This window comes from Bradyrhizobium sp. 164 (assembly GCF_023073715.1).
Lineage (GTDB): Bacteria > Pseudomonadota > Alphaproteobacteria > Rhizobiales > Xanthobacteraceae > Bradyrhizobium.
In genome coordinates this window covers 1-110,600 of record NZ_JADPKA010000050.1, presented here as the reverse complement: position 1 = coordinate 110,600, position 110,600 = coordinate 1, and the positions used below count along the sequence as shown (strand labels likewise).

The 110,600-nt window shown below is 63.6% G+C and carries 109 protein-coding genes and 1 pseudogene; 38 read left to right on the top strand and 72 right to left on the bottom strand.

All coding sequences use genetic code 11. The features are described 5' to 3' along the window. Nucleotides 1-4: 4 nt before the first annotated feature. Complete coding sequence (gene guaD / locus IVB01_RS17810; RefSeq protein ID WP_247494714.1) at nt 5-1,402, bottom strand: guanine deaminase; 1,398 nt, start codon at nt 1,400-1,402, stop codon at nt 5-7. Nucleotides 1,403-1,418: 16 nt separating this feature from the next. Further along, nucleotides 1,419-1,715 (bottom strand): hypothetical protein, encoded by a 297-nt coding sequence (locus tag IVB01_RS17805; protein WP_247276887.1) that lies wholly within the window; start codon nt 1,713-1,715, stop codon nt 1,419-1,421. Nucleotides 1,716-2,203: 488 nt separating this feature from the next. Here IVB01_RS17805 and IVB01_RS17800 point away from each other — a divergent pair, with 488 nt between their 5' ends. After that, on the top strand, nt 2,204-2,788 hold the full coding sequence (locus IVB01_RS17800) for a DUF1349 domain-containing protein (protein WP_247276975.1): 585 nt from the start codon (nt 2,204-2,206) through the stop codon (nt 2,786-2,788). A 73-nt stretch (nt 2,789-2,861) separates the two neighbouring features. Here IVB01_RS17800 and IVB01_RS17795 read toward each other — a convergent pair whose 3' ends face one another. Further along, complete coding sequence (locus IVB01_RS17795) at nt 2,862-3,464, bottom strand: TetR/AcrR family transcriptional regulator (RefSeq protein ID WP_247420201.1); 603 nt, start codon at nt 3,462-3,464, stop codon at nt 2,862-2,864. A 199-nt stretch (nt 3,465-3,663) separates the two neighbouring features. On the opposite strand from IVB01_RS17795, the gene IVB01_RS17790 reads away from it, so the two are divergent. Both IVB01_RS17790 and IVB01_RS17785 read left to right on the top strand, forming a co-directional pair. Beyond that, on the top strand, nt 3,664-4,908 hold the full coding sequence (locus tag IVB01_RS17790) for an efflux RND transporter periplasmic adaptor subunit (protein WP_247420204.1): 1,245 nt from the start codon (nt 3,664-3,666) through the stop codon (nt 4,906-4,908). Between the two features lie 184 nt (nt 4,909-5,092). Further along, on the top strand, nt 5,093-8,281 hold the full coding sequence (locus tag IVB01_RS17785) for a multidrug efflux RND transporter permease subunit (protein ID WP_247494713.1): 3,189 nt from the start codon (nt 5,093-5,095) through the stop codon (nt 8,279-8,281). 247 nt (nt 8,282-8,528) lie between these two features. Here IVB01_RS17785 and IVB01_RS17780 read toward each other — a convergent pair whose 3' ends face one another. The 6 genes from IVB01_RS17780 to IVB01_RS17755 form a co-directional block, all read right to left on the bottom strand. Continuing rightward, nucleotides 8,529-9,026, bottom strand: coding sequence for a hypothetical protein (locus tag IVB01_RS17780; protein ID WP_247276883.1), 498 nt, complete (start codon nt 9,024-9,026; stop codon nt 8,529-8,531). 100 nt (nt 9,027-9,126) lie between these two features. Beyond that, nucleotides 9,127-9,573 (bottom strand): MaoC family dehydratase, encoded by a 447-nt coding sequence (locus IVB01_RS17775; protein WP_247420213.1) that lies wholly within the window; start codon nt 9,571-9,573, stop codon nt 9,127-9,129. 436 nt (nt 9,574-10,009) lie between these two features. Beyond that, on the bottom strand, nt 10,010-10,432 hold the full coding sequence (locus tag IVB01_RS17770; protein ID WP_247276882.1) for a hypothetical protein: 423 nt from the start codon (nt 10,430-10,432) through the stop codon (nt 10,010-10,012). Between the two features lie 12 nt (nt 10,433-10,444). Then, nucleotides 10,445-10,666, bottom strand: a complete 222-nt coding sequence (locus IVB01_RS17765) for a hypothetical protein (protein ID WP_091888574.1) — start codon at nt 10,664-10,666, stop codon at nt 10,445-10,447. 110 nt (nt 10,667-10,776) lie between these two features. Then, entirely contained in the window at nt 10,777-11,595 is an 819-nt protein-coding gene (locus IVB01_RS17760) for a lytic murein transglycosylase (protein ID WP_247276881.1), read from the bottom strand. Between the two features lie 40 nt (nt 11,596-11,635). Then, nucleotides 11,636-13,489 (bottom strand): NAD(P)/FAD-dependent oxidoreductase, encoded by a 1,854-nt coding sequence (locus tag IVB01_RS17755; RefSeq protein WP_247420217.1) that lies wholly within the window; start codon nt 13,487-13,489, stop codon nt 11,636-11,638. A gap of 175 nt (nt 13,490-13,664) precedes the next feature. Between IVB01_RS17755 and IVB01_RS17750 the strand changes: the two genes are divergently transcribed. The 3 genes from IVB01_RS17750 to IVB01_RS35470 all read left to right on the top strand — a co-directional run bounded on the left by IVB01_RS17750 (nt 13,665) and on the right by IVB01_RS35470 (nt 16,680). Next, complete coding sequence (locus IVB01_RS17750) at nt 13,665-15,290, top strand: long-chain fatty acid--CoA ligase (protein WP_247494712.1); 1,626 nt, start codon at nt 13,665-13,667, stop codon at nt 15,288-15,290. A gap of 105 nt (nt 15,291-15,395) precedes the next feature. Then, nucleotides 15,396-16,514, top strand: a complete 1,119-nt coding sequence (locus tag IVB01_RS17745; RefSeq protein ID WP_247276878.1) for a glycoside hydrolase family 172 protein — start codon at nt 15,396-15,398, stop codon at nt 16,512-16,514. Nucleotides 16,515-16,548: 34 nt separating this feature from the next. After that, a complete protein-coding gene (locus IVB01_RS35470; protein WP_256464572.1) occupies nt 16,549-16,680 on the top strand; it encodes a hypothetical protein in 132 nt (43 codons plus the stop codon). A gap of 770 nt (nt 16,681-17,450) precedes the next feature. On the opposite strand, the gene IVB01_RS17740 is transcribed toward IVB01_RS35470, so the two are convergent. The 5 genes from IVB01_RS17740 to IVB01_RS17720 all read right to left on the bottom strand — a co-directional run bounded on the left by IVB01_RS17740 (nt 17,451) and on the right by IVB01_RS17720 (nt 22,660). Further along, nucleotides 17,451-18,359 (bottom strand): amino acid ABC transporter substrate-binding protein, encoded by a 909-nt coding sequence (locus IVB01_RS17740; RefSeq protein WP_247276877.1) that lies wholly within the window; start codon nt 18,357-18,359, stop codon nt 17,451-17,453. A gap of 145 nt (nt 18,360-18,504) precedes the next feature. Next, nucleotides 18,505-19,944 (bottom strand): amidohydrolase family protein, encoded by a 1,440-nt coding sequence (locus IVB01_RS17735; protein WP_247420221.1) that lies wholly within the window; start codon nt 19,942-19,944, stop codon nt 18,505-18,507. 17 nt (nt 19,945-19,961) lie between these two features. Beyond that, nucleotides 19,962-20,987 (bottom strand): ABC transporter substrate-binding protein, encoded by a 1,026-nt coding sequence (locus IVB01_RS17730; protein ID WP_247276875.1) that lies wholly within the window; start codon nt 20,985-20,987, stop codon nt 19,962-19,964. 39 nt (nt 20,988-21,026) lie between these two features. Continuing rightward, complete coding sequence (locus tag IVB01_RS17725) at nt 21,027-21,803, bottom strand: ABC transporter permease (RefSeq protein WP_247276874.1); 777 nt, start codon at nt 21,801-21,803, stop codon at nt 21,027-21,029. Then, on the bottom strand, nt 21,803-22,660 hold the full coding sequence (locus tag IVB01_RS17720) for an ABC transporter ATP-binding protein (protein ID WP_247276873.1): 858 nt from the start codon (nt 22,658-22,660) through the stop codon (nt 21,803-21,805). The genes IVB01_RS17725 and IVB01_RS17720 overlap by 1 nt, the downstream gene beginning before the upstream one ends. A gap of 199 nt (nt 22,661-22,859) precedes the next feature. On the opposite strand from IVB01_RS17720, the gene IVB01_RS17715 reads away from it, so the two are divergent. Further along, nucleotides 22,860-23,618: a GntR family transcriptional regulator gene (locus tag IVB01_RS17715; RefSeq protein ID WP_247276872.1), complete on the top strand. Its 759-nt coding sequence runs from the start codon at nt 22,860-22,862 to the stop codon at nt 23,616-23,618. On the opposite strand, the gene IVB01_RS17710 is transcribed toward IVB01_RS17715, so the two are convergent. Next, on the bottom strand, nt 23,615-24,037 hold the full coding sequence (locus IVB01_RS17710; protein WP_247420228.1) for a nuclear transport factor 2 family protein: 423 nt from the start codon (nt 24,035-24,037) through the stop codon (nt 23,615-23,617). The genes IVB01_RS17715 and IVB01_RS17710 overlap by 4 nt on opposite strands. A 150-nt stretch (nt 24,038-24,187) precedes the next feature. Between IVB01_RS17710 and IVB01_RS17705 the strand changes: the two genes are divergently transcribed. Together IVB01_RS17705 and IVB01_RS17700 are read left to right on the top strand one after the other, a co-directional pair. Beyond that, a complete protein-coding gene (locus IVB01_RS17705; protein ID WP_247276870.1) occupies nt 24,188-25,429 on the top strand; it encodes an amidohydrolase family protein in 1,242 nt (413 codons plus the stop codon). Nucleotides 25,430-25,656: 227 nt separating this feature from the next. Beyond that, nucleotides 25,657-25,977: a hypothetical protein gene (locus IVB01_RS17700; RefSeq protein WP_247276869.1), complete on the top strand. Its 321-nt coding sequence runs from the start codon at nt 25,657-25,659 to the stop codon at nt 25,975-25,977. On the opposite strand, the gene IVB01_RS17695 is transcribed toward IVB01_RS17700, so the two are convergent. From IVB01_RS17695 to IVB01_RS17660, 8 genes are all read right to left on the bottom strand, one after another. After that, a complete protein-coding gene (locus IVB01_RS17695) occupies nt 25,950-26,900 on the bottom strand; it encodes a DUF1932 domain-containing protein (protein ID WP_247276974.1) in 951 nt (316 codons plus the stop codon). The genes IVB01_RS17700 and IVB01_RS17695 overlap by 28 nt on opposite strands. After that, entirely contained in the window at nt 26,897-27,766 is an 870-nt protein-coding gene (locus IVB01_RS17690) for a hypothetical protein (protein ID WP_247276868.1), read from the bottom strand. The genes IVB01_RS17695 and IVB01_RS17690 overlap by 4 nt, the downstream gene beginning before the upstream one ends. 20 nt (nt 27,767-27,786) lie before the next feature. Then, nucleotides 27,787-28,470 carry a 4-carboxy-4-hydroxy-2-oxoadipate aldolase/oxaloacetate decarboxylase gene (locus IVB01_RS17685; RefSeq protein ID WP_247276867.1) on the bottom strand — a complete coding sequence of 228 codons (684 nt, stop codon included), beginning with the start codon at nt 28,468-28,470 and terminating at the stop codon, nt 27,787-27,789. Continuing rightward, nucleotides 28,467-29,180 (bottom strand): PIG-L deacetylase family protein, encoded by a 714-nt coding sequence (locus IVB01_RS17680; RefSeq protein WP_247276866.1) that lies wholly within the window; start codon nt 29,178-29,180, stop codon nt 28,467-28,469. Before IVB01_RS17680 ends, IVB01_RS17685 begins: the two co-directional genes overlap by 4 nt. A gap of 66 nt (nt 29,181-29,246) precedes the next feature. Beyond that, nucleotides 29,247-30,548 carry a C4-dicarboxylate transporter DctA gene (dctA, locus tag IVB01_RS17675; RefSeq protein WP_247449205.1) on the bottom strand — a complete coding sequence of 434 codons (1,302 nt, stop codon included), beginning with the start codon at nt 30,546-30,548 and terminating at the stop codon, nt 29,247-29,249. Beyond that, the gene (locus IVB01_RS17670; RefSeq protein WP_247276864.1) at nt 30,545-31,423 is read right to left on the bottom strand and encodes an amidohydrolase family protein; all 879 of its coding nucleotides are present in this window, start codon (nt 31,421-31,423) and stop codon (nt 30,545-30,547) included. The genes dctA and IVB01_RS17670 overlap by 4 nt, the downstream gene beginning before the upstream one ends. Before the next feature lie 5 nt (nt 31,424-31,428). Then, nucleotides 31,429-32,388, bottom strand: coding sequence for an amidohydrolase family protein (locus tag IVB01_RS17665; protein WP_247276863.1), 960 nt, complete (start codon nt 32,386-32,388; stop codon nt 31,429-31,431). Between the two features lie 74 nt (nt 32,389-32,462). Next, nucleotides 32,463-33,173, bottom strand: a complete 711-nt coding sequence (locus IVB01_RS17660; protein WP_247276862.1) for a TetR family transcriptional regulator — start codon at nt 33,171-33,173, stop codon at nt 32,463-32,465. Nucleotides 33,174-33,289: 116 nt separating this feature from the next. On the opposite strand from IVB01_RS17660, the gene IVB01_RS17655 reads away from it, so the two are divergent. After that, nucleotides 33,290-34,270 carry a tripartite tricarboxylate transporter substrate binding protein gene (locus tag IVB01_RS17655; RefSeq protein ID WP_247276861.1) on the top strand — a complete coding sequence of 327 codons (981 nt, stop codon included), beginning with the start codon at nt 33,290-33,292 and terminating at the stop codon, nt 34,268-34,270. Nucleotides 34,271-34,392: 122 nt separating this feature from the next. On the opposite strand, the gene IVB01_RS17650 is transcribed toward IVB01_RS17655, so the two are convergent. Beyond that, nucleotides 34,393-35,535 (bottom strand): mechanosensitive ion channel family protein, encoded by a 1,143-nt coding sequence (locus IVB01_RS17650; protein ID WP_247418515.1) that lies wholly within the window; start codon nt 35,533-35,535, stop codon nt 34,393-34,395. A gap of 126 nt (nt 35,536-35,661) precedes the next feature. Here IVB01_RS17650 and IVB01_RS17645 point away from each other — a divergent pair, with 126 nt between their 5' ends. Next, entirely contained in the window at nt 35,662-36,906 is a 1,245-nt protein-coding gene (locus tag IVB01_RS17645; RefSeq protein WP_247276859.1) for a DUF763 domain-containing protein, read from the top strand. A 37-nt stretch (nt 36,907-36,943) separates the two neighbouring features. On the opposite strand, the gene IVB01_RS17640 is transcribed toward IVB01_RS17645, so the two are convergent. The 7 genes from IVB01_RS17640 to IVB01_RS17610 form a co-directional block, all read right to left on the bottom strand. Next, nucleotides 36,944-37,183, bottom strand: a complete 240-nt coding sequence (locus tag IVB01_RS17640) for a hypothetical protein (RefSeq protein WP_247276858.1) — start codon at nt 37,181-37,183, stop codon at nt 36,944-36,946. Nucleotides 37,184-37,216: 33 nt separating this feature from the next. Further along, entirely contained in the window at nt 37,217-37,480 is a 264-nt protein-coding gene (locus IVB01_RS17635; protein ID WP_247276857.1) for a hypothetical protein, read from the bottom strand. A gap of 245 nt (nt 37,481-37,725) precedes the next feature. Further along, nucleotides 37,726-37,926, bottom strand: coding sequence for a hypothetical protein (locus IVB01_RS17630; protein WP_247276856.1), 201 nt, complete (start codon nt 37,924-37,926; stop codon nt 37,726-37,728). Nucleotides 37,927-37,940: 14 nt separating this feature from the next. Further along, nucleotides 37,941-38,126 (bottom strand): hypothetical protein, encoded by a 186-nt coding sequence (locus IVB01_RS17625; protein WP_247276973.1) that lies wholly within the window; start codon nt 38,124-38,126, stop codon nt 37,941-37,943. Between the two features lie 106 nt (nt 38,127-38,232). Next, a complete protein-coding gene (locus tag IVB01_RS17620) occupies nt 38,233-39,534 on the bottom strand; it encodes a cytochrome P450 (protein WP_247494711.1) in 1,302 nt (433 codons plus the stop codon). Nucleotides 39,535-39,641: 107 nt separating this feature from the next. After that, nucleotides 39,642-39,962 carry a hypothetical protein gene (locus IVB01_RS17615; protein WP_247494710.1) on the bottom strand — a complete coding sequence of 107 codons (321 nt, stop codon included), beginning with the start codon at nt 39,960-39,962 and terminating at the stop codon, nt 39,642-39,644. 210 nt (nt 39,963-40,172) lie between these two features. After that, nucleotides 40,173-40,946 (bottom strand): ferredoxin--NADP reductase, encoded by a 774-nt coding sequence (locus tag IVB01_RS17610; RefSeq protein WP_247276853.1) that lies wholly within the window; start codon nt 40,944-40,946, stop codon nt 40,173-40,175. Nucleotides 40,947-41,103: 157 nt separating this feature from the next. On the opposite strand from IVB01_RS17610, the gene IVB01_RS17605 reads away from it, so the two are divergent. After that, nucleotides 41,104-42,300 carry an amidohydrolase family protein gene (locus tag IVB01_RS17605; protein ID WP_247276852.1) on the top strand — a complete coding sequence of 399 codons (1,197 nt, stop codon included), beginning with the start codon at nt 41,104-41,106 and terminating at the stop codon, nt 42,298-42,300. Between the two features lie 113 nt (nt 42,301-42,413). On the opposite strand, the gene IVB01_RS17600 is transcribed toward IVB01_RS17605, so the two are convergent. From IVB01_RS17600 to IVB01_RS17565, 8 genes are all read right to left on the bottom strand, one after another. Next, complete coding sequence (locus IVB01_RS17600; protein WP_247276851.1) at nt 42,414-42,869, bottom strand: MarR family transcriptional regulator; 456 nt, start codon at nt 42,867-42,869, stop codon at nt 42,414-42,416. Nucleotides 42,870-42,882: 13 nt separating this feature from the next. After that, nucleotides 42,883-43,587: an ABC transporter ATP-binding protein gene (locus tag IVB01_RS17595; protein WP_247276850.1), complete on the bottom strand. Its 705-nt coding sequence runs from the start codon at nt 43,585-43,587 to the stop codon at nt 42,883-42,885. Continuing rightward, nucleotides 43,584-44,375: an ABC transporter ATP-binding protein gene (locus IVB01_RS17590; protein ID WP_247276849.1), complete on the bottom strand. Its 792-nt coding sequence runs from the start codon at nt 44,373-44,375 to the stop codon at nt 43,584-43,586. The genes IVB01_RS17595 and IVB01_RS17590 overlap by 4 nt, the downstream gene beginning before the upstream one ends. Next, nucleotides 44,372-46,261: an ABC transporter permease gene (locus IVB01_RS17585; protein ID WP_247276848.1), complete on the bottom strand. Its 1,890-nt coding sequence runs from the start codon at nt 46,259-46,261 to the stop codon at nt 44,372-44,374. The genes IVB01_RS17590 and IVB01_RS17585 overlap by 4 nt, the downstream gene beginning before the upstream one ends. A gap of 68 nt (nt 46,262-46,329) precedes the next feature. Further along, nucleotides 46,330-47,532 carry an ABC transporter substrate-binding protein gene (locus tag IVB01_RS17580; RefSeq protein WP_247276847.1) on the bottom strand — a complete coding sequence of 401 codons (1,203 nt, stop codon included), beginning with the start codon at nt 47,530-47,532 and terminating at the stop codon, nt 46,330-46,332. A gap of 78 nt (nt 47,533-47,610) precedes the next feature. Continuing rightward, nucleotides 47,611-48,195, bottom strand: coding sequence for an amino acid synthesis family protein (locus IVB01_RS17575; RefSeq protein ID WP_247276846.1), 585 nt, complete (start codon nt 48,193-48,195; stop codon nt 47,611-47,613). 27 nt (nt 48,196-48,222) lie between these two features. Continuing rightward, nucleotides 48,223-49,119 carry a UPF0280 family protein gene (locus IVB01_RS17570; RefSeq protein WP_247276845.1) on the bottom strand — a complete coding sequence of 299 codons (897 nt, stop codon included), beginning with the start codon at nt 49,117-49,119 and terminating at the stop codon, nt 48,223-48,225. Then, the gene (locus IVB01_RS17565) at nt 49,116-50,573 is read right to left on the bottom strand and encodes a 6-hydroxynicotinate reductase (RefSeq protein WP_247276972.1); all 1,458 of its coding nucleotides are present in this window, start codon (nt 50,571-50,573) and stop codon (nt 49,116-49,118) included. The genes IVB01_RS17570 and IVB01_RS17565 overlap by 4 nt, the downstream gene beginning before the upstream one ends. Before the next feature lie 244 nt (nt 50,574-50,817). Here IVB01_RS17565 and IVB01_RS17560 point away from each other — a divergent pair, with 244 nt between their 5' ends. Both IVB01_RS17560 and IVB01_RS17555 read left to right on the top strand, forming a co-directional pair. Further along, entirely contained in the window at nt 50,818-51,300 is a 483-nt protein-coding gene (locus IVB01_RS17560) for a (2Fe-2S)-binding protein (protein ID WP_247494709.1), read from the top strand. Next, nucleotides 51,300-54,830 (top strand): molybdopterin cofactor-binding domain-containing protein, encoded by a 3,531-nt coding sequence (locus IVB01_RS17555; protein WP_247276971.1) that lies wholly within the window; start codon nt 51,300-51,302, stop codon nt 54,828-54,830. Before IVB01_RS17560 ends, IVB01_RS17555 begins: the two co-directional genes overlap by 1 nt. Here the strand turns inward: IVB01_RS17555 and IVB01_RS17550 are convergent. Then, nucleotides 54,827-55,795, bottom strand: a complete 969-nt coding sequence (locus tag IVB01_RS17550; RefSeq protein ID WP_247276843.1) for a catechol 2,3-dioxygenase — start codon at nt 55,793-55,795, stop codon at nt 54,827-54,829. The genes IVB01_RS17555 and IVB01_RS17550 overlap by 4 nt on opposite strands. A gap of 446 nt (nt 55,796-56,241) precedes the next feature. Here IVB01_RS17550 and IVB01_RS17545 point away from each other — a divergent pair, with 446 nt between their 5' ends. The 3 genes from IVB01_RS17545 (at nt 56,242) to IVB01_RS17535 (ending at nt 59,294) form a co-directional block, all read left to right on the top strand. Continuing rightward, nucleotides 56,242-57,981 carry a DUF87 domain-containing protein gene (locus IVB01_RS17545; RefSeq protein ID WP_247276842.1) on the top strand — a complete coding sequence of 580 codons (1,740 nt, stop codon included), beginning with the start codon at nt 56,242-56,244 and terminating at the stop codon, nt 57,979-57,981. Between the two features lie 223 nt (nt 57,982-58,204). Next, nucleotides 58,205-58,783, top strand: a complete 579-nt coding sequence (locus IVB01_RS17540; protein ID WP_247276841.1) for a peroxidase-related enzyme — start codon at nt 58,205-58,207, stop codon at nt 58,781-58,783. Between the two features lie 10 nt (nt 58,784-58,793). Continuing rightward, complete coding sequence (locus tag IVB01_RS17535) at nt 58,794-59,294, top strand: MgtC/SapB family protein (RefSeq protein ID WP_247276840.1); 501 nt, start codon at nt 58,794-58,796, stop codon at nt 59,292-59,294. A 117-nt stretch (nt 59,295-59,411) separates the two neighbouring features. Here IVB01_RS17535 and IVB01_RS17530 read toward each other — a convergent pair whose 3' ends face one another. Both IVB01_RS17530 and IVB01_RS17525 read right to left on the bottom strand, forming a co-directional pair. Then, nucleotides 59,412-59,561: a hypothetical protein gene (locus tag IVB01_RS17530; RefSeq protein WP_247276839.1), complete on the bottom strand. Its 150-nt coding sequence runs from the start codon at nt 59,559-59,561 to the stop codon at nt 59,412-59,414. A 135-nt stretch (nt 59,562-59,696) separates the two neighbouring features. Beyond that, nucleotides 59,697-60,320, bottom strand: coding sequence for a ParB-like protein (locus IVB01_RS17525; RefSeq protein ID WP_247494708.1), 624 nt, complete (start codon nt 60,318-60,320; stop codon nt 59,697-59,699). Nucleotides 60,321-60,639: 319 nt separating this feature from the next. Between IVB01_RS17525 and IVB01_RS17520 the strand changes: the two genes are divergently transcribed. The 6 genes from IVB01_RS17520 (at nt 60,640) to IVB01_RS17495 (ending at nt 65,408) form a co-directional block, all read left to right on the top strand. Continuing rightward, nucleotides 60,640-60,981, top strand: coding sequence for a hypothetical protein (locus IVB01_RS17520; RefSeq protein WP_247276837.1), 342 nt, complete (start codon nt 60,640-60,642; stop codon nt 60,979-60,981). Between the two features lie 220 nt (nt 60,982-61,201). Beyond that, nucleotides 61,202-61,489: an acyl carrier protein gene (locus tag IVB01_RS17515; protein ID WP_094974763.1), complete on the top strand. Its 288-nt coding sequence runs from the start codon at nt 61,202-61,204 to the stop codon at nt 61,487-61,489. Nucleotides 61,490-61,499: 10 nt separating this feature from the next. Beyond that, complete coding sequence (locus tag IVB01_RS17510; protein ID WP_247276836.1) at nt 61,500-61,970, top strand: 3-hydroxyacyl-ACP dehydratase FabZ family protein; 471 nt, start codon at nt 61,500-61,502, stop codon at nt 61,968-61,970. Continuing rightward, entirely contained in the window at nt 61,967-63,175 is a 1,209-nt protein-coding gene (locus tag IVB01_RS17505; RefSeq protein ID WP_247276835.1) for a beta-ketoacyl-ACP synthase, read from the top strand. The genes IVB01_RS17510 and IVB01_RS17505 overlap by 4 nt, the downstream gene beginning before the upstream one ends. A gap of 14 nt (nt 63,176-63,189) precedes the next feature. Next, nucleotides 63,190-64,467, top strand: a complete 1,278-nt coding sequence (locus tag IVB01_RS17500) for a beta-ketoacyl-ACP synthase (RefSeq protein ID WP_247276834.1) — start codon at nt 63,190-63,192, stop codon at nt 64,465-64,467. Nucleotides 64,468-64,475: 8 nt separating this feature from the next. After that, a complete protein-coding gene (locus IVB01_RS17495; protein ID WP_247276833.1) occupies nt 64,476-65,408 on the top strand; it encodes a lipid A biosynthesis lauroyl acyltransferase in 933 nt (310 codons plus the stop codon). 105 nt (nt 65,409-65,513) lie between these two features. Here IVB01_RS17495 and IVB01_RS17490 read toward each other — a convergent pair whose 3' ends face one another. The 8 genes from IVB01_RS17490 to IVB01_RS17455 form a co-directional block, all read right to left on the bottom strand. Then, nucleotides 65,514-66,626, bottom strand: coding sequence for a polyamine ABC transporter substrate-binding protein (locus IVB01_RS17490; RefSeq protein ID WP_247276832.1), 1,113 nt, complete (start codon nt 66,624-66,626; stop codon nt 65,514-65,516). A gap of 3 nt (nt 66,627-66,629) precedes the next feature. After that, nucleotides 66,630-67,811, bottom strand: a complete 1,182-nt coding sequence (locus tag IVB01_RS17485) for an aminotransferase (RefSeq protein WP_247276831.1) — start codon at nt 67,809-67,811, stop codon at nt 66,630-66,632. A gap of 7 nt (nt 67,812-67,818) precedes the next feature. After that, nucleotides 67,819-68,145, bottom strand: coding sequence for a rhodanese-like domain-containing protein (locus tag IVB01_RS17480; protein WP_247276830.1), 327 nt, complete (start codon nt 68,143-68,145; stop codon nt 67,819-67,821). Between the two features lie 156 nt (nt 68,146-68,301). After that, on the bottom strand, nt 68,302-70,224 hold the full coding sequence (locus IVB01_RS17475; RefSeq protein ID WP_247276829.1) for a potassium transporter Kup: 1,923 nt from the start codon (nt 70,222-70,224) through the stop codon (nt 68,302-68,304). A 138-nt stretch (nt 70,225-70,362) separates the two neighbouring features. Next, nucleotides 70,363-72,261 carry a potassium transporter Kup gene (locus IVB01_RS17470; RefSeq protein WP_247276828.1) on the bottom strand — a complete coding sequence of 633 codons (1,899 nt, stop codon included), beginning with the start codon at nt 72,259-72,261 and terminating at the stop codon, nt 70,363-70,365. A gap of 171 nt (nt 72,262-72,432) precedes the next feature. Next, nucleotides 72,433-73,263 (bottom strand): flagellar motor protein MotB, encoded by an 831-nt coding sequence (locus IVB01_RS17465; protein WP_247276827.1) that lies wholly within the window; start codon nt 73,261-73,263, stop codon nt 72,433-72,435. Between the two features lie 23 nt (nt 73,264-73,286). Further along, on the bottom strand, nt 73,287-74,060 hold the full coding sequence (locus IVB01_RS17460) for a MotA/TolQ/ExbB proton channel family protein (protein ID WP_172788099.1): 774 nt from the start codon (nt 74,058-74,060) through the stop codon (nt 73,287-73,289). Between the two features lie 198 nt (nt 74,061-74,258). Beyond that, a complete protein-coding gene (locus IVB01_RS17455; protein ID WP_247276826.1) occupies nt 74,259-75,083 on the bottom strand; it encodes an SDR family NAD(P)-dependent oxidoreductase in 825 nt (274 codons plus the stop codon). A 100-nt stretch (nt 75,084-75,183) separates the two neighbouring features. On the opposite strand from IVB01_RS17455, the gene IVB01_RS17450 reads away from it, so the two are divergent. Beyond that, the gene (locus tag IVB01_RS17450; protein ID WP_247276825.1) at nt 75,184-75,477 is read left to right on the top strand and encodes a hypothetical protein; all 294 of its coding nucleotides are present in this window, start codon (nt 75,184-75,186) and stop codon (nt 75,475-75,477) included. A gap of 17 nt (nt 75,478-75,494) precedes the next feature. Here IVB01_RS17450 and IVB01_RS17445 read toward each other — a convergent pair whose 3' ends face one another. From IVB01_RS17445 to IVB01_RS17430, 4 genes and pseudogenes are all read right to left on the bottom strand, one after another. Then, nucleotides 75,495-76,214 (bottom strand): RraA family protein, encoded by a 720-nt coding sequence (locus tag IVB01_RS17445; protein WP_247494707.1) that lies wholly within the window; start codon nt 76,212-76,214, stop codon nt 75,495-75,497. Nucleotides 76,215-76,336: 122 nt separating this feature from the next. Next, entirely contained in the window at nt 76,337-77,221 is an 885-nt protein-coding gene (locus tag IVB01_RS17440; protein WP_247276823.1) for a phosphatidylcholine/phosphatidylserine synthase, read from the bottom strand. Between the two features lie 87 nt (nt 77,222-77,308). Next, a pseudogene (locus IVB01_RS17435) lies at nt 77,309-78,022 on the bottom strand (phosphatidylserine decarboxylase); the annotation flags it as partial. A gap of 72 nt (nt 78,023-78,094) precedes the next feature. Beyond that, the gene (locus tag IVB01_RS17430; protein ID WP_247276821.1) at nt 78,095-80,053 is read right to left on the bottom strand and encodes an ABC transporter ATP-binding protein/permease; all 1,959 of its coding nucleotides are present in this window, start codon (nt 80,051-80,053) and stop codon (nt 78,095-78,097) included. 201 nt (nt 80,054-80,254) lie between these two features. Here IVB01_RS17430 and IVB01_RS17425 point away from each other — a divergent pair, with 201 nt between their 5' ends. Then, nucleotides 80,255-80,860, top strand: coding sequence for a TIGR00730 family Rossman fold protein (locus IVB01_RS17425; protein WP_247276820.1), 606 nt, complete (start codon nt 80,255-80,257; stop codon nt 80,858-80,860). 3 nt (nt 80,861-80,863) lie between these two features. On the opposite strand, the gene IVB01_RS17420 is transcribed toward IVB01_RS17425, so the two are convergent. From IVB01_RS17420 to cysS, 4 genes are all read right to left on the bottom strand, one after another. Further along, the gene (locus IVB01_RS17420; RefSeq protein WP_247276819.1) at nt 80,864-81,241 is read right to left on the bottom strand and encodes a VOC family protein; all 378 of its coding nucleotides are present in this window, start codon (nt 81,239-81,241) and stop codon (nt 80,864-80,866) included. A 111-nt stretch (nt 81,242-81,352) separates the two neighbouring features. Beyond that, complete coding sequence (gene cimA / locus IVB01_RS17415) at nt 81,353-82,951, bottom strand: citramalate synthase (RefSeq protein WP_247494706.1); 1,599 nt, start codon at nt 82,949-82,951, stop codon at nt 81,353-81,355. Continuing rightward, nucleotides 82,948-83,439, bottom strand: coding sequence for a GNAT family N-acetyltransferase (locus tag IVB01_RS17410; protein ID WP_247276817.1), 492 nt, complete (start codon nt 83,437-83,439; stop codon nt 82,948-82,950). Before IVB01_RS17410 ends, cimA begins: the two co-directional genes overlap by 4 nt. Before the next feature lie 115 nt (nt 83,440-83,554). Then, nucleotides 83,555-84,937 carry a cysteine--tRNA ligase gene (cysS, locus tag IVB01_RS17405; protein WP_247276816.1) on the bottom strand — a complete coding sequence of 461 codons (1,383 nt, stop codon included), beginning with the start codon at nt 84,935-84,937 and terminating at the stop codon, nt 83,555-83,557. Nucleotides 84,938-85,225: 288 nt separating this feature from the next. Here cysS and IVB01_RS17400 point away from each other — a divergent pair, with 288 nt between their 5' ends. Beyond that, nucleotides 85,226-85,531, top strand: a complete 306-nt coding sequence (locus tag IVB01_RS17400) for a hypothetical protein (RefSeq protein WP_247418496.1) — start codon at nt 85,226-85,228, stop codon at nt 85,529-85,531. Between the two features lie 147 nt (nt 85,532-85,678). Beyond that, on the top strand, nt 85,679-86,866 hold the full coding sequence (locus IVB01_RS17395) for a DUF2865 domain-containing protein (protein WP_247418495.1): 1,188 nt from the start codon (nt 85,679-85,681) through the stop codon (nt 86,864-86,866). A 57-nt stretch (nt 86,867-86,923) separates the two neighbouring features. Here IVB01_RS17395 and IVB01_RS17390 read toward each other — a convergent pair whose 3' ends face one another. Beyond that, on the bottom strand, nt 86,924-87,829 hold the full coding sequence (locus IVB01_RS17390; protein ID WP_247276814.1) for a DUF2189 domain-containing protein: 906 nt from the start codon (nt 87,827-87,829) through the stop codon (nt 86,924-86,926). Between the two features lie 541 nt (nt 87,830-88,370). Here IVB01_RS17390 and IVB01_RS17385 point away from each other — a divergent pair. The 5 genes from IVB01_RS17385 (at nt 88,371) to IVB01_RS17365 (ending at nt 92,894) form a co-directional block, all read left to right on the top strand. Next, complete coding sequence (locus tag IVB01_RS17385) at nt 88,371-89,204, top strand: cytochrome c oxidase subunit II (RefSeq protein WP_247276813.1); 834 nt, start codon at nt 88,371-88,373, stop codon at nt 89,202-89,204. Nucleotides 89,205-89,280: 76 nt separating this feature from the next. Then, on the top strand, nt 89,281-91,059 hold the full coding sequence (locus IVB01_RS17380) for a cbb3-type cytochrome c oxidase subunit I (RefSeq protein ID WP_247276812.1): 1,779 nt from the start codon (nt 89,281-89,283) through the stop codon (nt 91,057-91,059). Then, nucleotides 91,056-91,760: a cytochrome c oxidase subunit 3 gene (locus IVB01_RS17375; RefSeq protein ID WP_247276811.1), complete on the top strand. Its 705-nt coding sequence runs from the start codon at nt 91,056-91,058 to the stop codon at nt 91,758-91,760. The genes IVB01_RS17380 and IVB01_RS17375 overlap by 4 nt, the downstream gene beginning before the upstream one ends. A 9-nt stretch (nt 91,761-91,769) precedes the next feature. Next, entirely contained in the window at nt 91,770-92,492 is a 723-nt protein-coding gene (locus IVB01_RS17370; RefSeq protein WP_247276810.1) for a heme-copper oxidase subunit III family protein, read from the top strand. Nucleotides 92,493-92,501: 9 nt separating this feature from the next. Then, nucleotides 92,502-92,894 carry a cytochrome C oxidase subunit IV family protein gene (locus tag IVB01_RS17365; RefSeq protein WP_247276809.1) on the top strand — a complete coding sequence of 131 codons (393 nt, stop codon included), beginning with the start codon at nt 92,502-92,504 and terminating at the stop codon, nt 92,892-92,894. Between the two features lie 52 nt (nt 92,895-92,946). Here IVB01_RS17365 and IVB01_RS17360 read toward each other — a convergent pair whose 3' ends face one another. The 9 genes from IVB01_RS17360 to IVB01_RS17320 all read right to left on the bottom strand — a co-directional run bounded on the left by IVB01_RS17360 (nt 92,947) and on the right by IVB01_RS17320 (nt 100,089). Further along, nucleotides 92,947-94,704, bottom strand: a complete 1,758-nt coding sequence (locus IVB01_RS17360) for an NAD+ synthase (protein ID WP_247276808.1) — start codon at nt 94,702-94,704, stop codon at nt 92,947-92,949. A 23-nt stretch (nt 94,705-94,727) separates the two neighbouring features. Beyond that, the gene (locus tag IVB01_RS17355) at nt 94,728-95,081 is read right to left on the bottom strand and encodes a diacylglycerol kinase (RefSeq protein WP_247276807.1); all 354 of its coding nucleotides are present in this window, start codon (nt 95,079-95,081) and stop codon (nt 94,728-94,730) included. A gap of 4 nt (nt 95,082-95,085) precedes the next feature. Beyond that, the gene (locus IVB01_RS17350; protein WP_247494705.1) at nt 95,086-96,474 is read right to left on the bottom strand and encodes a 3-deoxy-7-phosphoheptulonate synthase class II; all 1,389 of its coding nucleotides are present in this window, start codon (nt 96,472-96,474) and stop codon (nt 95,086-95,088) included. Nucleotides 96,475-96,747: 273 nt separating this feature from the next. Then, the gene (locus IVB01_RS17345; RefSeq protein ID WP_247276805.1) at nt 96,748-97,011 is read right to left on the bottom strand and encodes a hypothetical protein; all 264 of its coding nucleotides are present in this window, start codon (nt 97,009-97,011) and stop codon (nt 96,748-96,750) included. A gap of 203 nt (nt 97,012-97,214) precedes the next feature. Continuing rightward, the gene (locus tag IVB01_RS17340) at nt 97,215-97,799 is read right to left on the bottom strand and encodes a TIGR00645 family protein (RefSeq protein WP_247276804.1); all 585 of its coding nucleotides are present in this window, start codon (nt 97,797-97,799) and stop codon (nt 97,215-97,217) included. A gap of 31 nt (nt 97,800-97,830) precedes the next feature. Further along, a complete protein-coding gene (locus IVB01_RS17335; protein ID WP_247276803.1) occupies nt 97,831-98,469 on the bottom strand; it encodes a TerC family protein in 639 nt (212 codons plus the stop codon). Further along, entirely contained in the window at nt 98,466-98,828 is a 363-nt protein-coding gene (locus IVB01_RS17330; protein ID WP_247276802.1) for a hypothetical protein, read from the bottom strand. The genes IVB01_RS17335 and IVB01_RS17330 overlap by 4 nt, the downstream gene beginning before the upstream one ends. Nucleotides 98,829-98,830: 2 nt before the next feature. Beyond that, nucleotides 98,831-99,304, bottom strand: coding sequence for a TerB family tellurite resistance protein (locus tag IVB01_RS17325; RefSeq protein WP_247276801.1), 474 nt, complete (start codon nt 99,302-99,304; stop codon nt 98,831-98,833). A gap of 404 nt (nt 99,305-99,708) precedes the next feature. Continuing rightward, the gene (locus tag IVB01_RS17320; RefSeq protein WP_247276970.1) at nt 99,709-100,089 is read right to left on the bottom strand and encodes a nuclear transport factor 2 family protein; all 381 of its coding nucleotides are present in this window, start codon (nt 100,087-100,089) and stop codon (nt 99,709-99,711) included. A gap of 133 nt (nt 100,090-100,222) precedes the next feature. Between IVB01_RS17320 and IVB01_RS17315 the strand changes: the two genes are divergently transcribed. Together IVB01_RS17315 and IVB01_RS17310 are read left to right on the top strand one after the other, a co-directional pair. Then, complete coding sequence (locus IVB01_RS17315; protein WP_247276800.1) at nt 100,223-101,050, top strand: class II glutamine amidotransferase; 828 nt, start codon at nt 100,223-100,225, stop codon at nt 101,048-101,050. Between the two features lie 21 nt (nt 101,051-101,071). Further along, the gene (locus IVB01_RS17310) at nt 101,072-102,298 is read left to right on the top strand and encodes a carboxylate-amine ligase (protein WP_247276799.1); all 1,227 of its coding nucleotides are present in this window, start codon (nt 101,072-101,074) and stop codon (nt 102,296-102,298) included. A 228-nt stretch (nt 102,299-102,526) separates the two neighbouring features. Here the strand turns inward: IVB01_RS17310 and IVB01_RS17305 are convergent, their stop codons facing one another. From IVB01_RS17305 to rpiA, 4 genes are all read right to left on the bottom strand, one after another. After that, a complete protein-coding gene (locus tag IVB01_RS17305; protein ID WP_247418487.1) occupies nt 102,527-102,868 on the bottom strand; it encodes a hypothetical protein in 342 nt (113 codons plus the stop codon). A gap of 86 nt (nt 102,869-102,954) precedes the next feature. Then, the gene (gene gor / locus IVB01_RS17300; protein ID WP_247276797.1) at nt 102,955-104,343 is read right to left on the bottom strand and encodes a glutathione-disulfide reductase; all 1,389 of its coding nucleotides are present in this window, start codon (nt 104,341-104,343) and stop codon (nt 102,955-102,957) included. Nucleotides 104,344-104,470: 127 nt separating this feature from the next. Next, nucleotides 104,471-105,010, bottom strand: a complete 540-nt coding sequence (locus IVB01_RS17295) for a DUF2059 domain-containing protein (protein ID WP_247276796.1) — start codon at nt 105,008-105,010, stop codon at nt 104,471-104,473. Beyond that, nucleotides 105,007-105,726 carry a ribose-5-phosphate isomerase RpiA gene (gene rpiA / locus IVB01_RS17290; RefSeq protein ID WP_247276795.1) on the bottom strand — a complete coding sequence of 240 codons (720 nt, stop codon included), beginning with the start codon at nt 105,724-105,726 and terminating at the stop codon, nt 105,007-105,009. The genes IVB01_RS17295 and rpiA overlap by 4 nt, the downstream gene beginning before the upstream one ends. Nucleotides 105,727-105,892: 166 nt before the next feature. Here rpiA and IVB01_RS17285 point away from each other — a divergent pair, with 166 nt between their 5' ends. From IVB01_RS17285 to IVB01_RS17270, 4 genes are all read left to right on the top strand, one after another. Beyond that, nucleotides 105,893-106,585, top strand: coding sequence for an HAD-IA family hydrolase (locus IVB01_RS17285; RefSeq protein WP_247276794.1), 693 nt, complete (start codon nt 105,893-105,895; stop codon nt 106,583-106,585). A 382-nt stretch (nt 106,586-106,967) separates the two neighbouring features. Then, complete coding sequence (gene moaA / locus IVB01_RS17280; protein WP_247276793.1) at nt 106,968-108,020, top strand: GTP 3',8-cyclase MoaA; 1,053 nt, start codon at nt 106,968-106,970, stop codon at nt 108,018-108,020. 174 nt (nt 108,021-108,194) lie between these two features. Then, nucleotides 108,195-108,776, top strand: coding sequence for a TRAP transporter small permease subunit (locus IVB01_RS17275; protein WP_247276792.1), 582 nt, complete (start codon nt 108,195-108,197; stop codon nt 108,774-108,776). A 26-nt stretch (nt 108,777-108,802) separates the two neighbouring features. Next, nucleotides 108,803-110,458, top strand: coding sequence for a TRAP transporter large permease subunit (locus tag IVB01_RS17270; RefSeq protein WP_247276791.1), 1,656 nt, complete (start codon nt 108,803-108,805; stop codon nt 110,456-110,458). Nucleotides 110,459-110,600: the final 142 nt, after the last annotated feature.

Here is a 110,600-nt window from a genome sequence, read left to right as displayed (position 1 = left end):
CGCCTCAGCTCTTCTTGTAGAGACGCTTGCCCATCACCCAGGTCTCGTCGACGCAGCGATCGTCGCCGACCATCATCACGGCGAAGAGCATGCTCGCAGCCTCGTCCATCGTGCGCGGCCCGCCGCCCTCGGCGATCAGCGACTGGTGCCAGGGCTGCGCGGCTTGCCCGCCGTTCGGATCGAGCGCGACGAAATCAGCCTCCTTGCCGGGTTCGAAATTGCCGAGCTTGTCGTCGATGTAGAGGCCTTCGGCACCGCCAAGCGTGATCGACCAGAAACCGCGATACGGCGAGAGCTTGTTGCGCTCGGCTTCAGCGAGATCCTTGCGCGCCGGATCAATGCTGCCGTCGAGCAGCGTGTTATTGCACATGCCGACCTTGTAGGCATCGTCGAGCACGGAGATCATGGAGAAGCGGTTGCCGCCGCCGACGTCGGTGCCGAACGACATTTTCACGCGATGCTCCGGATCGGTGGCGCGGCCAATGCGGAACAGGCCGCTGCCGAGGAACAGGTTCGAGCACGGGCAGAACACCACCGCGGCGCCCTTCTTCGACATGCGACGGAACTCGTTGTTCGAGAGGTACACGCCATGGCCCCCGGAGAATTTCGGACCGACGAGATCGAACTTCTCGTAGACGCCGAGATAATCCTGACAGTCCGGGTGCTCGACGAGCACGCCGCTGCATTCGGCCGGGTTCTCGGAGATGTGGGTGTTGACCCAGCAGTCCGGATGCTCATGCTTGAGGCGCTGACACGCTTTCAGCAGCTCCGGCGAGGCACCGAAGGCAAAGCGCGGCGTGATGGCATAGAGGTTGCGGCCCTTGTTGTGGTACTGCGCGATCAGCCGCTTGCTGTCGCGATAGAAGTTCTCGGGCGTGTCGACATAGTCAGCCCGGGCGTTGCGATCGATGCCGGTGAGGCCCGCGATCACACGCATGTTGCGGCGGGCTGCCTCCTCGAACAGCTCCTCGGTCGACACTGGCGACGAGCTCGTGAACGCCTGGCACGTCGTGGTGCCGGAGGCCAGCAGCGCATCGAGGAAGCGCTTCACGCCCTCGCGGGCATAGTTGCGGTCCTTGTATTTGAGCTCTTCCGGATAGATCCACATCTGCAGCCACGGCAGCAGTTGTTCGCCATAGGCGCCGAGCACCCGGGTCTGCGGCAGATGGATGTGGCCGTCGATGAAGCCCGGGACGATGATGCGGTCCTCGATATGGGTGATCTGCACGCCCGGATGCGCGGCGGCAATCTTGTCATACGGGCCGAACGCCTTGATGACGCCGTCGGTGACGACCATGAGGCCGTCCTGGTGAAAGCGCGCGGCGGCCTGCTCGTTGCCGATGTGCCTCCAGGGATCGTCGACGAAGTCGAAGAACGTGCCGCGAATACCGACGGAGGTCATGATTTGGTTCCTTCCTCTAAGTCTGTGTGGCGTGGCCCGCTGAGGGCAGCGCGATCGCAGGCAGCGTGCCCCCAACAGTGCAGAGGCCGAGATAAACCCAATTGCTCGGCGCCTGCGTCGCTTCAGGCAGCACCGCCGCGATCGCCATGGCGCCGCTCACCGCGAGATGGCAGGGCGCGCTGATGAGACCGCCGAACAGGCCGTGGCTGCGCTCGTCCTTGGAATTTGGCTGAACGGCACGACGCCCAGCAGGATCGGCACGACCCTTCCGTTCGCGCGCCCGGCGTCGGAAGCAGGTGCAGTCATGGCTCACGCCCCTCGGTCTCCGCCGGCCGCGTCTTTCGTGCCCGCAACGAGAGGCGACGATACAGGTTGCGGATCTTGACGCACGGAGCGTGCCAGAACTGTGTGTAAAAACCCTTAGGAGTTACCGTATCCATGCGGAGACTTGACCGCTGATGCCGTGGCCGGAGGGCTCAGAACAAAAAACGCGAAAACAACCCCATGCACAGTACAAATCATTGATGAATTTCAGGCCGAAGCGTTCAGCCAGGCCATTTGACTCGTCGGGCAAAACAGGCACAGACTTGCATGATCGCCGATCGTGAAATCCGACATCGCGCCGACGCCGTTAACGTTTCGGAAGGCATCGCCGCTTCGAACGCGCGCGCTTCGACATCAGGTCAATTGTCGAAGACGCGAGGCAGCGCATTTAATCCGCGCTCGATCTCGGTTTGCACAACGCCACGCTTGTCCGGCAGATGGATTGAGTCCGGCAGGCGTCGGCAATCGAGGTTAGAGATGACTCTCCGCAGAACCGACGGTGTGTGGCTGAATGAACCGGAACGATGGACGGCTGAGGGCGAGAGCCTAAAGATCATCACTGACAAAGGCACCGACTTCTGGCGCGAGACCCACTATGGCTTTAATCGCGACAGCGGGCATTTCCTGGGCTTTCCAACCGGCGAAGCATTCACCGCCAGTTTACGCGTTCAGGGCGACTTCCAGGCGCTCTACGATCAGGCGGGCATCATGGTGCGCGTCGACGCGGAGCATTGGGTCAAGGCCGGGATCGAACTCTCGGACGACCGCGCCATGCTCGCGAGCGTGTTAACCAACGAGCGATCGGACTGGGCCACGGCATCCTATGAGCATGATGCTGGCGATTTTTGGGTGCGCGCGACCGTCGCCAACGGCGTCCTTCGTTTGCAAGTTTCGGCCGACGGCAAGTACTGGCCTCTGATGCGGCTAGCACCGTTTCCGGCAGCGAGCTCCTATCTTGTGGGGCCCATGGCCTGCACACCGGAACGGGCAGGGCTAGAAGTCGTATTCTCGACGTTTCATCTGACACCGCCGCTTGGAAAGGACCTACACGACCTGAGCTAAGTGGCCGTTCTGCAATCTCGCTCGCTGTCGCGCGGACAGATCGACGTTCACCACAGAGCCGTCCCGCTCGCCTCTACTCTCGCTCCGACTGCGCCTCGACCGCCTGTACGGCGACACTTGCCACCTGCCGCAGCGCCTCGCGTTCCGCGCCCGAGGACGCCATCACGCCCATGCCGACCGCGACGGCGGAGACGTAGCGCGCGAGCGCGGCGGGATCGGCGCTTTCCTTCAGATCACCTTCGGCTTTGGCGCGAACAAAGCGGTCGTGGAGCTGGTCTTCGTTCTGGGCGCGGCGGGCGGCGAGCTCGAACGGGACGTTCTCGGAGCCCGTACCGCAGGCGATGCCGCCTTGCACCAGCAGGCAGCCGGGCGGATTCGCCGGATCGGTCTGCTTGTCGGCGATGCCCATCAGCATCCGCTCGGCGACGGCGCGGGCGGTGGGTGCCGCGACCACCTCGTCCATCCAGACGGCGCGCAATTTGGTGTAGCGGTCGAGCGCGGCCTTCAGCAGGCCTTCCTTGTTGCCGAAGCAGGCGTAGAGACTCGGCGGATTGATGCCCATGGCCTCGGTGAGCTGGGCAATGGTCGCGCCCTCATAACCATGGCGCCAAAACACTTCCATCGCCTGATCCAACGCCGTCTCGGCGTCGAATTCGCGGGGGCGTCCCATGCCCATGTGCCTGTCTCCTCGGAATTGGCGCCCTGTAGTGACCTAACGCCTGATCTTATCTAGTTGTTCTGGCTTTCTTTTTCTTGTGTCTTCCAATCGTCGCGGTATCGACGTACAATTTTCTTCGTGAATGATACATAAGTATCTTGCACTGCGGCATCCAGCTCCACATCTGTAGTGAACACTACATATCTGGAGCGCGCAAATGCACCCCTCCCAAAATACCGCCCGCACCGGCCGTTTCCGCCGCCTCCTCGGTGGCGTCGCCATCGTAGGCGCCCTCGCCGCCGCCGGCTCGATCGCGACCGGCCGCTACTTTCACGCGGCGCAAGCGACCGCACCGGCGGCCGCAGCCGAACAAGCCGTTTCCGTCACCGTCGCGATGATCGAGCCGCGGCAAACTGTGCTGTGGGACGATTTCTCCGGCCGGCTGGAGGCCATCCACCGAGTCGAGCTGCGCCCCCGCGTCGCGGGGGCGATCCTGTCGACCAATTTCACGGAAGGTGCGTTGGTGAAGGCCGGCGACGTGCTGTTCAAGATTGATCCGGCGCCTTACGCGGCGGAGGTCGACAAGGCCAACGCCCAGCTCGAAGCCGCCAAGGCGCGCGTTGTCTTTACCCAGAGCGAGCTCGAGCGCGGCGCGCAGCTGGTCGGCAACGCCGTGGTGACGCGGCGCGACTACGACCAGCGCGAGAATGCCAGTCGTGAAGCGATTGCCAACGTGAAGGCGGCCGAGGCAACGCTGCAGACCGCAAAGCTCAATCTCGGCTACACCGAGGTGCGCGCGCCTGTGGACGGCCGCGTCGGCAAGATCGAGGTCACGGTCGGCAATCTCGTCGCCGCCGGCACCGCCTCTCCCGTGCTGACCTCGCTGGTCTCGGTCAATCCGATCTACGCCTCGTTCGACGCGGACGAAGAGGTGGTGCTGCGCGCGCTGAATTCCATTGCAGACGGCTCCGGCCAACGCGGCAAGCTCGACCAGATCCCGGTGGAGATGACGACCTCCGGCGGCCTCTCGGCGAAGGGCCACATCCAGCTGATCGACAACCAGGTCAACGGTCAGAGCGGCACCATCCGCGTCCGCGCGGTTTTCCCCAACGAGGACGGCCGTCTCATCCCCGGCCAGTTCGCCCGAGTGCGCATGGGGCAACCGAAGCAGCAGACGCTGGTCATGATCGACGAGCGCGCGATCGGCACCGACCAGGACAAGAAGTTCGTGATGGCGGTCGGTGACGACAGCCGCGCGGTCTACCGGCCGGTCACGCTCGGCGGCGCCGTCGATGGGCTCCGCGTCGTCACCTCGGGCCTGAAGCCCGGCGACCGCGTCGTCGTCAATGGCTTGCAGCGCGTGCGTCCCGGCGCCCTGCTCAAGACGGAGGTGGCAGCGATGGGCGCGCGAGGGCCGCAGCAGGCATCCAACCACAGCAACCAGGACGTGGTGCAACGCTAGTGTCTGTCATTCCGGGGTGCGCGTAGCACGAACTACGGTGCGCACGCGCGCACCTGAGAATCTCGACATTTTGAAACTCCGACCATCTCACCTTCAGATTCCGGGATCGCGGGCTTCGCTCGCGCCCCGGAATGACGGCGGAGGGGGTCGGAGACGCGGGAAGACATTGCCCAGGGGCAAAGCCATGAATCTTTCAAAATTCTTCATCGATCGTCCTATTTTTGCCGGCGTGCTGTCGGTCCTGATCTTCCTTGCCGGCCTGATCTCGCTGTTCGCGATGCCGATCTCGGAATATCCCGATGTCGTGCCCCCGTCCGTCGTGGTACGCGCGACCTATCCCGGCGCCAACCCCAAGGTGATCGCGGAGACGGTGGCGACGCCGATCGAGGAGCAGATCAACGGCGTCGAGAACATGCTCTACATGTCGAGCCAGGCGACCACTGACGGCGCGATGACGCTGACGGTGACGTTCCGCCTCGGCACCGACCCCGACAAGGCAACGCAGCTGGTGCAGAACCGCGTGCAGCAGGCCGAACCGCGCCTGCCCGCCGTCGTGCGCCAGCTCGGCATCATCACCAAGAAATCGTCGCCCGACCTCACCATGGTCGTGCACCTGCTGTCGCCGAACGGCCGCTACGACATGACGTATTTGCGCAACTACGCGGTGCTCAACGTCAAGGACCGGCTCGCGCGGATTGACGGCGTTGGCGACGTGCAGCTCTATGGTGCCGGCGATTATTCGATGCGGGTCTGGGTCGATCCGCAGAAGGCCGCCGAGCATGGCCTGACTGCGAGCGACATCGTGAGGGCGATCCAGGCGCAGAACGTCGAAGCCGCCGCCGGCGTCGTCGGCTCCTCCCCGAACGTCAAGGGCATCGATCTCCAGCTCTCCGTCAATGCCGAAGGGCGGCTCGCGAACGAAGAACAGTTCGGCGACATCGTGGTCAAGACTGGCGCGCGTGGTGAAGTGGTGCGCTTACGCGACGTCGCTCGCATCGAGCTTGGCGCGTCCGAATACGGGCTGCGCTCGCTGCTCGACAACAAGCAGGCGGTCGCGATCCCGATCTTCCAGGCGCCGGGCTCCAACGCGCTTGAGATCTCCGACCACGTCCGCGCCACCATGGCCGAGATCAAGAAGAACATGCCCGAGGGCGTGTCCTATCAGATCGTCTACGACCCGACCCAGTTCGTGCGCTCGTCGATCGAAGCGGTCATCCACACGCTGCTGGAGGCCATTGCGCTGGTGGTGCTGGTCGTGATCCTGTTCCTCCAGACTTGGCGCGCCTCGATCATCCCGCTTCTGGCCGTGCCGGTGTCGATCGTCGGCACATTCGCAGTGATGCATGTGTTCGGCTTCTCCATCAACGCGCTCAGCCTGTTTGGCCTGGTGCTCGCGATCGGCATCGTCGTCGACGACGCCATCGTCGTGGTCGAGAACGTCGAGCGCAATATCGAGGCGGGGCTATCGCCGCGCGATGCCACCTATCAGGCGATGCGTGAGGTCTCCGGCCCGATCATCGCGATCGCGCTGGTGCTGGTCGCGGTGTTCGTGCCGCTCGCCTTCATCTCCGGCCTGACCGGGCAGTTCTACAAGCAGTTCGCGTTGACGATCGCGATCTCGACCGTGATCTCCGCGGTCAACTCGCTGACACTGTCCCCGGCCTTGTCGGCGCTGCTGCTGAAAGGCCATAACGAACCGAAAGACAAGCTGACGCTGATCCTCGAAAAGACGCTCGGCTGGTTCTTCCGCGGCTTCAACAAGGGTTTTACGCGCTCCTCGGAGAATTACAGCGGCAGCGTCACCAGAGTGATCTCGGGCAAGGCCGCGGTGATGGGCCTCTACGTGGTCCTGGTCGGCCTCACCGCCCTCTTGTTTCAGCAGGTGCCGAGCGGCTTCGTGCCGGGCCAGGACAAGCAATATCTGGTTGGCTTCGCCCGCCTGCCCGATGGTGCCACCCTCGACCGCACCGAAGAGGTGATCCGCAAGATGAGTGACATCGCGCTGACCCAGCCCGGTGTCGAGAGCTCGGTCGCCTTCCCGGGCCTGTCGATCTCCGGCTTCACCAACTCTTCCAATGCCGGCATCGTGTTCTCGACCCTCAAGCCGTTCGACGAGCGCAAGGACCCTTCGCTCAGCGGCCCCGCCATCGCGGCCGATCTGAACAAGAAATATGCGGGGATTCAGGAAGCCTTTATCGCCATGTTCCCGCCGCCGCCGGTCAATGGTCTCGGCACCATCGGCGGCTTCAAGCTCCAGATCGAGGACCGTGCCGGTCTCGGCTATGAGGCGCTGAACGAGGCGACCAAGGCGTTCATGGCGGCGATGCAGAAGGCCCCGGAGATCGCCGGCGTGTTCTCGAGCTTCCAGGTCAACGTGCCCCAGCTGTTCGCCGACATCGACCGCACCAAGGCGCTCCAATTGGGCGTGCCCGTGACGGAGGTGTTCAACACGCTTCAGATTTACCTCGGTTCCTACTACGTCAATGACTTCAACAAGTTCGGCCGCACTTATTCCGTCCGCGTGCAGGCTGACGCGCCGTTCCGCGCTCGCGCCGACGACATCACGCAGTTGAAGGTGCGCTCGTCCTCGGGCGACATGGTGCCGTTGTCGGCGCTGCTCACGATCCGCCAGAGCGCGGGGCCGGAGCGCGCGATCCGCTACAACGGCTTCCTGTCCTCCGACATCAATGCGGCCGCCGCTCCCGGCTTCTCCTCCGGCCAGGCGCAGGAGGCGGCGACGCGGATCGCCGCGGAAGTGCTGCCGCCGGGCTTTGCCTTCGAATGGACCGATCTGACTTATCAGGAGTTCATCGCCGGCAATTCCGGCGTCTGGGTGTTTCCGCTGGCCATTCTGCTCGTGTTCCTGGTGCTGGCCGCACTCTATGAGAGCCTGACCTTGCCGCTCTCGATCATCATGATCGTGCCGATGGGCCTGCTGGCCGCGATGTTCGGGGTCTGGATTTCGAAGGGCGACAACAACGTCTTCACCCAGATCGGCCTGATCGTCCTCGTGGGCCTCTCGGCCAAGAACGCGATCCTGATCGTCGAATTCGCGCGCGAGCTCGAGTTCGCAGGCCGCACGCCGCTCCGCGCCGCGATCGAGGCGAGCCGGCTACGGCTGCGCCCGATCCTGATGACGTCGATGGCGTTCATCATGGGTGTGCTGCCACTGGTGCTCTCCACCGGCGCGGGCTCGGAGATGCGGCGCGCCATGGGCGTTGCCGTGTTCTCCGGCATGATCGGCGTCACCGTGTTCGGCCTGTTCCTGACGCCGGTGTTCTATGTGCTGCTACGCACCGTCACCGGCATGAAGCCGCTGACGCATCACGGCAGCGACACCAGCGCGGCACCGGTTCAGGGTTTGGGGCACTAGATCAAGGAAATCCCCGATACCAGCAACAGAACGAGCACGGTCTTGCGAAAGACCGTCTCGTTGACGCGGTGGACGCGATCACACCGAGCCCAGATCCCGCGAACCAGGCCGGCAGGCTGATCGCCAAGTCGACGAAGACCTTCGCCGACCGAATATTGCGCCGGAGCGCCCACAAATGGGTGGCCTGCACGCCGATGCTGCACGCCATCATCAGCAGGCTCGCCGGCTCTTTGCCGGTATCAGGTCTCTACTTCCTGTTCTCCTCGCAGAACTTCAACGCCGCCAGCGCTTCGCCGGCCCGCGGGATCTGCATCTCGATGCTGTCATCCTCATCGTCCTCGAAATCGAGCGCGGGACGCTTGGCCTTCGACAGCCGGTCCATGATCGACTGATCGTATTCGAAGATGCCGCGCACGGTGGTCTTGTCCATGACCTCCCACTTCGCCTTCTTCATGATGTCGGCGTCATCGGTGCCGACGTCGGCCCGGAGGATCTCGCCGATTTTGTCCCATTCCCAGCCGTCGTAGATCATGACGATCACGATGGCCTTGTCGGAATAGGTGATCACGATGACGTAGTCGCGGTCCTCGTCGTCCTTATCCTTGTAGCCCCGGCTCGCGTTGCAATGGGTATCCTGCGTACGCTTCTCGATGGTCCAGTCGCCCGCCCTGGATTGTTGCGCGGGCGCCGCGCCGGTGCTCAAGGCACCCGCGAGCAAGCTAGTTGCGAAAAGGAACCGTTTCATCTCTGCCTCCAGCTCTTCCCCGGGGCCGAGGTGACCACCTCTGCCGGCCGCCCGGAAGCATCTCCGGCGCGGCGTGAGGTCAATGGTGACGCCGGCGGCCTCAGCTCCGCCGCGGCACGATCGCGATCGGGGTGAAGGTGTAAACCTCCTCATCGTTCTGATTGAACATCGTCCACTTCACCAACGCGATGCCCTGCGGCTTCGACTTCGAAGGCGTCAGGTTCATGACCTCCCCGACCAGATGGAGGCGGTCATTGGGCCGCACCGGAATCGTCCAGCGCAGGCCATCGACGCCCGCGCCGATGAGCGGATGCGGACCAAAAGGTCGGGTCTGGATCGCAAGATTCATGGCAATTGCGGCGGTGTGCCATCCCGAGGCAGCGAGCCCCCTGAACAGGGTCTCCTTGGCGGCCTCGTGGTCGAGATGCATCGGCTGCGGATCAAATTCGGCAGCGAACCGCTTGATGTCGGCCTCGGTGACCTCGACCTCCGGTGATCTGAACCGCATTCCGACCGAGAGATCGTCGAACCATTCGACCTGCGCCATGATTTTGCCTCGCAATCTGATGCACCGCCTGCGAAGTCACGGTTCAAAGGCTTGAGCAATAGCGGGACCGCAGCGCACAAACCGGCCCCGGGGGTTCCCGGCGAAACCCCTTTCCCGATGCGACGAAACATGCCTGAAACAGATGGCCGGTTAAGTGGTTGTCAAAATAAATACAGGGACGGCCACCATGCAATTCCTCTTCGACCTGATCTACGAATATTCATGCTGCCAGAATCTCGTCGCCCAGCCGCTGGGGGAGGACGTGCTATGATCGAGCTGATCTCTGCCCTGCTTGCCCTTTGCAGTGTTGGCGTCTTCGCTGCGCATGCGCTGGATGCCTACCGCACCACGCACTCCTGACCGACATCGTCAAGCTTACTTCACCTCGCCGCGTTGGGGAGAGGTGAGCATCAGGCGCATCCATGTCCTTCCGGCGCTAGAATGGGCGCCGGTAGAAGTGCTCCGAATGCGTTGCCGGCGGAAACCGATTGGCGAGCGCAAGCGCTCCCCTTTCGTCGGTCTCAAGGGCGATCTTCTGCGCCAGCATCACGTCGCCGGGGACGAGGAAGCCTGACGGGACGAAGCACCACCCCATGGTCGCTCGGCCTTCACCGTCGATTTCGTGGACGTTGGCGGCAGTGCCGTAATGAATGCGATAGGTCTTGCCGGTGTCGCAGCCGACGACGTCGAAATACCGGTGCTCCTCGAATTGCGCGCATTGTGCGGGCGACAGCCATTCGGAGAGCAGCCGGCGGCCACGGGCATCCGGCGTGTTCTCGCCGAAGAAGCGCCGATAGAGTTCACGCAGCGCATGCAGACGCGCACGCGCCGGCGCGCGGAGCCAAACTGCCGCAATCATGAGCAGCTCAGATCAACCGCCAACCAGGCGCGGATAGAATAGCGTTTCTTCCGCGGTCGGGTCGAACGATCTGATACGGGTGACCTCGCCGGGCCCGGTTCGCAGCGCCGCAGTGAAGCCGGCTCCGGTCAGCTCCCGAAAGCGCCGTTCGGCTCGCGCCAGCGCTTCGGCATTGCCAGGATCAAACTCGTGGCGTGTATCGCCGGTCTGGTCCATCACGATCTGGGTTGCCATATTGAGTCTCCTCATGCCCACCCCTGAACCTGATCAAAGCAAACCTCGTGCCCTCAGTTCCTGATGGCAACAACTTTCTCGCATCGACGCATCACGCCTTGCTGAACGGCTTAGCGCAATGCTGCCGCCCCTCCTCCCTCATCGATCTGCCGGCCCATCAGCGCGATCGCTTTCTGATAGACGCCGGCAGCATTCCAAGCCTCGATGGCGGCGAAGTTCGGCTCGCCCGGCTGGTAACCGGCTCCTGCGCGCCAACCATGGGCTTTGAGGAAATTCGCCGTCGAATTCAGTGCGTTGGCAGCCACCTCGAGATTGCCGGTGCCATAGGCCAGGATGTTCTTGGGCATGAACTGGGTCTGGCCGACCTCGCCATGCATGGAGCCCCGGGTCGATCCCGAAAGCGTGCCGCGGTCGATCAGCTTCAAGGCGGCATACAGCTGGTCGGTGAAGAATTCGGGACGGCGGCAGTCGTAGGCGAGGGTCGCGATCGACGACAGCATGTTCTGGTTGCCGCGCTGGCTGCCGAAACCGGTCTCCATGCCCCAGATCGCGATCAGCGGCCCGGGCGGCACCCCGTAGCGCTGCTGGATCGAGGCGAACAAGGCGGCCTGCGACTGCTTGAGCTGCCTGCCTTTGGCAACGATGGTGGCGGCGCCGCGCTTGGCAAGGAACTGGTCGAGCGTCAGGGAAAAGCTGCGCTGGCCGCGATCGGCGGCGATGGTGGCGCTGGCATAATTGGTCTGCATTAAGGCCGAAAGCGCGGTGGGGCCAATGCCTTTGCCCTGCGCCTCCTGACTGAACTCGCGCTTCCAGGCCTCGAAGCCCGCCGGCGAGCTGCCGCATTGCGCAGCCTCGACCGTAGGTGCCAGGCAACCAAGCAGCACCATCGCGCCAAAAGCCGCCCCCGCAACAGCCCTGCCCCTGATCATATCCACTATCTCCCGTCCTGTACCGATCTGCGGCGCAATCTTACCCGCTCGGAGGCGCCGACTCCATGGCGCGATCATAGGACAAGTCCAGCCCGGCCAGATTACCCTCCTTCCGCCATGTGTCGAGCAGCCGCAGGAATGCCACCGGCCCGCGCCAATATTGGCTGTTTCTTGCCGCGATCGGATCGAACACGCCTTCATTATTGTAGTAGCCGGGCGTGCATTCGGCGAGATAGGTCTGCCGGCCGAGCGCGGCCTTGACGACTTCGTCGACCCAGGCCTTCTCGGCGGCGAGCGTCGGCTCCAGGGTTCGCGCCTTGCGCCTGCGCACTTCTGCGATCACATAGGCAATGTGCTGCGACTGCTCGTCGATGATGTGCGGAAAATTGGCGCTCTGACCGGCCTGCACCGTGACGATCAGGAAACAATTCGGGAAGCCGCGGCTATAGAAGCCGTGCAGCGTCTTGACGCCGTCGCGCCAGCGCTCGGACAGGCTGACGCCATCGCGGCCATAGACCTCAAAACCCATGCGGCGGGCGTAATCAGTGCCGACTTCGAAGCCGCTGGCATAGATCAGGCAATCGAGCTCGTAGGCCTTACCGTCGACCACGACCGCATTCTCGGTGATGCACTCGACGCCCTGCCCTTTGGTGTCGACGAGATGCACGTTGGGACGGTTGAAGGTGTCGAGATATTCGTCGTGGAAGCACGGCCGCTTGCAGAATGCCTTGTACCAGGGTTTGAGCGCCGCCGCGGCCGCCTCATCCTGCACGATCGTATCGACGCGGGCGCGGATCTCCTCCATCTTGCGGTAGTCGGCCTGCTCGATCACCCTGAGTGCCTCTTCCAGCGAGGTCACCGGCTGGGGCTGGCGGCGCGGCGCCAGCAGGATCTCGCCGAGCAGCCCGGTCCAACCGTCCTGGACCAGATCCCGTTCGACCGGTTCGCCGGAGATGACCGCGGTGAAATTGTCCATGCGCTCGCGCTGCCAGCCGGGCTTGAGGCTTTGCGCCCAGGCTTGATCCGTCGGACGGTCGTCGCGAACGCCGATAGCGGACGGTGTGCGCTGGAAAACGTAAAGCGCCTTTGCCGAGCGCCCGAGATGCGGCACGCATTGCACGGCGGTTGCGCCGGTGCCGATGATCCCGACGCGCTTGTCAGCGAGGCCGGTGAGATCGCCCTCTGCAGTGCCGCCAGTATACGCGTAGTCCCAGCGGCTGGTGTGAAAGCTGTGGCCTTTGAACGTCTCGATGCCGGGAATGCCGGGCAGCTTCGGCCGGCTCAGCGGACCGCCGGCGAGAATGACGAAGCGCGCGCAGATGCGATCGCCACGATCAGTCTCGACCAGCCAGCGCGCCTCCTGCTCCTGCCATTCCATCCGTGAGATGATCGTCTGAAACAGCGCACGCGCGTAGAGATCAAAATGACGACCGATGCGGCGGGAGTGCTCGTAGATCTCCGGAGCGCGCGCGTATTTGCGCACCGGCATGTAGCCGGTCTCCTCCAGGAGCGGCAGGTAGATGTAGCTTTCGGTATCGCAAGCAGCTCCGGGGTAGCGATTCCAGTACCAGGTGCCGCCGAAATCGGCGGCCTTTTCCACGATCCGGAAATCGTCAACGCCGGCCTCGCGAAGGCGCGCACCGCACAAGAGGCCGCCGAAGCCGCCACCGACGACGAGAACTTCGGTCGCTTCGCTGACAGGTGCGCGTGTGAGGCAGGGATCGGCCCAGGGATCGTCGAGATAGCGAGCGAAATCGCCGGTCACCTCGACATATTGTGCCTTGCCTTCGCTGCGCAAACGGCGGTCGCGCTCGTCGCGATAGCGCGCACGGAGGGCGGAGATATCGACGCTAGATTCCTTCGCCGCACCGGTCTTGTGTTTTTCCGCTGACATTCGTCTCCTCCACGGCAAACACCACTTCGCCGGCCGTTCGCTTGAAGTTAGCCCTGAAAAAGTGCGGCATGCAATCACGCGCCTTCTTTTTTGCGTGAACGTCGCGCGGCGTTCCGTTAACCTCGCGCGCAATCACAAGCGTAGGCCATGCAACGACGTGGCTGTGGAGGAGACCATGCAGGGGTTGATGATGGACATGCCGCTCCTGATCAGCGGCCTGATCCAGTATGCCGCCGACTACCACGGCGAGGCCGAGATCGTCGCGCGCGAGATCGAAGGCGACATCCATCGTTACACCTATGCTGATGCCCATCCGCGCATCAAGCGCATGGCGCTGGGCTTGAAGCGGCTCGGCATGAAGAAGGGCGACCGCGTCGGCACGCTGGCCTGGAACACGCACCGCCATTTCGAGATGTTCTATGCCGCTCCGGGCATGGGCTATGTGCTGCACACCGTCAACCCGCGGCTGTTTCCGGAACAGCTCGTTTACATCATCAATCACGCCGAAGACCGCCTGCTGTTCATCGACCGTGCCACGCTGCCGATCGTCGAGGCGATCGCGCCGCAACTATCGACGATCGAGGCCTACGTCGTGATGTCCTCGCGCGAACGGATGCCGGAGACGAAGCTGCCGAACCTCCGTTGCTATGAAGAGCTTCTGGACAAGGAGAAGGAAGCCAGCTTCGCCTGGCCCGAGTTCGACGAAAAGTCCGCCTCCACCATCTGCTACACGTCGGGCACGACCGGTAATCCCAAGGGCGTGATCTATTCGCACCGCGCCGCGATCTTGCAGACCATGACCTGCTGCAGTTTCGACTTCCTGCCGGGCCATGTCGAAGGCGTGCGCGAGGTGATGATGCCGATGGCGCCGCTGTTTCACGGCAACGGCTGGAACATGCCGTTCACCGCGCCCTATACCGGCTCCAAGCTGGTGCTGCCCGGCCGCAATTACGAGCCCGACAAGCTCTATGAGTTGCTCGAAGGCGAGAAGGTGACGCTGTCGGCGGGCGTGCCGAGCTTCTGGCTGATCCTGCTCGACTGGCTCGGGCGCACCGGCAACAAATTCTCGACGCTGCGCGCAACGTTATCGTCGGGTTCGGCGCCGCCGCGCGCGATGGTCGAGAAGCTCAAGCGCGACTACAATATCGACTACGTCCAGGCCTGGGGCATGACCGAGGCCTTGGGCTGCTCGATGCCGGGCCTGCGGCCGGGCTCGGAGCACCTCAGCGACAAGCAGAAGTTCGACCGGCGCCAGGTGTCCGGCCGCGCCTGCTTCGGCACCACCTTGCGCATCGTCGATGATGCCGGAAATGAATTGCCGCGCGACGGCAAGACCGTCGGCCATCTGCGCGCTCGCGGCCCCTGGGTCGCCTCCGGCTACATGAAGCTCGACGAAGGCCTCGACCGCGACGGCTGGCTGATCACTGGCGACATGGCGGTGATCGACAGTCAAGGCCACGTCACGTTGACCGATCGCTCCAAAGACGTGATCAAGTCCGGCGGCGAATGGATCTCCTCAATCCAGCTCGAGGACGTCGCCTTGTCTCATCCCGATGTGCTTCAGGCCGCCGTGGTGGCGATATCGCACGAGAAGTGGCAGGAGCGTCCCCTGCTCCTCGTCGTCCGCAAGAAGGGCGCGACCGTCGACGGCAAGGCCCTGCTCGACCACATGCGCCCCAAGATTGCGAGCTGGTGCCTGCCGGACGCGGTCGAATTTTTGGACGAATTCCCGATGACCGGCACCGGCAAGGTGCTCAAATCCGCGCTGCGCGAAAAGTTCAGGGAATACCGCGTCGCTTGAACCGATGGCCGATCAGGCCTGGGTTCATTCCGTGCGCGGTCTTCACCTTTTGGTTAATCCGCAGGCGATATATCCGGGTGTCGCTAACCCCTCATCGAGGATCCCATGGCGTTTTCCGGATTAGGCCTGCATCTCGGCAATCTCTCGCGGCTGTCGCATGCGCAGACGCGCTCAATCAGCCCCGAGAACTTTACCGGCGAGAAGGGTAAGGGCGGCATGTCCGTCGACGGCCCCGCTGCGCGTCAGGCCCGCGATCTCGGCCAGGGCTGGAAGGTCTCGCCCTACGTCGTCATCGAGCCCGGCGCGACCTTCACGCTGGCCGACATCGAAGGCCAGGGCGCAGTCCAGCAGATCTGGATGACGCTGGCGCGCGGACGCCTGCGTCACTCGATCCTGCGCGTATATTGGGATGATCAAACGCTGCCGAGCGTCGAATGCCCAGCCGGCGATTTCTTCGCCTGCGGATGGGAAGAGTTTGCGCAGGTGTCCTCGCTCGCTGTCTGCGTCAATCCCGGGCGCGCCTTCAACTGCTACTGGGAGATGCCGTTCCGCAGGCGCGCGCGCGTCACGCTGGAGAACCGCAGCGAGGAGCAGCTCACCGCCTACTACCAGATCAACTACACCCTGACCGACGTCCCCGAGGATTGCGCCTATTTCCATGCCCAGTTCAGGCGCACCAATCCGCTGCCGTACAAGGAAGTCTATACCATCCTCGACGGCATCAGCGGCGCCGGCCATTACGTCGGCACCTACATGGCCTGGGGCGTCAACAACAATGGCTGGTGGGGCGAAGGCGAGATCAAATTCTACATCGACGGCGACAGCGCATTCCCGACGATTTGCGGCACCGGCACTGAGGACTATTTCTGCGGCGCCTACAATTTCGATCCCTATGTCGCCCATTCCGGCCAAGGACCGGCGCAGCGATCGCGCTACCAGGAGTTCACGACGCCCTATGCCGGCCTACCGCAGGTGATCCGCCCCGACGGTGTCTACAAGTCGCAACAGCGCTTCGGCCTATATCGCTGGCACATCCCCGATCCCGTGCGCTTCCGCTCCGACCTGCGCGTGACCATCCAGGCGCTCGGCTGGCTGCCGGGCGTCACGGAGGCGAAATACCTGCCATTGCAGGATGACATCGCCTCGGTCGCGTTCTGGTACCAGACGTTGCCGACCGCGCCTTTCCCCAAGCTTCCGGGGCCCGATTATCTCGAAATCGGCTGATCCAGCCGACGTCCACCGATCAAGGAGACGAAAGATGCTCTACCCGATGTCGCCAAAAGCCGTCGAGCTCAATCGCAAGCTCGAGAGCTTCATGGACCGGCACATCTATCCGAACGAGGAGCGCTTCTATCGCGAGGCCGAAGAACTTGGACCGTGGAAGGTCTAGCCGTCGAGGAGCTGAAGCCGCTGGCGCGCACCGAAGGTCTACGCATTGGGATCGCAGTCTAATCGACGCTTGGCGGTTCCTGGATGGATGCAGATGCGCGCTGCTTCGAAATTCCTTCGAGTATCGCTCCGAAGATTATAATCGGCAGATAGAATGCAAGCATGATCGTATTCCTCCCGCTGTGACAACCTTGACCTACAGGTCAAGTTCCTCGAATTGACACTCGTCGCTTGCATAGCAAGCGACCCGAACCGCCGCGAATATCAGGAACGCATCGCATCAATCGCATGAGCGATCAGAACGACTGCGCTCGCCGCAATGAGAAACGCAAACAACCAACTCACGTCCGCCTCCAATCCCGGAAGTGAACGCGCTCATCCATGCACAGTCAAAAGCGATCGGGCCTGGAACCGCTATTCAGCGGCTCGCTGATGCCTCGCAGCAACAAGTGCATCCGCTGTCGGCCCTATCGGCAGAATGCCAAAAGGAGCAACGTGCCGACGACGCAGGCTGCTAGGACTAAAAACCAAACGCCCATACAGCTTCTCCGACTCACATACGCCAATCAGGATTAGCCCTACGATTTGGCATTGAAACGCTTGTTGCTGGTTTTCCCCAAGCCAAGCGTGATCCATCTGCTCGCTGCGTTAGTCCAATACCTCCACCGTCGCGGAACGTCGCGATATATCAGCGCTCGCTGGCGAGCTGATCCTCAGCCAGGCGCACTGTCTTCACCTCTTCTTACGGGAGAGGTGAAAGCTGCCCTCGCCTCAGTTCACCACATAAACATCAGGATCGGCGCTCGAGCTCGGCCTTTTGAACGCGTTGCGCAAGGCCGGTGACATCGGAACGTTGTAGTTGAGTCCGTTCGGTGGCGTTGGCGATTGCAGCCATTTCTTGTAGAGCACCTCGATCTCGGGGCTTGCATAAAGCTCCGCGGTGGCGCGATCGGCGAGTGCCTTAAACGGCGCATCCTCCCGCCGCAGCATGATCCCGTAAGGCTCCGGCTTCGAGAACGCCTCCTCGCTGATCATGTAGAGCTGCGGCTCCTTCGAACGCGCAATCGCAACCGCGAGCTGCACGTCATCGAGTGCGTAGGCCTGGGCGCGGTCGGTCTCCAGCAGCAGGAAGGCCTCGGCCTGGTCCTTGGCCGGCATCACGTTGATGCCGAGATTGCGCTCGGTATTGACCTTGGCGAGCTGCGTCAGGTTGACCGATCCGGCCACTGCGGTGACGGCCTTGCCCTTGAGATCGTCGATGGTGTTGATCTTCGCGGCTTTCTTCGCCGCGAACCGCGTCGCGCTGAGGAAATGCGTGTTGGTGAAGGCGACCTGTTTCTGGCGATCGGCATTGTTGGTGGTCGCCGAACAATGCAGATCGAGCGTGCCGTTCACCATCAGCGGAATCCGATTCGACGACGTCACCGCGAGAGTGTCGATGGCGATGTCGGGCATGCCGAGCTCCCGTTTCGCGGCGTCGACGATCCTGAGACAGATATCCATGGCAAAGCCGACCGGCTTCTGGTTGCCGTCGAGATAGCTGAACGGGACCGAGGCCTCCTGATAGCCCAGCGTGATCTTCTTCGTCTCCTTGATCTTCTGGAGCGTGCCCGACAGGTCTTCGGCTGAAGCTGCGGCTGCAACACATGTGACGGCCAGGAGAATAGTCGGTAGACGCATCGGGGGCTCCTCAAGAGATCATCGCGCCGGCGCGCAATCATACAAGGTGATAGCCCAGAGCTGGAACGATCACCAGATCAGGTGCCGTCTACCAGCTATCGCGCTTTTCGATGTACCGCAGCGCCAGGAAAGCGTCATGCCCCCTTTACCCGCAGGTGAGCTGCTGCTCGAACCAGCCGGACAGTCGCTCCGACAACGGCAGCCACGTCCGCTGGAAGTTCGCGAACTTTCCGAGATTGGCGCGATACATGCCCCGCAGTTCGTCTTCGATCACCGGCAGATCGACGCCGGCGCAGGCGCCATCCCTCACGATGGTCCTGCCGGCGACGACGACCTCATTGACGAGCGACGCGTTGCCTCGTGCAAACAGCAGTACCATGGGATCGACGGGCATGATCTGGTCACGGTCGAGCCGGTCGAGATCAACCACGACGTAGTCGGCGGGATTGCCGGCGGCCAACTCGCCACTTCCGGGCGCACCGGTCGCGCGGCGGCCGTTGCGAATGGCGAGAGCAAACATCTCGGCCGCTGTCCAAGTCTGCTTGAACCCGAGGCCGCCATGAACCATCTGCACCAGCCGCATCTCACGTAGAATATCGTCATCCTCGTCCAGCGCCAGCCCGTCGACGCCGACCGCAATGGCGCAGCCGCATTTATGGGCGGCGGCAATCGGCGCGAGCCCCGAGCGCAGATGCATGTTCGAGCTGAAATTGGTGACAATGCGCGCGCCGGCCGCCGCGATCATCTCCAGCTCATCCGGCCGGGCGTAGATGCAATGCGCCAGCGTCAGCCGTTCCGAGAGAAAGCCAATGTCGCGCAGCCAGCTCACCATATCCGGGAAGTGCTGATCAACCCAGGCGCGCTGGTACACGGTTTCCAGGAGATGCATATGGATGCGACGGCCGGTCCGCGCCGAGCTTTCCGCCACCGCTTCCAGCAGCGGCTTCGAGCACCATTGCACGCCGGCGGGCCCGAGCTGGACGTCGACCATGGGGCCGGCGATGGCAGCGGCAATCGCGTCGGTCAGCTCGATATAGGCCCGCGGTGACATCGGTGCGCGGACGAAGATATCTTCGATGGTCTTGCGACCGTCCTTGGAGAGACCCGAGAGCACCGGTTCGGCATCGCCATAGACGATCGGGTTCTGGTCGCGCACCGCCATCGCAAAAGCAATGCGGATGCCGACGTCGGACGCCGCTCTTGCAATGGCCTTGGCTTCGTCCAGCAGGGGCATCATGCCGCTCGGACGGGTGTAATGCACCATCACGGCCGCGCAGCCCGCCTTGGCCGACCGAGCCAATGCGGACGCCGCGGCCAAATATGGGTCGACCGGCGTGCCGAGTGCAGTCCGCAGGATCCAGCTTTCCAGAGGCATGCCGACGGCGCCGAAGGATGACGCAGTGGCGCGGGCGTGGTCGTGGGCGTTGACGAAGGCGGGAATGACGAAGGAGCGCCGGCCCCTGGCGGTCCCCGCTCCTTCCGAGACATCCGTGATCGTCCCACCGTCGTGCCGGAGCACGACATTGTCGCCAACGCCGCGGTCAGGACCACGGAACAGGCTGGACGCCGAGATTTCCGCGGCCATCACCGTCTCTCCAAGGATCAGTTGGCCGTGTACACCAACTCCCGCTCCGCGCGCGGCGGCAGGAATTCGCGTGAGAACACCTCTGCCGGCGTCGGCGCGCGGGCGAGTTGGTAACCCTCGACCACGATGGCGATGGCGCGCGTCATGCGGTCATCCTTGATGTCGCCGATGCCGATCTCCTTCATCTCCGGCGACACGATCAGCTTCTCGAACGAATATTGCAGCCGGCGCTTCTCGACATCCGCATTGATGAGATTGTCGTAGTTGAGCGCCGCCTTCATGCCGCCGTTCTGGTCCTTGGCCACCGCGATCGCGCCTTTGTTGATGGCTCGCACGAGGCTCGCGACAGCCTTCGGATTCGAGGCGATCAGCTTGCGCGACACCATCACGCCGTTGGAATAGAGATCGAGGCCGTACTCACCGAAGGAGAACCACTTGAAATCCTTGTCCGGGTCCTGGCGGTTGAGCACGAGGTTGAAGTAGCTGGTGATATTGAAGACGAGCGCTGCGTCGATATCGCCCTTGATCAGCATCGGCTCCTGGAGGTTCGGCGCCATATTGGAAATCTTGATCTTCTCGCCATCGAGCCCGTTCTTGCGGGTGAATACCGGCAGCAGCCGCGTCGTCGGCGTGCCCTGCGCGCCTCCGAGCGTGCGGCCCTCGAAATCCTTGATGGTGTTGATGCCGCTTGACTTCTTGGCGACGATCGCGAACGGCGGCTGGTTCCACATCATGTAGACCATGATCGGCGCCTCCTGCGGCTTGGTCGAGGCGTTCTGGATGATGGCGTTGACGTCGCCGAAGCCCGCGTCATAGGCGCCCGACATGACACGCGTGACGGTGGCACCGGAGCCCTCGCCCTGGTCGATGACGACGTTGAGGCCTTCCTCTTTGAAGTAACCGTTGTCCTTGGCGTAGAAGAACGCGGCGTCGCTGCCTTGCGTCTTCCAGCCCAGCGTGAACTTGATCGTGGTGTCTTCGGCCATGGCGACGCCAGCGGATAGGGCCAATCCCAGCAGCGCGACAATTACGTTTCTCAACATCGAGATCTCCTCAAGCTCCGTTGCGTGACGATTTGAAAATCAGGTGGCGATCACGTCGTTCTTGCGCGTGGCCCAGCCGGTGACCCGCCCTTCAATCAGCGAGAACACGGCGTAGAGCGCGACGCCGAGCCCGGCGAGCACGAACAGCCCGGCGAACACCAGCGGCACGTTGAAATTGGAGGACGCGGTCATCATGACGTTGCCTATGCCGCGGTTGGAGGCGACCGTCTCCGACAGAACCGCGCCGACGAAGGCGTAGGAGATCGCGACTTTCAGCGATGCGAAGAAGAACGGCATGGTCCGGGGCAGACCGACGTTCCAGAGAATGTCGAACTTGCTGGCGCCGAGCGCCTTCAGGACGTCCTCGAGCTCGGGCTCGGTGGTTGCCAGACCCGTGGCAATGTTGACAACGATCGGGAAAAAGCAAATCGACAGCGCGGTCAGCACCGCGGGCACCGTGCCGGAGCCGAACCACAGCACGAAGATCGGCACCACCGCGACCTTGGGGATCGAGGAGAAGCCGATCAGGAGCGGATAGCAGGTGTCATAGGCCGTCTTGGAGACGCCGATGACGGCGCCGAGGGCGACACCGAGCGCAACGCCGAGGACGAAGCCGAACATGGTGGTGGCCAGCGTCTGCACGATGTGCGGCCACAGCACCGGGAAACGCTGAAACAGGGTCACGAACACCTGCGAGGGCCGCGGCAGCACCAGGTCGGACATGCCGGTCATCAGGCAGAACAGCTCCCAGGCGACGAAGAACAGCACGATCAGTCCCGCCGACCACGCCTTCTGCCTGACATCGATCCCGAACATCAGCCTGCCCCCTGCTCAGCCGCGCTGCGCGCATCCTCGATGAAGGCGCGCAGCTTCTGGTTCAACGCGACGAAATCCGGCTCGAAGGTCATGGCGACCGTGCGCGGCCGCGCGAATTCGACCCGGCTGTCGTCGAGGATGCGGCCGGGACGCGCGCTCATCACGCAGATGCGGCTCGCAAGAAAGCCGGCTTCGCGCAAATCGTGCGTGACCAGCAGTACTGTCGGCTTGCGCGTCATCCAGAGATTCTGGAGGATCGTCCACAGCTCCTCGCGGGTGAACTGGTCGAGTGCGCCGAAGGGCTCATCCAGCAGCAGCATGCGCGGCTCGTGGATCAGCGCGCGGCAGAGATTGGCGCGCTGGAGCATGCCGCCGGAGAGCTGCCAGGGATAATGATTGCCGAAGCCTTTGAGGCCGACCTGCTCCAGCAGCGCGTTGGCCTTGTCGCGGAATTCGGTCTTGCGCAGCTTGCGGAAGTTGGAGCGGAACGGCTCGACGATCTTCAGCGGCAGCATGATGTTTCGCTCGATCGTCATCCACGGAAGCATGGTCGGATTCTGGAAAGCCATGCCGACCCGCATCGCCCGCGCTGCCACCTCGCGGCCGCCGACGATGACGACGCCGCTGGTCGGCTGCACCAGGCCGCTGACGAGACGTAAGATGGTCGATTTGCCGCATCCCGACGGGCCGACCAGCGCGACAAACTCGCCGTCGGCGATCCGGAGCGTCGTCTTCGACAGCGCGGACACGGCCCGGTCGCCGCGCCCGAAGGTCACGGCGGCCTCGGACAGCTGGATGGCGATCGGACCGAAGCCGTCAGGAACAGGCTGGCGGTCAAATTGGGCGTTGGGCTGCATGCGCATCACAGCCAAAGTGTATGCAAGCTAGATGCCAGTCGCCGACGTCCGCAGAATTAAGCAACTTACCGAACAGCGTACCAAAATTGTGGTCCCGATTTAGGCAATCGCGACACCAAACTGCATGCAATTGAAGCGCTGGATCAGCGCAGGGTGTGCTAAGGAGAGGGCTGCGACCCTACTCCGAAGGATTCGCCGAATGGCGGCGCGCCCCACCAGCAAGACTTATGAATCATCTGACAAGGTCGGCGTGATTTGCCGCGCACTACGGCGCGCGATCATCGAGCAGGCGCTGGAACCCGGCGCAAAGCTGCCTGAGGACTCGCTCGGCGAGCGCTTTGGCGTCAGCCGCACCATTGCCCGCCACGCGCTGGGGCAGCTCGCCGCCGAAGGCCTTGTCGAGCTGCGCCGCAACCGAATCGCGGTGGTGGCGACGCCGAGCTGGCAGGAGGCGCGAGATGCCTTTGACATCCGCATCCAGCTCGAGCGGCTCGTGGTCCGCCAGCTCGCGGGCAAGCTGACCAAAAGCCAGATCGCCGAGCTGAACGCGCACGTCGATGCCGAGGACCGGGCGCGCGGCGGCACGGATGCGGTCTCGATCCGGCTCGCCACCGAATTTCACATCCTGCTCGCGCAGATGACGAACAGTCCGATCCTGGTGCGCTATGTCAGCGAGGTCGCCTATCGCTGCTGCCTGACGCTGTCGCTGTACAGCCGGCCGCATTCGACGGAATGCGCGATCAACGAGCACCGCGCCATCATTGCTGCGCTCGCCAAAGGCGACGAAGCCAAGGTGATGGAATTGATGCACCATCACCTCGATTCCGTAGCCAATCGGGCATTAGTCGCCCCTGCCCCGCTACGCGGCCGTGACCTCCTCGACATTCTCGCGCCCTATGCCGATGAGGTGGCGAGCGACCGCGTCGTTAAGCTGCCGAAAATCGCGCGCAGGAGTTAGGCCTCGATGCCGCGCTGGACCAGAATGCGCTCGGCGCTGTCGTTCCAGACGTCCATCTTGACGATCTGCCCGCTCTTGACGACGAAGCGATCGACATAGCGATTGCCCTCGAACGGCGTGCCGTCCATCCACTCGCCATAGAGCGTGCCAACGCTGTAGACGATCGTCTCGTCCGCACCGGGACAGACACAGACATCGAACCGGTCCATCTTCTTTTTCACCCAGCGATAGCGCTTGGCGTTGAAAGCTGTCGGACCGCGCGGATGATCGAACTCACGTCCGCCGGTGAATGTGATCACCGTGCCCGGCTTCATATAGGTCGCGGCGGCATCTGGATCGGGTTTCATCGAGGCCGTCAGATAGGCCTCGACGATCTTGGCATCGGTCATCGGCAGTTCGGCTTTTGCAAAGGCGGACATAGCGGGTTCTCCGGCTCTCGACATCTTACAGCTCGCGCCGTGAACTGCATGCATATTTTTTGAACAATTTAGCGGCAGAACTGCACACAATTCGGTACTGCCCGCCCCAGCAGCTTCCGCTAGGCTCTGACAGCAAAATCCGACGAAGCCATGATCACCCAGTCCGCCTTCGACCTGATCTTTCGTGACGCGCAGTTGCGATCATCCGCCGCACCCGTCGATATCGGCGTGAAAGGCGGGCGTATTGCCGCGATCGAGCCAAAGCTCGCCTGCGACGCGCCCGAGGTCGATCTCGGCGGCCGCCTTGCCTTGCCCGGGTTCGTCGATACCCACATCCATCTCGACAAAGCCTGCCTGCTCGGCCGCTGTGGGCACGATCACGGCAGTGTTTCGGACGCTATCCGCGCCGTGGCCGGGATGAAGCGCGATTTCACCGTCGAGGACGTCTATGCCCGCGGCGCCCGGGTTCTCGAGCGCGCGATCGTGCACGGCACGACCCGCATGCGCACTCATGTCGAGATCGATCCGCGCATCGCCTTGCGCGGCTTCGAGGCGGTCAAGGCGCTGAAGCGCGATTATGCCTGGGCGATCGACCTGTCGCTCTGCGTCTTCCCGCAGGAAGGCCTGACCAACGACCCCGGAGCTGAGGAGTTGCTGATCCAGGCGCTGCGCGACGGCGGCGAGGTGATCGGCGGCTGTCCCTATATGGATACCGACCCGAACGCCCATCTCGAACGCATCTTCGATCTCGCCGAGACGTTCGACGCCGATGTCGATCTCCATCTCGATTTCGATCTCGATCCCTCTTGGTGGCATCTCGACGAGGTCTGCCGCCAGACCGAACGGCGCAAGTATGGGGGACGCGTCGCGATCGGCCACGCCACAAAGCTCTCGGCACTGCCGCCCGAGCGGATGAAGGCGGCCACCGCGCAGCTGGCGGCATCAGGCGTTGCGGTGACCGTGCTGCCCGCCACCGATCTCTATTTGATGGGACGGGAGGCCACCCACAATGCGCCGCGCGGTCTGACGCTCGCCCACAAGCTGGCCGACAATGGGCTCGTGTGCTCGGTTGCCACCAACAATGTCCTCAATCCGTTCACGCCGTTCGGCGACGCTTCGCTGCTGCGGATGGCAAACTTCTATGCCAACGTCGCCCACGCCGCCGTGAGCGATTTCGACACCTGCCTCGATCTCGTGACCGAGCTGCCGGCGCGGCTGATGAACCTTGGCGATTACGGCATCAAGGTCGGCAACCCCGCCGATCTCGTCGTGCTCGATACGCAAGACAGCCGCTTCGCCGTCGCGGAGCTGCCTGACTTGGTGATGGGCTTCAAGGCTGGCCGACAGACATTTGAGCGGCAGCGGCCGAATCTGTTCCGCCCCCAGAGCTGATGTCGCGACACCGCAGGGTCGCTCCGACCACGCCAAGGCCGGCCCGCCGCTTGCAGCGGTAGGATTGTCGGGAAACGGGCCTGACTACTGACTGCTTCCGTTCAATGTTACCGCTGATTCAATTCGGTAGAATCCCGGACCGTAACTCCACGCATTGCGAGGCCCGTCGCGCTGATCATAACTAGACCTCGGACCGATCATTTGCGTGCGATCGGGAAAGTATCGATATGTTCAGCGCATTCAGCAGCATCGACCAGCATTCCAACCAGGCCGGAACGCCCACCGACACGGCGGTGAAGCGGCTCGACGGCATCGGCCACGTTCTGTCGGATCTCGATATTTCGGGGATCCGGACGCAGGATGATGTCAACCGGACGCTCTGGACGCTCGACGCCGCCAACAAATGCGTTCGCGCGGTGCTGGCCGAATTCCGCACGCAACCGGCCACGGAGCAGCTCGCCCGCAAGTCCAGGAATCTGATCGACCTGATCGAACGCGCCCGCGACCAGGTCGTGAGCTTTCAGCTCCGTGGAACGATCTTGAGCTGATTATTTGCGCGCTTGATCTTCGCGAGGATCCGGTCCGCCTCGGTGCGCCAGTCAGCGCTGCGGGCGAACTCGCTGGTGCCCTTGGTGCCGAACAATCCTTCATCGGCGAGATCAGCCACCCAGGCCTGCCGCTCGGCCGTGCCCTGCGCGGACCAGGGCGTCAGCCCCGCCTCGCGAACGGTTTCGGCGACCTCCCGCACCTCCTCGGCCCGGCGGCGGCCGTGCTCGATCACGCGCTGGAAGAAATAGGCGCCCTGCTTCTCCCAGTCGATCGCGGGGAAAGTTTCCGTAAGCGATGCCAGCACGGCATCTTCCACGCCATAGGCGCGCGCCGTGGTGAAGCTTTCGATGACCATGGCTTCCAGGCCCTTGATCATGATGCTGCGGCACATCTTCACCGCGGAGGACACGCCGAGCTTGTCGCTGGCAACCTTTGCCGCGAATCCGATCGCATTCAGCAGCGGCTCGAGCTCTCTCGCGCCAGCGCCGCCGAGCAGCAACGGCACCTTGATGCGATACGGCGGCACCGAAGTCATCACTGCGCCTTCCACATAGCGACCGGCAGCGCCATCGATCAGCGCAGCAGCGCGCTGCTTGGCGCCCGGTGAAGCCGAATTGAAGTCCAGGAACCAGGTGCCCTGGTTGATCGCGCCCGCGCAGGCTTTTGCCACCGGAACAGCCTGGCTGGCCGTGACCGCGGAGATGATGAAATCGGACTTCGCCGTCAGGTCGGCATGAGAGCCTGCGAACACCACACCGAATTTCGCGGCATGCTCCTCCAGCGAAGCGCCCTGCTCGCCTCCGAGCTTGATGTCGTAGGCAGATACCTTGATGTCCTGCTGGCGCAAATCCTCGGCCAAGATCCTGCCGACCTCGCCATAGCCAACCAGCCCGATCTGCCATCGCCTCGGATCCGCCATCAGTTCAGCCCTCGTGTCGTTTCGTCAAAGAGCTCCTCGACCGCATAGCGGCGCGGAATCAGCGCTTGCTGGAACGCGTAGTCGACGATCAGTTCCAGCGGTTTGCTGTTCGCTTCGATGCCAAACGGAATGAGGTCCGGCGAGGCCGCAGGTCCCACCTGCTCCTTGTTCCGCTTGAGCAGATCATAGATGCCTGTGACTACGTCGGGACGCGATTTGGCGAGCTGCTCGGTCACGACCACGAGATGATTGACCGGGACGACGCCGCGCCGGGCATACCATTTGGCGGCTTCCGCGGCCGGATCGGGGAATAGCGGCTTCAGCTTGGGATCGACCGAGCTCTCGCCAAGCACCGCGTCTAGCTCGCCGTCGACCAGCATCTGGAGAATCTTCTTGTCTTTCGGGGCGCGCTCGGTGATGTCGATATATTCGGCGACATGCGGATCCTCGAACGTCACCCAGCGGATCTTATCGAGATTGACGCCGTAGTCGTTGGCGAGAATGCCCCTGATCCAGGCGCCGGTCGTCGTCGTGAAGGACCGAATGCCCACGCGCTTGCCCTCGAGGTCGGACGGGCCGAGCGCTCCTCGCGCGGGATTGTACAGCGCGTAGGCATGCTGGAAGCGGCCGAGCATGGTGGCCGGCAGCAGCACCAGCGGCTTGCCGTGCGCCTTCGCCATCAGATAGGTCACGATGGCCATCTCGCAGACATCGAAGGCCTGCTCGCGCACCATCGGCTTGAACGCGGTGTTGGTCGGGCTGTACTCGATGAAGTCGAGATCGAACAGGTCGGAGCGGAGCGCGCCGCTCTTCACCGCCTGGACATGGGGATGACTGCCGAGCACGGCCTTCAGCTTGAGACGATCCATCCGCCCGCTCCTGCCTTGCCTCAAACGTCCTCGGGATTGTCGACATAGACGAGCCCGGCTTTGGCAAGAGCGTCGCGCATGCTGTACATGTCGAGGCCGAGCTCGCCCGAGGCGAGACGCTTGCGCTTGCCGCCTTCATCGGCATTGCGCTTTTTCGCCTTCTCGGCGACTTCGGGGGCGTACCGCTTCGGCACCACGACGACGCCATCGTCGTCAGCCACGATGATGTCACCGGGATCGACATTGACGCCGGCGCAGACCACGGGGACATTGACCGAGCCGAGCGTCGCCTTCACCGTTCCCTTGGCCGAGACTGCGCGCGACCACACCGGAAACTTCATCTCGTGCAGCGCTTTGACATCGCGACAGCCGGCATCGATGATCAATCCTTGCACGCCGCGCGCCGTAAGCGAGGTCGCCAGCAATTCGCCGAACATGCCGTCGGTATTGTCGGTGGTGCAGCCGACGACCAGGATGTCGCCCTTCCTGCATTGCTCAACCGCAACATGGATCATCCAATTGTCGCCGGGTTGCGCCAGCACGGTGACCGCGGGACCCGCAATCGCCGCGCCCGCCCACACCGGCCGCAAATATGGCTTCATCAGGCCGATGCGACCATAGGCTTCATGTACGGTCGAAACGCCGTATTCCGCCATGCCGGCGGGATCGGCACGCTTGATGTTGCGAACGACGACCGGCTTCATGCGAGTTCCTCCGCGACGGTCGGAAACAGACGCTGATAGGCCTCGCCATAGGTCATGGGCACGCCGGTGTTGCGGCTGCCCTGGATGCCTCGATTGAGCGCGACGCGTTCGTAATAGCCCCACAGATGCTTTTGCGCGGCCAGGATCTGGAACGCCTCGTACTTCGCCTTCCAGACCTCGTCGATCTTGAGGAGCAGGTCCGGCTTGTAGTTGCACTGCTCCGGCTGGTGTGGCTCGAACAGGAACACCGGCGGCGCCGAGTATTTGTACTGCGCGCCGGGCTTGTGGCCCATCGCCTGCGCGACCACGCGGGTCTCCTGCGCGAAATGCGCAGCGTTGGGGTGGTCGAAATTATAGGGGTCCTCCAGCGCGTGCGTCAGCACGAAGCTCGGATCGAGCTCGCGGTAGATGTCGACCATGCGATCAAAATGCGCCTCAGTGAGCTTCAGCGGATAATCGCCGCAGTCGAAGAACTCGATCTCGGCACCTAACAGCTTTGCCGCCCGCTCCGCCTCGTCCTTGCGGCCGGCCTTGACCGATTCCAGCGTCGCCCCCTTCTCCTTCCAGGCGAACTGGCTCTCGCCGCGCTCGCCGAAGGACATGCAAACGATCTTCATGCGATAGCCCTTCTTCGCATGCAGCGCGATGGCGCCGCCGGCGCGCCAGACGAAATCGCCGGGATGGGCGGTGATCACGAGACCGGTTTTCATGGGACAAGCTCCCTCTTTCGTTCGTAAGCATCAAAGGCCGTCTGCCTCAGGCAGGAAGCCGGTTCATCAAGCCGCGGCGGCCGCTTGCTCCTCACCGTCGAGCACATGCCGGAGGCGCTCGCTGTCGAGCGCGCCTTCCCACTTGGCAATTGCGATCGTCGCAACCGCGTTCCCGATCAGATTGGTCGGCGTTAGCCCCTGCGACATCAGGCGATGAATGCCGAGCACCAGCGCAGCGCTTGTCACCGGAATGGTGCCGGTGGCCGACAGCGTCGCCGCCAGCACGACGAAGGCGGCGCCCGCAATCCCCGCCGCGCCCTTGGAGGTGACGAGAAGGATCAGCAGCAGCTCGATCTGCTCGGCAAGGCCGAACGGCGTGTTGGTCGCCTGCGCCAGGAACACCGAAGCAGCGGCAAGATAGAGGCAGGTGCCGTCGAGATTGAAGGAATAGCCGGTCGGGATCACAAGTCCGACGACGCTCTTCTCGCAACCGGCCTTTTCCAGCTTGGTCAGCATCCGCGGCAACACCGTTTCCGAAGATGTCGTGGCGATGCAGATCAGCAGCTCTTCCCAGATATAGCGGATCAGTTTGACCAGCGAGAAGCCGCAGAGCCGCGCCACGGGGCCGAGCGCCACGATGATGAAGACCACGCAGGTGAGATAGAAGCCCCCCAGTAGCTTGCCGAGCGAGGGCAGCGAGCCAACGCCGAACTTGCCGACCGTAAAGGCGATAGCGCCGAACGCGCCGATCGGCGCCGCCCACATTACCAAGCCAACGACGGCCAACACCATCTTGGCGGCGATGTCGATCAGATGCACCAGCGGCGCGGCACGCTCGCCGAGCTGCACCAGAGCAAAGCCGCACAGTACGGAGATGAACAGCACCTGGAGAATGTTGCCCTCGGCAAAGGCGCCGACGAACGTCACGGGCACGATGTTCATCAGGAACGGCACGAAGCCGATCGCACCGGTCTGCCTGACATAGGGCTCGATCGCGCCGGCATTGATGCTGGCGGGATCGATGTTCATGCCGACGCCGGGCTTGAGCAGGTTCATCGCGACGAGACCGATGATCAGCGCGATCGTGGTCATGACTTCAAAATAGACGATCGCCTTCACCGCAATGCGCCCGACGCGCGCCATGTCGGCCATGTGCGCGATACCGTGCACGACGGTGCAAAAGATGATCGGCGCGATCAGCATCCGGATCGCCTTGATGAAGGCATCCCCGAGCGGCTGCATCTTGGCGCCCGCCTCGGGACTGGCGATCCCAAGCGCGATGCCGGCCGCCATGGCGATGAGCACCTGGATCCAGAGCTCCTTCCACCAGGCGCGGCCGCGCGGCTTTTCGATCGCGAGCGCCGTCATTGGTCGAACCCAAACAGGCGCGCGGGATTATCGACCAGGATCTTCTGCTGGAACTCCAGCTCCGGCGCGAACAGCGGGATCAGGTCGACAAGGTCACCGTCGTTTGGCATCACCTTGACGTTCGGATGAGGCCAGTCGGTGCCCCAAATGACGCGATCGGGCGCGGTCTCGACGATCTTGCGCGCGAATGGCACCGCGTCCGTGAACGGCGGACCGGCCGAGGACACCCGCTCCGAGCCGCAGATCTTGACCCAGCATTTTTCGTCGCGCTGCATCAGTTCGACCAAAATTCTGAACGGAAGCTGGTCGAGCCCATCGGAGGTCTTCACCCGTCCCATGTGGTCGATGGTGTAGCTGAGCGGCAGTCTTGCCAGCATGTCGGCATATTCGGGCAAGTCGATCGCGTCAAAATGCAGATCGATATGCCAGCCGAGCGGCGCGACCATGGCGATGACGCGGTCGAACACGCTCTTATCGGGGACGCCGCCGAGATGGCGGACGAAGTTGAAGCGGCAGCCGCGGAAGCCGCCCTCGTGCAGCACCCGAAGCCCGCGCTCGGTGATGGTGTCGTCGATGTTTGCGACCGCGCGATAGGCACCGTTGCTCTGCGCGAGAGCGTCCAGCGCTACCGTGTTGTCGGTGCCGTGCACGCTGGCATTGACAATGACGGCGCGCTGGATGCCGAGCTTGGCATGGAGCGTGCGGAATTTTTCCAGCGGCGCATCGGGCGGCGTGTAGGAGCGGTCCGGCGCGTACGGATATTTCGCGCCGGGTCCGAAGATATGGCAATGGGCATCGCAAGCCAGCCTTGGCAGCTTGAATATCGGCCTGCGCGTGTTTGGGTCTGGCGGCGGAATGGTCGGCGTGTACATCATGATCTTCAGCTGAACTTGAACAGGCGCGCGGGATTGTCGACCACCAGCTTCTGCTGGACCTTTGCGTCGGGCGCGTAGAGCGGGATGAGGTCGACGATCTCACCGTCGTTCGGCATGATCTTGACGTTGGGATGCGGCCAATCAGTGCCCCACAGCACGCGATCGGGTGCGTTGTCGATCAGCGCCTTGGCGAACGGCACTGCATCATGGAACGGTTTGCCGGCCGCTGACGCACGTTCAAGACCGGTGATCTTCACCCAGCATTTATCGTCCTTCTTCTGGAGATCGAGCAGCGCGGTGAAGCTGGGGTCGCCGAGACCTTTCGCGGCCTGGACCGTTCCCATGTGATCGATCACGTAAGGCGTCGGCAGCGCGGAAAGGATGAGCGCGAATTCGGCAATCGTGCCCGGCTCGAAATAGAGGTCGACGTGCCAGCCGAGCTCGGCGACCCGGTGCACGATGCGCTGGAATTTTCCCATGTCGCCGACGCCGCCGAGGCGCTTGAGAAAAGCGAAGCGGCAGCCGCAGATGCCTGCCTTGTCGAGCGCCGCCAGCTCCTTCTCGGTCATCTCGTCGTTGACATTGGCGATGCCCTTGTACGCGCCCTCGCTCTGGGCGATGGCGTCGGTCACGACGCGATTGTCGGTGCCGTGAACGGTGGCATTGACGATGACGCTGCGTTCGACCCCGATCTTCTCGTGCACGCTGCGGAATGCCTCCAGCGGCGCATCGGCCGTGTTGTAGGGGCGCTTTTCCGCGAAGGGGTAACGCGACGCCGGCCCAAAAACGTGGGTGTGGCTATCGCAGGATTTCGCTGGCAGCTTGAACGACGGCGTCTTGGGATTTGCATGCGGCGGCGCGATCGTGGGGATCGCCTTCGGCTCGGCGCCTTGCGCGCGTGCTTCATTCGCAAGCGCCGCGCCGGCCAGGCCAGTCAAGAGATGCAAGCACTCCCGCCTATTCATGTCCTCAACACCCCGTCACATGGTCCACTTGCGAGTGGAAGCGTAAGGCCGCGCCTCCCCTCGTGCGGCTTCTTTCAAGTCTTGCTGCTGACGACCGGCCGCCGCCGCACCGGCGCGGCTTGATCCAGCGCGGGCGCCTGGAACGAGGCAACGGTGGCCTGCACCAGTTGCTCGATGGCATTGGCTGCATCGCCGCCGTCGGCCTCACCGCGCGACAGGCGCGACACGCGCTCCGGCGTCACCAGTGAATAATAGAGTGCACCCAGCAGGAAATGGCTGCGCCAGACGATGTCGGTGCGCGGAATGTGTGGCAGACTCTCGTGAATCGCGTCGATGAAGGCGTGGCTGGTGTCGTCAAAGGTCTGCGCGATGATTTTTCGAGCGACCTCGTTGCCTTCCGCCGACATCACGGCACGCAGCCGCGTGAAGCGCGCGCCGCCGCCGGCGAGATCGCTGCCCGAGGTGAAGGCCGGCACCACATAAGCGCGCACGATCGCCTCCAGCCGATCCTGGAGATCGCGCACGCGCTTGGCGGCCGCGAGCAGTTCGGATCGGCGCAAATTCATCGGCCCGCAATGGCGCCGGTAGATCTCCAGCAGTAGGCCGTCCTTGGTCTTGAAATGATAGGTCACGCTGCCGGGATTGGCCCCGGCAGCCTGCGCGATGTCGCGCACCGACACAGCATTGAAGCCGTTCGTGGCAAACAGCTCCTCGGCCGCGGCGAGGATCGCCTCGCGCATGTTCGGCTTGCGGGCCGTTTCCTTGCTGGTGGACTTGCGTACCATACGATTTGTACTATCGTACAAAAGATCAAGTCTCGTCAACAAAAACAACGGGCGGTGTCCGCAATGGCCTGGAGACCGCCGGCAGGCGGCCGAATGCCCTCAAGGAGTGCTGGGAAATGCTGGGTTTGAACAAAAAGATCGGCGGTTTGATGCTGTGTGCCGGTCTGCTGCTGGCGGGCGGCGCCGCGCAGTCCGCCGACATTTATCCGAGCAAGCCGGTCCACATTCTGGTCCCCTACGCCGCGGGCGGTGCGGTGGACGTGCTCGCGCGCACGCTGGGCCAGGCGCTGGCCAAGACCTGGGGCCAGCAGCCCGTGATCGACAACCGCCCGGGCGCAGGCGGCATCGTTGCCTCGCAGGCGCTGACGCAGGCCGCGCCGGACGGATACACGTTGATCCTGGTCGCGAGCGGTCATCCTCTCAATCAGTTCATCTATCCGAGCGTGCCCTACGACACGTTCAAGGATTTTACCGCGATCACCGAGATCGCTTCCTCGCCGCTCGCGATCGTCGTCGCCAAGGACAGCCCCTACAAGACGCTTGGCGATCTCTTCACTGCGGCGAAGAAGGAGCCGGACAAGCTCTCCTATGGCATGTCCGGCAACGGCACCTCGGCGCATCTGGCCGGCGAACTGCTCAAATACATGTCGGGCAGCAAGATCGTGGCGATCCCTTACAAGGGCGGCGCACCGGCGCTGACGGCGGTGATCGCCGGCGAGATTCCGCTCAGCATCAATCCGCTCGCGGAAGCGATCGGCCAGCTCGAAGGCGGGCCGGTGCGCGCACTCGCGGTGACCTCGGCCGAGCGCTCCAAGGCGCTGCCGGATGTTCCGACCGTCACGGAAGCCGGCGTGCCCGGCTACGACGTCTCGGTCTGGTGGGGCCTGCTCGGTCCGGCGAAGATGCCGCCGGAGATCGTCGCCAAGCTCGAAACCGACCTGAAGGCGGCGCTGCAGGATCCGAGCGTCCTGTCGACGCTCGGCAAGATCGGCGCCACCCCGGTTGGCTCCTCCGCCAAGGACTTTGACGCCTATATGCATGCCGAGGCGACGAAGTGGGAGCCGTTGCTGAAGGCCGCCAACATCCGCGCCCAGTGAGGCTGTTCGCACGAGAATCGCACTAGGCGCCTCGGGCAGCGCCCTGCTCAGCACGCCCGCGCGCCCCGACGGCGAAGACGCGCGAGTGGCCAGCCTCCGCCCAGCAAGAAGGGACGCGCCGTTCAGTTATGGGCCCTCGCCCGCATTTTCTCCGGCGGCGCGGGGCGCCGCGGCAAATCGGCATCATCGTCACCCGAGGGGATCAGGATCGCACGCTCGCGCGGCAGTGCCTCCGGCATCTCGTCGCGGATGAAGGCCACGAGCTTCTCTCTGACCTCGCAGCGCAGGTCCCAGGATTGCGGCGCATTGCGCGCGCTGACCAGCGCGCGAAGCTCGATGGTGCGCGAATCTGCGTCGATCACCTGGAGATTGACCACGGCGCCGTCCCAGAGCTTGGACTGCTTCACCGCCTCCTCCAGCCAGCGCCTGATGCGCGCCACATCGGCACGGTAATCGACATGGAGCCCGACCACTCCGATCAGCGAGGCGGTGTCGCGCGTCCAGTTCTGGAACGGCTTTTCGATGAAATAGGACAGCGGCACCACCATACGGCGCCAATCCCACAGCCGGATCACGACATAGGTCGAGGCGATGTCCTCGACCCATCCCCACTCGTTCTCGATGATCACGGCATCCTCGATGCGGATCGGCTGGGTGATGGCGATCTGCAAGCCCGCGATCAGATTGCTCAGCAGCGGCCGCGCGGCAAGACCGACGATGATACCGGCGGCACCGGCGGAGGCGAAAAGGCTGACGCCATATTGCCTCACCGAGTCGAACGTCATCAGCGCGGTGGAGACTGTGATGATAACGATGATGGTGTCGGTGACACGCTTGAACACGCGGACTTGCGTGACTTGCTTGCGCGCGATGAAATTCTCGGTGACGTCGCGAAAGTTCTGCAAGTATCGCGCCGCACTCATGTCGACGATCCGGATCGATATCCAGCCGATCAAGGCGATGACGGCGACGACGAACAGGCGCATCAGCGGCGTGCGGATCGTATCGTCGAGCGGCGCAAGTGGCAGGACCAGTGCCACGGCAGCCAGACACAGCGCCAGCTGGGCCGGGCCGGACGTGCGCTCGATGAACACACTCAGGAGCGGAAGCCGGGTTCCGAAAGCGCGATTGAGCAGCCAAACAGCGAACCGATAGAACGACAGAGCGAGCATCATCGCGCCGGCGACCAAGCCGAGGCCGATGAACCATGACGGTATCCAGCCGAACATCCTGTCGATGTCGGCCATAAGGGTCTGCCAATTCATTGCTGTCCCTGTCCTTACGTACGCGTCAGCGCTCAACGCCTGCCGCCCAGCTTCGCTCCCCTATCTCGTGCAACGCAGCATTCCGCTGGTGCAACCGCTGCCGAACTGAGCTAATTTAGGGCGCCCATGACCCGACGTAGCGGCAGCGCCGATCTTCCCTTGCACACCGGACGTGTTCCGCCGTGGCTGGCAAGCCGCATGGCTTCGTTGGGCGCAATCGTCACTCAGGCGATCGTGCATCATTACGGACGCGACGCGTTCATGCAGCGGCTGTCGCATCCGTTCTGGTTCCAGTCGTTTGGCGCCGTGATGGGGATGGACTGGCACTCCTCCGGCATCACGACCTCCGTGATCGGCGCCCTGAAGCGTGGACTCGGACCGCTCCAGGACGAGCTCGGCATCTATGTCTGTGGCGGCCGCGGCCAGCATTCACGCAAGACGCCGGACGAGCTGTTGCAGCTTGGCGAGCGTGTCGGCTTGGACGGCGCAATGCTGACGCGTGCCAGCCGCCTGGTGGCGAAGGTCGACAGCGCGGCTGTGCAAGACGGCTTCGACCTCTATCTCCATGGGTTCTTCGTCACCGCAGAGGGCAAATGGACGGTGGTGCAGCAGGGCATGAACGGCGACAAGCGGCAGGCCCGCCGCTACCACTGGCATTCCGAGGCGCTGAAGAGTTTTGTCGATACGCCCCACACTGCGATCGACGGTCCCAAGCAAGGCGAGATCGTCAACCTCACCGACCATCGCGCCGATATCTCGCGCACCGCGCAGCTCGAGCTGTTGAGAGGTCTTGGCCCGGATCGCATTGTCTCCGAGTTCGAACGACTCACCGGCCTCGAGCCGGCGCAGGCCATACTGCCGCATCTGATCATGCCCGCGCATCACGACGTTCGCCCCAAGGACGTGTTCGCACGACGCCTGCACGGCACGCTGGCCGCGGCGGCCGAGCGCGGCCCGGTCGATTTCCCGGAGCTGTTGCTGACGCCCGGCGTCGGTGCGCGCACCGTGCACTCACTTGCGATGGTCGCCGAGGTCGTGCACGGCGCACCCTATCGTTTCAACGATCCCGCGCGCTTTTCGCTCGCCCATGGCGGCAAGGACCGGCATCCCTATCCCGTTCCAATCAAGGTCTATGACGAAACTATCCAAGTGCTGAAGGGCGCGATTCAGAACGCCAAGCTGGGACGCGAGGAAGAAATGCAGGCGATCAAGCGCCTCGACGACCAGGCGCGGCGGTTGGAGCGGACCGCACAGGGCCCCTCGGTCGAGGCCTACATCGCCGGCGAGCGTGCTGCCTCGCCCGACCTCGACGGCCGATCCGTGTTCGGCTGGGAGCGCGATCTGACACCGACCAAAAAGCGGACCGGCTGAAACCGGTCCGCGAGTTGGTCGGGAGGAACGCCACTTCTCAGGTCTCGGTCTCCGGCTCATCGTCGAGCCGGTTGGCTGCATGGTCCTGATACTGCTCGGTCTGGATGAACTTGCCATCCATGCCGCGGATGTCCGAATGCTGTGCCTTGTCGCGGTTTGACAGCACCATGTTGTCGCCGATCTTGTCCTTCGGGATTTCGGCCATGGCGCCAGTGCCATCGCCCTTGCCATGCATTCCCGATCTGAAGTGCGTCTTGCTGCCGTGCCCTGCTGGCATCGGTTTCTCCTCTTGCAGTGATCTTCCGAAGACTTAGTGCTTTTGTTGCGCCGGCATTGGCTTCGGCGGCTTGTGGCCGCTCTGGCCGGAATCATTGTGCTTGTTGTGATCGCTCTCCTGATTGAGGCCGCCGCGACTTACTGCGTATTCGCTGTGCCTGGCTTCCGAGCGCGCGCGATGAACAGCAGCGTCCTCGGCATTATGGCCGATAGCCTGATCGAGCTCCCGCGCGTCGGGAACATCGGGCTTGCGCTCGAGAATGCGAACCTGCTGCTCGTGGGTCTTTTTGCCTTGCATTGCTGTTCTCCGGACTACCGGCGCCTTCGGTGCGCGCCGCCATGTGCGACGTCCTTGTCGATGCCGCCGCCGACGCCCACATCATTCTCGCGATCGCCCTCGATTGTGTTCTCACCGAGAGCATCTTCGAGATCGTCGGGTGACGCACCCGCCATTGTCGCTCCCTTTGATCCTCCGATCAGGGGATTTTCGCGCATGTCCTTCTCGCTAGGCATGTACAACTTGGGTTGCTTGCTGCTCATGAGCTACCTGCCTCCGCCCTTTCCGGCTTCATCGTGTCTGTGATGGGAATCGCGCTCGCCGCCTCCGCCGGAGATCCGGCTGTGACTGCGCTGCAAATCGTCCGCCGGCGGTTTCTTCACTTCCAGCGGGGCCTTCGCATTCTCGTGCGAAGCGCCAGGTCCGCCCTGACGAATGCTGTTTGGTGTCTTGATGGATGTCGACATGAACGTCGTCCTCCTCACCGATCTTGCTGATAGCCTTGATTGGTCGTGTTCTGCTTGATGTTGCCCTGCTGTCCCTGCTGGTCCGGATTTTCCACGCGCCGTTGGCCGTGCGGGGTCCGATCCGCCGACACTTGCTTGGCGTCGCCAGTTCCCTTCGGGCTCTGATTATCCGGTGGAACAGGTGGCATCTTGCTGGCCATGATCTTGTCTCCGTTAAGACGGTGACCTGCGATGCGGCCAAGGAACTCGTCGCCGCGTTCGAGGTCCTGATGACAACAGGACCAGCGGCACACCGTTCCTGACTGATCACGTTCGGCAAAGATTTTCCGAAAGATCGCGGACTGAGCCCGCCGCGGTGAGGGAACGATCAATCATAGCTCCGCGCGCGCCTCTGTTCCGCGGGCCCTCAGTTGAGACGGGAAGTTTCGCAATCGCACGCAAACCCGGCCGCCTGCGCCAGCGGACCTCTGCCGGATCGACGGCCAAGCCAAGCTTTGGCCATCGTACGAACAGCGCTTCGAGCGCGCACGCCGCCTCAATGCGCGCGAGCTGGTGGCCGAGGCAGAAATGGATCCCCGTCCCGAACGAGATGTGCCGGTTCGGCCTGCGCGCGAGATCGAGGCGTTCCGGACGATCGTGCACCGTAGGATCCATGTTCGCCGCGGCGAGCATCGCCATGACGCGATCGCCCTTCTTCAGGCGCACGCCTTCGACGTCGAGATCCCGCCGCACATAGCGCGGCTTTGAGAATTGCACTGGCGAGACGAAGCGCAGGAACTCTTCGACGGCAAGCCCGACGCGACTCCAGTCCTCTTCGAGCCAATGGCGCAACCCGGGATTCCGGAGCAGTTCGTACGCCGAGCCGCTGATGAGATGCGTGGTGGTCTCCGATCCGGCCGCAAGCAGCAGAAAGACCATCGAAACCATTTCGTCCGGCGTGATCTGGCCGCCCTCGCGCTCGACCTGAACCAGCTCTGCGATCAGGCCTTCGCCGCCTTGCACACGTGCAATCTGCAACTGCCGCTCGAGGTAGGCACGCATCTTGCGGAACGCGAACAGCAGCCGGAAAAAGCTGACCACATTGGTCAGCGAGGACATCGTGTTGGCCCAGGCGATGAATCTCGGACGGTCGGCCGGAGGCAGGCCCAGGAGTTCGGAGATCACCGCAAGCGGCAGGATACGCGCGTAGCGCTGAACCAGATCGGCCGGGCTTCCGTTCGCAAAGAGCTCGTCGGCGAGACCGTCGGCAATAGTACGGATGCGCGGCTCCATCGCGACGATGGCGCGCCGACGAAAGGCCTCGTCCACGATGCCGCGGAGCCTCGTGTGATCCGGCTCGTCCATCGTCAGCATGTTGTTGGCGATGGTCTTGACGTATCTCGGCATCCACCAGCGCAGACCAGCGACGTCGCCATCCTCCCTTCGGAACGTGAACGTCGCGCCGTCCTTCAGGACCTGCGCGGTGGCGTCATGGGTTGTGGTAATCCAGACGTCGCCGATGAGAGGAAATCGCGTCGCGACCACGGGGCCAGACATGCGCAGCGTCGCAATCGCCTTGGGCGGATCGCGAAAGAAGGCCTCGCTGGTGAAATCGAGGCGCGCTGTCATGGGTTCACCGGAGTGATTGCTGGCGTCTCACCGAGATGGTGCACGGCGCGGGCCGTGCAAGGGTGGAGCGCGCCCTCCGCTTCAGTCGCAGGTGTCGAGAGACACGCCTACCCCCGTCCCGGAGATCGCTGCCCGGTCTTGCGCTGCTGCGTGTAGGCGTCCCAATGGCTCCAGCTGACATTGCTGAGGCTTTGCAGGTCGGTCGCGAGCGGTCGGCGCGTGCGCTTATCGCGATCGGCGATCACGCGCTCGGACTGCGCGATCTTGCGCTTGAGTTCCGCGATGGTCTTCTCGGATTGACCGTTCCGCTTCGACGAGGCGATCTCGCCCATCGTGAAGCGCGCGGTCTCCAGCGCCTTCAACTCGGCGCGGTTCTTCTTCAACTGGACCCGGTGCCAGGCGATGTTGCTGTCGCTGTCCGCAACCATGTGGGAACTCCGCTGATTCGCTCCCACATAGTATCGTGCGCCGAATCGACGCCGCAACGGGCGCCCGGCGGCGAAAATGCGACCTTATTGGGCAGGAATTACGGGCCTAGAACGTTTTCGAGGGAGGTCGATACCGGTCCTCGTAAAGAAAACGCGTCAAAATAAGAATCTGGAGCCCCGTTCCGATGCGCATCGGAACGGAAATGGGCTTTAACGCTCGGCAAAGGCCTTTTCGACCACGAACTGGGCCGGCTCGCCGTGATTGCCCTCCATGAGGCCGCGTTCACCCAGCAGCACGCGCGTGTCCGCGACCAGGGCCGGACTGCCGCAGATCATGACGCGGTCGTGGGCAGCTTCCAGCGCCGGGAGACCGATGTCGCTGAACAGCTTGCCCGAGGTGATGAGGTCGGTGATGCGGCCGCGATTGCGGAACGGATCGCGCGTGACGGTCGGATAGTAGATCAGTTGATTGCGGATGTATTCGCCGATCAGTTCGTCCTTCGGCAGCGTCTCGGTGATCATCTCGCCATAGGCGAGCTCGTTGACATGCCGGCAGCCGTGCAGCAGCACCACTTTCTCGAAGCGCTCGTAGGTTTCAGGATCCTTGATCACGCTCAGGAACGGCGCGAGACCCGTGCCGGTGCCGATGAGGTAGAGGTTGCGGCCCTCTTCCAGGTTGTCGATCACCAGCGTGCCGGTGGCCTTGCGGCTGATGATGATCTCGTCGCCTGCCTTCAAATGCTGAAGCCGCGAGGTCAGCGGACCATCCGACACCTTGATCGAGAAGAACTCCAGCGTGTCCTCGTAATTGGCGCTGGCGACGCTGTAGGCCCGTAGCAAGGGCTTCTCGCCGACCTTGAGGCCGATCATGGTGAATTCGCCGTTGCGGAAACGGAAGGTCGGGCTGCGGGTGGTCTTGAAGGAGAACAGCGTGTCCGTCCAGTGGTGGACGCTCAAAACACTTTCCTGATTGTAATTGCTCATCACACCTTCCCTGTCGCTTCCAACGCAGTTCCGAGGCGGGCAGCTATGCGTCGTTTGTACACAATCATTCGTATACTAATGAATAATCTGGCTTGATCCCGCGGTCAAGGCTGCCCAAGATCGAAAGCATTGCAGCTAGGAATAAGGAGCCCCTTCCATGGCGCATGACACACCCCAGGCCACCGGACCCTCGAAGCTCGTGATCCGGAATATCGGCTTGATCCTGTCCGGCGCCCTGGAAAAGCCGATCCTGGACGGCGACACCATCGTTGCCGAGAACGGCAAGATCACCGCCATCGGCCGATTCAAGGACGTCGACACGGAAGGCGCGACCACGATCGTCGACGCCCACGGCACCACGGTCGCGCCGGGCCTGATCGACAGCCACGTCCACCCTGTTGCGGGCGACTGGACGCCGCGGCAGAACCAGATCAACTGGATCGACAGCTACCTCCATGGCGGCGTCACCACCATGATCTCGGCCGGCGAAGTGCACACGCCCGGCCGCCCCCGCGACGTCGTCGGCCTCAAGGCGATGGCGGTGTTCGCCCAGCGCGCGTTCTGGACCTTGCGCCCCGGCGGCGTGAAGGTTCACGCCGGCGCGCCGGTGATCGAATGCGAGATGGTCGAAGAGGATTTCAAGGAGATGGCCGCCAATGGCGTCAAGCTGCTCGGCGAAGTCGGTCTCGGTGGCGTCAAGGACGGCCCGACGGCACGCAAGATGGTCGGCTGGGCGCGCAAATACGGCATCCAGAGCACCATCCACACCGGCGGCCCCTCGATCCCCGGCTCCGGCCTGATCGACAAGGACGTGGTGCTGGAAGCCGACACCGACGTGGTCGGCCACATCAATGGCGGCCACACGGCGCTCCCCGACGACCAGATCCGCTGCATCTGTGAGGGCTGCAAGCGCGGCCTCGAGCTCGTGCACAACGGCAACGAGCGCTCGGCTTTGTTCACGCTGCGCACCGCGCGCGAGATGGGCGATCTGCACCGCGTCATCCTCGGCACCGACGCGCCGGCCGGCTCCGGCGTGCAGCCGCTCGGCATTTTGCGCATGGTGTCGATGCTGTCCTCGCTCGGCGAGCTGCCGGCCGAGATCGCCTTCTGTCTTGCCACCGGCAACACCGCGCGCATGCGCGAGCTCGATTGCGGCCTGATCGAGGTCGGCCGCTCCGCCGACTTCGTCATCATGGACAAGGCGCAGCACTCGCCGGGCAAGACCATTCTGGAGAGCGTGCAGCTCGGCGACCTCCCCGGCATCGGCATGACCATCATCGACGGCATCGTGCGCACCCAGCGCAGCCGCAATACCCCGCCGGCGGGCAAGGTGCCGGAGCTGGTGACGAAGTGACGGCAGTGGCCGTCATTCCGGGGCGCGCGTGAGCGCAAACCCGGACTCTCGCACAACAGCGTCGGGTTTCCGAGTTCACGCGCAATGCGCGTGCCCCGGAATGACGGAAACGATCACCGCAGCTTGTTCAGCAGCGCCATCAGCGTTTCGCGCTCTTTTGCATCCAGCGGCGCGAGCGTCTCGCGGGTGATCGCGAGCGCGTTCGGCGCTAGCCTCTCCGCAAGCTGCTGACCCGCGCGCGTCAGGCTGACCAGCAAGCGGCGTCCGTCTTCCGGATCCTGGCTCGTCTCGGTCAAGCCGCGCGCCGTCAGGCGGTCGATCACGCCCTTGATGGTCGCGACGTCCATCGCCGTGAGACGTCCGAGCTGGTTCTGCGAGCACGGCCCGGTCTCAGCGAGCTTCGACAGCGCTGCCCATTGCGTCGGCGTCAAATTGGTGCCGATATCGCGCGAGAAGATTGAGCTGTGGCGTTGCCAGACCTGGCGCAGGATGAAGCCGACCTGCTCGTCGAGCACGTAAGGCGGTTTTGCCGGTTTGACGCTTTTCTTCGCCGTAACGCTTCTCGCCATCCGTTCCCCACCCTCACAACGACAGATGCGCGTCGCGGATATCCGGACGCGCGTCGAGTTCGGCCATGGTGCCGCCGAAGCAAATGCGGCCGCGCTCGATGATGTAGGCGCGATCGGAAATCAGCCGCGCGAAATGCAGATTCTGCTCGGAGACGACGATGCTGACGCCCTCTTTCTTCATGGTCAGGATGGCATCGACCATCTGCTCCACGATCTTCGGCGACAGGCCCTCCGAAGGCTCGTCCAGCAGCACCAGCGACGGATTGCCCATCAGCGTGCGCGCAATGGTGAGCATCTGCTGCTCGCCGCCGCTCATGCGTCCGCCGGAGCGATTCTTCATCTCACCCAAGTTTGGAAACAGCGCGAACAGTTTTTCGCGCGTCCAGTGCGGCGCGTTCGGACGCTTGGGCTGGCGGCCGACCTCGAGATTTTCCTCAACGGTCAGGTCTGTGAAGATGCGCCGCTCCTCCGGCACATAGCCCAGGCCCTCGCGGACGATCTCGTGCGTCGGACGCACCGAGACATCCTTGCCCTCGAACATGATGCGGCCGGTTCGCTGCGCGACGAGGCCGACGATGGAGCGGAACGTCGTCGACTTACCCGCGCCGTTGCGCCCGAGCAGTGCGACGACCTCGCCCTCACCGACCTCGAAGCCGATGTCGAACAGGATATGCGCCGGGCCATAATGGCTGTTAAGCCCTTCGACCTTCAGCTTCATGCCGAGGCTCCCTCGCGATGGCGGGCATCATAGACGAGGCCTTCGCCGAGATAGACCGCCTGCACCTGCGGATTGCCGCGCACTTCGGCCGGCGAGCCCTCGGCGATCAGCGCGCCGCGGTTGAGCACGATGATGCGGTCGGCATGTTCGAACACGACGTCCATGTCGTGCTCGGTGAAGAGCACGCCGATCGATTTCTCCCGCGCGATCTGCGCGGTCAGCCGCATCAGGTCGACGCGCTCGCGCGGCGCCATGCCCGCGGTCGGCTCGTCCATCAAGAGCAGCTTTGGCTGGTTGGCGAGCGCCACCGCAAGCTCGAGACGCTTGAGGTCGCCATAGGCGAGCTCGCCGCAGGGGCGATCAGCGTAGCCGCCCATGCCGACCAGCTCGAGCAGCCGACCGGCTTCGCCGCGGTCGAACTTCGGCGCCGAGCCGAACAGATTGAACAGCTGCTTTCCGTGCGATATCAACGCGACCTGCACGTTCTCGCGCACGCTCATGGTGGCGAAGGTCGCGGTGATCTGGAACGTGCGCCCGACGCCGAGCCGCCAAACTTCGCGCGGTTTCCTGCCGGTGATCTCTTCACCTAATAGGCGGACATGCCCGGAGTCCGGCTTGTTCTGGCCGTTGAGCATGTCGAAGCAGGTGCTCTTGCCGGCCCCGTTCGGGCCGATCAGCGCCAGAATCTCGCCTGCACGCAACGAGAACGACACGCCGCGCACGGCATGAATGCCGCCATAGGATTTGGTCAGGCCTTCGACCGCGAGAAGTGGGGGTGCGACGCTCATTCGGCGGACTCGATCGGCTTAGCAAGCAAGGGAGATGCCGGCGGCGATGCTTTCTTACGGCGCTGCGCCAGCATCTCGAGCATGCCAACGATTCCCTTGGGGAAGACGACGACGATCAGCATGATGAAGCCGCCGAGCACAAGCTTCGACAAGTCGGTCTGGCTGATCAGCCAGATGTTCAAAGCCTTGTAGACGATGGCGCCGATCACCGCGCCCGACACCGTTTCGACGCCGCCGAGCAGCACCATGACCAGCGCATCGACCGACAGCGAAATGCCGAGATTGTCGGGGAAGACGCTGCCCTTGAGGTAGGCGAACAGGGCGCCGCCGATCCCAGCGGTGGTTCCTGCGATGACAAAGGCCGTCCACCGGATGCGCTTCGCGTCGATGCCGATCGCTTCGCTGCGCAGCGTCGAGTCACGCGTTGCTCGGAGCGCATAGCCGAACGGCGAGAACACCATGGCTCGAAGCGCGATCGTGACGAGCGCCGCGACGCCGAGCGCGAGCCAGTAGAAATGCGGTGGGCTCGCGGCCCAGCTCGACGGCCACAGGCCCAGAATGCCGTTGTCACCGCCTGTCACGTCCACCCACTGAAATGCGATCGACCACACGATCTGCGCGAAGGCGAGCGTCAGCATCGCGAAGTAGACGCCGGAGAGCTGCACCGCGAAGAAGCCGAACACGGCCGCGCCCAGGCAGCCGAGCAGCGGGCCGAGCAACAGACACACGATCATCGGCAGCCCCGCCATCTTGGCGAGGAAGGCAATGCCATAGGCGCCAAGCCCGAAATAGGCGGCATGGCCGAACGATGCGAGCCCGCCGACCGACATCAAGAAATGCAGGCTGACGGCAAAGATGACGAAGATCGCGATCTCCGAGCCGACCGTCAGCGCGTAATTGCCGGCGAACAGCGGCAGCGTCGCTGCGATGACGAGCGCGGCAAGTGCAGCCAGCCGTTCATTCGGCGTCAATGGCCGCCAGGGATTGACGGTGAGGCCCGGCGTCTTGCGCGCAGCCGCCTCGGGCCTGCCGAACAGGCCCCAGGGCCGCACGATCAGCACCACTGCCATCACCAGGAAGACCAGAATGATGGAGATCTTTGGAAAGATCAGGATGCCGAAGGCGTTGAGTTCGGACACCAGCACCGCCGCAACGAACGCGCCGACGATACTGCCAAGGCCGCCGATCACGACCACGACGAAGACCTCGACGATGATCCGGAGATCCATGGCGTGATGCACGGCATCGCGCGGGATCTGAAGCGCGCCGCCGAGAGCGGCGAGGAAGACGCCGACTGCGAACACGGAGGTGAACAGCCATTTCTGATTGACGCCGAGCGCGGCGACCATGTCGCGGTCCTGCGTTGCGGCGCGCACCAGCACGCCCCAGCGCGTGCGCTGAAACAGCAGCCAGAGAATGCCGAGCACGACGGGTCCGAGCACGATCAGGAATAGGTCATAGCTCGGAATGTTCTGGCCGAAAAAATCGATCGCGCCCTTGAAGCCGGGCGCGCGGCGGCCGACGAGGTCGTCGGGTCCCCAGATCAGCACCACGAGATCTTCGACCATCAGGGTCAGGCCAAACGTCGCGAGCAGCTGGAACAATTCGGGCGCATGATAAATGCGCCGGAGCAGCACCATCTCGACGATGATGCCGATCATCGCCACCGCCAGCGCCGCCAGCACGATCCCGCCCCAGAAGCCGAACGCACCCGACAGTCGCTCGGTGAGCGTGAAGGCGATGTAGGCGCCGATCATGTAGAAGGCGCCATGCGCGAAATTCACGATCCGCGTCACGCCGAAGATAATCGACAGGCCCGAGGCCACCAAGAATAGCGACGCTGCGCTGGCGAGACCGGTCAGAAACTGTGCGACGTAAAAGGCCATCGGCGGTCCGGGTAGAGGTTGAGGTCACCTCTCCCCACGAAGAGCGGGGAGAGGGAGGGGAAAGATAATCAATCCTTCGGCCGCAGCTTCTCGACCTCGGCATCGGTGGGCAGATAGTCCGCGCCCTTCTTGTAGGACGAATCCACCATCACACCCTTGCCATCCTTCAGCGCGGTCTTGCCGACATAGGCACCGAGCGTCGATTGATGGTCGATCTTGCGGAAGGTGATCTCGCCGAAAGGCGATGGCATCGACAGGCCTTCGGCCGCGGCGATCAGCTTCTCCGGATCGGTCGAGCCGGCCTTCGCCAGGATTGCCGCTGCCGACTTGATGGTCTGATAACCGACGATCGAGCCGAGGCGCGGATAGTCGTTGTACTTGGCCTGGTAGGCCTTCAGGAACGCGTCGTGCTCTGGCGTCTTGATCGAGTACCAGGGATAGCCGGTGACGATCCAACCCTCCGGCGTCTCCTCCTTGAGCGGATCGAGATATTCCGGTTCGCCGGTCAGGAAGGAGACGACCTCCCGCCCCTTGAACAGGCCGCGGGTGTTGCCTTCGCGCACGAGCTTGACGAGGTCGGCGCCGAAGGTGACGTTGAGGATGGCTTCCGGATTGGCGGCGGCAACCGCCTGCACCACCGGACCTGCGTCGATCTTGCCCTGCGGCGGCCACTGTTCGTCGACCCACTGGATGTCCGGGCGCTTTTCCGACATCAGCTTCTTGAACACCGCGACGGCCGATTGGCCGTATTCGTAGTTCGGCGCGATCGTCGCCCAGCGTTTCGCCGGCAGCTTGCTGGCTGCCTCCACCAGCATCGCCGCCTGCATGTAGTTGGAGGGACGCAGGCGGAAGGTGTATTTGTTGCCCTTCGACCAGGTGATCGCGTCGGTCAGCGGCTCGGCCGCGAGGAAGAACACCTTCTTCTGGTTGGCGAAGTCGCTGACGGCGAGGCCGATGTTCGACAGGAACGTGCCCGCGAGCATCGCAACGCCCTCGCTCGAGACGAGCTCATTCGCAGCGGTCTGCGCATCCGCCGGCTTGCCGCCATCGTCCTTGGAGATGACGACGAGCTTCTTGCCGTTGATGCCACCGGCCGCGTTGATCTCCTCGGTGGCGAGCTGCCATCCCTTGCGATAAGGCTCGGTGAAGGCCGGCAACAGCGAATAGCTGTTGATCTCGCCGATCTTGATGTCCTGCGCCAGGGCCGAATGGGCCATGCCGCCGGCCAGAAGCGCGAAGGCCGCGCCGACAAAAACGTTTCTTGCTCGCATCCCAACCTCCAGTTTTGAACTTCTCTGCCTTTCGCAAACGATCTGATCGGAGAACCCGTGCCCGGTTCTCCGGACGCGCTATCTCAAACCGTCTTCGCCCTTGATCTCCGCAACCGTCAGCCCGCCGACGCGCGGCAGTGGACGGCCGCTGTCGGTGACGGCAACCGCGACCATGATTTCATTGGCCCGCGGTGCATCGTTGATCTGTACCTCCATGCCGTCGAAATGGCTGCGTACGAAAGCCGCGTCCTTGTGCCCCAGAGGGATATCGAGCGTGGTGCCCGGGCCGCTGCGTTTTTTCGACGACGGGATCAGCGCCGCGCCCTTGCCCAGCACTTTTCGCACCGGCGCACCCATCTTCGGATGAAGAATGGCGGCGGCGTGCTCCAGCTCGCCGTTCTCGCCGACGGCGGCGGCCTTGCCATAGCTCTGCACCTTTGCGCCATCGATCCCGAGCGCCGCCACCGCGCGCTTCGATAGCAGCTCGCCCAGCTCCTCGCCAATCGCGACGAGCGGCGAAAGGTCTTCGACATATTTCCCCGCAAAGGGATTCTCGATCACGGCGATCGCCGCGGCGCGCCGCGTCGGCGGCGACACCTGACGTCCCATCTCCATCTGGGTCTCTTCGAGGACGGTGACGATCTTGCGGATGATCGCGTTCATGATTGTTTCCTCAAGTAACTTCCCTGTTCAGGCATGAACCGCAGTCTCCAGCATAGGCGGGCGCGATCGTTGCCGTTCGATATCTTTTGGTCCGATGACAAGCATATCACCACAAAGCTGCAATACGGCACCCTCGATCAATTCGCGATCGAATAAATGCCGTGCACATTCCGCGCCAGATTCGAGCGCGGCCGCGATCTCATTGTGCGACAACTTGCCGACCTCGCGGGTGACAAGACGGGCCCCGAGATCGCTGTCAGGCTGAAGCTCGTTGGCGGGCTTGCGGATGATGGCCGGATGTCTCGGCAGATCCACCGCGTTGGCGATGATCGTGGCCGCCGCATCGGCCTGCGATGCCGTTGCAGCCAACACCGTCACCGCGTCGGCGATGCCGAGCGAAAAACTACGACCGTGGCGTCCGCTGGTCGCGATTCCGCGTACAGGGTCGGCCGAATCGACCCTCATGGTCCGCATCACGCCGGAGCCATCAGGGCGATCCATCAGACCGACAGAGAAATGCTCGCCTTCGCCAAGATGAAGCGCGAGGTCGCCGCCATTGTTGACGTAGGCTTGATTGAGTGTCGCGGCTCCGAGCATTGCGCCAAGGATCTCCTCCGCCACACTGCCAGCAACGGCGGCCATCGGCGTGACGAAGCAATCAGCCGCGTAGGGCGACACAGCGGCATGCATCCGCCGCGCGACCACGCCCTTCAGCGAAGTCCGCTCCTCAGCGGCCGTCCGCAGCTCCGGCAGTTCCGCGCAGAGCTCATCCAACAATCCGGTGAACCGCCACGCTGCAGCCTCATAGGCCGCGCGCACCTCGTCCGCAGGCCCCCTCGCCTCCACGATCAAATCAATCGGTCCATCCTGCAAATGCAGCCGCCGGCCGTCAGACAGGAATGCGATTTGCGGGCGCCGTGTCATGCCCGACGTCCCGGGATCGGGTTCTGCCAGGGCAATTGACGGACGTCGTCACCGCTCTGCACTTCGGAAAGCGGCTTCACATGATCCATGTGACCGCCGAGCGCGGCATAGTCCGACAGCATCATGGTGAACTCGATTGGCGCGACCAGCGCCGGCGTCGGCACGTAGCCAAACGCACCCGCCGGCATCTGCGTCACGTCGACCATGTAGGTGATGCCTCCGCCGGGCCAGACATAGACCGGCGCGCCGCCGCTGGTGACGCGCGTCAGTGCGTCCTTAACCGAGCGCGTCAGCCGCACCGGATTGTCGGTGACGCCGGCGCGCAACGAGCCGCCGGCACCCGCCATGAACAGCACCGTGCAGAGTGCCGGCTCGCAATTCTCCTGGATGCGCTCGACCGAAAACTTCAGGTCATCAGGCATCTCGGTCTCGACCGGCTTCAAAGCCTCGTCGAGGACATAATAGGACGAATGCTCGCCGGTGGTGGAGACCATCAGCATGGTCAGACCGGGCTTGGCTTGCTTGGCATCAAACGGCCCGAGAATCGAGAGCGGATCCGAGATGTTGGTGCCCCCCCAGCCCGTGCCGGGCTCGGCGACCTGGAAATAGCGGCCGGGCGTCGAACGCCGGCCCTTCATCTTGATGCCGGTATCGGCGATGTCGAGCAGCTTGCCGGCCTGATGTTCCGACAGCACGCCAGTGATGTGGTCATCGACCACGACGACCTCGTCGACCTTGCCATGCCACTGCTTGGCGAACATGCCGATCGTCGCCGAGCCGCAGCCGACCCGCATGCGCTCTTCCTTCACGCCGTTGACGATCGGCGGCTGGCCGGCCTGCACCACCACGGTCGCGCCGCCGTCGATGGTGAGCTCGACCGCCTTGCAATTGGCGAGATCCATCAGCGTGTCGCAGGTGACGCGCCCCTCTTTCTTGGAGCCGCCAGTGAGATGATGCACGCCGCCGAGCGAGAGCATCTGCGAGCCGTATTCGCTGGTGGTGACGTGGCCCACCGCCTCGCCTTGCGCGCGAACGGTCGCGGTCTCCGGCCCGAGATAGCGATCGGTGTCGATCTTCACCTTGACGCCGCAATAGGAGAAGATGCCCTCGGTGACCACAGTCACCATGTCGACGCCGTCGACCTCCGCGGAGACGATGAATGGCGCCGGCTTGTAGTCGGGATAGGTCGTGCCCGCGCCGATCGCCGTCACAAAGGTTGAAGGCTCGTGGACGATCTTGCCGTCCCAGTCTTCGGTCCGGCTGAACGGCACCAGCTTGCCGCCATGCGAGACGGTGCGCTCCAGGATCACGTGCGGATCGACGCGAACGAGCTTGCCGTCGTGGTTAGCGTAGCGGTCGCAAGCTCCCGCCGCACCCGGCTTGATATAACACATCACCGGACAGGCATCGCAGCGTATCTTGTCGATGGCAGCGCTCGTCGTTTCCATCACCATGTCAGAGCCAGCAGACACCGCGGTTATCATTCGTATACGAACGATGTTGCGCGCGGTCCCGATGGCTGTCAAGCGGCGGTGCGGCGCAAAAGGTGCACCTGCCGCATAAAAGCTCATATGCCTATCCGCCCTGTCCACAAAGGAGGCAGTCGCGCTGCAGTGCGGCATGACGGCTTGCACGTTTGTGTACAAACGGTATCGTCGCGACTTACAAATCGCGTGTTTACAGGGCTTGGGAACGAGGATGATGCAGACACCGATCCGCCTCACCGTGAACGGCAGGATCCACGAGGTCACTGCGGCGCGAGACACGCCGCTGCTCTACGTGCTGCGCAACGACCTCGCGCTCAACGGGCCGAAATATGGCTGCGGCCTCGGTGAATGCGGCACCTGTACTGTCCTGATCGACGGGGCCGCGGCACGCTCCTGCGTGATTCCCGTGAGTGGCTGCGATGGCCGCGACATCGTGACGCTCGAAGGCTTGGGCACGCGCGACGAGCCGGACATCGTGCAGCAGGCCTTCATCGACGAGCAGGCCGCGCAATGCGGCTACTGCCTCAACGGCATGATCATGACCACCAAGGCGCTGCTCGCGGTCAATCCGCGGCCGACCGAACAGCAAGCGCTGGCGGCACTGCGCTACAATCTCTGCCGCTGCGGCACGCATGTCGAAATCCTGCGCGCGGTGATGCGCGCCTCCGGCCAGCTCACCGAGGCCGCTGATTGATGGTCTCCTCCCATTCGAACGGAGCTGAGCGGCCATCCGGTTCGCTCGTCGTCTTGCGCACCGTGGACGAGGTCACAACCGAGACCTATGTCCGCATCACCGCGGACGGTTCGATCACAGCCTATAACGGCCATGTCGATCTCGGCACCGGCATCCGCACGGCGCTCGGCCAGATCGTCGCCGAAGAGTTGGACGTGTCCTTTGCGCGCGTCGTCATCGTGCTCGGCGATACCGCACTGGTGCCGAACCAGGGCGCGACGATCGCGAGCGAGACGATCCAGATCACGGCTGTGCCCTTGCGCAAGGCCGCAGCCCAGGCGCGGCACTTCTTGATCGCACGCGCGGCCGAGCGGCTCGAACTGCCGGCGGCCGAGCTTAAGATCGACGACGGTCTCGTGCGCGGGCCCGACAATCGCTGCGTCAGCTATGGCGAACTGATCGGCGGCGAGACGATCAGCCTGGAGCTTGCCGATGACGTCGTCGTCAAGGCGGTTGGCGATTATGCCATCGTCGGCCAGTCGGTGCCGCGGGTCGACCTGCCGGCCAAGGCCACGGGCGAGCTAACTTTCGTGCACGACATCCGCGTGCCCGGCATGCTGCACGGCCGCGTGGTGCGTCCGCCCTATGCCGGCGTCGATGCCGGTCCGTTCGTCGGCACCAGCCTGATCGCCCTCGACGAGGCGTCGGTGCGCGACATTCCCGGATTGGTTGCCGTCGTGCGCATCGGTGATTTCGTCGGCGTGGTCGCCGAGCGCGAGGAGAATGCGATCCGGGCGGCAGAGCAGCTCAAGGTGAGCTGGAAGCCGACACCCGCGCTGACCGATCTCGCTGATGTCGAGAGCGCGCTGCGCGCCAATCCATCGACGCCGCGCACGCTGATCGACAAGGGCGACGTCGACGCGGCGATATCGGGCGCGGCCAAGCCGATGCAGCGCACTTATGTCTGGCCGTATCAGATGCACGCCTCGATCGGCCCGTCCTGCGCGGTCGCCGACTTCCAGGATGGCAACATCCGCGTCTGGTCCGGCACGCAGAACCCGCACGTGCTGCGCAGCGATCTGGCGCTGCTGATCGAGCGTCCGGAGAGCGAGATCGAGGTGATCCGGCTGGAGGCCGCCGGCTGCTATGGCCGCAACTGCGCCGATGACGTCACGGCGGACGCCCTGCTGCTGTCGCGCGCGGTCGGCCGGGCCGTGCGCGTGCAGTTGACGCGCGAGCAGGAGCACGCCTGGGAACCCAAGGGCACCGCGCAGCTCATCGACGTCAATGGCGGCCTCGACGCCGGCGGCGGCATCGCTGCCTACGATCTCGCCACGCGCTACCCCTCGAACGCCGCGCCGACCCTGGCGCTGCTGCTGACCGGGCGGATCTCGCCCGAGCCCGCCGTGCTCCAGATGGGCGACCGCACCGCTATTCCGCCTTACGATTACGACCACATGCGCGTCGTCGCCCACGACATGCCGCCGATCGTGCGCGCGTCCTGGTTTCGCGGCGTCTCGGCGCTGCCGAACACCTTTGCACATGAATCCTATATCGATGAGGCCGCGACAGAGGCCGGCGTCGACCCGATCGAGTATCGCCTGCGCTACCTGAAGGATCAGCGCGCCGTTGACCTCGTCAATGCGGTCGCCGAGCGCGCAGGCTGGACGCCGCGACCGGTCCGCGAAGAGAAAGACGGCGAGATCGTGCACGGGCGTGGCTTTGCTTATGCGCTCTACGTCCACAGCAAGTTCCCCGGCTATGGCGCGGCGTGGTCGGCCTGGGTTGCAGACGTCGCGGTGAACAAAAGCACCGGCGACGTCAGCATCACGCGCGTGGTCGCCGGACAGGACTCCGGCCTGATGATCAATCCGGACGGCGTGCGTCACCAGATTCACGGCAACGTCATCCAGTCCACCAGCCGCGCGCTAATGGAGGAGGTCTCGTTCGAGCGCGGCGCGGTGGCAGCGCGCGAATGGGGGGCCTATCCGATCATCCCCTTCCCAGACGTGCCCAAGATCGACGTGCTGATGCTGCCGCGTCAGGACCAGCCGCCGCTCGGCGTCGGCGAATCTGCCTCAGTGCCGAGCGCGGCGGCGATCGCCAATGCGATCTTCGATGCCACCGGCGTGCGCTTTCGCGAGCCGCCATTCACGCCGGAACGCATTCTCAGGGGATTGCACGGCGATGCGGCGGCCGCGCCGCAGGCCCTGCCCGCGCCGGCCACCCCGCCGCCATCCCGCATCTGGGAGAATCCGTTCGCCCAACGCGCCGGTATCTTTGCGACGATCGCGGCCGTCTGCACCGCCGCGATCGGAGTCGGCGCGGCGCTGCTGCCGGGGCGCGCGATCGCACCCATCGCCCAACCCGACGCGTCGGTCTATTCCGCGGCAACGATCGCCCGCGGCGAACAACTCGCGGCGCTCGGCAATTGCGCGGAGTGCCATACGACGGTTCGAGGCGCGCTCAATGCCGGTGGCCGTGCGCTGGAAACGCCGTTCGGCACGATCTACTCGACCAACATCACGCCCGATGTCGAGACCGGCATCGGCGCCTGGTCCTACCCCGCCTTCGAGCGCGCGATGCGCGACGGGGTGCATCGCGACGGACGGCAGCTCTATCCTGCCTTCCCCTACACACATTTTTCGAAGACCAGCGAGGCCGACCTGCAGGCGCTCTATGCCTACCTGATGGCACAGCCTGCGGTGCGCGCGACACAGCCTGCCAACGCGCTCGCCTTCCCCTTCAATCTTCGGCCACTGCTCGCGGGATGGAACGCGCTGTTTCACGAGGCGGATGAATTCAAGCCCGATCCCGCGAAGTCTGAGCTTTGGAATCGCGGCGCCTATCTAGTCGAGAGTCTCGGCCATTGCAGCGCCTGCCATTCGCCGCGCAATGCACTCGGTGCCGAGCAGCGCCAGGCCTATCTCGCCGGAGGCTTTGCCGAAGGCTGGGAAGCTCCGGCCCTGACCTCGCTCTCCCGCGCACCTATTCCGTGGAACGAGGACGAACTCTTCGCTTACTTGCGCACTGGTCATTCGCGCTATCACGGCGTCGCGGCCGGCCCGATGGCGCCGATCGTCCGGGACCTCAAGGCCCTGTCCGATCAGGACATCCGCGCAATGGCGGTCTATCTCAATTCCTTCAATGACACCGCGAGCGACGGACAAATGCAAGACGCGCTCGCAACAAAACTCGAGAACGCGACGCAAGTCACTGTCGGCGCGTCCACGGGCGCGCGGCTCTATGTCGGCGCCTGCGCGGTCTGCCACGAGGTCGGCGGCCCGCCGCTGTTCGGCACCAGGCCCTCGCTCGCGCTCAACAGCAATCTGCATAGCGCGAGCTCGGACAATCTCGTGCAGGTGATCCTGCACGGCATTGCCGATCCGGTGTCGAGCGATCTCGGCTACATGCCCGCCTTCAAGGGCAGCCTGAGCGACGCGCAGGTCGAGGAGCTCGTCACCTTTCTGCGCAAGCAGTTCGCACCGGAGAAGCCGGCCTGGACCGGCGTGCGCGAGACGATCGCGCGCGCACGCGCATCCGCAAATTAGGCGTGCTTTTTGATCTCCACCGGCGGCGTGCCATGCGTGTGGAACGACTCGATCGTCTTCAGGCCCCAGGCCTGGCCCTTCTTGCGCTCCTCCTCGGTCCACACGATCGGCTTCCAGTCCGGCGCGAGGATGAGACGCGCGCCGGCGTTGGCGACCTCGACGCGGTTGCCGCCAGGCTCATAGACGTAGAGGAAGAAGGTCTGCTGGATCGCGTGCTTGTGCGGGCCAGTCTCGATGTGCACGCCGTTCTCCAGGAAAATGTCTGCAGCGCGCAAAATCTCCTCGCGGCTGTCGAGCGCGTAGGTGACGTGATGGAAGCGGCCGGGCGTGCCTGAATGGTCGAGCGAATAGGCGAAGTCGTAGCTCTTGTTCGACATCGTCAGCCACATCGCGGCTTCACGACCGTCGTTCAGCACGATCTGCTCGGTGAGACGGCAGCCGAGATAGTTCTCGAAGAACTCGCGGTTGGCCTTGATGTCGACGGCGAGGCAGTTGAGATGGTCGAGCCGGCGCACGTTGACGCCGCGGGCCGGAAAGCGCTGGGCCTGGTTCTTCAGTGCGGGCTTCAGCTCCGGCGGCGCCTGATACCATTCGGTCTCGTAATAGAGTTCGACGATGTGTCCATCAGGATCACGGCAGCGGAAGGTCGGCCCCTGCCCCATATCGCCGTCGATCCAGCCGATATCGAAGCCGGAGCCTTTCAGCGCGGCGACTCGGCGTTCCAAGGCCTGCTGACTGCGCGCGCGCAACGCCATGTGCTCCATGCCCGAGGTCTTCGAGGCCGTGAGCTTGAGCGAATAGCGCTCGTAATCGTCCCAACCGCGCAAGTAGACCGACTCGCCGTTCTGCCCGCTCACGGTCATGCCCATGACATCGACGAAGAACTTCAGGCTTTCATCAGGCTTCGGCGTCAAGAGCTCCATGTGGCCGAGATGGGCGAGATCGAGGATCGGTTCGGGCTGCATGCTTCCCTCCAAACGTCGCCGTCAGCGTTGGCTGCGATCCGCAGGACCGAATCCCGCAATCGGGCGTGAGACTGCGATGCGCCCACGCCATGGCGGACACTGAAGCCGTCGGTTCATTTGTACTAATGTACAAATCATTAGGTCTCGTCAACAAATCAAACATCTTCCAACGGGAGGGCGCGCCGCTCCCGGGAACAATTACTCCCGAACGGCGGAACCCTGACTGCCTCCAATGGTAAAGCCTTCCTTAACCGCCTTCGGCTCTCCTGAACCTCCCAATGTAGCTTTTTCCTGCCATTTCTTCTCTCAACGCGGATAGGAAACCACCTTTCGGCCGGATTGCCGCGGATTTAACGAAGCGGCCGCGCCTGCGGCTTAACCGTTTGTGCAGCGACGGCTGCGCATAGTCCGGACCAAACCCGTTGCTCTTGCCAGGTTCATTCATTGTGACATCCTTTGGACGCGTGATTTCGGTTCGCGGATCGCTCGCCCGGGTCGGGCTTCTGGCGGAAAGCCGGATGCCGGTCTCGGAGGTTCGGGCGACCGTCGGCCGCTTCGTCAGTATCCGCTGCGCAAACTCGGTTATCGTCGCAATGATCACCGAGGTCTCCTGCGAAAACCTGTCGGCTAGCGACAATTACATTGCGATTGCCTCGGTCGACCTGCTTGGTGAGATCCTCAACGCCACCGACAAGCCGAAATTCCAGCGAGGCGTCACCAATTATCCAACCATCGGCGATGCCGTCGACCTGATCACGAGCCAGGAGTTGCGCACGATCTACGCGCCGATCGGGTCGGACCAGATCAATGTCGGCTTCCTCCAGCAGGACCGCTCGGTCGTCGCCTATGTCGACGTCGAGGAAATGCTGTCCAAGCACTTCGCGGTGCTGGGATCGACCGGCGTCGGCAAATCGACCGGCGTCTCGCTGCTGCTGAACGAGATCCTGAAGGCGCGTCCGAACCTGCGCATCTTCCTGCTCGACGTGCACAACGAATATGGCCGCTGCTTCGGCGATCGCGCGCTAGTGCTCAATCCGCGGAATCTAAAGCTGCCGTTCTGGCTGTTCAACTTCGAGGAAATCGTCGACGTGCTGTTCGGCGGCCGCGCGGGCGTGCCTGAGGAGCTCGACATTCTCGCCGAGGTGATCCCGATCGCGAAGGGCGTCTATACCCAGTACCAGAACGCCGACCGCATCGGTCTCAAGCGCATCGATCCCAAGCAGGTCGGCTACACCGCCGACACGCCAGTGCCGTATCGCCTGGTTGACTTGATCTCGCTGATCGACGAGCGCATGGGCAAGCTCGAGAACCGCTCGTCGCGCATCATCTATCACAAACTGATCTCGCGCATCGAGGCCGTCCGCAACGACCCGCGCTACGCCTTCATGTTCGACAACGCCAATGTTGGCGGCGACACCATGGCCGAGGTGATCAGCCATTTGTTCCGCCTGCCGGCCAACGGCAAACCGATGACGGTGATGCAGCTCGCCGGCTTCCCGGCCGAGGTCATCGATTCCGTCGTCTCGGTGCTTTGCCGCATGGCTTTCGACTTCGGCCTGTGGAGCGACGGCGTCTCGCCGCTGCTGTTCGTGTGCGAGGAAGCGCATCGCTACGCCTCCGCCGACCGCAACATCGGCTTCGGGCCGACCCGCAAGGCTGTTTCGCGCATTGCTAAAGAGGGCCGCAAATACGGCGTCTATCTCGGCCTCATCACCCAGCGCCCGGCCGAGCTCGACGCCACCATCATCTCCCAGTGCAACACGCTGTTCACGATGCGTCTCGCCAACGAGCGCGACCAAGCGCTGCTCCGCGCCGCCGTGTCGGACGCGGCCGCCAACCTGTTGTCCTTCGTGCCCTCGCTCGGCACCCGCGAAGTGCTGGCGTTCGGGGAAGGCGTCGCCCTGCCGACGCGGCTGCGCTTCAAGGAGGTGCCGCCGCATCAATTGCCGCGCGGCGAAGCCACCATCAGCAGCGTGCCCTCGGTCACCTCCGGTCACGACATGCATTTCGTCAGCGCCGTGCTCGAACGCTGGCGCGGCGCCACCTCGCAGCGCGACGTGCCAAACGATCCACTGTTCTCGGCCCCTCCCGCCAAGACGTTGTCCAGCCTCGAAGCGCCGATGCTGCAACCGTCGATGGGCCTCGATCCCGACCGCTTCTCGCTGCTGAAGAAGCCGTTGAGGTAAGGCCGCGCGTGTCCCGGACGCGCTACAGCGTGCAACGCTGCTGCGCAGGGCCGGGACCCACGCCACACGCACCGCACTCTCGGAAAGATGGGCCCCGGCTCTGCAGGGCACCGCTGGACAAGCGCTGCGCTGCGTCCGGGGCGCGCCCCACGGAATATGCAGCACGTTGAGACGGCCGCCCGCATCGACTATGTTTGCCGCCCCCAAGCCGGAGTCCGTGCAAATGACAAAGCCCGCGCAACGCTTCCCCGCCCCCGCCCTCGACACGCTGCCGGACGACATCCGCACGCGGCTCCTCGCCGTGCAGGAGAAGAGCGGCTTCGTGCCGAACGTGTTCTTGACGCTGGCCTATCGTCCCGACGAGTTTCGCGCCTTCTTCGCTTATCACGATGCACTGATGGAGAAGGACGGCGGCCTCACCACGGCCGAGCGCGAGATGATCGTGGTCGCGACCTCGGCGGCCAACCAATGCCAATATTGCGTGATCGCGCATGGCGCGATCCTGCGCATTCGAGCCAAGAATCCGCTCATCGCGGACCAGATCGCGATTAATTACCGCAAGGCCGACATCACGCCGCGGCAGAAGGCGATGCTCGACTTCGCGATGAAGGTCTCGGCCGAGGCGCAGCGGATTTCAGAGGACGATTTCGCAGCACTCGCGCCGCACGGCTTCAGCGACGACGACATCTGGGACATCGCTGCGATCTCCGCCTTCTTCGCACTTTCGAATCGGCTGGCGAATTTCACGGGCATGCGCCCGAACGAGGAGTTCTATCTGATGGGACGACTGCCGAAGAAGTGATCGACAGGCAATGACCGAGCTCGACTGGCCCGAAATCGTGCTGCGTCTCGGCAGCGCCACGCTTGCCGGCGGAGCGATCGGCCTGAACCGCGATCTGCAAGGTAAGCCGATCGGACTGAAGACGCTCGGCATCGTCGGGCTCTCCACCGCGGCCGTCGTGCTGCTCGCGGTCGAGTTCGCCGAGCCCGGCAGAATCACCGATGCGGCGAGCCGGGTGATCCAGGGCATCCTGACCGGGATCGGCTTCCTCGGTGCCGGCGTCATTGTCCACGAGAGCAAAGGTTTTCGCGTGAGCGGCCTGACCAGTGCGGCTTGCACGTTCCTCGCTGCCTGTCTGGGCATCGTCTGCGGCACCGGACAATGGAAGATCGTCGCAGCCGCGCTGGCGTTCGCCTTCGTTCTGCTGACGGTCGGCCGCCGCGTCGAGCGCTGGCTGCACCGGATGCTCGGTGGCCAGGAGGAACTGCTGCATGAAACAGCCTCCGAGCAGAAGCCTGAAAGCAGCGTTTAGGCGCTTTCGGCTCGCCGTGCGCTCGCCGCGCGCTCACCTTCCGCCGCAGGGTCCAGCGACTCCGTACGAGCAGGGGTCGCGGTGATGCATTGCGTGCGGCTACGAAGCGCTATGCCGCTAGCGCTTTGCCATCAACTCGAGTGCCGGAGCAAAGCGCTCGGCAAACGTCAACGTCAATGTCTTGGCATGGTGAACTGCCGCAAACGAGGCCGAAACCCCCGCTGACGCAAGGGCGAGCAGGGCAACAGCGAAAACCAGACGGCGCATTCTTGCCTCCCGTGTGAGCCCGATTGCCCCAAAGGATGGGACGGCTCTATTTCAGGACCGCTTCATGCGGGCGGAAAATGATTTCGCTCAAGAGGCTGTGATGAGGTCGGATTGCGGTGCAGTATCCATGTGCCTCTAATCCTCGTCCGCCGGCCCGCACCAGCCGGGCAGATAGATCGCATCCTTGCTTCTAGCCGAGGACATGGCCTTCTCGAGCGCCTTGTCGAAATCGGCATCGACCAGCTTGCGCGAGAGTTTTCGGCGCAGATAGTCGGCCCACAGGAATTCGGAGAATGGCGTCGTATCCTTGGCGAAGCCGCCGATGCGGCGGAGCTCGCCGGCGAGGCTGCGGAACGGGTCATCCTTGAGGTGGGCCACCGATTTCGGCAGGTCCCGGAACGGCCGCCTTTCGCCCTTGGCGTCGTAGGGATAGACCCAGCGCTTGTTGTCCAGGACGCCCCAGAACGCCTCGCGCTCGACCATTCTGAGGTCGCCGACGATGGTGACCAGCACCTCCTTGATGCCCTCGTCGTGCAATGCGCGGCCGAGATGATGATGATCGATCACGTAATAGCGCTGGTCCGGGCCGTAGACGACGGGGATCATGTGCTTGCCGAGCAGGTCGGCCTGCTTCTTCTTGTCGTGCTCGCGCCAGCGCTTGCGCTTCTCCTTGACCTCGCGCATGCCGACCGTCATCTGCGTCGGCCGCAGCGACAGGATGGGGACCGGGTGCACTCTCGGCTCGCGCGTATTTGTCATCTCGAACGGTCTCTCACTTGGTTGCGATTGGCGGAACAGGTTCCCTGGACTATGCCATCGCCCCAGCGACGGCAAAGGCGTTGGGCTGCACGCGCAGATCACAAGCCGATGTGGACGAGAGCACGCGTGAGTTCCCCGGCCAATATTGCAACGCAACCGCATATTCTTGACCACTTTACGGCCGGCTCGTGACGCTTGGCGGCGCGCTATGCAAAATAGTGCGAATAGGAAATGCATCTGGGCGTTGAGAAGATTTTCTGCAACGCGCTCATCACGTATGCTATTTAAAAATCGCTGCTTCGGAGTGATCCCCTGCCCTATGAAAAGCCAGCGGCCCATAAGCTCTGATGACGAGCACCGGGTGCTCCAATTCAGGCCGCGCACCTCGCCTTCCGCCATGGTTCGCCGGGGCAGCGGCACCGTGCAGTCATTGCGCGCGGCGCCGGAGCCGCTCGACCTATCGCGCTACGAGCAGCCCCGCACCGGACCGGACGATTTCCGCCACCGCATGCTCGCCAATATCGCGGCGCTCGCCTTCACCATCGCGCTGACCGCGATCGGGATTTGGCTCGCCGTGAGTATTGCCGACCTGCGCCGGACTCAGGATTGCGTGCTGATGGGCCGCCGCGACTGCGTCAAGATCACGACGCCGCACATCTAGGCGCGCCTTGCCGGCGGTCCCTCACTGGACGGCCCGTGGCGGGCATCCCCAGCCCTGTCTCCGCGCCTGGCCGGCTCCATTGAACTCAGGGCGGCGCTCCGATATACGGGCTTTCGACCCGGCCAGAGGGGGGTTTGAGGGCGTCATCAGGGGCGCGATGCCCACCCACCGTGCCACTCTGGAATCTGACAAATACCTGCAATATATCAAAGGCTTAGTGATGTCTTCCACATTCGATCAGGTCGCCACGATCATCGCTGAAACCTGCGACATCCCGCGCGACACGATCACGCCGGATAGCCATGCCATAGATGATCTCGGCATCGACAGCCTCGATTTTCTTGATATCGCGTTCGCGATCGACAAGCAGTTCGGCATCAAGCTGCCGCTTGAAAAGTGGACCCAGGAGGTCAACGACGGCAAGGCGACCACCGAGCAGTATTTCGTGCTGAAGAACCTGTGCGCGCGCATCGACGAGCTCGTCGCGGCCAAGGGCGCGGGCGCCTAAGCGCGCGGCCATGCAACTCGAATACTTCCACATGATCGATCGGATCGTCGACTTAAACGTCGACGAGAAGACGATTGTCGTCGAGGCCCAGGTTCCGAACGCAAGCACCATCTTCGAGGGACACTTCCCGGGCTATCCGCTGATGCCCGGCGTGCTCCTGATCGAATCGATGGCGCAGGCTTCGGGCTGGCTTCAGCTCGGCGTGCTGAAGTTCGAGCGCATGCCGATCCTCGCCGCCGTGAAGGAGGCCAAGGTCCGCGGCTCGGTCTACCCCGGTGATGTCATGAGCATCGAGGCGACCCTGTCCCATCAAGGCTCGGGTTACGCGGTCACCGAAGCCAAGATCCGGGTCGGCGGCAAGCTGCGCGCGAATTCGACGCTCACCTTCACGCAGATTCCCTTTCCCAATGCGGATATGCGCGGACACATGGACGCAATCGCCAAACGCGTCGGCTTTCCGCAACAGGCCGTTTCGCCATGACCGACACCTTCGCGACGAAGCCCGCCCAGACGGAAGTCTGGATCACCGGCATTGGACTTGCCACCTCGCTCGGCGAGGGGCTCGACGCCAACTGGGCTGCGCTCCAGGAGAAGCGCATCAATGTCGACGAGAAGGGCTTTGCGCCCTACATCGTGCATCCCTTGATGCCGGTCTCTTTCGACAGCCAGATTCCGAAGAAGGGCGACCAGCGCCAGATGGAAGCCTGGCAGCGTATTGGCACCTATGCCGCGGGCCTGGCGCTCGATTCCGCCGGGATCAAGGGCAACAAGGATATCCTGTCGAAGATTGACATGGTGGTGGCCGCAGGCGGCGGCGAGCGCGATCTCAACGTCGACACCGGTGTGCTCACGGCCGAGGCCAAGGGCGCCAACGCCCCCGGCTTCCTCAACGAACGGCTGATGAGCGACCTGCGGCCGACGTTGTTCCTGGCCCAGCTCTCCAACCTGCTCGCCGGCAACATCGCCATCGTCCATGGTCTCGGCGGCACTTCGCGCACCTTCATGGGCGAAGAGGTCGCGGGCGCGGACGCCGCCCGCATTGCGCTCGCGCGCATCGCCTCGGGTGAGAGCGACATTGCGCTGGTCGGTGGCTCGCACAATGGCGAACGCAAGGACCTGATGGTCCTCTACGAATTCGGCGACTTCAACCTGAAGGACAAGTTCGCTCCGGTGTGGGCGCGCAAGGACCGTCCCGGCTTCGCGCTCGGTTCGGCCGGCGCCTTCCTGGTACTGGAGTCGAAGGCGCATGCAGAGGCGCGCGGCGCAAAGCCGTTCGCCAAGCTCACCAGCGTCGTCGCCGACCTTGCCCGCCGCAAGCAGCCTGGCGACATGGCCTCGACGCTGGAGAAGCTTTGGGAAAAGCTGCCCAAGCGCGAGGGCAAGGCCGCGATCATATCAGGCGCGACCGGCGCCGAGCCCGCGACCTCGGAAGAGCGCAGCTTCCTGAGGGGCCATGCGGATCTGCCGGTGCGCTCGACCGGCACCATGTTCGGCCACACCATGGAAACGCAATTCCCGCTCGGAATTGCCCTGGCCGCACTGTCGATCTCGCGCGGTGCATTGTTCCCGCCGAATGATTCCACCGGGACCGAGATTGAAATGCAGGGCGCGCCCACCCAGATCGTGGTGATAGGGGCCGGACACTGGCGCGGCGAAGGCATGGCGCTGATCGAGGCAGTGAGCTAGCTCAGGGGGTCGAAATGACTGCACCACGCGACAAATTCGGCCGTCCCGTCGTCGTCGTCACCGGCATGGGCATCATGACCTCGCTCGGCGCCGGCAAGGCCGACAATTGGGCGAAGCTGGTCGCCGGCGAATCCGGCATCCGCACTATCACGCGTTTTCCGGTCGACGGCCTGAAGACCACGATGGCTGGTACGGTGGATTTCGTCAGCGTCGATCCGTTCTCCTCCACCGGCCTCTCCGAGCGGATGGCGGAGCTGGTGACGGAGGAAGCGCTCGAGCAGGCCGGCATCGGCGCCAAGGAGGATTTCCCCGGTCCCCTCTTCCTCGCAGTCGCGCCGGTCGAGGTCGAATGGCCGCAGCGGCGCGAGCTTGGCCGCGCCGTCGGAAAGACCGACTTCAACTACGACGACCTCCTGCGCATCTCCGGCGGCGGCAAGTACAGCGACTATCATCACCGCTTCATGTTCGGCTCGGTCGCCGCGCATCTCGCCGAGACTTTCGGCACCAAGGGTTCGCCGATCTCACTATCGACGGCCTGCGCGTCGGGCGCGACCTCGATCCAGCTCGGCGTCGAGGCGATCCGGCGTGGCGAGACCGACGCTGCGCTGTGCGTCGCGACCGACGGTACCGTCAATCCGGAGGCGCTGGTGCGCTTCTCGCTACTCTCGGCGCTCTCGACCCAGAACGATCCGCCGCAGGCGGCCTCCCGCCCCTTCTCCAAGAACCGCGATGGCTTCGTCATGGCCGAAGGCGCCGGCGCGCTCGTGCTGGAAAGCTACAAGGCGGCGACCGCGCGCGGCGCAAAGATCCTCGGCGTGATCGCCGGCTGCGGCGAGCTCACCGATTCCTTCCATCGCACCCGCTCCTCGCCCGACGGCAAGCCGATCATCGGCTGCATGAACAAGACGCTGGCCGATGCCGGCATGACGCCGGACCAGATCGACCACATCAACGCGCACGGTACCGCGACGCCCGAAAACGACAAGATGGAGTTCAACACGACGTCGGCAGTGTTCGGCGAGCTCGCGCAGAAGATTCCGGTCACCTCTAATAAGTCGATGGTCGGCCACACCATCTCGGCCGCCGGTGCGGTCGAGGCGATCTTCTCGCTGCTCACGCTCGAGCATCAGCGTATCCCGCCGACGATCAACTACGAGACCCCGGATCCGACGATCCTGTTCGATGTCGTCGGCAACAAGGCCCGCGATGCCCGCGTCACCGCGGTGATGTCGAACTCGTTCGGCTTCGGTGGCCAGAACGCCTCGCTGATCCTGACCCGCGAACCGGCCTGACCGGACGCATGGCACTGCTGACTGCGAGCACGAAGGCCCGCGCGCGGGAGGCTGCCAAATCGCTCGGCGGCAGCTTGATCGGCGCCGCGACTGTCGGCTTGCTGCGCACCACGCGCTATTTCGATCCGGTCAAGACTTCGGACTTTTTCGCGCGCGTCGTAAAGCTCATCGGCCCGCGTCTGCGCGAGCATCGCATCGGCCGCGCCAACCTCACTGCGGCATTTCCGGAGAAGTCGCCAGAGGAGATCGAACAGATCCTGATGGGCGTCTGGGACAATCTCGGCCGCGTCGGCGCCGAGTTCGCCCATATCGACCATGTCTGGGACTACGACCGCGATCACCCCGAGAAGAGCCGGATCGAATTGTCGCCGCGCAGCATCGAGCTGTTCGACCAGATCCGCGACGATGGCAAGCCGGCGCTGATCTTCGCCGCGCATCTGGCCAATTGGGAATTGCCGGCGCTCGCCGCCGTCGCGCATGGGCTGGATACTGCGATCCTCTATCGCCGACCGAACATCGCCTCCGCCGACCGCATCATCCAGGAGATGCGCCAAGTCAACATGGGCACGTTGATCCCGGCAGGCCGCGACGCGCCGCTGCGGCTCGCGCAGGCGCTCAAGGACGGCAAGCACGTCGCGATGCTGATCGATCAATATCTGACGGCCGGCGTCGAGGTCACCTTCTTCGGCCGCAAGACCCGCGCCAACCCGATGCTGGCGCGCCTCTTGCGCCAGGTCGAGTGCCCGATCCACGGTGTGCGCATCATCCGCCTGCCCGACGGCCGCTTTCGCGGCGAGCTCACCGAAGAGATCAAGCCGGTGCGCGATGCCGACGGCAAGATCGACATCCAGGGCACGACCCAGGCGATCACGAGCGTGGTGGAAAGCTGGGTGCGCGAGCATCCGGAGCAATGGCTGTGGCTGCATAGAAGGTGGCGGTAGTTACGCCGCCATTGCGAGGAGCGAAGCGACGATTCAATCCAGAGTGCCTCCGCGGAGAGATTCTGGATTGCTTCGCTTCGCTCCTCGCAATGACGGGTGTGCTCCTCACCGCCCCGTCTTCACCTTGGTCCAGAGTCTATTGATGATGCGCTGCGTCGCCGGCTCGCGCGCGGTGATGACGAAGAGCTTCGAAAGCGTCGCCTCGTCCGGATAGATGTTCTTGTCGTTCAAAATCTTTGGGTTGACCAGTTTCTGGCTGGCGAGGTTGCCGTTGGCGTAGGACAGGAAGTCCGAGTTCTTGGCGGCAACATCGGGGCGGTAGAGATAGTTGATCAGCTCGTAGGCCTCCTTGACGTTCTTGGCATCCGCGAGGATCGCGAGATTGTCGAAGAACATCTGCGCACCCTCTTTCGGAATGGCATAGCCGATCTCGATGCCACTCTTGGCCTCCGCAGCGCGGGCGCGGGCCTGCATGATGTCGCCGGACCAGCCGACCACGAAGCAGATCTCGCCGGTAGCGAGCGCGCTTAAGTATTCGGAGGAGTGAAACTTGCGCACGGACGGGCGGACTTTTGCCACGACGTCGGCAGCCTTCTCCAGGTCCGCCTGGTTGGTCGAGTTCGGATCGAGCCCGAGATAATTCAGCGCTGCCGGAAAGATGTCGTCGGCGGAGTCGAGCATGTGCACCCCGCAGTCTTTGAACTTGGTCAAATTCTCGGGCTTGAAGACGATGTCCCAGCTGTCGATCTTCGCATCCGGCCCCAGGATCTGCTTCACCTTGGCGACATTGTAGCCGATGCCCGTCGTACCCCACATGTAGTTGGCGGCGTAGACATTGCCGGGATCATAGATCGCGAGGCGTTCGGTCACCACGGGCCAGGCGTTGGCCAAGTTAGGCAGCATCGACTTGTCGAGCTTCTGGAAAATATTGGCCTTGATCTGGCGCTGCAGGAAATAGGCGGTGGGCACCACGACGTCGTAGCCGGACTTGCCGGCCATCAGGCGCGTCTCCAGCGTCTCGTTGGCGTCGAAGGTGTCGTAGACCACCTTGATGCCGGTTTCCTTGGTGAAGTTCTCAAGGACCTCCGGCGCCATGTAGTTGGACCAGTTGTAGAAGTTGACGACCCGTTCCTCCGCACTTGCAGGGGCGGAGAGCAACGTCAGCGCTGCGGCAATTGCGAGAGCGAAGCAAAGCCTGAAGCGGCCGACGTTCGTCATCTTCTACCTCTTGCGCCCGCGCACCGCATCCGACAGCCGCTCGAGTGCTGTGTCGAGCGTCTCGTCCTTCTTGGCAAAGCAGAAGCGCACCACCGAGGTCACCGGGTCCTGCTCGTAGAAGGCCGACACCGGGATCGCCGCCACCTTGTAGTCCTTCACAATCCGCCAGCAGAACTCGGTGTCGCTCTCGTTCAGCCCGAGCGGCGACAGATCGACCGTGAGGAAGTAGGTGCCTTGCGACCTCAGCACAGGAAAACCGAGGCTCTCCAGCCCTTTGGTGAGACGGTCGCGGCTCCGCGTCAGGTCCTTGCGCATCGACAGGAAGTAGTCGTCGGGCTTGCCGAGGCCGTAGGCGATGGCGGCCTGGAGGTTCGGCGCGGTGGTGAAGGTCAAGAACTGGTGCACCTTGGCGGCGACGCGCAAGAGCGGCGGCGCGGCGCAGACGAAGCCGATCTTCCACCCCGTCAACGAGAAGATTTTGCCGGCCGAGCCGACCTTGATCGTGCGCTCGCGCATGCCGGGGATGGTGATCAGCGGGATGTGCTTGTGCTCGTCGAAAGTGACGTGCTCCCAGACCTCGTCGCAGATCGCGATGACATCGAACTCCTGGCAGTAGCGCGCCAGCAGCTCGAGGTCCTCGCGCGGATACACCACCGCGGAGGGATTCAAAGGGTTGTTGAACAGCACCGCCTTGGTCTTTGAATTGAAGACGCTTTTCAGCATGTCCTCATTCAGCCGCCAGTGCGGCGGCTCGAGTCGGACGAGGCGCGGAGTGCCGCCCGCCTGTCGGATGATCGGCAGGTAGGAATCATAGACTGGCTGGAAGCAGACCACCTCGTCGCCGGGCTGAACCACCGCGAGAATTGCCGAGGTCAGCGCCTCGGTGCCCCCGGAGGTCACCATCACTTCGCTCATCGGATCGAGCTTGAGCCCGTGCCAGTGCCCGTAATGGGTTGCGATCGCCTGGCGCAGCTCGGGCAGGCCCATCATCGAGGGGTACTGGTTGTAGCCGTGCAGAGAGGCATCAGCCGCGGCCCGGCGGATGTCCTCGGGGCCGGGATCGTCAGGAAAACCCTGGCCGAGATTGATTGCGGCATTGTCGCGCGCGGCCTGCGACATCGCCTCGAAGATGGTGACGGGAAGGTCGGCGAAGACCTTGTTTAGCGACGAGCTCTTGGTCGTCATCGCGAGCTCAGCCGCCAACCTTGCTGGGAAGACCGGCCGCTTTCCAGCCCAGCATGCCGCCGGCCAGATGCTTGTCGTAAGGCAGGCCCGCCGCCTGCGCCGCGAGCGAGGCGGTCACCGAGCGCTTGCCCGATCGGCAGGCGAACACGACCTGCTTGCCTTCGGGATCCGGGATCGCCTTGGGATCGAAGGTCGAGAGCGGAACCACGACGCCGTAAGGATAGGCCTCGGCTTCGACCTCGTTCGGCTCGCGGACGTCGACCAGCAGATAGCGGCCTTCCGCGACACCTTTGGAGACCTCGTCCGGGGTCAGATCCTGTACCTGATTTGCCACATCATCCTCCAACGTCGCGCCTATTGGCCGGGGCACCCGGTCGGCGGCAACCTCGCCTCTCGGCCGACGAAAATCAAGCGCTACAATGGCTTGAGCTGAGCGGTGCAAGTTAAAGCTAAATCGCAGCGACTTGAAGCGCAGCGTTGGTTTGCCTGCCTAGATCGTGACCTGCGTTCCAACCTCGACCACGCGGCCAGAGGGGATCTGGAAATAGTCGGTGGCGTCGTTCGCCGAGCGGCTCAGCGAGATAAACAGCCGGTCCTGCCAGCGCGGCATACCGGAATGGGCCGCCGGCTTCAGCGCCCTCCGCGACAGGAAGAAGGAGGTCGACATGATATCGAACTGCCAGCCGAGCTTGCGCGCGATCGCCAGCGCCTTGGGCACGTTGGGCGATTCCATGAAGCCGAATTTCAGCGTCACCTTTGAGAAGGTCGGTGAGATCTGCTCCAGCCGCACCCGGTCGGCCGGGTCGATGCGCGGGGTCTGCGCGGTGTCGATAGTGAGAATGACGTTCTTCTCGTGCAGCACCTTGTAGTGCTTCAGACTATGCATCAGCGCCGTCGGCGCGCTGAGTGGGTCCGAGGTCAGGAACACGGCTGTGCCGGGCACCCGCTGCGGCGGCCTTTTCTCCAGCATCGCCACAAGGTCGGCGAGCGGGAATTCGAGCTTGCGCGACTTGTCGAACAGCAGCCGGCTGCCCCGCCGCCACGTGTACATCAGGATGATCATGAGCGCGCCGAGCGCCAGCGGCACCCAGCCGCCCTCGAACACCTTGAGCAGGTTCGCGGCGAGGAAGGTCAGGTCGAGAAACAGGAACGGCACGATGAGCGCTGCGGCGGCGAACGCAGACCACCGCCAGACCTTCCAGATCACGACGAAGCCCATCATCGCCGTGACCACCATGGTGCCGGTGACGGAGATGCCGTAGGCCGAGGCGAGCGCGCTGGAGGATCGGAACAGGAGTACCAGCAGCACCACCGCAACCAGCAGCAGCTGGTTGATGCGCGGGATGAAGATCTGGCCGGAATGGGCCTCTGACGTATGGCGAATTTCGAAGCGCGGCAGCAGTCCGAGCTGGATCGCCTGCCGCGTCAGCGAATAGGCGCCGGTGATGACGGCCTGGCTCGCGATCACGGTGGCCATGGTGGCAAGCACCACCATGCTGCCGCGAATAAAACCTTGCGGGAAGAGCTGGAAGAACGGACTCACGATCGCCCCGGGATCGCTGAGGACGAGCGCCCCCTGCCCTAGATAGTTCAGCGCGAGCGATGGTAGCACGATAGACAACCAGGCCGTTTGGATTGGCCGCTTGCCGAAATGGCCGAGGTCGGCATAGAGCGCCTCGGCACCGGTGACCGCCAGGAACACCGCGCCCAAGGTCACGAAGCCGATGACGCCATGCTGAAGCATGAATGACACGGCGTAGAGCGGATTCAGCGCGTACAGCACTTCCGGCTGCGCGATGATCGGATGGACCGCCGCCGCGGCGATCACCGCAAACCAGACGCACATGATCGGGCCGAAGAAGGCGGCGACCCGGGCGGTGCCGCGCGACTGCACGGCGAAGAGGCCGACCAGGATCGCCACAGTCAGCGGCACGATGTAGGGCTCGAACCGCAGCGTCACGTCTTTCATGCCTTCGATCGCCGACAGCACCGAAAGTGCGGGCGTGATCACGGCATCGCCGTAGAACAGGGCGCCGGAGATGATGCCGAGCAGGACGACGGTCGCTCCGCCGGTTCCGACGGCGCGCTGGGCCAGCGCCATCAGCGCCAGCGTGCCGCCCTCGCCATTATTGTCGGCGCGGAGCAGGATCACGACGTATTTGAGCGTCACCACGACGATGAGCGCCCACAGGATCAGCGACAGCACCCCGAGCACGGCCGCCGGCGTTGGTAGCCCCTCCGCCCCCGAAGCCGCCATCACGGCCTCGCGGAATGCGTAGAGCGGGCTGGTGCCGATGTCGCCATAGACGACACCGATGCTACCGAGCGTCAGCGCACCGAAACGAGCCGTGGTATGGGCATCGCCATTGGCCGCCGCCGTTTCCGGGGCCGAAATTGCTACGTCGCTTGTCATGGAGAGCCTGGTGGCCTCTAAAATGCTTCACTGCACAATGGCGGAAGGGCGCGCGGCTTATAGTCCTGCGCTACCGGCATAGCATAGCCCGATTCCGGGCCTTAGGCATGCAAATTTGCATGACTCCGGCAGTTGCATTTAGATGGTGACCTGGGTCCCGACTTCAACCACGCGCCCCGTGGGAATCTGGAAATAGTCAGTGGCGTCGTTGGCCGACCGGCTCAGCGCGATGAAGAGGTGGTCTTGCCACAGCGGCATGCCCGACTGGGCCGAGGCCTTCAGCGATCGTCGCGACACGAAGAACGACGTGGACATGATGTCGAACTGCCAACCCTGCTTGCGCGCGATCGCGAGCGCCTTCGGCACGTTCGGCTGCTCCATGAAGCCGAAGCGCAAGCGGACCTTGAAGAACTTGTCGCTGATCTTTTCCATGCGGAATCGCTCGGACAGGTCGACCCGCGGCGTATGCGCGGTCTCGATGGTCAGGATCACGTTGTGCTCGTGCAGCACCTTGTTGTGCTTGAGATTGTGCAGCAGCGCCGTCGGCACGAACGACGGATCGCTGGTCAGAAATACGGCCGTGCCCTTGACGATATGCGGCGGCCGCTTCTCCAGACTTCGGATCAGATCGTCCAGCGGCACCTCGATCCGGCGCGTCTTCTGGATCAGGATCCCCGAGCCTTTCCGCCAGGTCCAAATCGTCCCCGCCATGGCGACGCCGAACAGCAGCGGCACCCAGGCGCCTTCGAGCAGCTTGAGCAGATTGGCACTGAAGAAGCTTAGGTCGACGACGACGAAGGGCATGATCACGGCCGCAGCCGTGGCAGCGCGCCAGTTCCACAATTTCCAGATGACAATGAAGCCCATGATGCCGTCGGCGACCATGGTGGTGGAGACCGCGATGCCGTAGGCCGAAGCCAGATTGCTGGGGGTGTGGAACAGCAGCACCAGCAGCATCACACCGATCAGCAGCAGCCGGTTGACGCGCGGCAGATAGATCTGGCCGGCATGGGTCTCGGAGGTGTAGCGCACCTCGAAGCGAGGGAGCAGGCCGAGTTGCACCGCCTGATAGACCAGCGAATAGGCGCCCGTGATTACCGCCTGACTAGCGATCACGGTCGCGACAGTCGCAAGCCCGACCAGCGGCAGCACCAGACTTTCAGGCACCATGCGATAGAAGGAATGCTCGATCGCGCTGGGATCGGACAGCACCAGCGCACCCTGCCCGAAATAGTTGATCAGGAGCGCCGGCAGCACGAAGAACATCCAGGCTGACTGGATCGGCTTGCGCCCGAAATGGCCGAGATCGGCATAGAGCGCCTCGCCCCCGGTCACAGCCAGGAACACGGCGCCGAGTGTGACAAGGCCGATCGTGCCGTGCGACAGCACGAACTGCACCGCGTAATAGGGATTAATCGCCGCCAGCACTGAGGGGTCGTCGGCGATGTGGACAGCTCCCATCACCGCGATGACGGTGAACCAGACCACCATCACCGGCCCGAACGCCGAGGCGACCAGCGCGGTGCCCTTGCTCTGCACTGCGAACAGCAATGCCAGGATGAGCACCGTGAGCGGCACGACGTAGTGCTCGAACGCAGGGGTTGCGAGCTTGAGACCCTCGACCGCCGACAGCACCGAGATGGCCGGTGTGATCATGGAATCGCCGATGAACATGGAGGCGCCAACCACGCCGAGCGCGAGCAGGAACCAGCTCCGCCGCCCGAGCGCACGCTGGCCGAGTGCCATCAGGGAGAGCGTCCCGCCCTCCCCGTTATTGTCGGCGCGCAGCAGCAGCAGGACGTATTTGGCGGTGACGACGATCAGAAGCGCCCATAGGATCAGCGAGAGCACGCCGAGCACGATGACCCGCGAGACCGGCTCGCCATGGGCCGCGCCTCTGACCGCCTCGTGGAAGGCATAGAGCGGCGAAGTGCCGATATCGCCGAAGACGACGCCAATGCTCCCGAGCGTAAGGGCCCAAAAACCTGATGTGACCGGCCCTTCCTGGGTCTCGGTCGATGTGATGCTCGCCGTCATGAGGGTGGAGAACGCTTCGTCCCTGAATTTGATCCGGCGCCTTTTGACGCTTCCGGCGGGCCTGTCAACCGGCTCACCACCATAGCAGGCGCCGAGCCGGATGCTGTGACGGCGCGGTCACGCTCGCCGCAGCGCGACGAGATGCCTCAGGTAAGATGGTAGCGCAAGTCCCTACGGCTTCAGATTCGGCGGCAGTGGCGGATCTTCCCGCATCAGGGTGATGGTCACCCGCCGATTGGCCGCGAGCGAGGGATCGTCCGGAAACAGCGGCTGGGTGTCCGCCTTGCCCGAGACAGCGAAGATGTGCGACGGCGGCAATCCTTCGCGTTCGAGGATCTGGCGCACGGCATTCGCGCGGTCGGCCGACAGGTCGAAGGCGCCGTAGTCGCTGCGGACCGGCACAAATCCCGCCGCGGTGTGGCCGGCGATGGAGACGCGAAGCGGCGTCGCCTTGAGCGGGATCGCGAGCTTCTCGACCAAGCGGCGGGTGCGGTCGTAAGGCACCTTGGAGCCGTCGGCGAACATCGAGCGGCCATCCTGGTCGACGATCTCGAGGTTGAGGCCCTGCTTGGTCTCTTCAAACATGATGTGCTTGGACATTTCCGTCAGTTCCGGCATGTCCTGCAACGCCTGGCGCAGCGAGGCCGCGGCGAGCGCGAAATTGCGGTCGACCTTGATCTTCGCCCCCGAGGTGCGGTCGCGATCATCCTGGTCGGGCGTCGGCGTGTTGGAAGCTTCCTCGGGCTGGATATGGTCGACGTTCTTCAGCCGCGGCCGCGTCGGCAGACCGTCGGACTCGACGATGCCGGCATAGCGCGCTTCGCTCTGCACGCCGAAGGCGTCGCGCATGGATCCGGCGACGATCTTCAACTTGTTGGCGTCCTGGGTCGAGAACGCGACGAGCATCACGAAGAAGCTCATCATCAGGCCCATCAGGTCGGCGAAGGTCACGAACCAGCCGTGACCGCCGCCGTGCGCATCGCCGCGTTTCTTCTTGGCCATGGTCTAGATCCCGGCGCGCGCGATCAGGCCGGCACCGGCTCGCCGTCGGCGTGACGGTGCTTCTCCGGCAGATAGGCCAGCAGCATTTCACGCACCAAGGTCGGGCTCTTGGAGTCGCGGATCATCAGGATGCCGTCGATGATCAGGGTGCGATTGGTCTCCTCATCCAGCAGCTTGCCGTGAAGTTTGTCGGCGATCGGCAAACAGAACAGGTTCGCGACGAGCGCGCCGTAGAGGGTCGCGAGCAACGCGGTCGCCATGAACGGGCCGAGCTTGGAAGGGTCGGTCATGTTGGCGAACATCTGCACCATGCCGATCAGGGTACCGATCATGCCGAAGGCAGGGGCGCAATCGCCGATGGCACGGTAGATCTTGCTGCCCTCGTCGAGGTGCATCAGGAAGTTGTCACGGTCGCGCTCGAGATTGTCGCGGATGAAGTCGAGGTCGTAACCGTCGGCAACGTAGCGGATGCCCTTGGCGAGGAAGGGTTCGTCGGTCTCGACCTTTTCCAGGCCGACCGGGCCCTGCTTGCGGGCGATCTCGGCGATGCGGGCGAGTTCGTCGACGAGGTCGTGGGCCGACAGGCGGCTCATGGTGAAAGCGAACTTGGCGCCGAGCGGAAGGCCATGCAGGAGCGCGCTGAGAGGAAAGCGGATCATGGTGGCGGAGATCGAGCCGCCGAAAATGATGATCATCGCATGTTCGGAGATGAACATGTGGAGATCGCCGCCCATGAAGATCATCGCAACGATGACGATGGTGCCCGCAATGAGCCCGACGCTCGTCATGATATCCATGGGAGACTCCAATGCGTACACGACAACGGCCGTCCTGGCCGCTGGCGCGGCCCAACCCCGAACCGCATCGGAACCCTAGAGCGCCGCCCTTAAAGCCGCGTAAAGGTTAAGTCTGGACAGCGAGGTACGGCGCGCCGCAGGCGCTGCGATTCCTGGTGGGCGGCGGGAATCTCAACACTTCGCTAACCATAACGGTCGCTAGGACGATAACCCCGTCAGCTCCAGGCTGAGCGCACGCAGGCGCTTGCGCGCGTCGGCATCGTAGGCCTGCGGATTTGCGCGTGCCTCGTTCATACCGTTGAAGAACAATCCGCTTCGATCAGCGACGTCGTCGCCCTCGACGAGGTGGAGGATGGCTGCACCGCCTTGCTCGACCGTCGACATCGGAGTGATCCCGCCGGCGCGCACCATCGTGGTGTTCATGTAGGTCGCGGGATGCAGCGCGTTCACGGTGATGCCGGTGCCCTTTAATTCCTGCGCCAGATCGATCGTGAACATGATCTGAGCGAGCTTGCTCTGCGCATAGGCGCGCGAACCGCTGTAGCCCCTGGTGATCATGACGTCGTCGAACTCGATCGGGTGCTGGCCGAGCGAGGCGACGTTGACGATGCGCGACGGCGCAGCCGCCTTCAGCAATGGCAGCAACAGATGGACGAGCAGGAAACCGGCGAGATAGTTCACGGCAAATCGCAGCTCGTGACCCTCGGCACTGACCTGCCGCTGCGGGCCGTCATTCTGCGAGCCGATGCCGGCATTGCTGACCAGGACGTCGAGGCGCTGGTGGTCACGTTTCACGGCCTCCGCGAGCGCACGCGTGCCCGACATCGATGACAGGTCGGCCTGGTAGAAAGTCGGCGCGATACCGCCGGCCTCCACGATCTCGTCGCTCAAGGTCTTCGCACGCGCCGCGTCGCGGCCATGGATCAGGACCCTCGCACCTTCTTTGGCCAGGCGGCCTGCAACGTAGCGGCCGACGCCGTCGGTCGAGCCGGTGATCAGAACCGTCTTGCCCTTCATCCTCATTGCGCTTCCTCCAACTGCGGCCCTGCGTCACATCCGTGACGCGCCATCATGCGGTACTCTGTAGCTATGCGGCATGCTCCATCGCAGGAGCCCATTTGCCATGTTGACGTTGTTCAGTCTTCTCACTGCGCTGCCGGCGGTACTGGCGCTCCATCTGCTCGAGCCGGAGCTGGTGCTGCCAGCGTTCAGCGCCCTGCTTTTTGTCGAGGCCGCCTTCGCCGTGATCGCGGCGCGGTTGATCCATCTCCCGGACAATGCGGACGACATCACCTTGTGGGACCTTGCGGGCGGCTTCACCCTGATCGGATGCGCCGCCGCGGTGTTCGGCGAGCCGGATCAGGCTGCCCTGTTTCTGACGGAACAAGGCGGCCCACGGTCGGTGCCCCGACCGTAGGCCGCTCCGCCGCGCGTCTAGTGAATCTCCGCCGAGCGCTTCAGCGCCGCCTTCAGCTTCTCCAGCGAAAAGTTGGGACTGCGGGCGATCTCGAGGATCGGGGTCTCGCGGCGGCCGCAGAGCTCGGCTGCCTCGGGCAGCTTTGCCGCGACGTCGATCGGGATCACGATGGCGCCGTGCTGGTCGGCATCGATCAGGTCGTCCGACTTAACGGTCATGCCGGCGACACGCACCTCGCCGCCAAAGCTCTCCGCATGCACCCAGGCATGCGACGGCCCGATCGAGCCTGCCAAGGCCTGGAAGCCCGGGGCCCATTGCGGGATGTCGCGGATCGAGCCGTCGGTGATGACGCCGAGACAGCCCAGCGCCTTGTGCACGTTGCTCTGCACCTCGCCCCAGAACGCGCCATAGCCAACGTCGGGGCCATCGATGTCCTGGATCACCGAGATGCGCGGACCGTGGCCGGTGCCGACATATTCGTAATAGTCGATGCGGCGCTTGGACTGCTCCTCAGCAGGAAGCGAGGATTTCAGCACCGAGCGGATCATGACCGTGCGGGCATAACCGACGATCGGCGGCAGATCGGGGAACGGACAAACAAGCTGCTTGGTGGTGTAGCCGATCAGCCGGCGCTCGGGCGCCACGATCTCCATGGCATTGCAGATCGTCGGCGTATCATAGCGGCCCAGCGCTTCGAGGACGGAAGCGGGCAGCGGCCCGGTCGCGGAATTGGTCACGGCGTTCTCTCCCAAATTGGCGGCCGCTGTTGGCGCGGTGCCGCCGTCACAGGGCGATATAGCCGAGATCAGGCATCAACCCAACTCAGCGGGACTCATGGCAGATATCCGCGTGTGGCCGCTTAGTGCAGCCGTCCGGGCCGGTCGTCGTCGTCGTGCGGCGGCTCGGACAAATTCGCCAGCGTCGGCGCCGAAGGCGGTGACGCGACCTCACCTCCCGCCGGCGCGGTGGTTTCCATCGCCCGCGCGTGATCGCGGTAGGATTTGTAGCCGAGCGGCAGGCAGAGCAGATAGAGCACCGTGCCGATCGACAGCACGTGCCAGGGATAGGCGATCAACAGCGCGATGAAGACGATGACGGCGACGAACGCCGGCAGCACCAGCTCGGGCGGCACGCGCATGCGCTTGGTCTTGCCGGAGAACACTGGCAGGCGCGACACCATCAGGAAGGCGATCAAGAGCGTGTAGCCTGCCGTTACCGCCGCGGGCCAGCGTCCGAGATCGAGGAACGCGACATAGATCGGCAGCAGCACGGTGATGGCGCCGGCCGGCGCCGGCACGCCGGTGAAGAAATTGGCCGCAAACGCCGGCTTGTTCGGATCATCCATCGTGGCGTTGAAGCGGGCAAGGCGCAGACCGCCCGAGATCGCGAACACCATCGCGGCGATCCAGCCGGCATTGCCGAGCTCGTGCAATTGCCAGAAATACAGCATCAGGCCGGGCGCAACGCCAAAATTGACGAAATCGGCGAGGCTATCGAGCTCGGCGCCGAACTTGGACTGGCCTTTGATCATGCGCGCGATGCGGCCGTCGATGCCGTCGAGCGCGGCCGCGAACACGATGGCATAGACCGCGAGCGACATCCGCCCCTCGATCGACAGCCGGATCGAGGTCAGGCCGGCGCAGATCGCCAGCAGCGTGATGACGTTGGGCACCAGCATCCGCACCGGAATCGGACGGAACCGCCGCCGGCGCGCGTCAGGATCTTTGAAATCGTAGGGCGTCATGGCTCGTCCTCACCTCAAGGCGAGATATAGCAAGCCGCGCTCCCCTCCGCCATTGCGGCGGAACGGCTTCCTGGAACGACTTATTGGTTAATTGGTGCGATAGGTGCGGCTGGCGTCGTCCCCGGCAAGATCGGCCAAAATCGTCTCGCCAGCGATCGCGGTCTGCCCTTCCCATACCAGCGCTTTGGTACCGACCGGCAGATAGACGTCGAGCCGCGAGCCGAAGCGGATAAGACCGAAGCGCTCACCGGCGCCAATCGCCTGCCCTTCCTTGACGAAGCAGACGATGCGCTTGGCCACGAGGCCGGCAATCTGGATCACGCCGATCCGCGCCGTGGGCGTCGTGATCACCAGCGAGTTTCGCTCATTGTCCTCGCTCGCCTTGTCGAGCTCGGCATTGATGAACAGGCCGGGCCGGTAGGCGATGCGGTCCACCCTGCCCGCGATCGGGCTGCGGTTCACGTGGCAGTTGAACACGCTCATGAACACCGAGATGCGCGGCAACGGCCGGTCGCCGAGCCCGAGCTCGGCCGGAGGGAGCGCCATGGTGATCATCGAGACGCGGCCGTCAGCCGGCGACACCACGAGCCCCTCGCGCACCGGCGTGACCCTGACGGGATCGCGGAAGAACAGCGCGCACCACACAGTCAGGATCGTGCCGATCCACCCCAGAGGGGACCACAGCCAGAATAGGATCAGGCTTGCCAGCGCGAAACCGCCGATGAAGGGATAGCCCTCCTTGTGGATCGGCGGGATCTGACGCTGGATCGAATCGAGAATGGACATCGCTCTCTGCCGCTGAAGGGTTGACGGCGCACGGGGCCGTCCCGCGCGGTGGAGTTGTTTAGGCCAGAGTTGGCACCCGAGACAAGGTCACTCCGCCGCCGCAGGCGCCGTCAGGGAATCATTGACCGGCGGCGGCTCCCGGTTGGGTGCCTCGCTACTGTCGGCCATCTTGGCCAGTTTCTCCCGCGCTGCCTCGGCCTCGCGCTGCCTGTTCCACATGCTGGCATAGAGGCCGCCCTGCGCGAGCAGCTTTGCGTGGGTGCCGCGCTCGGCGATACGGCCCTGATCCAGCACGATGATCTCGTCGGCGCCGACGATGGTCGAGAGCCGGTGCGCGATCACCAGCGAAGTGCGGTTCTTGGCCACGCGGTCAAGCGCGCCCTGGATCTCGTGCTCGGTGTGGGTGTCGAGCGCCGAGGTGGCCTCGTCGAGCACCAGGATCGGCGGCGCCTTCAAGACGGTGCGCGCGATCGCGACGCGCTGTTTCTCGCCGCCGGAGAGCTTCAAGCCACGCTCGCCGACCTGGGTCTCGTAGCCCATCGGCGCCAAGCGGATGAAATGGTCGATCTGTGCCAGCCGCGCCGCCTCCTCGACCTCGACATCGCTGGCGTCCCATCGGCCGTAGCGGATGTTGTAGCGGATGGTGTCGTTGAACAGCACGGTGTCCTGCGGCACCATGCCGATGGACGCGCGCAGCGAGGCCTGCGTGACGTCGCGAAGATCCTGGCCGTCGATCAAGATCTTTCCGCCGGAGACGTCATAGAGACGGAATAGCAGCCGCGAGATCGTCGATTTGCCCGCACCCGAGGGGCCGACGATCGCGACCGTCTTGCCGGCCGGCACCTCGAAGCTGATGCCCTTCAGGATCGGCCGCGTCGGCTCATAGGCAAAGCGCACGTCCTCGAAGCGCACGGTGCCGGCGGAGACGACCAGCGGCTGCGCATCGGGCGCGTCCTTGATCTCGGCCTCGCGGCCCAGCACACCAAACATCTTCTCGATGTCGATGATCGCCTGCTTGATCTCACGATAGACCATGCCCATGAAGTTCAGGGGCTGGTAGAGCTGGATCATCATGGCGTTGACCAGCACGAAATCGCCCACCGTGTTGGTGCCGTTGCGCACGCCGATCGCACACATCAGCATGGTCGCGGTCAGGCCGAGCGTGAAGATCACGGCCTGGCCGGTATTGAGCACCGCGAGCGAAGTATACGTGCGGACGCTCGCCTCCTCGTAACGCGCCACCGATCTGTCATAGCGCTGGGCCTCGCGCGCCTCCGCGCTGAAATATTTGACGGTCTCGTAGTTGAGCAGCGAGTCGATTGCCTTGGTGTTCGCCTCGGTGTCGGAATCATTCATCTTGCGGCGAATGCCGATCCGCCACTCGGTCGCGATGTAGGTGTAATACATGTAGAGCGTGACCGTGATCAGAGTGGCGACCACGTAGCGCCAATCGAACTGCCAGAGCAGCACGGCCATCAGCAGCGAGACCTCGACGATGGTCGGGATCAGCTGCAGGATCACCATGCGCACGATGACCTCGATGCCCTCGCGGCCGCGCTCGAGCACCCGCGTCAGACCGCCGGTCTTGCGCTCGAGGTGGAAGCGCAGCGACAACTCGTGCATGTGAATGAAGGTGATGGTCGCAAGCTTGCGCACTGCATGCATGGCGACGCGGGCGAAGATGCCGTCGCGCCATTGCGTCAGCACGGCCATCAGGATGCGCATCGCGCCGTAGCTCGCGGTCAGCAGCAGCGGCGGGGCGATAACCCAGAGCTGCCAATTGTCCGCCTGCACCGGCGCCGTGTTGGCGCCGGTCAGCGCGTCCGTCGCCCATTTGAAGCTGAACGGCACCGCGAGCGTGATCAGCTTTGCGGCGAGCAGCAGCACCAGCGACCAGACCACCCGCATCTTCAGGTCGAAGCGGTCGCCCGGCCAGATATAGGGCCACAGATGCGCCAGCGTGCCCATCAGCGTGGCCCGCTCCAGCCCTTGCCCCGCGGGAGGATCAGGAACGTCGGCGCCGTCGAACGATTGAGGTTGGTCCATCAAAAAGCCTGAAAGCCCGCCGGATGCGGGCGGCGTTACGATTTGCGATTTTCGCCCGTCATATAGAGCCTTCCCGATGCCAGCGCACCCCGCCAGATGGCGAATCTTCGATTGTTTGTCGCTATTTGCCGGTAGATTTCCGGGAGTACCGAATCACGGATTTGGCTTGACGCCTCTTCGCTGCAATGCATCATGGCACCAATGAGCACAATCAAAACCGTCTGTGTCTATTGCGGCTCCGGCCCCGGAACCAATCCCAACTTTACCGAAGGTGCCAAGGCATTCGGCAAGGCGCTCGCCGAGAACAACATCCGCCTGGTCTATGGCGGCGGCTCGCTTGGCCTGATGGGCGCGGTCGCGACCTCCGTGCTGGATCACGGCGGCACCGTCACCGGCATCATCCCCGACTTCCTGCGGCTGCGCGAGAACGCGCTGACGCGGGTGCAGGAGATGATCGTCACCCCCGACATGCACGAGCGCAAGCGGCTGATGTTCGAACGCTCCGATGCCTTCGTGGCGCTGCCGGGCGGCGTCGGCACGCTGGAGGAGCTGGTCGAGCAGATGACCTGGAAGCAGCTCGGCCGTCACGCCAAGCCGGTGCTGCTCGCCAACATCGACAATTTCTGGGAGCCGCTGTTCTCGCTCTTGTCGCATATGCGCCAGACCGAGTTCATCCGCGCCGGCCTGTCGATCGACATCCTCAAGGCCGATCGCGTCGAGGATATTTTACCGAAGCTGAAGGCAGCCGCCGCCCAGGTCGCCGAGGCGGAAAAGCAGATGGCTCCGGAAGTGGCACGCCGGCTGTAAGGATTACGCGCTCGGAAACGTCACCGCCTCGATGCGATTGCCGTCGGGATCGCTGACGAACGCCGCATAATAGCGCACGCGATCGTGGGGGCGGAGGCCGGGCGCGCCATCGGAGGCACCGCCGGCGGACAGCGCGGCGGCGTGAAACGCATCGACCTCATCAGTCGTCTTCGCCCGCAGGCAGATGTGCACGCCGCTCTCCGGCGGGACGTGCGGCATGCCCTCGCGCAAGTTGATCCAGAACTCTGGATAGGCCTTGCCGAAGCCGACCGTCCGCGGTCGCGTCACGAGGCGCGTGAGGCCGAGCGCGGAGAGCGCGGCCTCGTAGAATTTTGCGGCGCGATCGAGATCGCTGACGCCGACGGAGATGTGATCGATCATTGGTCGCGCTCCCCCTCTCCGCTGTCGTTCCGGGGCACGCGAAGCGTGAACCCGGAATCTCGAGATTCCGGGTTCGGCCCTGCGGACCGCCCCGGAATGACTCCCTGATAGCTACGCCGGCGCCCCCGACTTCACCAGCTTGTAGATCACCGAATCCATCAGCGCCTGGAACGAAGCGTCGATGATGTTCGGAGACACCCCGACCGTGGTCCAACTGTCGCCGTTCTCGTCCTCGCTCTCGATCAGGACGCGCGTGACCGCACCGGTGCCGCCGTTCAGGATACGCACGCGATAGTCGATTAGTTTCAAGCCCTCGATGTAGGTCTGGTACTTGCCGAGATCCTTTCGCAAGGCGACGTCGAGCGCGTTGACGGGACCGTTACCCTCGGCGGCTGAAATCAGGCGCTCGCCGGCGACGTCGACCTTGACCACGGCCAAAGCGACGGTGACGCGCTCGCCATGCGAATTGTAGCGCTGCTCGACATTGACGTCGAACTGCTCGACCTCGAAATAGTGCGGCACCTTCCCGAGCGTCCGGCGCGCCAGGAGCTCGAACGAGGCGTTTGCGGATTCGTAGGCGTAGCCCGCCGCCTCGCGCGCCTTCAATTCCTCGACGAGGCGCGTCAGCTTCGGATCGCTCTTCTCGTAAGGAATGCCGGCGCGATCGAGCTCGGCAATGACGTTGGAGCGTCCGGCCTGGTCGGAGACCAGCACCTTGCGGTGGTTGCCGACCAGTTCCGGCAGGACGTGCTCGTAGGTCTGTGGATCCTTCAGCACGGCGGAGGCATGAATGCCCGTCTTGGTGACAAAGGCGCTCTCGCCGACATAGGCCGCATGCCGGTTCGGCACGCGATTGAGCATGTCGTCGAGCGTGCGCGAGACCTTGACCAGCGTTGCCAGCTTCTCGGCCGTGACGCCGATCTCGAAGGCGTCGGCAAAGCCCTTCTTTAACCTCAGCGTCGGGATCAGCGAGCAGAGATTGGCGTTGCCGCAGCGCTCGCCAAGGCCGTTCAGCGTGCCCTGGATCTGCCGTGCGCCGGCACGCACCGCAGCGAGCGAGTTGGCCACCGCCTGCTCGGTGTCGTTATGGGCATGGATGCCGACGTGATCGCCGGGGATGTGCTTCGTCACTTCGGTGACGATGTCCTCGACCTCGTCAGGCATGGTTCCGCCATTGGTGTCGCACAGCACCACCCAGCGCGCGCCGGCCTCATAGGCGGCCTTGGCGCAGGCGAGCGCGAACGCCGCCTCTTCCTTGTAGCCGTCGAAGAAGTGCTCGCAGTCGAGCATTACCTCGCGGCCGGCGGCATTCGCAGCCGCGACGCTGTCGCGAATCGAGGCGAGGTTTTCCTCCTTCGTCGTCTCCAGCGCAACGCGCACCTGATAGGCCGATGACTTCGCCACGAAGCAGATCGCGTCGGCCTTTGCTTCCAGCAACCCGGCGACACCAGGGTCGTTGGAGACCGAGCGCCCGGCCCGCCGCGTCATGCCGAAGGCGATAAAGCGCGCATGATTAAGCTTGGGCTTGGTCGCAAAAAATTCGCTATCGAGCGGATTGGCGCCGGGATAGCCGCCCTCGATATAGTCGATGCCGAGATCATCGAGCATCGCCGCGATGACTTGCTTGTCGGCCAGCGTGAAATCGACGCCGTTGGTCTGCGCGCCGTCGCGCAGCGTGGTGTCGAACAGATAGAGACGCTCCTTGCTCATTGCGGCGCTCCAAGCGTCTTCTTCATGGTCGTGTTGGCGAGCCACTCATCATTGACGGTGACGCTGTTGCGCTGCTGGGCGGTGTAGCCGCGCTTGGCGAAGAAGCCCTGTGCGGTGTCGCTGGCGTCGACCGAGAGGCTCGTCGCACCGCGGCCGCCGGCAAGCTTCTCCAGCGCATCGACCAGCATGGTCGCAACGCCCTGCCCGCTCACTCCGGGATGCACATAGAGCATGCGGATATGATCGTTGCCGCGCAGCGAGGCGAAACCGATGGGCGAGCCTTCCAGCGTCGCGACCAGGGTCAGGTCGGCGGCGAGCCGCTTGCCGAACTCTTCGCTTTCCGCCGTCTCCATCCAGGCCTGCTGCTGCGCCTCGCTATAATCGTCGCCGGTCAGCTCCTCGATGCTGGCGGTGAAGATCGCGGCGAGCACCGGCACGTCGGCCGGCAGGAACGGCCTGAGTGCGGGCTTTGGCAAAGTCTGTCCCATGGTCTTCACCACATCCCATAGAGTTTCAGCACGATCGCCACGGCCGCGCCGAGCAGTGCGATCTTCAGCGCGATGTAGTAGAGCCAGTGCCGCGGAAAAGGCGTGTCGGGCCGCTTCATCGCGCAATCTCCCAGGTCGTGCCTTCCTTGGAGTCCTTGATCGCAACGCCCATCGCGGCGAGCAGATCGCGGATGCGATCGGACTCCCCAAAGTCCTTACGACGACGGGCGGCCGTCCGTTCCGCGATCAGGCGTTCGACTTCCTTCGCATCGATGCCGCTCGCCTGCTGCTTGCGGCTTTCCCATTGCGCAGCGCTCTCGGAGAGAAAACCGAGCAGCCGCAACGATCCCGCCAAGCCGTTCACGTCGCTGCCGCGCAAGCCGTGCAGCGCCGCGATCGCAAGGGACGTGTTGAGGTCGTCCAGCAGCGGCTCGACCACGGATGCTGCCGGCCTGCCGGATTCGACGTCGGCCGCAACGCGATACCAGTCGTCGAGCGTCTTGGCGCTCTCCTCCAGCGATTTCATGGTCCAGTCGATCGGCGAGCGGTAATGCGTCTTCAGCATGTTCAGACGCAGCACCTCACCCGGCCAATCCGCAAGCAGCTCATGGATGGTGATGAAGTTGCCGAGGCTCTTCGACATCTTCTCACTCTCGACCTGCAGGAAGCCGTTGTGCATCCAGTAGTTCGCCATGCGCTGCTGGTGGAAGGCGCAGCAGGTCTGCGCGATCTCGTTCTCGTGATGCGGAAACACGAGATCGATACCGCCGCCATGGATGTCGAAATGCTCGCCGAGATGCTTCCAGGCCATTGCCGAGCACTCGATGTGCCAGCCCGGGCGTCCCTGCGCGGCGATGCCCGCCGGCGATGGCCATGACGGCTCGCCCGGCTTTGATGGCTTCCACAGCACGAAGTCGGTGTTGCCCTTCTTGTAGGGCGCGACATCGACGCGGGCGCCGGCGACCATCTCGTCCAGCGAGCGATTGGATAGCGCGCCGTAGCGCGGCAGGCCGGCATTGGCCGCGTTCATTGCCTGCGGCGAGAACAGCACATGATCCTCAGCGACATAGGCAAAGCCGCCGGCGACGAGTTTTTCGATGATCTCGCGCATCTCGCCGACATGCTCGGTCGCGCGCGGCTCGACGCTCGGTCGAAGCGCGCCCAGCGCATCGACGTCGGCATGAAACTGCCGGCCCGTCTCCTCCGTGACCTTGCGGATCGCCTCGTTCAGCGGCAGGCCGGGAAAATCCCGCGCGGCGCGGTCGTTGATCTTGTCGTCGACGTCCGTGATGTTGCGGACATATTTGACATGCGCCTCGCCATAGAGATGGCGCAGCAGCCGAAACAGCACGTCGAACACGATCACCGGCCGCGCATTGCCAATATGGGCGAAGTCATAGACGGTCGGTCCGCAGACATACATGCGCACGATGTTGGCATCGAGCGGTACAAAGGTCCGCTTTTCCCGGCTCAGCGTATCGTAGAGGCGCAATTCCATATGGATACCCGTCGGCTGTTGGCCGGGCGTCCAAGGCTCTCAATGTTTTTGAGAAAAGACGGCTCCAGCCAGCGAATCGCTAGCTCGTAATCTCGCGGCAAATGGCGCAAATGGCGAGGAGACCGTTCATGCGGCCACATATGGGCTATGAGGCGGCTCCGCGTCAAGAGAGCCGCGAAAGCGCCGCTTTATCTCCGCAAAGCACGCGGCTCGCCCTGCTGGTTCGTGATCCTTAACCACTTGAGCCCATTCTGGAACTGGCGGTTCCATTTTTTCACGGGTATTTTCATGCGATCCTTGCTCGTCCTGATTTTGTGCGCCTCCACCCTTGCGGCAGCCAGCGCTTACGCCGAGACGCGCGTCTTCATCATTGCCAACCAGGCGGACGGCTATGGAGTTGACCAGTGCCTGGCCAAGGGCGAGAGATGCGGCGCCTCCGTCGCGCGCACCTATTGCCAGTCACGGGATTTTGCCCAGGCCTCGGCCTATCGCCGGGTCGATCCCGACGAAATTACCGGCTCCGTCCCCAAATCCGGCGCAAACTGCTCCCATGGCCGTTGCGACGAATATGTCGCAATCACCTGCCAGCGCTGAATTCCCTCGGAACTGGCGGACCTTAGGCCCAATCTTTGGCCCCTGAAACGACGTGACGATGCCGCAGGAAGCGGCTATGGGAGGGCGCGCTTCGGCCCTCAAGTCACTTCGGCTTCCCAAGTCACATTGGGCCGTGACCTCGCTAGAATGGCGGATATGCCTGAATTGTTGTCCCTGCCCCGTGCCCGCTTCCTCCTTGTCTGCACCGTGCTCTTGAGCACGGTCGTGCTCGCCACCGGCGCTTTCGCGCAGGTCGGCCCTCCGGGACCGCCGCCTCAGCCCGCCCAGAACGGGCTCGGCCCTAATCCGATGTGCGTGCGGCTGGAAGGCCAGCTCGCCGCACTCGACCGCGGCGGCGGTGGTGACCCCGCGCGCGAAGAGCAGATCCGCCGCTACCAGGATTCCCAGACCCGTCAGCAGGCCGAGCTCGATCGCGTCACCATGCAGGCCAAGCGCATGGGCTGCGATTCCTCCGGCTTCTTCTCGCTGTTCAGCGGCCAATCCGCGCAATGCGGCCCGGTCAACACCCAGATCCAGCAGATGCGCGCCAATCTGGATCAGATCACTGGCAATCTCGAGCGCCTGCGCGGCGGTGGCCCCGGCGGCTTCAGCCCCGAGCGCGACAATCAGCGCCGTTCGGTGCTGGCGGCGCTGGCGCAGAACAATTGCGGCCCGCAATATGCCAACGCGGCGCAGTCGCAAGGCGGCGGCAACTTCCTCAGCAATCTGTTTGGCGGCAATAACGCGGGCAATCCGCAAGCCGTTCCGCCCGCCGATCTCGGCCCGCAATCCGCCACCTTTCGCACCGTGTGCGTGCGCACCTGCGACGGCGCCTATTTTCCGATCTCGTTTGCGACCGTGCCGGCGCGCTTCCCCGACGACGAGAAAACCTGCAAGGCGCTGTGCCCGGCCGCGGAGGCCGTGCTCTACACCCATCGCAATCCCGGCGAAGACATGAACTCGGCGGTCTCGATCGGCGGCCAGCCCTACACGGCGCTGCCGACAGCGTTCAAGTTCCGCAGCGAGTTCAACCCATCCTGCTCCTGCAAGGCCGCAGGCCAGACCTGGGCGGACGCGTTGAAATCGGCGGACGACAAGGCCGCAGTCGAGCAGCAGGGCGACATCATCGTCACCGAAGAGAGCGCCAGGAAGATGCAGCAGCAGCGGCTCAACAAGGGCACGCCTGCGAATGCCAAGAAGGGCGCAGCTTCGGCGCCGACGACGGCCAATACGCCGGCCACGACGTCGCCGGCGGATACCGGCACCACCGCTAACTCCGAGAATAAGCCGATCCGTTCAGTCGGCCCGACCTTCCTGCCGCAGCAGCAGAAGTAGGCCGTTACTTTCTGTCATGCTCCGCGCAGGCGGCCGCCGGCGCGGCCGTTTCGGCCGTTACGGCTCTCCCTCGCGGCTCCAGGGGAAGAGATTGGCCGGAAAGTCTGCTGCGTAGCGCCTTCCCTTCCGGGGCGGGGGCGGTGCGTCCGGTGGGTTCGGATTCGGCTCGACCACCCGCCGGTAGAGGTGCCAGGTGGCATGACCGAGCACCGGCAGAACGACAGCAAGGCCGACGAAGAGCGGCAGCGAGCCGATCACGAGCAGCGCTGCCACAATGAGGCCCCATCCGGCCATCGCAATCGGATTCGCCGCCACCACTCGGAGCGACGTGCGGATCGCGTCGATCGCAGTCGCATGCCGGTCGAGCATCAACGGGAATGACACGACGCTGACGCACAGCGCGACAACCGCAAACAGGAAGCCGACGCCGCAACCGACGATGATGAGCGACCAGCCTTCCGGTGTCGTCAGCACGCGCGTTGCGAAGTCGGGAATGCTTGCGGCCGCCGCGTGACCGAAGATCGCGACATAGATTGCGTTCGCGGCACCGATCCAGGCCCCGAACAGGACCAGCAGGAGCACGCCGAGTTCTACCATGGCGCCGAACGAGGGTGCGCGCAGCACCTTGAACGCATCCCATGCATCGACCTCCTCGCCGCGCTCGCGACGACGGCTGAGCTCGTAGAGACCGATGGCGGCAAAAGGCCCGACCAAGGCAAAGCCGGCGGCCAGCGGAAACAGTAGCGGCAGCACCGAATAGCCGAGCACCATCCTGAACAGGACGAGACCGAGAACGGGATAAATCACGCACACGATGATCGCGTGACTCGGCATTGCCTGGAAATCCCCCCAACCCAGGCGCAGGGCCTCGGACAGGTCGGACAAGCTGATCTTGCGAATGGGATAGGAGGCCGCTTCGCCGAATACGTGCCGCCTGATGTCGTGGGAGTACAGAGTGGCCATGAACGGACCCTCCCGTGCTGAAAATCGCGGTTTCGATGACACGCGCTTTCCAGCCACGCGTGTCCGCCGGATAAGCAGGAAACGCGATGGGTCGGGTACGGCAACCCAGGTTCAGCGAACGAGCCTGGCCGGACGGAACCCGCCGCGACCTGCCTCACAAGCTTAGCGCGCGCGGGGCACGGCTGCACTCACGGTTGGGTGAATTGTGCGGCTGATTGTGCGTTGCATCACCCCGGACGCTGAGCGCACCTGATGCCCTGATGCTTGGTCGTGCCCGACGACGGCAACGCCCACGCCGCGTCGACACGAAAATATGCTCTATTGACGCCGGCTTAGGCTGGGATCATTTTAGACACAGACGCCCTAAGCTCCGATGAGATTGATGGTCGCGAGCGTTCCTTTGATTTCGCGACCAGTGGAATGGGCGAAGCAAGAGGCCGGAGATGGCATGAACGCCAACGAGAAAGGCCAGCCATCGCAACCGACATGAGCTCCGCCCTGGATTCGTATCCGTAGCCTTCAATGGCAAGGATGGATCAGGATGGCTGTCGCACTGATATTGCTGCTGGTCGCGATTGGCTCCGTGCTGTTTCACCTCTACAGCCCGTGGTGGTGGACGCCGATCGCCACTAACTGGGCCTATATCGACCACACCATCAACATCACGTTCTGGATCACGGGCTTTGTATTCGTCGCGGTCATCGCCTTCATGGCCTACTGCGTCTTCCGCTTTCACCACAAAGAGGGAAGACGGGCCGATTACAATCCGGAAAACAAAAGGCTCGAATGGTGGCTGAGCGTCGGAACCGGCGTCGGCGTCGCGGCCATGCTGGCGCCTGGCCTCGTGGTCTGGCACCAGTTCGTGACGGTGCCTGCGGATGCCACCGAGGTCGAGGTCATGGGGCAGCAATGGCAATGGAGCTTCCGCCTTCCGGGCAAGGATGGGCAATTGGGCACATCCGACGTCCGCAACATCGCCTCCGACAATCCGATGGGGCTCAATCATGACGACCAACACGCGCAGGACGACGTCGTGATCGAGAACGGCGACCTGCACCTTCAAGTGGGAAAGCCGGTCAAGGTTCTGCTCCGCTCGGTTGATGTCCTGCACGATTTCTACGTGCCCGAATTCCGGGCCAAGATGGACATGGTTCCAGGCATGGTGACCTATTTCTGGATAACGCCAATCCGAACCGGAACGTTCGATGTTCTCTGTGCGGAGCTTTGTGGCGCTGCTCACTATCAGATGCGGGCCAAGGTCATCGTCGACGAAGAGCGTGAATATCACGCTTGGCTGGAGCAACAAAAAACGTTTGCAGAATTGTCGCCGGCGAAGGCCGTCGTGAAGGCGACGTTCCAATCCGGAGGCAACTAGCAAGCTGCCGCCGCAAAGATAGATCGGGTGCATGAGGCCAACGCCTCCCCCGATGGAAACGACCGAGGAGGTTTCTGTGGTCGATATTCCATATGAAGGGATCCCCGGCATCCCGCCTGCCGAAGTACCTGATGTCGAGCTCTATCATCCGAGGAGCTGGTGGACACGATATGTCTTCTCGCAGGACGCCAAGGTGATCGCTATTCAGTATTCGCTGACGGCCACGGCGATCGGGCTGGTGGCCCTGGTGCTATCGTGGCTGATGCGGCTGCAATTGGGATTCCCCGGCACCTTCTCTTTCATCGATGCCAACCAATACCTTCAGTTCATCACCATGCACGGCATGATCATGGTGATCTATCTGCTCACCGCGCTGTTCTTGGGCGGCTTCGGCAACTACCTGATCCCGCTAATGGTCGGCGCGCGGGACATGGTCTTCCCTTATGTGAACATGCTGAGCTACTGGGTCTACCTGCTCGCAGTCCTGGTGCTGGCCTCGACATTCTTCGTGCCCGGCGGCCCCACCGGCGCCGGCTGGACGTTATACCCGCCGCAAGCAATCCTCTCCGGAACGCCCGGGCAGGATTGGGGCATCATTCTCATGATGTCGTCCCTGATCCTGTTCATCATCGGCTTCACCATGGGCGGACTGAATTATGTGGTAACGGTACTCCAGGCCCGCACCCGCGGCATGACGTTGATGCGCTTGCCCCTGACGGTGTGGGGCATTTTCACGGCGACCGTCATGGCGTTGCTGGCATTCCCTGCCCTGTTCGTTGCCTCGGTCATGCTGCTGCTCGACCGCCTGCTCGGAACCAGCTTCTTCATGCCTTCGCTCGTCGAGATGGGCACGCTGTCGAAATATGGTGGCGGCAGCCCGCTGCTCTTCCAGCACCTGTTCTGGTTCTTCGGCCATCCCGAAGTCTACATCGTCGCCCTGCCCGCCTTCGGCATCGTCTCCGATCTGATCAGCACGCATGCGCGCAAGAACATCTTTGGTTACCGTATGATGGTCTGGGCGATCGTGGCCATCGGCGCGCTCAGCTTCATCGTATGGGCGCACCACATGTATGTGAGCGGCATGTTCCCGCAATTCGGGTACTTCTTCGCCACCACAACGCTCATCATCGCAATCCCCACCGCGATCAAGGTCTACAACTGGGTGCTGACCCTGTGGCGCGGCGACATCCATCTCACGGTGCCGATGCTGTTCGCCCTCGGCTTCATCATCACCTTCGTGAACGGCGGGCTCACCGGCCTCTTCCTCGGCAACGTCGTCGTGGACGTGCCCCTCTCGGACACCATGTTCGTGGTCGCGCATTTCCACATGGTGATGGGCGTGGCGCCGATCATGGTCGTGCTCGGCGCGATCTATCATTGGTACCCCAAGGTCACGGGACGGATGCTGAACGAGGCCTTGGGCAAGTTTCACTTCTGGGTCACCTTCCTCGGCGCGTACCTGATCTTTTTCCCCATGCACTATCTTGGACTGCTCGGGGTTCCGCGGCGGTATTTCGAACTCGGCGATGCGACATTCATCCCATCCTCGGCCCATTCACTCAACGCCTTCATCTCCGTGGTGGCCTTGACCGTCGGCTTCAGCCAGATGGTGTTCCTGTTTAATCTTGCCTGGAGCTTGTTCAAAGGTGAGGCCTCAGGCGGCAATCCGTGGCGGGCGACGACGCTAGAGTGGCAGACGCCGGAGACCCCTCCAGGGCACGGCAACTGGGGCAAGGAGCTCCCGGTCGTGTACCGCTGGGCCTATGACTACAGCGTGCCCGGCGCCGCAGAGGACTTCATTCCGCAGAACCAGCCGCCGCGCGCGACGCAGCTCATTCAGGGAGCTGCTTCGTGAGCGCCGTCATCCTCTTCCTGGCTGTGCTTGCGGTGATCGCCGGTTGGTGGCTATCGCAGCAGCGGCTGACGGCCAAGCCATGGCTGGAGGAAGGCCCGGTCGGTAACTTCCCGGGCGGCGATACCATGACCTGGCCGGCAGCGAAGGTCGGACTTGGCGTGTTTCTCGCCGTCGCGAGCGCATTATTCGTCCTCTTCATCAGCGCCTACTCGATGCGCATGAGCGTGGTGGACTGGCGGCCGCTGCCGATACCGCGACTGCTGTGGGTCAACACAGGAGTCCTGGTCCTGAGCAGCGTCGCGCTGCAATGGTCGTACGTGGCCGCGCGCCGACACGATGCTGAAGGCGCCATGATCGGTCTGCTCGCCGGCGGAGCGTCTGCCGTGATCTTCCTCGCCGGGCAGCTCCTGGCCTGGCAACGGCTGGGGGCTGCCGGATATCTCGTGGCGTCCAATCCGGCGAATTCTTTCTTCTACCTGTTGACCGCAGTGCACGGGCTCCATCTGACAGGCGGTCTGGTGGCCTTGGGCCGAACCTCAGCCAAGATGTGGCGCGGCACCGAGATCGCCAACATGCGCTTGAGCGTGGAGCTGTGCGCCATCTACTGGCACTTCCTGCTGCTGGTCTGGCTTGTCCTGCTCGGTCTTCTCACGGGCTGGACCGACGATTTCGTCAACATCTGCCGCCAATTGCTGAGCTAGAGAGACCAGATGGCTGAGACCGTGCTCACAAATCCGGGCCAATCGCCTGCGCGGCCTGAGGGCTGGCGCGGCGTCGCCGACGACTGGGCGTCCGATCAGCGCGCCTTCAAGAACGTGTCCTGGGGCAAGGCCATGATGTGGATCTTCCTCCTCAGCGACACCTTCATTTTCAGTTGCTTCCTGCTCTCCTACATGACGGCGCGCATGTCGACGACCGTGCCCTGGCCCAATCCCAGCGAAGTCTTCGCTCTCAACATCGCCGGCAAGCACATTCCGCTGATTCTGATCGCCATCATGACGTTTATCCTGATCAGCAGCAGCGGCACCATGGCGATGGCCGTCAATTTCGGCTACCGACGCGATCGCGTCAGAACCGCGGCCTTAATGCTGGCCACGGCAGCCTTCGGCGCGACCTTCGTTGGAATGCAGGCCTTCGAATGGACCAAGCTGATCATGGAGGGCGTCCGGCCCTGGGGCAATCCATGGGGTGCCCCGCAGTTTGGCGCGAGCTTCTTCATGATCACGGGCTTTCACGGCACCCATGTCACGATCGGTGTGATCTTCCTCATCGCCATCGCGCGGAAGGTCTTTCGCGGCGATTTCGACGTCGAGAGGCGCGGCTTTTTCACGAGCCGCAAGGGGTATTACGAGATCGTCGAGATCACGGGCCTGTACTGGCACTTCGTCGATCTCGTGTGGGTGTTCATCTTTGCATTCTTCTATCTTTGGTGAGGTCGGCGCATGACAAACGCGGCGGTACACATGGAAGGACAACTTCACGCTCCGGTGCATGGCGCAGTCGCAACGGGGGCCGTTCACGCCAAGGGTCAACAGCACCCGATCAAGCTCTACCTCGTGGTCTGGGGCTGGTTGTTCGTCCTCAGCACGTGCTCCTACCTCGTCGACTACTTTGGCCTACATGGCTATCTGAGGTGGTCGCTGATCCTGCTGTTCATGGTGTTGAAGGCCGGCTTGATCGTCGCTGTCTTCATGCACATGGCCTGGGAGCGACTGGCCCTGGCCTACGCCATCCTGCTGCCGCCGGTCGTGGTATTGGTATTTGTGTCGATCATGGTGCTCGAATCCGATTACACCCACTTCCTTCGCGTGCTCTTCTTCGCAACCCCGTCGTAGCGGCAACCCGAGTTCTCACCGTCATTCCGCGCGAGGCGGGCATCTAGAAGAGTCACCCCTCAAACGCGTCGATCGACGCCTTGCTACCACGTGACACCAGCGCCTCATCCGCCGCCGGCAAGGGCTCGCCCTTGTCACGAAAACGGTTGGTGATGGGATAGCGGCGGTCGCGACCGAAGTTCTTAGGTGTCACTTTCACGCCGGGTGCGGCCTGGCGGCGCTTGTATTCGGCGACGTTGAGGAGATGGTCGATGCGGGTGACCGTCTCGCGGTCAAAGCCGGCTGCGATGATGTGATCAAGTGGCTCCTCGCGTTCGACCAGACGCTCCAGGACGGCATCGAGCACATCGTAGGGCGGCAGAGAATCCTCATCACGCTGGTTCTCGCGCAATTCCGCGGTCGGCGGCCGCGTGATGATATCCGGCGGAATGACCTCCCCGGCCGGTCCGAGCGCGCCTTCCGGCTTCCAGGAATTGCGCAGTGTCGCCAGCCGAAACACCTGCGTCTTATAAATGTCCTTGATCGGATTGAAGCCGCCGTTCATGTCGCCATAGAGCGTGGCGTAGCCGACCGACATTTCCGACTTGTTGCCTGTCGTCACCACCATCAAGCCGGTTTTGTTGGAGATCGCCATCAAGAGCGTGCCGCGGGTGCGGGCCTGGAGATTTTCCTCGGTGATATCTGGCGGCAGATTCTTGAAGATGCCGGACAGGATCGTCTCGAACCCGTTCACCGCTTCGGCGATCGGCAAAACCTCGTAGCGGATGCCGAGATGGCCCGCGAGCTCGCCGGCATCCGCAATCGCGTGTGGTGCCGTGTAGCGATAAGGCAGCATTACGCCATGCACCTGATCGGCGCCGAGCGCATCGACCGCGATCGCCGCACACAGCGCGGAATCGATGCCGCCGGAAATGCCCAGCAGCACGCCTGGAAAGCCGTTCTTGGCGACGTAATCGCGGAGGCCCAGCACGCAGGCGGCATAATCGGCCTTGTCGCCCTCGGGCTGCTGGGCGACCGGCCCGGTGCAGCGCCAGTCGTCACCATTCCTGGTGAAGCGCAGCGTGACCACGCTCTCCTCGAACGCCGGTAATTGCGCCGCAAGCGAGAGGTCGCCATTGAGCACGAAGGACGCTCCGTCGAACACGAGCTCGTCCTGGCCACAGACCTGATTGAGATAGACCAGCGGCAGGCCGCTTTCGGTGACGCGCGCCACGGCGACCGACAGACGAACGTCGTTCTTGTCGCGGGCGTAAGGCGAGCCGTTCGGCACCAGGATGATCTCGGCGCCAGTCTCCGCCAGCGTCTCGATCACGTTTTCGTAGTCCTCGGACTCTTCCAGCCAGATGTCCTCGCAGATCGGCACCCCGATGCGCACGCCACGCACGGTCACGGGTCCTGCTGCGGGTCCGCGCGCAAACAGTCGCCTCTCGTCGAACACGCCGTAGTTCGGCAGATTGCATTTGAAGCGTAAGCCGGAGACACGGCCGCCATCGAGCAGCGCACAGGCATTGTAAAGCCTGCCCTCCTCGACCCAGGGCGTGCCGACCAGCATCGCCGGACCACCGTCCGCGGTCTCGCGCGCGAGGCCTTCGATCGCGGCGCGGCAGGCAGCCTGGAACGCCGGCTTCTGCACCAGGTCCTCCGGAGGATAGCCGGCGATGAACAATTCCGGAAACAGCACGAGATCGGCACCGTCGGCGGCGGCTCGCGCGCGCGCCGAGCGTGCCTTCGCAGCATTGCCCTCGATGTCGCCCACGGTCGGATTGAGCTGGGCGAGCGTGACCGCGAATGCGTTGAGACGTTCGGTCATGGACCGCCCTTGTTCGATCCTCGCTAGACGAAACCCAATCGCTCGATGAGCGCAAAGATCCAGAACGCGCCAGCCATCAGCAGCGCAACGCCGACCGCGGCCGAGCCCATGTCCTTGACCCGGCCGATCTGCTTGTCGTGGTCCATGGTCAGGCGGTCGGCGAGTTTTTCGATCGCGGTGTTGAGCAGCTCGACCACCAGCACGAAGGCGACTGCACAGACCAGCTCGACCGCGCGCATCGCGGTCGCGCCGATGAACCAGGCCAGCGGCAGCGACAGGAGGAGCACAAAGATCTCCTCGCGGACGGCCTGCTCCGAGCGGAACGCAAAGGCCAGACCGTTCCGGGAATTGATCGTGGCCTTCCAAATTCGCAGCAAGGTTCTAGAGCCCCGCTGCGGCCGGCATCGGCCTGGCTTTGCCGGCGCGTTCCTGCTTCAGCAGCTCGGCAATCAGGAAAGCCATGTCGATGGATTGCTCAGCATTGAGACGGGGATCGCAGACCGTGTGGTAGCGGTCGTTGAGATCCTCGTCGGTGATGGCGCGGGCGCCGCCGAGGCATTCGGTGACGTCCTGGCCCGTCATCTCCAGGTGCACGCCGCCGGCATGGGTGCCTTCCGCGGCGTGGACCGCGAAGAACGACTTCACCTCGGACAGGATGCGGTCGAAGGGGCGGGTCTTGTAGCCCGAAGTCGAGGTGATGGTGTTGCCGTGCATGGGATCACAGGACCAGACCACCACCCGGCCCTCGCGCTGCACGGCGCGGATCATGTTGGGCAGATGCTCACCGATCTTGTCGGAGCCGAAGCGGCCGATCAGCGTCAGCCGGCCCGGCTCGTTGTCGGGGTTGAGCACGTCGATCAGCTTCAGCAGTTCGTCGGGCTTAAGTGACGGGCCGCATTTGAGCCCGATCGGGTTCTTGATGCCGCGGAAATATTCGATATGGCCATGATCGAGCTGGCGGGTGCGGTCACCGATCCAGATCATGTGGCCCGAGGTCGCGTACCAGTCGCCGGTGGTGGAATCGACGCGGGTCAGGGCCTGCTCGTAGCCGAGCAGCAGCGCCTCGTGGCTGGTGTAGAAATCCGTGGCGCGCAGCTCGGGATGACTTTCGAGATCGAGGCCGCAGGCGCGCATGAAGTTGAGCGCGTCCGAGATGCGGTCGGCCAATTCCTTGTAGCGGCGGGACTGCGGGCTATCCTTCAGGAAGCCGAGCATCCATTGATGCACGCTGCCGAGATTGGCGAAGCCGCCGGTGGCGAAGGCGCGGAGCAGGTTCAGCGTCGCGGCCGACTGGCGGTAGGCCATCAGCTGGCGCTGCGGATCCGGCACGCGCGCTTCCTTGGTGAAGGCGATGTCGTTGACGATGTCGCCGCGATAGCTCGGGAGCTCGACACCGTTCACCTTTTCGGTCGGCGACGACCGCGGCTTGGCGAACTGGCCGGCGATGCGGCCGACTTTCACCACGGGGACGGCGCCGGCGTAAGTAAGCACCACCGCCATCTGGAGCAGCACGCGGAAGAAGTCGCGGATGTTGTTGGCGCCGTGCTCGGCAAAGCTCTCAGCGCAGTCGCCGCCCTGGAGCAGGAAGGCCTCGCCGGCCGCAACCCGTGCCAACGCCTTCTTCAGATTGCGCGCTTCGCCGGCAAACACCAGCGGCGGAAAGGTCGCAAGCTGCGCCTCGACGTCGGCCAAGGCCTTGGCGTCGGGATAGTCGGGCACCTGTAGCACCGGCTTGCCGCGCCAGGACTCGGGCGTCCACCGCTCGGACATCGCAATCTCTCCGTGAAGCAAAAAGCGCAACCTGATCTGTGGGTTGCGAGGGCCGCCTTATACACAGGCTGGCCCCGTCCCGCCAGTTGTAAATCCATTCCGCATTGCAAACCCTTGCGGCCAAAGTCAAATTCGCAATTGTTGGGAAACGGTCGGCGATCAAACCGGAGGTGTTGACGGTCAAGCCATTCGACGTCGGCGCCACCGCCCCGATCACCGCGATACAAGGTGGGGCGGCGTCGCGGAATGGACCCAGACCTAGGGGGAATGACGTCAGCGAATGATCGTCGTCAGAGACGAGTAACGCCTGTTCAGCCTGGCTTCGCCCGGCGCGAATTGCGCAAATGCGTCGCTAACTCGCACCGCCGGCGGCGTATCGCTCGCAAAGCGAAATTCCTTCGGCCGCGGCGCGTAGAAACTGGTGCGGAAATAGGCCTCGTCGAAGCGTGCCTCGCCGACCCCGAACAATGCGTCGCAGAGAAACAGGAGCGCGTACACTCCTGCGACTGCGGCGACGATCTCCCTGAGAATAGACATGAGGATGCCCTGCCCTTTTGCCGGGAGGATGCACGCTGGTTCCAAAGTCGAGGTTTAAAGCCGCGCGCTTCTTGTTCGCAGGGTTTGCCGCTACTGTGCGGATTGCAGGCAATTTTATCGATCCGGAAAAGGGAGCCCGCCCGACCAAGCGACCAGGCGGGCCCAGGCTTGGCCGCTCGGGAGGTATCGGACGGCCGGATTCGTCAGCCGTGGCTTGCCTCCTTGCGATGGCCGCTCTCGCTGAGGCGATCGACCCAAGCGATGCCGATCGCCGAGATGATGAAGGTCAGGTGGATCAGCACCTGCCACATCACGCCGCTCTCGGTGAAATTGCTGCGCGTCGTGCCGAGATTGCCCGCCTCAATGAAGGTCCTGAGCAGAGAGATCGAGGAGATGCCGATGATCGCCATCGCCAGCTTGATCTTGAGCACGCTGGCATTGACGTGACTGAGCCATTCCGGCTCGTCGGGATGCCCGGTCAGGTTCAGGCGGGAGACGAAGGTCTCATAGCCGCCGACAATCACCATCACCAGCAGGTTCGAGATCATGACGACGTCGATCAGCCCGAGCACGACCAGCATGATCTGCTGCTCGCTGGCGTCGAACGAGTGCAAGACCAGGTGCCAGAGCTCTTTGAGGAACAGCAGCACATAAACGCCCTGCGCGATGATCAGGCCGACATAGAGCGGCACTTGCAGCCAGCGCGAACCAAAGATGAGCTGCGCAAACGGGCCGATCTGCGGCCCCTCCGCGGCATGCGCCGAAGGTGCTTTCGGTTCAGACGTCATTGATCACTCCGGATTGCAAATAGGAAGCGCCTCACAGACTCGCGATGACAGGCGCGAGCTCGAGCGAGCCCCGATAGATCATCTCGAAGGCGACGTAAACGATGATGGCGAGACCGACATAGGCGATCCAGCGCTGCTTCTGCAGCACGCGGCCGAGCAGGTCGGCCGCAACGCCCATCATCGCCACCGACAATAGCAGACCGAAGGCAAGGATGTAGGGATGCTCGCGCGCGGCGCCCGCAACCGCGAGCACGTTGTCGAGCGACATCGAGACGTCGGCGGCGACGATCTGCAAGGCCGCCTGACCAAAGGTCTTTCGCTGCGCCGGCGCAGCACCCGCGCCGCCGCCATACTCGAACGCGAGCTGGCGCGAATGCGCGGACTGCTCGCGCAGCTCGCGCCACATCTTCCAGCAGACCCACAGCAACAGCACGCCGCCGGCGAGCAGGAGGCCGATCACCTGCAGGAGCTGGGTCGCAACGCCGGCGAAGACGATGCGGAGCGCCGTGGCGGCGACAATGCCGACGACGATGGCGCGCCGGCGCTGCTCGGCCGGCAGTCCCGCCGCGGCAAGGCCGATGACGACGGCGTTGTCTCCGGCCAGCACGAGGTCGATCAGGATGACCTGAAACAGCGCGGTCAGAGCATCGGCGGTGATGAATTCTGTCATGATTGATCGTTTTTCGGTGCAGACGGATCGAGCCAGTGCGGTTTCTTCCGTTCAACCCAATCCAGGACCTTGGCGCGCGAGGAGCGCAGCAGCGGCACGTCTTCCGCCAGCAATGCAAGACCGAGCGGCAGCATCCAGACGCCGAGCACCGGCAGAAAGGAGAGCACGCCGCCGACGATGAGCAGCAGGCCCGAGGGAATCCTGATCCAGCGGCTGGACGGCTTGAGCAGATAGGTGACGGCGTCGCCCATGCGCGGCGGCAAGCGATGGACGAGCTTGTCGAGACGCGGGTCGCCGCCGGCCAACTGGCTGGCGGGGCCCGTGGCCCCATTCGTAGGCTCGTCCGAAGCTGCGCTCATGCTCACTCCTCTGCCGCCACGGGCTGTTGGGCGCGCGCAGCACCCGGTGCGACCTGCTTTGCACGCGGCAGGGCCAGCGTCAGCAGGCGCAACAGCTTGATCGCCTGCACCTCATGCGGATGCACGTCCTCGTCGGCAGCGGCGACGCGCTCCGACAACTCCATCAGATGCGACGACAGCGGCATGTCCGAGACCGGCCGCAGCGTATCGATCACGACGTTTGCAAAATCCGGCTCCTCGAGTCGCTCGGCGAGTGTGTCGAACATCCCAAATAGCCTTTCGTCCTCGATATGAGGCGCCAATCCGCGATCGCGAATGAAGCGGATCACCTCGTCGCGCTCGACCGGCGAAACGCGCCGGTCGGCCACGGCGACGAGCGCGCCGGCAATGACCAGCGCCGCCGCAGCCTGCTCGTTCAGGCTGGACGGATCGGCGATCTCGATCTCGATCGGATTTGAATGCTTGGCGTCAGACATCGTTGCTCCCTAAGCTTGCGAAATGGCCGCACGGAGCTGCGATGGAACGACTGGTCGGAGAGAACCGAAGAAGGCCCGACGATCGGCCGATCCATCGCATTCGCGCGGGACAGGTCATCCGACATCACGAGGTTTGCCGACATTGTCGCCGTCCTCGCCAGAGGGGCCCGGATTCTTGTTCCTCTCAGAGATAAAGACGGGGCTGTCGGAATCAAGGCGATACGGCTGCGACTAGCCGCCGCATTGGGTTCCATATGGCCATGGAAGTGGGCTGGAGTCGATCTTTCGTGGCTCGCCAAGTGACGCCATGCGCCGCGCGGTCACACACCTCAGGGCGATGGTGTCGGGTTGGCGCTCGTTGCATCGCGAGCCAGCATGAATGGATGCCCCTGGCCAAGTGCTCCTCATCCTCCCCGCTCGACGAGATGCGCACGCGAGGGCGACGGCTCGAACCTGTCACCGAAATACTGCGTTTCGTGCGCCACCAGGCCTTCGCGGAATTCCATGATACTCACGACGTAGGACGGCACCCCATCATAGCTCAGGACGAATTCGCTCACCCAGAAATCGCCTCCACCGGCAATCCGCCGGACCGTGAATCGCTTCCTGTTCGGCTGCGCGGATCGACTCTCCTGAATGTTCCTACGACCGCGGATGCGCTCGCCGGACTGCGGATAGTCGAGCACGGCATCCTCGCAGTAAATGTCATGCTCCGCCTCGAAATTGCTCGCGTCCGAAGCATCCCAATGGCGCTTGAGCGCGGCTAGCTTGGCTCGATCATTCATCTCGATCTCCATCTCGATTTTCTCGCATCCTAGCAACGAAGCCGGCCTTGGTCGCGCTCCCGGCATCACCGGGAACCATGAGGGAGTCAGAACTGTTGGTGCAGCTCAAGACACATCCCCGAGAGGATCCCTCATGTGCCGCTGGATCGCATACCGGGGCGAGACGACGTCCTTCGAGCCCTACGTCACCGAGCCCGAGCATTCGCTGGTCGCGCAGAGCATCCGCTCGCTTCAGTCGACGGCGGGTTCGAACGGTGACGGCTTTGGCCTCGGCTGGTACGGCGAGCATCCGGAGCCAGGCCTTTATCGCGAGACGCGCCCGGCCTGGTCGGACGAGAACCTGCGCTATCTCTGCCGCCATCTGCGCTCGCATTTGTTCTTCGCGCACGTGCGCGCGGCCACCGGCACGGCGGTGACACGGCAGAATTGCCATCCCTTCGCCTGCGGCCAATGGATGTTCATGCACAATGGATTCGTCGGGAGCTGGAATCGGCTGCGGCGCAGGGTCGAGGCGTTGATCCCCGATCCTTATTACCCATCGCGGCTGGGCACGACCGATTCGGAAGCCGTATTCCTCGCCATGATGGGCGCGGGTCTGGATAGCGATCCGCTCGGCGCAACGCACCGCGTGCTGCAAGCCCTCGTCAGTCTCGTCAACGAAGGCCAGCTACGCGAACGGCTGCGCTTCACGAGCGCGATCGCCAACGGCCACGATCTCTACGCGTTCCGCGTTGCGGTCAACGATGCCGCGAACACGCTGTATTTCCGCGAGGCCGGCGGCCAGGTCGTCGTCGTGTCCGAGCCGTTCGACAAGGACGAGGATTGGGCCGAAGTGCCGCCGAATCACACGCTGATCGCGCGCGCGTCCGAAAGCGTGAAGATTGTTCCGTTCACTCTTGCAATTACGGGTGAGTGCGACGCGGAACCCGTTCCATCCAGAAGAATTGTTGCCGGCAGGTAAATACCTCGGCCGGGTGGGACAATGACATTTGCTTCAGACGTTTTGAAACTGCTGCGGCTTGATCCGTCCGACGACAGGCAGCACTTCGTCATTCGCTCCGCCGGCAGAGGCGGCAAGGCGGCGGAATATTCGTTCGGCATCGAGGAGGAATATTTCCTCGCCGATCGTCGCAGCCTGGAAGTCGCGATCGAGACTCCCAACGAGCTGTTCGAATCGGCGAATTGGTCGACCGGCGGCCAGGCGATGCGGGAAATGCTGCAATCCCAACTCGAGGTCGCGACCAACATTCACGTCGAGGTCAATGACGCGCGCGAAGAGCTCCGCTTCCTGCGCCGCGAGGTCGCAAACGTCGCCGCGCAATACGGCTTCGTGATCATGGCCTGCGGCACGCATCCGACCGCGGTCTGGCGCATGTCGCAGCCCAGCCCGAAACCGCGCTACGAGGAGATGATCGAGGATTTGCGCAGCATCGGCCACCGCAACATGATGTGCGGCATGCATGTGCACGTCCAGCTGCCAGATCCCGAGAAGCGCATGGCGGTGATGCGGGCGATGCTGCCGCATCTGCCGCTGTTCATCGCGCTCTCCGCCTCGTCCCCATTCTGGAATTCGCACAAGACCGGACTAAAGGGCTACCGGCTCGCCGCCTACTCCGAGCTGCCGCGCACCGGCCTGCCCGAACTGTTCGAAAGCAAGCAGGACTTCGACGACTATGTCGGCGCGTTGCAGCGCTCGGGCGTGATTCCCGACGAGAGCCACATCTGGTGGGCGATGCGACCTTCGATGCGACACCCGACCCTCGAGCTGCGCGCGCCCGACACCTGCACCTTCATCGACGACGCCGTCGCGATCGCCTCGCTCTATCGCTGCCTGACACGGCACCTCTACCTGCGGCCCCACCTGTCGAAGGAGGTCACCGCGGTCGAACGCGCGATTGCGGTCGAAAACAAATGGCGCGCCCAGCGCTACGGCACCGATTGCATCTTCGCCTCGAAGGACGGGCCCGTCACGATCTCGGAGCTGCTCTCCCGCGTGATCGACGACATCGCTGGGGACGCAGCGGCACTGAACTGCGCCGCCGAGGTCGAGCACTGTCGGACCATCGTTGCGCGCGGCAGCTCCGCAGAATTCCAGCTTCGCGCCTATCGCGAACATGCCGAGGACATCGGGGCAGTTTCGCGCTGGATCGCAGCCTCGACCATCTCAGGGACGAGCGCTCCGACTGGCAGCGTTCCTGCTCCGTCATAACGCCCGGGCAAGCTTCGGCAACGAAATGTCGTCTTGAATTCGGGCATCGGAGGAACGCATGAATCGCGTCACGTCTTGCCCCGGCTGCGGCCATGGACTTGTCCCGATGCTTTCGGCCAAGGGCCGCGCGGAGCTCAGCTGCCTCTGGTGCGAAGGCATCGACGTGCGAACGACGGACATGGCGAAGTGGGCGGACAGCCCGTCCGGCAAGCCTGAGCGGGCTGCCCGTCAGTCGCTCGAATGAGCGGTCGCCCCGTTCCGGTCAGATCCTCGCCGCCACGCGTTGCGGTGGAATATTGCCGGCTCCGGGAGGCGATCAGCCGATGATTTTCGCGGCTGCCGGCGTCGCCGGAGATAGAGGCAGTTGACGAGGATCGGCTCGTCATCGCCGAGCGTTGCACGCTCCTTGACGAGCAGGCTCATGACCGAACGCATCTTGAGGATTTCCTGCGCGACGAAGCTGCAGTCCTCGTCCCGATTGACCTGCTCACGCATGATGGACTCGGCCTCGAGCATGCTGACCCGGAGCGCTCGTATGGTTCTGCGGATTTCGTTGATACGGTTGTCCATGGCTGCCTCCCTGACGATCGCAGCATAAGAACAAAACATGAACATAACGTCAAGGCCTCACAGGCCGAGACCTCACAGTCGAAAGGCTACTCCGCCGCCTGGCGCACGTGGCGTGCGCTCGGCGTGCGCATGGTAACGAGCTCTTCGGCCGCGGTCGGGTGCAGCGCGATCGTCGCATCGAAATCGGCCTTGGTCGCCTTCATCTTCACAGCGATCGCGACCGCCTGGATAATCTCGGCGGCGGCATCGCCGACGATGTGGCAGCCCAGCACGCGCTCGGTCGCCCCGTCGACGACGAGCTTCATCAGCATGCGGGTGTCGCGGCCCGACATCGTCGCCTTGATGGGGCGGAACGTCGTCTTGTAGATATCGACGTGGCTGTACTGCGCCCGTGCCTCCGTCTCGGTGAGGCCGACGGTGCCGACCTCCGGCTGCGAGAACACGGCGGTCGGGATGTTGGCATGATCGACCCTGACCTCGCGCTTGCCGAACACGGTGTCGGCAAAGGCGTGGCCTTCGCGGATCGCTACCGGCGTCAGGTTGAAGCGGTGGGTGACGTCGCCGATCGCATAGATGCTGTCGACCGAGCTCTTCGAGAAACCATCCACCGCTATGCCGCCATTGCTCGGATTAATGGCGACGCCGGCGTTCTCAAGGCCGAGATTGGCCACCGCAGGATGGCGGCCGATCGCGAACATGACCTGATCGGAGGCGAGGCTCGACCCGTTCGACAGATGCGTGGTGAACTCCTCGCCGTGCCGATCGACCTTGGTCACGGTGCAGCCGGTGAGGATGGTGATGCCCTGCTTCTCCATCTCGGCGCGAACGTGGGTCCGAACATCCTCGTCAAAACCGCGAAGGATGTTGTCGCCGCGATAGATCACCGTGACGTCCGAGCCGAAGCCGGCGAAGATCCCGGCGAATTCCAGCGCGATGTAGCCGCCGCCCTGAATCACGATCCGCTTCGGCAACTTTTTCAGATGGAAAGCCTCGTTGGAGGAGATCACGTGCTCGATGCCGGGAATCGCCGCGCCATGGTTTGGCGCCCCGCCGGTGGCGATCAGGATGTACTTCGCCGTGATCTTGCGGTCGTTCTCGAGCAGACGGACAGTGTGCTCATCCTCGATCACCGCCCGGCTCTTGACGATCTGCGCACCCGACTTCTCGACATTGGCCGTGTAGGCCGCCTCGAGCCGCGCAATCTCCTTGTCCTTGTTGGCGATCAGCGTCGGCCAGTCGAAGGTGGCTGGCGGGACTGTCCAGCCGAAGCCGGCGGCGTCCTCGAGCTCATGACGAAAATGCGAGCCGATCACGAACAGCTTCTTCGGCACGCAGCCGCGGATCACGCAGGTGCCGCCCATGCGGTACTCTTCCGCGATCATCACGCGGGCGCCGTAACCAGCCGCGATGCGGGCGGCCCGCACGCCGCCCGAGCCGCCACCGATGACAAAGAGGTCGACGTCGAATTCAGCCATTGTCCACTCCGACCTCTTTCAGAGCATGATCCGGGAAAGTGTGGAGCGGTTTTCCGAAAAAGATCTTGCTCAAATAACAACCCAGAGCGCGATGACGCGCTTTAGGACTCCTATCAGATAGGTGCGCTCAGATCTCCTTGCCACGCTTGCGCATCTCGGCGCGGAAGGCTCCCATCACGGTCTCGGAGAAGTTCTGGGCCCAGGAGTTCATGAAGGCCATGCTGAGGCCGATGGCGCGCGGCTCGGCCTCGATCAGCTTCTTGCCGAGCGGCGACCTGTAGAAGGTGACGAGGTCCTTGAGCTCCTGCTCGGTAAATTCGCTGGCATAGATCTGCGCCATGCCTTCGCCGATTTCGTTCTGGCGGCCGTTGAGCTGCTGGGCGACGATCGGCGCGACCTCGTTGAGGTCCTTCTGGTAGTTGAGATTCTGCTGGATCAGCGCGATCTTGGTCTTCTCGACGAGGCCGGGCACGGCGCCGCTGTACATCGCAGTCGCGTTCTTGATCTGCAAAATCTCCTTGGCCGCCGCAATCGCCGCAGGTGAGGCTTTCGGCTGGGCCGGCGCGGCGGCCTTGGGCGCGGCCTGCTGGGCCATTGCCGGGGCGGCCGAAAGCGCCAGTCCCACAGCGAGGGTCGCAGCCGGCAAGAATTTCAACACGATCTTCATTCCAAGTCTCCTTTCGGCTTGCGCCGTTCAATCACGCGGATTCCCTCGCCGCCCGCCAAAACGGCCGAGCCGGCCAAGCCGATGAACAACCCATGCTCGACCACGCCCGGAATCGCGCTCAACGCGTTGGCGAGGCCGGATGGATCCACAATACGTCCGAGCTGGGCATCGACGATCCAGTGGCCGCCATCGGTGACGAAAACGTGGCCGTCTTTCGCCTTGCGGACCGCCATCTGCCCGGAAACGCCGCATTCGGCAAATGCAATCTCGATCGCGCGACGCGTTGCCCCAAGCCCGAACGGGATGACCTCGACCGGCAGCGGAAAGCGTCCGAGCGTCGGCACCCATTTGCTCTCGTCGGCAATCACGATCATGCGATCCGACGCAGCCGCCACGATCTTCTCGCGCAGCAGCGCCCCGCCGCCGCCCTTGATGAGGTTGAGCTCGGGATCGATCTCGTCGGCGCCGTCGACGGTGATGTCGAGATGGTCGATCTCGTCCAGCGTGGTCAGTGGCACGCCGCAACGCTCGGCGTCCGAGCGGGTCGCTTCCGAGGTCGGTACGCCGATCACCTTGAGCCCGGCGGCGACGCGCTCGCCGAGCAGCTCGACGAAATGTTTTGCGGTCGAGCCGGTGCCGAGCCCGAGTTGCATGCCGTCACGCACCTCCTCGAGGGCGCGCGCGGCCGCTTGCCGCTTCAACTGGTCCATGTTCACGTTTGCGCCCGCCTTGAATCGAGAATGTGCCGCCGGGTGTGGCCGGTTGCGGCGGCCTATGTAGCCTCGTTTTTTCCCGGAGAACAGGGTCTGGGATCAGGTCTATAAGCGGATCTTATGGTCCCGCCCCTTGCTTCGATACGACCGGGCCGGTAGCGCTTCGCCCATGACCTTCCCTCACACCATCGTCTTCGATCTCGACGGCACGCTTGTGGATACGGCGCCCGACCTGATCACCGCGCTGAATCACGTGCTCGACCGCGAAGGGCTGCCGCCGGTGCCGATGGCCTCGGCCCGGAACATGATCGGCGCCGGGGCCCGCAAACTGATCGAGCGGGGCCTGGAGGCCGAGGGGCGCACCGTCACCACTGCCGACATGGACCGGATGACGGCGGATTTCATCGCCTATTACGCCGATCATATCGCGGTGGAATCCCGCCCCTTCGAGGGGCTCGAGGCCGCGCTCGACCATTTTGCCGCCCAAGGCCACCGCCTCGCGGTCTGCACCAACAAGCTGGAATGGCTGTCGAAGCGGCTTTTGGACCAGCTCGACCTCAGCCGCCGCTTCGCGGCGATCTGCGGCGCGGACACGTTCGGCGTCCAGAAGCCGGACCCGACCATTTTCCGCGAGACCGTGGCGCGCGCCGGCGGGGAGGTCAAAGCCTCCATCATGGTCGGTGATGCCGGAACCGACGTTGGCGTGGCCCGCCGGGCCGGGGTGCCCGTGATCGGGGTCAGCTTCGGCTATACGGACGTGCCGATCGCCGAACTGAAGCCGGACCGGCTGATCCATCACATGCGTGACCTGCCCGCCGCAGCGCGCAGCCTGATGACCGCCCAGGCTCCAGCAAACCCCTGATAAATCTGAGTTATTCCTTGCAATTCTGCGTGATCGATGCGCAGCCGTGGTTGCCTGCCCAAGCGGCACGCCTTAGGTCCGGCTGGGCGATGTAGCGGTTGGTCGCAGAAGGTGGCCTCCATCACCGCGCCAAATCCGGGATTTGCAGAGCTTCAATCGGCCACTCCGCCCAAACCGGTCCGTAAGCCGCAGCGGCCCAAGAAGCCGAAACCTGCGGCAGCCGCAGCCCGGCGGACGCCGCGCGGGCCGCGTCCCCCGAGCCAAGCGCGGGAGGCGCTGACCTATCGACCCGATTGTCCTTTGCCTCTCCGATGCTTAGATTGCTTCCAGAGCACCGCTGAAGCGTCGGTGCGCAAGCTGCCCGAAGTACAAGGCTTCCCGTATGAACGGATCTTCCGCGAGCCCCCTCGCTACAGCGAGTCCCCTCGCCGCGCTGTCGAGCCCCATGACCGATCCGTTCGGGCGGACCATCAGCTATTTGCGCGTGTCCGTGACCGACCGTTGCGATTTGCGCTGCTTCTATTGCATGTCAGAGGACATGACGTTCCTGCCCAAGGCTGACCTGCTGACGCTGGAGGAACTCGACCGGCTCTGCTCGGCCTTCATCGCCAAGGGCGTGAAGAAGCTGCGGCTCACCGGGGGCGAGCCCTTGGTCCGCCGCAACGTGATGATGCTGGTGCGCTCGTTGTCGCGGCATCTTTCCAGCGGCGCCTTGAATGAGCTGACGCTGACCACCAACGGCACCCAGCTTGCGAAGCATGCGCGGGAGCTCGCCGATTGCGGCGTCCGCCGCATCAACGTCTCGCTCGACACGCTCGATCCCCGGAAGTTTCGCGAGATCACCCGTTGGGGCGAGATCGACAAGGTTCTGGAAGGCATCGAAGCCGCCCGCGCCGCAGGGCTCAGCGTGAAGATCAACGCGGTGGCCCTGAAGAACCTCAACGAGGACGAGCTCCCCGAGCTGATGCGCTGGGCCCATGGCAAGGGCATGGGCCTGACGCTGATCGAGGTCATGCCGATGGGCGAGATCGGCTCGGGCCGGATCGACCAATATCTGCCGCTGTCCCTGGTGCGCGCGCGTCTCGCCCAGCAATTCACGCTGACAGACCTAGCCGAGAGCACGGGCGGACCCGCGCGCTATGTCAACGTCGCCGAGACCGGCGGCAAGCTCGGCTTCATCACACCAATGACCCATAATTTCTGCGAATCCTGCAACCGGGTGCGCATCACCTGCACCGGAACGCTGCACACCTGCCTTGGCCACGAGGATGCTTCCGATTTGCGTAAACCTCTGCGTGCATCGAACGAGGATGTGCTGCTTGCGGATGCGATCGATCGTGCCATTGGGCTCAAGCCCAAGGGCCACGATTTCATTATCGACCGCCGCCACAACCGTCCCAGCGTCTCCAGGCATATGAGCGTCACCGGCGGGTAGCCCTTAACCTGCTCGCGGGTATTATTTCCCCTTAACTATCAACAAACTTCCAATTGACTGGCGGCACGCCCGCTGGTTTGGTGCGGCTGCCTCATGCCTGCGCGGCGAGACAAGCCACGCGCCAACTCGGCGCAGTCAAGACGGCCGGGGGCACAATCGGGGGAGGACCTATCGTTGCAAGCGCTCCTAAAGTTGAGCAGCAGGATTGACGCGTTCACGCGCTGGACGGGCAAACGCCTGGCATGGCTGATCGTGCTCGCAGTCATCATCTCGGCGGTCAACGCCGTCATCCGCAAGACCTTCGATACGTCCTCCAATTCGTGGCTCGAGCTGCAATGGGTGCTGTTCAGCATCGTCTTCCTGCTCTGCTCGTCATGGACGCTGCTCGACAACGAGCACATCCGCATCGATATCGTGAACAACGCACTGCCGAAGACGGCCCGCAACGTGATCGACGTGATCGGTCACTTGTTCTTCCTCATTCCGCTGTGCGTCGTGATGATCATCACCGGCGTGCCGTTCTTCCAGCGCTCCTTCCACATCAACGAGCAATCCGGCAATGCCGGCGGCCTGCCGCAATGGCCTGCCAAAGCCCTGATCATGATCGGGTTCGCTCTCCTGCTCGTGCAAGGTATCTCCGAGCTGATCAAGCGGATGGCAGTCATGCGCGGACTGATGCCCGATCCGCATGAATCCCAAGTGTCGGCGCTCGAGGCAGAAGTCGAGCATCTCGTCGAAGCGATCGAGAAGAAGTAGCCGTTGGCGACGGTTTAGGGGAAATCATGACCGCGTTTATCATCGCCAATATGGCGCCCATCATGTTCGCGTCGCTGGTTGTCGTGCTGCTGCTCGGCTATCCCGCGGCATTCTCGCTCGGCGCCGTCGGCCTGTTCTACGCCATCATCGGCGTCCAGCTCGGCCAATTCCACCCCGACTTCCTCCAGGCCCTTCCGGAGCGGGTCTACGGCGTGATGAACAACGACACGCTGCTCGCCATTCCCTTCTTCACCTTCATGGGGCTGGTGCTGGAGCGATCGGGCATGGCCGAGGACCTGCTCGACACCATCGGCCAATTGTTCGGCACCATCCGCGGCGGACTTGCTTACGCGGTGGTGTTCGTCGGTGCGCTCTTGGCCGCGACGACGGGCGTGGTTGCCGCCTCGGTGATTTCGATGGGGCTGATTTCGCTGCCGATCATGCTGCGCTACGGCTATGACCGCCGGGTAGCGACCGGCGTCATCGCCGCGTCCGGCACGCTCGCGCAGATCATTCCGCCCTCGCTCGTCCTGATCGTGATGGCCGACCAGCTCGGCAAGTCCGTCGGCGACATGTACGAAGGCGCCTTCATCCCGGGCCTCGTGCTCGCCGCCCTCTACGCCGGTTATGCCTTCCTCGTCAGCATGATCTTCCCGAAGGCCGTGCCGGGCCTGCCGAAGGAGGCCATCGGTTTCCGCGAGGAGGACGGCAGCCGCGGCCTGGTCTCGCTCGGCATGCTGTTCCTCGCGAGCTGTGTGTTCGGATGGTTCATGATGCGCAGTTCGAGCACGCATGGCGCCGACTACGTCGTGCTGAGCATGTTCTACGGTATCATCTTCGCCTTCGTCGTCGCCGTGCTGAACTGGGTTATCGACAAGCTCACCGGCTTCCGTTTCCTCTCGAAGATGGCGCAGCAGACCACCTTCGTCATGGTGCCGCCCCTGTTCCTGATCTTCCTGGTGCTGGGTACGATCTTCATCGGCATCGCGACGCCGACCGAAGGCGGCGCGATGGGTGCCGCCGGCGCCCTCATCCTCGGTGCCGCAAAGCGGCGGCTGAGCTGGGACCTGATCCGGCAGGCCACGGAATCGACCGCCAAGCTGTCGGCTTTTGTTGTGTTCATCCTGGTCGGCGCCCGCGTGTTCTCGCTCACCTTCTACGGCGTCAACGGGCATGTCTGGGTCGAGCACCTGCTCACCTCCCTGCCCGGCGGCCCGGTCGGCTTCCTGATCTTCGTCAACGCGTTCGTGTTCGTGCTGGCCTTCTTCCTCGACTTCTTCGAGCTGGCCTTCATCGTGATCCCGCTGCTCGGACCTGCCGCCGAGCATCTCGGCATCGACCTGATCTGGTTCGGCGTCATCCTCGGCGTCAACATGCAGACCTCGTTCATGCATCCGCCATTCGGCTTTGCGCTGTTCTATCTGCGATCGGTCGCCCCGAAGGATCGATATACTGATCGCGTCACCGGCAAGCGAATGGAGCCTGTCACCACGGGCCAGATCTATTGGGGGGCGGTGCCATTCGTCGTGATTCAGTTGATCATGGTAGGTCTGGTGATCGCGTTCCCCTCGATGGTGATGCACTACAAGGGCGTGCAATCGAACATCGACCCCAGCACGATCAAGATCGAAGTGCCGCAGATCGACTTGCCGCCGCTCGATCTCGGCCCGCCGCAAAAGTAGCGAAGGAGCGCGCGACTGCCCCTCCTACCCTCCCCCTGAGGGTCAGGGCTATCGCATGTGGCCGAGGAGCTCAAAAAGAAAGGCATCGTTCCACCCGGCGCGCTTGAGCTTGAGGCGCAAGGAGATGGTGGTGTCAGGGTGA

What these genes read in the sequence shown, in the direction of transcription:
- IVB01_RS17660 (WP_247276862.1), bottom strand. Translation starts at nt 33,173, where the DNA reads ATGGTACGCAAGTCCACCAGCAAGGAAACGGCCCGCAAGCCGAACATG.
- IVB01_RS17285 (WP_247276794.1), top strand. Translation starts at nt 105,893, where the DNA reads ATGACCTTCCCTCACACCATCGTCTTCGATCTCGACGGCACGCTTGTG.
- IVB01_RS17610 (WP_247276853.1), bottom strand. Translation starts at nt 40,946, where the DNA reads ATGAGCAATTACAATCAGGAAAGTGTTTTGAGCGTCCACCACTGGACG.
- IVB01_RS17510 (WP_247276836.1), top strand. Translation starts at nt 61,500, where the DNA reads ATGCAACTCGAATACTTCCACATGATCGATCGGATCGTCGACTTAAAC.
- dctA (WP_247449205.1), bottom strand. Translation starts at nt 30,548, where the DNA reads ATGACGGCGCTCGCGATCGAAAAGCCGCGCGGCCGCGCCTGGTGGAAG.
- IVB01_RS17310 (WP_247276799.1), top strand. Translation starts at nt 101,072, where the DNA reads ATGACATTTGCTTCAGACGTTTTGAAACTGCTGCGGCTTGATCCGTCC.
- IVB01_RS17560 (WP_247494709.1), top strand. Translation starts at nt 50,818, where the DNA reads ATGATGCAGACACCGATCCGCCTCACCGTGAACGGCAGGATCCACGAG.
- IVB01_RS17765 (WP_091888574.1), bottom strand. Translation starts at nt 10,666, where the DNA reads ATGGCAACCCAGATCGTGATGGACCAGACCGGCGATACACGCCACGAG.
- IVB01_RS17650 (WP_247418515.1), bottom strand. Translation starts at nt 35,535, where the DNA reads ATGAATTGGCAGACCCTTATGGCCGACATCGACAGGATGTTCGGCTGG.
- IVB01_RS17450 (WP_247276825.1), top strand. Translation starts at nt 75,184, where the DNA reads ATGTTGACGTTGTTCAGTCTTCTCACTGCGCTGCCGGCGGTACTGGCG.
- IVB01_RS17550 (WP_247276843.1), bottom strand. Translation starts at nt 55,795, where the DNA reads ATGCAGCCCGAACCGATCCTCGATCTCGCCCATCTCGGCCACATGGAG.
- IVB01_RS17360 (WP_247276808.1), bottom strand. Translation starts at nt 94,704, where the DNA reads ATGACCGAACGTCTCAACGCATTCGCGGTCACGCTCGCCCAGCTCAAT.
- IVB01_RS17420 (WP_247276819.1), bottom strand. Translation starts at nt 81,241, where the DNA reads ATGATCGATCACATCTCCGTCGGCGTCAGCGATCTCGATCGCGCCGCA.
- IVB01_RS17770 (WP_247276882.1), bottom strand. Translation starts at nt 10,432, where the DNA reads ATGATTGCGGCAGTTTGGCTCCGCGCGCCGGCGCGTGCGCGTCTGCAT.
- IVB01_RS17570 (WP_247276845.1), bottom strand. Translation starts at nt 49,119, where the DNA reads ATGACACGGCGCCCGCAAATCGCATTCCTGTCTGACGGCCGGCGGCTG.
- IVB01_RS17780 (WP_247276883.1), bottom strand. Translation starts at nt 9,026, where the DNA reads ATGAAACGGTTCCTTTTCGCAACTAGCTTGCTCGCGGGTGCCTTGAGC.
- cimA (WP_247494706.1), bottom strand. Translation starts at nt 82,951, where the DNA reads ATGAGCAAGGAGCGTCTCTATCTGTTCGACACCACGCTGCGCGACGGC.
- IVB01_RS17390 (WP_247276814.1), bottom strand. Translation starts at nt 87,829, where the DNA reads ATGGCCACTCTGTACTCCCACGACATCAGGCGGCACGTATTCGGCGAA.
- IVB01_RS35470 (WP_256464572.1), top strand. Translation starts at nt 16,549, where the DNA reads ATGCTCTACCCGATGTCGCCAAAAGCCGTCGAGCTCAATCGCAAGCTC.
- IVB01_RS17795 (WP_247420201.1), bottom strand. Translation starts at nt 3,464, where the DNA reads ATGGGCATGGGACGCCCCCGCGAATTCGACGCCGAGACGGCGTTGGAT.
- IVB01_RS17495 (WP_247276833.1), top strand. Translation starts at nt 64,476, where the DNA reads ATGGCACTGCTGACTGCGAGCACGAAGGCCCGCGCGCGGGAGGCTGCC.
- gor (WP_247276797.1), bottom strand. Translation starts at nt 104,343, where the DNA reads ATGGCTGAATTCGACGTCGACCTCTTTGTCATCGGTGGCGGCTCGGGC.
- IVB01_RS17730 (WP_247276875.1), bottom strand. Translation starts at nt 20,987, where the DNA reads ATGTTGAGAAACGTAATTGTCGCGCTGCTGGGATTGGCCCTATCCGCT.
- IVB01_RS17425 (WP_247276820.1), top strand. Translation starts at nt 80,255, where the DNA reads ATGAGCACAATCAAAACCGTCTGTGTCTATTGCGGCTCCGGCCCCGGA.
- IVB01_RS17350 (WP_247494705.1), bottom strand. Translation starts at nt 96,474, where the DNA reads ATGTCCGAGCGGTGGACGCCCGAGTCCTGGCGCGGCAAGCCGGTGCTA.
- IVB01_RS17455 (WP_247276826.1), bottom strand. Translation starts at nt 75,083, where the DNA reads ATGAGGATGAAGGGCAAGACGGTTCTGATCACCGGCTCGACCGACGGC.
- IVB01_RS17800 (WP_247276975.1), top strand. Translation starts at nt 2,204, where the DNA reads ATGACTCTCCGCAGAACCGACGGTGTGTGGCTGAATGAACCGGAACGA.
- IVB01_RS17740 (WP_247276877.1), bottom strand. Translation starts at nt 18,359, where the DNA reads ATGCGTCTACCGACTATTCTCCTGGCCGTCACATGTGTTGCAGCCGCA.
- IVB01_RS17690 (WP_247276868.1), bottom strand. Translation starts at nt 27,766, where the DNA reads ATGGATCGTCTCAAGCTGAAGGCCGTGCTCGGCAGTCATCCCCATGTC.
- IVB01_RS17635 (WP_247276857.1), bottom strand. Translation starts at nt 37,480, where the DNA reads ATGCAAGGCAAAAAGACCCACGAGCAGCAGGTTCGCATTCTCGAGCGC.
- IVB01_RS17615 (WP_247494710.1), bottom strand. Translation starts at nt 39,962, where the DNA reads ATGGTTGCGGACAGCGACAGCAACATCGCCTGGCACCGGGTCCAGTTG.
- IVB01_RS17710 (WP_247420228.1), bottom strand. Translation starts at nt 24,037, where the DNA reads ATGTCCGCCTTTGCAAAAGCCGAACTGCCGATGACCGATGCCAAGATC.
- IVB01_RS17585 (WP_247276848.1), bottom strand. Translation starts at nt 46,261, where the DNA reads ATGGCCTTTTACGTCGCACAGTTTCTGACCGGTCTCGCCAGCGCAGCG.
- IVB01_RS17605 (WP_247276852.1), top strand. Translation starts at nt 41,104, where the DNA reads ATGGCGCATGACACACCCCAGGCCACCGGACCCTCGAAGCTCGTGATC.
- IVB01_RS17715 (WP_247276872.1), top strand. Translation starts at nt 22,860, where the DNA reads ATGGCGGCGCGCCCCACCAGCAAGACTTATGAATCATCTGACAAGGTC.
- IVB01_RS17640 (WP_247276858.1), bottom strand. Translation starts at nt 37,183, where the DNA reads ATGCCAGCAGGGCACGGCAGCAAGACGCACTTCAGATCGGGAATGCAT.
- IVB01_RS17735 (WP_247420221.1), bottom strand. Translation starts at nt 19,944, where the DNA reads ATGGCCGCGGAAATCTCGGCGTCCAGCCTGTTCCGTGGTCCTGACCGC.
- IVB01_RS17315 (WP_247276800.1), top strand. Translation starts at nt 100,223, where the DNA reads ATGTGCCGCTGGATCGCATACCGGGGCGAGACGACGTCCTTCGAGCCC.
- IVB01_RS17790 (WP_247420204.1), top strand. Translation starts at nt 3,664, where the DNA reads ATGCACCCCTCCCAAAATACCGCCCGCACCGGCCGTTTCCGCCGCCTC.
- IVB01_RS17305 (WP_247418487.1), bottom strand. Translation starts at nt 102,868, where the DNA reads ATGGACAACCGTATCAACGAAATCCGCAGAACCATACGAGCGCTCCGG.
- IVB01_RS17440 (WP_247276823.1), bottom strand. Translation starts at nt 77,221, where the DNA reads ATGACGCCCTACGATTTCAAAGATCCTGACGCGCGCCGGCGGCGGTTC.
- IVB01_RS17600 (WP_247276851.1), bottom strand. Translation starts at nt 42,869, where the DNA reads ATGGCGAGAAGCGTTACGGCGAAGAAAAGCGTCAAACCGGCAAAACCG.
- IVB01_RS17760 (WP_247276881.1), bottom strand. Translation starts at nt 11,595, where the DNA reads ATGATCAGGGGCAGGGCTGTTGCGGGGGCGGCTTTTGGCGCGATGGTG.
- IVB01_RS17410 (WP_247276817.1), bottom strand. Translation starts at nt 83,439, where the DNA reads ATGGGACAGACTTTGCCAAAGCCCGCACTCAGGCCGTTCCTGCCGGCC.
- IVB01_RS17490 (WP_247276832.1), bottom strand. Translation starts at nt 66,626, where the DNA reads ATGACGAACGTCGGCCGCTTCAGGCTTTGCTTCGCTCTCGCAATTGCC.
- IVB01_RS17500 (WP_247276834.1), top strand. Translation starts at nt 63,190, where the DNA reads ATGACTGCACCACGCGACAAATTCGGCCGTCCCGTCGTCGTCGTCACC.
- IVB01_RS17430 (WP_247276821.1), bottom strand. Translation starts at nt 80,053, where the DNA reads ATGGACCAACCTCAATCGTTCGACGGCGCCGACGTTCCTGATCCTCCC.
- IVB01_RS17645 (WP_247276859.1), top strand. Translation starts at nt 35,662, where the DNA reads ATGACCCGACGTAGCGGCAGCGCCGATCTTCCCTTGCACACCGGACGT.
- cysS (WP_247276816.1), bottom strand. Translation starts at nt 84,937, where the DNA reads ATGGAATTGCGCCTCTACGATACGCTGAGCCGGGAAAAGCGGACCTTT.
- IVB01_RS17625 (WP_247276973.1), bottom strand. Translation starts at nt 38,126, where the DNA reads ATGGCCAGCAAGATGCCACCTGTTCCACCGGATAATCAGAGCCCGAAG.
- IVB01_RS17775 (WP_247420213.1), bottom strand. Translation starts at nt 9,573, where the DNA reads ATGGCGCAGGTCGAATGGTTCGACGATCTCTCGGTCGGAATGCGGTTC.
- IVB01_RS17345 (WP_247276805.1), bottom strand. Translation starts at nt 97,011, where the DNA reads ATGTCTATTCTCAGGGAGATCGTCGCCGCAGTCGCAGGAGTGTACGCG.
- IVB01_RS17340 (WP_247276804.1), bottom strand. Translation starts at nt 97,799, where the DNA reads ATGACGTCTGAACCGAAAGCACCTTCGGCGCATGCCGCGGAGGGGCCG.
- IVB01_RS17755 (WP_247420217.1), bottom strand. Translation starts at nt 13,489, where the DNA reads ATGTCAGCGGAAAAACACAAGACCGGTGCGGCGAAGGAATCTAGCGTC.
- IVB01_RS17685 (WP_247276867.1), bottom strand. Translation starts at nt 28,470, where the DNA reads ATGAAGCCGGTCGTCGTTCGCAACATCAAGCGTGCCGATCCCGCCGGC.
- IVB01_RS17530 (WP_247276839.1), bottom strand. Translation starts at nt 59,561, where the DNA reads ATGCGCCGTCTGGTTTTCGCTGTTGCCCTGCTCGCCCTTGCGTCAGCG.
- IVB01_RS17320 (WP_247276970.1), bottom strand. Translation starts at nt 100,089, where the DNA reads ATGAATGATCGAGCCAAGCTAGCCGCGCTCAAGCGCCATTGGGATGCT.
- IVB01_RS17335 (WP_247276803.1), bottom strand. Translation starts at nt 98,469, where the DNA reads ATGACAGAATTCATCACCGCCGATGCTCTGACCGCGCTGTTTCAGGTC.
- IVB01_RS17400 (WP_247418496.1), top strand. Translation starts at nt 85,226, where the DNA reads ATGCGATCCTTGCTCGTCCTGATTTTGTGCGCCTCCACCCTTGCGGCA.
- IVB01_RS17515 (WP_094974763.1), top strand. Translation starts at nt 61,202, where the DNA reads ATGTCTTCCACATTCGATCAGGTCGCCACGATCATCGCTGAAACCTGC.
- IVB01_RS17595 (WP_247276850.1), bottom strand. Translation starts at nt 43,587, where the DNA reads ATGAAGCTGAAGGTCGAAGGGCTTAACAGCCATTATGGCCCGGCGCAT.
- IVB01_RS17705 (WP_247276870.1), top strand. Translation starts at nt 24,188, where the DNA reads ATGATCACCCAGTCCGCCTTCGACCTGATCTTTCGTGACGCGCAGTTG.
- IVB01_RS17475 (WP_247276829.1), bottom strand. Translation starts at nt 70,224, where the DNA reads ATGACAAGCGACGTAGCAATTTCGGCCCCGGAAACGGCGGCGGCCAAT.
- IVB01_RS17540 (WP_247276841.1), top strand. Translation starts at nt 58,205, where the DNA reads ATGACAAAGCCCGCGCAACGCTTCCCCGCCCCCGCCCTCGACACGCTG.
- IVB01_RS17670 (WP_247276864.1), bottom strand. Translation starts at nt 31,423, where the DNA reads ATGATGTACACGCCGACCATTCCGCCGCCAGACCCAAACACGCGCAGG.
- IVB01_RS17620 (WP_247494711.1), bottom strand. Translation starts at nt 39,534, where the DNA reads ATGACAGCGCGCCTCGATTTCACCAGCGAGGCCTTCTTTCGCGATCCG.
- IVB01_RS17525 (WP_247494708.1), bottom strand. Translation starts at nt 60,320, where the DNA reads ATGACAAATACGCGCGAGCCGAGAGTGCACCCGGTCCCCATCCTGTCG.
- IVB01_RS17270 (WP_247276791.1), top strand. Translation starts at nt 108,803, where the DNA reads ATGACCGCGTTTATCATCGCCAATATGGCGCCCATCATGTTCGCGTCG.
- IVB01_RS17785 (WP_247494713.1), top strand. Translation starts at nt 5,093, where the DNA reads ATGAATCTTTCAAAATTCTTCATCGATCGTCCTATTTTTGCCGGCGTG.
- IVB01_RS17325 (WP_247276801.1), bottom strand. Translation starts at nt 99,304, where the DNA reads ATGTCTGACGCCAAGCATTCAAATCCGATCGAGATCGAGATCGCCGAT.
- IVB01_RS17555 (WP_247276971.1), top strand. Translation starts at nt 51,300, where the DNA reads ATGGTCTCCTCCCATTCGAACGGAGCTGAGCGGCCATCCGGTTCGCTC.
- moaA (WP_247276793.1), top strand. Translation starts at nt 106,968, where the DNA reads ATGAACGGATCTTCCGCGAGCCCCCTCGCTACAGCGAGTCCCCTCGCC.
- IVB01_RS17750 (WP_247494712.1), top strand. Translation starts at nt 13,665, where the DNA reads ATGCAGGGGTTGATGATGGACATGCCGCTCCTGATCAGCGGCCTGATC.
- IVB01_RS17520 (WP_247276837.1), top strand. Translation starts at nt 60,640, where the DNA reads ATGAAAAGCCAGCGGCCCATAAGCTCTGATGACGAGCACCGGGTGCTC.
- IVB01_RS17295 (WP_247276796.1), bottom strand. Translation starts at nt 105,010, where the DNA reads ATGAAGATCGTGTTGAAATTCTTGCCGGCTGCGACCCTCGCTGTGGGA.
- IVB01_RS17470 (WP_247276828.1), bottom strand. Translation starts at nt 72,261, where the DNA reads ATGACGGCGAGCATCACATCGACCGAGACCCAGGAAGGGCCGGTCACA.
- guaD (WP_247494714.1), bottom strand. Translation starts at nt 1,402, where the DNA reads ATGACCTCCGTCGGTATTCGCGGCACGTTCTTCGACTTCGTCGACGAT.
- IVB01_RS17365 (WP_247276809.1), top strand. Translation starts at nt 92,502, where the DNA reads ATGACAAACGCGGCGGTACACATGGAAGGACAACTTCACGCTCCGGTG.
- IVB01_RS17460 (WP_172788099.1), bottom strand. Translation starts at nt 74,060, where the DNA reads ATGGATATCATGACGAGCGTCGGGCTCATTGCGGGCACCATCGTCATC.
- IVB01_RS17465 (WP_247276827.1), bottom strand. Translation starts at nt 73,263, where the DNA reads ATGGCCAAGAAGAAACGCGGCGATGCGCACGGCGGCGGTCACGGCTGG.
- IVB01_RS17665 (WP_247276863.1), bottom strand. Translation starts at nt 32,388, where the DNA reads ATGAATAGGCGGGAGTGCTTGCATCTCTTGACTGGCCTGGCCGGCGCG.
- IVB01_RS17485 (WP_247276831.1), bottom strand. Translation starts at nt 67,811, where the DNA reads ATGACGACCAAGAGCTCGTCGCTAAACAAGGTCTTCGCCGACCTTCCC.
- IVB01_RS17565 (WP_247276972.1), bottom strand. Translation starts at nt 50,573, where the DNA reads ATGGTGATGGAAACGACGAGCGCTGCCATCGACAAGATACGCTGCGAT.
- IVB01_RS17505 (WP_247276835.1), top strand. Translation starts at nt 61,967, where the DNA reads ATGACCGACACCTTCGCGACGAAGCCCGCCCAGACGGAAGTCTGGATC.
- IVB01_RS17575 (WP_247276846.1), bottom strand. Translation starts at nt 48,195, where the DNA reads ATGAACGCGATCATCCGCAAGATCGTCACCGTCCTCGAAGAGACCCAG.
- IVB01_RS17385 (WP_247276813.1), top strand. Translation starts at nt 88,371, where the DNA reads ATGGCTGTCGCACTGATATTGCTGCTGGTCGCGATTGGCTCCGTGCTG.
- IVB01_RS17580 (WP_247276847.1), bottom strand. Translation starts at nt 47,532, where the DNA reads ATGCGAGCAAGAAACGTTTTTGTCGGCGCGGCCTTCGCGCTTCTGGCC.
- IVB01_RS17680 (WP_247276866.1), bottom strand. Translation starts at nt 29,180, where the DNA reads ATGAAAACCGGTCTCGTGATCACCGCCCATCCCGGCGATTTCGTCTGG.
- IVB01_RS17395 (WP_247418495.1), top strand. Translation starts at nt 85,679, where the DNA reads ATGGCGGATATGCCTGAATTGTTGTCCCTGCCCCGTGCCCGCTTCCTC.
- IVB01_RS17700 (WP_247276869.1), top strand. Translation starts at nt 25,657, where the DNA reads ATGTTCAGCGCATTCAGCAGCATCGACCAGCATTCCAACCAGGCCGGA.
- IVB01_RS17370 (WP_247276810.1), top strand. Translation starts at nt 91,770, where the DNA reads ATGGCTGAGACCGTGCTCACAAATCCGGGCCAATCGCCTGCGCGGCCT.
- IVB01_RS17630 (WP_247276856.1), bottom strand. Translation starts at nt 37,926, where the DNA reads ATGTCGACATCCATCAAGACACCAAACAGCATTCGTCAGGGCGGACCT.
- IVB01_RS17655 (WP_247276861.1), top strand. Translation starts at nt 33,290, where the DNA reads ATGCTGGGTTTGAACAAAAAGATCGGCGGTTTGATGCTGTGTGCCGGT.
- IVB01_RS17720 (WP_247276873.1), bottom strand. Translation starts at nt 22,660, where the DNA reads ATGCAGCCCAACGCCCAATTTGACCGCCAGCCTGTTCCTGACGGCTTC.
- IVB01_RS17535 (WP_247276840.1), top strand. Translation starts at nt 58,794, where the DNA reads ATGACCGAGCTCGACTGGCCCGAAATCGTGCTGCGTCTCGGCAGCGCC.
- IVB01_RS17745 (WP_247276878.1), top strand. Translation starts at nt 15,396, where the DNA reads ATGGCGTTTTCCGGATTAGGCCTGCATCTCGGCAATCTCTCGCGGCTG.
- IVB01_RS17725 (WP_247276874.1), bottom strand. Translation starts at nt 21,803, where the DNA reads ATGTTCGGGATCGATGTCAGGCAGAAGGCGTGGTCGGCGGGACTGATC.
- IVB01_RS17330 (WP_247276802.1), bottom strand. Translation starts at nt 98,828, where the DNA reads ATGAGCGCAGCTTCGGACGAGCCTACGAATGGGGCCACGGGCCCCGCC.
- IVB01_RS17590 (WP_247276849.1), bottom strand. Translation starts at nt 44,375, where the DNA reads ATGAGCGTCGCACCCCCACTTCTCGCGGTCGAAGGCCTGACCAAATCC.